Annotated in this window: 98 protein-coding genes and 1 pseudogene; 44 read left to right on the top strand and 55 right to left on the bottom strand. The window is 63.6% G+C overall.

Going from position 1 to position 112,982, the window contains the following annotated elements; translation table 11 throughout:
* Positions 1–2,566 (bottom strand): glycoside hydrolase domain-containing protein (locus L6639_RS16045; RefSeq protein ID WP_237862679.1); only part of this gene is annotated, 2,566 nt, incomplete at its 3' end.
* A gap of 392 nt (positions 2,567–2,958) precedes the next feature.
* On the opposite strand from L6639_RS16045, the gene L6639_RS16040 reads away from it, so the two are divergent.
* Genes L6639_RS16040 through L6639_RS16030 form a run of 3 tightly spaced genes read left to right on the top strand, consistent with a single transcriptional unit; the run spans position 2,959 to position 4,935 of the window.
* Complete coding sequence (locus tag L6639_RS16040) at positions 2,959–3,501, top strand: thiamine pyrophosphate-binding protein (RefSeq protein ID WP_237862678.1); 543 nt, start codon at positions 2,959–2,961, stop codon at positions 3,499–3,501.
* Positions 3,502–3,506: 5 nt separating this feature from the next.
* Positions 3,507–4,097, top strand: coding sequence for a thiamine pyrophosphate-dependent enzyme (locus L6639_RS16035; RefSeq protein ID WP_237862677.1), 591 nt, complete (start codon positions 3,507–3,509; stop codon positions 4,095–4,097).
* Between the two features lie 58 nt (positions 4,098–4,155).
* The gene (locus L6639_RS16030; RefSeq protein WP_237862676.1) at positions 4,156–4,935 is read left to right on the top strand and encodes an SDR family NAD(P)-dependent oxidoreductase; all 780 of its coding nucleotides are present in this window, start codon (positions 4,156–4,158) and stop codon (positions 4,933–4,935) included.
* Between the two features lie 156 nt (positions 4,936–5,091).
* Here L6639_RS16030 and L6639_RS16025 read toward each other — a convergent pair whose 3' ends face one another.
* Genes L6639_RS16025 through L6639_RS16015 form a run of 3 tightly spaced genes read right to left on the bottom strand, consistent with a single transcriptional unit; the run spans position 5,092 to position 8,863 of the window.
* Complete coding sequence (locus L6639_RS16025) at positions 5,092–5,886, bottom strand: IclR family transcriptional regulator (RefSeq protein WP_237862675.1); 795 nt, start codon at positions 5,884–5,886, stop codon at positions 5,092–5,094.
* Between the two features lie 20 nt (positions 5,887–5,906).
* Positions 5,907–7,640, bottom strand: coding sequence for an FAD-dependent oxidoreductase (locus L6639_RS16020; RefSeq protein WP_237862674.1), 1,734 nt, complete (start codon positions 7,638–7,640; stop codon positions 5,907–5,909).
* A gap of 8 nt (positions 7,641–7,648) precedes the next feature.
* A complete protein-coding gene (locus L6639_RS16015) occupies positions 7,649–8,863 on the bottom strand; it encodes an ABC transporter substrate-binding protein (protein ID WP_237862673.1) in 1,215 nt (404 codons plus the stop codon).
* Between the two features lie 397 nt (positions 8,864–9,260).
* Between L6639_RS16015 and L6639_RS16010 the strand changes: the two genes are divergently transcribed.
* Complete coding sequence (locus L6639_RS16010; protein ID WP_237862672.1) at positions 9,261–10,562, top strand: MFS transporter; 1,302 nt, start codon at positions 9,261–9,263, stop codon at positions 10,560–10,562.
* Between the two features lie 4 nt (positions 10,563–10,566).
* Here the strand turns inward: L6639_RS16010 and L6639_RS16005 are convergent, their stop codons facing one another.
* Positions 10,567–12,063, bottom strand: a complete 1,497-nt coding sequence (locus tag L6639_RS16005) for a glycosyl hydrolase family 79 N-terminal domain-containing protein (RefSeq protein ID WP_237862671.1) — start codon at positions 12,061–12,063, stop codon at positions 10,567–10,569.
* A gap of 230 nt (positions 12,064–12,293) precedes the next feature.
* On the opposite strand from L6639_RS16005, the gene L6639_RS16000 reads away from it, so the two are divergent.
* From L6639_RS16000 to L6639_RS15945, 12 genes are all read left to right on the top strand, one after another.
* Positions 12,294–13,643, top strand: a complete 1,350-nt coding sequence (locus L6639_RS16000; protein ID WP_237862670.1) for an ABC transporter substrate-binding protein — start codon at positions 12,294–12,296, stop codon at positions 13,641–13,643.
* An 83-nt stretch (positions 13,644–13,726) separates the two neighbouring features.
* Entirely contained in the window at positions 13,727–14,617 is an 891-nt protein-coding gene (locus tag L6639_RS15995; protein ID WP_237862669.1) for an ABC transporter permease, read from the top strand.
* Complete coding sequence (locus L6639_RS15990; protein WP_237862668.1) at positions 14,614–15,519, top strand: ABC transporter permease; 906 nt, start codon at positions 14,614–14,616, stop codon at positions 15,517–15,519. Before L6639_RS15995 ends, L6639_RS15990 begins: the two co-directional genes overlap by 4 nt.
* 27 nt (positions 15,520–15,546) lie before the next feature.
* Entirely contained in the window at positions 15,547–16,647 is a 1,101-nt protein-coding gene (locus L6639_RS15985; protein ID WP_237862667.1) for an ABC transporter ATP-binding protein, read from the top strand.
* 21 nt (positions 16,648–16,668) lie between these two features.
* Entirely contained in the window at positions 16,669–17,160 is a 492-nt protein-coding gene (locus tag L6639_RS15980; RefSeq protein ID WP_237862666.1) for a (2Fe-2S)-binding protein, read from the top strand.
* 2 nt (positions 17,161–17,162) lie between these two features.
* Entirely contained in the window at positions 17,163–19,550 is a 2,388-nt protein-coding gene (locus L6639_RS15975; protein ID WP_237862665.1) for a xanthine dehydrogenase family protein molybdopterin-binding subunit, read from the top strand.
* Positions 19,551–19,564: 14 nt separating this feature from the next.
* Positions 19,565–20,362: an FAD binding domain-containing protein gene (locus L6639_RS15970; protein ID WP_237862664.1), complete on the top strand. Its 798-nt coding sequence runs from the start codon at positions 19,565–19,567 to the stop codon at positions 20,360–20,362.
* Positions 20,363–20,378: 16 nt separating this feature from the next.
* Complete coding sequence (locus tag L6639_RS15965; RefSeq protein WP_237862663.1) at positions 20,379–21,857, top strand: amidase; 1,479 nt, start codon at positions 20,379–20,381, stop codon at positions 21,855–21,857.
* Between the two features lie 219 nt (positions 21,858–22,076).
* A complete protein-coding gene (locus L6639_RS15960) occupies positions 22,077–22,538 on the top strand; it encodes an Hsp20 family protein (RefSeq protein WP_237862662.1) in 462 nt (153 codons plus the stop codon).
* A gap of 73 nt (positions 22,539–22,611) precedes the next feature.
* The gene (locus tag L6639_RS15955) at positions 22,612–23,103 is read left to right on the top strand and encodes an Hsp20/alpha crystallin family protein (RefSeq protein ID WP_237862661.1); all 492 of its coding nucleotides are present in this window, start codon (positions 22,612–22,614) and stop codon (positions 23,101–23,103) included.
* Between the two features lie 83 nt (positions 23,104–23,186).
* Positions 23,187–23,522, top strand: a complete 336-nt coding sequence (locus tag L6639_RS15950) for a hypothetical protein (protein ID WP_237862660.1) — start codon at positions 23,187–23,189, stop codon at positions 23,520–23,522.
* Positions 23,523–23,679: 157 nt separating this feature from the next.
* Positions 23,680–24,786 (top strand): trypsin-like peptidase domain-containing protein, encoded by a 1,107-nt coding sequence (locus L6639_RS15945; protein WP_237862659.1) that lies wholly within the window; start codon positions 23,680–23,682, stop codon positions 24,784–24,786.
* 122 nt (positions 24,787–24,908) lie between these two features.
* On the opposite strand, the gene L6639_RS15940 is transcribed toward L6639_RS15945, so the two are convergent.
* From L6639_RS15940 to L6639_RS15930, 3 genes are all read right to left on the bottom strand, one after another.
* Positions 24,909–25,085, bottom strand: coding sequence for a hypothetical protein (locus tag L6639_RS15940; RefSeq protein WP_237862658.1), 177 nt, complete (start codon positions 25,083–25,085; stop codon positions 24,909–24,911).
* Positions 25,082–25,300 (bottom strand): hypothetical protein, encoded by a 219-nt coding sequence (locus L6639_RS15935; protein WP_237862657.1) that lies wholly within the window; start codon positions 25,298–25,300, stop codon positions 25,082–25,084. Before L6639_RS15935 ends, L6639_RS15940 begins: the two co-directional genes overlap by 4 nt.
* Before the next feature lie 140 nt (positions 25,301–25,440).
* Complete coding sequence (locus L6639_RS15930; RefSeq protein ID WP_237862656.1) at positions 25,441–26,340, bottom strand: LysR substrate-binding domain-containing protein; 900 nt, start codon at positions 26,338–26,340, stop codon at positions 25,441–25,443.
* Positions 26,341–26,512: 172 nt separating this feature from the next.
* Here L6639_RS15930 and L6639_RS15925 point away from each other — a divergent pair, with 172 nt between their 5' ends.
* Together L6639_RS15925 and L6639_RS15920 are read left to right on the top strand one after the other, a co-directional pair.
* The gene (locus L6639_RS15925; protein WP_237862655.1) at positions 26,513–27,304 is read left to right on the top strand and encodes a fumarylacetoacetate hydrolase family protein; all 792 of its coding nucleotides are present in this window, start codon (positions 26,513–26,515) and stop codon (positions 27,302–27,304) included.
* Positions 27,305–27,497: 193 nt separating this feature from the next.
* Positions 27,498–27,905, top strand: coding sequence for a hypothetical protein (locus tag L6639_RS15920; protein WP_237862654.1), 408 nt, complete (start codon positions 27,498–27,500; stop codon positions 27,903–27,905).
* A gap of 63 nt (positions 27,906–27,968) precedes the next feature.
* Here the strand turns inward: L6639_RS15920 and L6639_RS15915 are convergent, their stop codons facing one another.
* Positions 27,969–28,820, bottom strand: coding sequence for an HpcH/HpaI aldolase/citrate lyase family protein (locus tag L6639_RS15915; protein WP_237862653.1), 852 nt, complete (start codon positions 28,818–28,820; stop codon positions 27,969–27,971).
* Positions 28,820–29,272: a MaoC family dehydratase gene (locus L6639_RS15910; protein WP_237862652.1), complete on the bottom strand. Its 453-nt coding sequence runs from the start codon at positions 29,270–29,272 to the stop codon at positions 28,820–28,822. The genes L6639_RS15915 and L6639_RS15910 overlap by 1 nt, the downstream gene beginning before the upstream one ends.
* Before the next feature lie 228 nt (positions 29,273–29,500).
* On the opposite strand from L6639_RS15910, the gene L6639_RS15905 reads away from it, so the two are divergent.
* Entirely contained in the window at positions 29,501–30,667 is a 1,167-nt protein-coding gene (locus L6639_RS15905) for an acyl-CoA dehydrogenase family protein (RefSeq protein WP_237863330.1), read from the top strand.
* Positions 30,668–30,696: 29 nt separating this feature from the next.
* Here the strand turns inward: L6639_RS15905 and L6639_RS15900 are convergent, their stop codons facing one another.
* From L6639_RS15900 to L6639_RS15870, 8 genes are all read right to left on the bottom strand, one after another.
* Entirely contained in the window at positions 30,697–32,265 is a 1,569-nt protein-coding gene (locus L6639_RS15900) for an AMP-binding protein (RefSeq protein ID WP_237863329.1), read from the bottom strand.
* A 33-nt stretch (positions 32,266–32,298) separates the two neighbouring features.
* Positions 32,299–32,934, bottom strand: coding sequence for a uracil phosphoribosyltransferase (gene upp, locus L6639_RS15895; RefSeq protein ID WP_128950108.1), 636 nt, complete (start codon positions 32,932–32,934; stop codon positions 32,299–32,301).
* Between the two features lie 143 nt (positions 32,935–33,077).
* Positions 33,078–33,206 carry a hypothetical protein gene (locus tag L6639_RS43060; protein WP_271604362.1) on the bottom strand — a complete coding sequence of 43 codons (129 nt, stop codon included), beginning with the start codon at positions 33,204–33,206 and terminating at the stop codon, positions 33,078–33,080.
* A 100-nt stretch (positions 33,207–33,306) separates the two neighbouring features.
* On the bottom strand, positions 33,307–33,684 hold the full coding sequence (locus L6639_RS15890) for a hypothetical protein (RefSeq protein ID WP_237862651.1): 378 nt from the start codon (positions 33,682–33,684) through the stop codon (positions 33,307–33,309).
* Between the two features lie 18 nt (positions 33,685–33,702).
* The gene (locus tag L6639_RS15885; RefSeq protein WP_237862650.1) at positions 33,703–33,894 is read right to left on the bottom strand and encodes a hypothetical protein; all 192 of its coding nucleotides are present in this window, start codon (positions 33,892–33,894) and stop codon (positions 33,703–33,705) included.
* Between the two features lie 126 nt (positions 33,895–34,020).
* Positions 34,021–34,938, bottom strand: a complete 918-nt coding sequence (dapA, locus tag L6639_RS15880; protein WP_237862649.1) for a 4-hydroxy-tetrahydrodipicolinate synthase — start codon at positions 34,936–34,938, stop codon at positions 34,021–34,023.
* A 24-nt stretch (positions 34,939–34,962) separates the two neighbouring features.
* The gene (locus L6639_RS15875) at positions 34,963–35,211 is read right to left on the bottom strand and encodes a hypothetical protein (protein ID WP_237862648.1); all 249 of its coding nucleotides are present in this window, start codon (positions 35,209–35,211) and stop codon (positions 34,963–34,965) included.
* Between the two features lie 138 nt (positions 35,212–35,349).
* Complete coding sequence (locus tag L6639_RS15870; RefSeq protein ID WP_237862647.1) at positions 35,350–35,817, bottom strand: hypothetical protein; 468 nt, start codon at positions 35,815–35,817, stop codon at positions 35,350–35,352.
* A gap of 621 nt (positions 35,818–36,438) precedes the next feature.
* Between L6639_RS15870 and L6639_RS15865 the strand changes: the two genes are divergently transcribed.
* The 6 genes from L6639_RS15865 (at position 36,439) to L6639_RS15840 (ending at position 44,543) form a co-directional block, all read left to right on the top strand.
* Positions 36,439–36,528: a K(+)-transporting ATPase subunit F gene (locus L6639_RS15865; RefSeq protein WP_237862646.1), complete on the top strand. Its 90-nt coding sequence runs from the start codon at positions 36,439–36,441 to the stop codon at positions 36,526–36,528.
* A gap of 112 nt (positions 36,529–36,640) precedes the next feature.
* Positions 36,641–38,344, top strand: a complete 1,704-nt coding sequence (gene kdpA, locus L6639_RS15860) for a potassium-transporting ATPase subunit KdpA (RefSeq protein WP_237862645.1) — start codon at positions 36,641–36,643, stop codon at positions 38,342–38,344.
* Between the two features lie 17 nt (positions 38,345–38,361).
* Positions 38,362–40,476: a potassium-transporting ATPase subunit KdpB gene (kdpB, locus tag L6639_RS15855; RefSeq protein ID WP_237862644.1), complete on the top strand. Its 2,115-nt coding sequence runs from the start codon at positions 38,362–38,364 to the stop codon at positions 40,474–40,476.
* 12 nt (positions 40,477–40,488) lie between these two features.
* The gene (locus L6639_RS15850) at positions 40,489–41,094 is read left to right on the top strand and encodes a K(+)-transporting ATPase subunit C (protein ID WP_237862643.1); all 606 of its coding nucleotides are present in this window, start codon (positions 40,489–40,491) and stop codon (positions 41,092–41,094) included.
* Between the two features lie 39 nt (positions 41,095–41,133).
* On the top strand, positions 41,134–43,857 hold the full coding sequence (locus tag L6639_RS15845) for a sensor histidine kinase (RefSeq protein WP_237862642.1): 2,724 nt from the start codon (positions 41,134–41,136) through the stop codon (positions 43,855–43,857).
* Positions 43,854–44,543: a response regulator gene (locus L6639_RS15840; protein WP_237862641.1), complete on the top strand. Its 690-nt coding sequence runs from the start codon at positions 43,854–43,856 to the stop codon at positions 44,541–44,543. Before L6639_RS15845 ends, L6639_RS15840 begins: the two co-directional genes overlap by 4 nt.
* 119 nt (positions 44,544–44,662) lie before the next feature.
* Here L6639_RS15840 and ku read toward each other — a convergent pair whose 3' ends face one another.
* Positions 44,663–45,547: a non-homologous end joining protein Ku gene (gene ku / locus L6639_RS15835; protein ID WP_237862640.1), complete on the bottom strand. Its 885-nt coding sequence runs from the start codon at positions 45,545–45,547 to the stop codon at positions 44,663–44,665.
* 118 nt (positions 45,548–45,665) lie between these two features.
* Between ku and ligD the strand changes: the two genes are divergently transcribed.
* Positions 45,666–48,326, top strand: a complete 2,661-nt coding sequence (gene ligD, locus L6639_RS15830) for a DNA ligase D (RefSeq protein ID WP_237862639.1) — start codon at positions 45,666–45,668, stop codon at positions 48,324–48,326.
* A 132-nt stretch (positions 48,327–48,458) separates the two neighbouring features.
* On the opposite strand, the gene L6639_RS15825 is transcribed toward ligD, so the two are convergent.
* Complete coding sequence (locus L6639_RS15825; protein ID WP_018318514.1) at positions 48,459–48,623, bottom strand: DUF3309 family protein; 165 nt, start codon at positions 48,621–48,623, stop codon at positions 48,459–48,461.
* Between the two features lie 182 nt (positions 48,624–48,805).
* On the opposite strand from L6639_RS15825, the gene L6639_RS15820 reads away from it, so the two are divergent.
* Positions 48,806–49,123, top strand: a complete 318-nt coding sequence (locus L6639_RS15820; RefSeq protein ID WP_237862638.1) for a polyhydroxyalkanoic acid system family protein — start codon at positions 48,806–48,808, stop codon at positions 49,121–49,123.
* A gap of 3 nt (positions 49,124–49,126) precedes the next feature.
* Here L6639_RS15820 and treY read toward each other — a convergent pair whose 3' ends face one another.
* From treY to L6639_RS15790, 6 genes are read right to left on the bottom strand one after another with little or no spacing between them, the layout of a single operon-like run.
* The gene (gene treY, locus L6639_RS15815; RefSeq protein WP_237862637.1) at positions 49,127–51,910 is read right to left on the bottom strand and encodes a malto-oligosyltrehalose synthase; all 2,784 of its coding nucleotides are present in this window, start codon (positions 51,908–51,910) and stop codon (positions 49,127–49,129) included.
* Between the two features lies 1 nt (position 51,911).
* On the bottom strand, positions 51,912–53,666 hold the full coding sequence (gene treZ / locus L6639_RS15810; RefSeq protein WP_237862636.1) for a malto-oligosyltrehalose trehalohydrolase: 1,755 nt from the start codon (positions 53,664–53,666) through the stop codon (positions 51,912–51,914).
* On the bottom strand, positions 53,663–55,741 hold the full coding sequence (gene glgX / locus L6639_RS15805; RefSeq protein WP_237862635.1) for a glycogen debranching protein GlgX: 2,079 nt from the start codon (positions 55,739–55,741) through the stop codon (positions 53,663–53,665). The genes treZ and glgX overlap by 4 nt, the downstream gene beginning before the upstream one ends.
* A 3-nt stretch (positions 55,742–55,744) precedes the next feature.
* Positions 55,745–57,892, bottom strand: a complete 2,148-nt coding sequence (glgB, locus tag L6639_RS15800; RefSeq protein ID WP_237862634.1) for a 1,4-alpha-glucan branching protein GlgB — start codon at positions 57,890–57,892, stop codon at positions 55,745–55,747.
* Positions 57,885–61,178 (bottom strand): maltose alpha-D-glucosyltransferase, encoded by a 3,294-nt coding sequence (gene treS, locus L6639_RS15795; protein ID WP_237862633.1) that lies wholly within the window; start codon positions 61,176–61,178, stop codon positions 57,885–57,887. Before treS ends, glgB begins: the two co-directional genes overlap by 8 nt.
* A 10-nt stretch (positions 61,179–61,188) precedes the next feature.
* Entirely contained in the window at positions 61,189–63,135 is a 1,947-nt protein-coding gene (locus tag L6639_RS15790; RefSeq protein ID WP_237862632.1) for a maltotransferase domain-containing protein, read from the bottom strand.
* Between the two features lie 204 nt (positions 63,136–63,339).
* Here L6639_RS15790 and malQ point away from each other — a divergent pair, with 204 nt between their 5' ends.
* Positions 63,340–65,301: a 4-alpha-glucanotransferase gene (gene malQ / locus L6639_RS15785; protein ID WP_237862631.1), complete on the top strand. Its 1,962-nt coding sequence runs from the start codon at positions 63,340–63,342 to the stop codon at positions 65,299–65,301.
* Between the two features lie 30 nt (positions 65,302–65,331).
* Positions 65,332–67,134, top strand: a complete 1,803-nt coding sequence (locus L6639_RS15780; RefSeq protein WP_237862630.1) for a glycoside hydrolase family 15 protein — start codon at positions 65,332–65,334, stop codon at positions 67,132–67,134.
* Positions 67,135–67,218: 84 nt separating this feature from the next.
* Here L6639_RS15780 and L6639_RS15775 read toward each other — a convergent pair whose 3' ends face one another.
* The 6 genes from L6639_RS15775 to L6639_RS15750 are packed head-to-tail and all read right to left on the bottom strand — an operon-like array spanning position 67,219 to position 74,704.
* A complete protein-coding gene (locus tag L6639_RS15775) occupies positions 67,219–68,031 on the bottom strand; it encodes a Cof-type HAD-IIB family hydrolase (protein ID WP_237862629.1) in 813 nt (270 codons plus the stop codon).
* The gene (locus L6639_RS15770; protein WP_237862628.1) at positions 68,028–68,570 is read right to left on the bottom strand and encodes a gluconokinase; all 543 of its coding nucleotides are present in this window, start codon (positions 68,568–68,570) and stop codon (positions 68,028–68,030) included. The genes L6639_RS15775 and L6639_RS15770 overlap by 4 nt, the downstream gene beginning before the upstream one ends.
* The gene (pgl, locus tag L6639_RS15765) at positions 68,557–69,306 is read right to left on the bottom strand and encodes a 6-phosphogluconolactonase (RefSeq protein ID WP_237862627.1); all 750 of its coding nucleotides are present in this window, start codon (positions 69,304–69,306) and stop codon (positions 68,557–68,559) included. The genes L6639_RS15770 and pgl overlap by 14 nt, the downstream gene beginning before the upstream one ends.
* Positions 69,306–70,817 carry a glucose-6-phosphate dehydrogenase gene (gene zwf, locus L6639_RS15760; protein WP_237862626.1) on the bottom strand — a complete coding sequence of 504 codons (1,512 nt, stop codon included), beginning with the start codon at positions 70,815–70,817 and terminating at the stop codon, positions 69,306–69,308. The genes pgl and zwf overlap by 1 nt, the downstream gene beginning before the upstream one ends.
* A 25-nt stretch (positions 70,818–70,842) precedes the next feature.
* Positions 70,843–71,841 carry a phosphogluconate dehydrogenase (NAD(+)-dependent, decarboxylating) gene (gene gnd / locus L6639_RS15755; protein ID WP_237862625.1) on the bottom strand — a complete coding sequence of 333 codons (999 nt, stop codon included), beginning with the start codon at positions 71,839–71,841 and terminating at the stop codon, positions 70,843–70,845.
* A gap of 13 nt (positions 71,842–71,854) precedes the next feature.
* On the bottom strand, positions 71,855–74,704 hold the full coding sequence (locus L6639_RS15750; RefSeq protein ID WP_237862624.1) for a bifunctional transaldolase/phosoglucose isomerase: 2,850 nt from the start codon (positions 74,702–74,704) through the stop codon (positions 71,855–71,857).
* Between the two features lie 290 nt (positions 74,705–74,994).
* Here L6639_RS15750 and L6639_RS15745 point away from each other — a divergent pair, with 290 nt between their 5' ends.
* The 4 genes from L6639_RS15745 to L6639_RS15730 all read left to right on the top strand — a co-directional run bounded on the left by L6639_RS15745 (position 74,995) and on the right by L6639_RS15730 (position 80,731).
* A complete protein-coding gene (locus L6639_RS15745; RefSeq protein WP_237862623.1) occupies positions 74,995–75,657 on the top strand; it encodes an STM3941 family protein in 663 nt (220 codons plus the stop codon).
* 298 nt (positions 75,658–75,955) lie between these two features.
* Positions 75,956–77,899, top strand: coding sequence for a PrkA family serine protein kinase (locus L6639_RS15740; RefSeq protein ID WP_237862622.1), 1,944 nt, complete (start codon positions 75,956–75,958; stop codon positions 77,897–77,899).
* Between the two features lie 19 nt (positions 77,900–77,918).
* The gene (locus L6639_RS15735) at positions 77,919–79,196 is read left to right on the top strand and encodes a YeaH/YhbH family protein (RefSeq protein WP_237863328.1); all 1,278 of its coding nucleotides are present in this window, start codon (positions 77,919–77,921) and stop codon (positions 79,194–79,196) included.
* The gene (locus L6639_RS15730; RefSeq protein ID WP_237862621.1) at positions 79,193–80,731 is read left to right on the top strand and encodes a SpoVR family protein; all 1,539 of its coding nucleotides are present in this window, start codon (positions 79,193–79,195) and stop codon (positions 80,729–80,731) included. Before L6639_RS15735 ends, L6639_RS15730 begins: the two co-directional genes overlap by 4 nt.
* 120 nt (positions 80,732–80,851) lie before the next feature.
* Here the strand turns inward: L6639_RS15730 and L6639_RS15725 are convergent, their stop codons facing one another.
* The 6 genes from L6639_RS15725 to L6639_RS15700 form a co-directional block, all read right to left on the bottom strand.
* On the bottom strand, positions 80,852–81,280 hold the full coding sequence (locus L6639_RS15725) for a DUF1801 domain-containing protein (protein WP_237862620.1): 429 nt from the start codon (positions 81,278–81,280) through the stop codon (positions 80,852–80,854).
* Positions 81,277–81,489 (bottom strand): hypothetical protein, encoded by a 213-nt coding sequence (locus L6639_RS15720; RefSeq protein ID WP_237862619.1) that lies wholly within the window; start codon positions 81,487–81,489, stop codon positions 81,277–81,279. Before L6639_RS15720 ends, L6639_RS15725 begins: the two co-directional genes overlap by 4 nt.
* Positions 81,490–81,535: 46 nt before the next feature.
* Positions 81,536–81,967, bottom strand: a complete 432-nt coding sequence (locus L6639_RS15715; protein ID WP_237862618.1) for an SRPBCC family protein — start codon at positions 81,965–81,967, stop codon at positions 81,536–81,538.
* A complete protein-coding gene (locus L6639_RS15710; RefSeq protein ID WP_237862617.1) occupies positions 81,964–82,287 on the bottom strand; it encodes an ArsR/SmtB family transcription factor in 324 nt (107 codons plus the stop codon). The genes L6639_RS15715 and L6639_RS15710 overlap by 4 nt, the downstream gene beginning before the upstream one ends.
* Positions 82,288–82,527: 240 nt before the next feature.
* The gene (locus tag L6639_RS15705) at positions 82,528–82,992 is read right to left on the bottom strand and encodes a DsrE family protein (RefSeq protein ID WP_237862616.1); all 465 of its coding nucleotides are present in this window, start codon (positions 82,990–82,992) and stop codon (positions 82,528–82,530) included.
* A gap of 29 nt (positions 82,993–83,021) precedes the next feature.
* The gene (locus L6639_RS15700; RefSeq protein ID WP_237862615.1) at positions 83,022–83,642 is read right to left on the bottom strand and encodes a hypothetical protein; all 621 of its coding nucleotides are present in this window, start codon (positions 83,640–83,642) and stop codon (positions 83,022–83,024) included.
* A gap of 195 nt (positions 83,643–83,837) precedes the next feature.
* Here L6639_RS15700 and L6639_RS15695 point away from each other — a divergent pair, with 195 nt between their 5' ends.
* Positions 83,838–84,404, top strand: coding sequence for an STM3941 family protein (locus L6639_RS15695; protein WP_237862614.1), 567 nt, complete (start codon positions 83,838–83,840; stop codon positions 84,402–84,404).
* 32 nt (positions 84,405–84,436) lie between these two features.
* Here L6639_RS15695 and L6639_RS15690 read toward each other — a convergent pair whose 3' ends face one another.
* The 10 genes from L6639_RS15690 to pqqA form a co-directional block, all read right to left on the bottom strand.
* On the bottom strand, positions 84,437–85,492 hold the full coding sequence (locus L6639_RS15690; protein WP_237862613.1) for a 2-oxoacid:ferredoxin oxidoreductase subunit beta: 1,056 nt from the start codon (positions 85,490–85,492) through the stop codon (positions 84,437–84,439).
* The gene (locus tag L6639_RS15685) at positions 85,489–87,336 is read right to left on the bottom strand and encodes a 2-oxoacid:acceptor oxidoreductase subunit alpha (protein ID WP_237862612.1); all 1,848 of its coding nucleotides are present in this window, start codon (positions 87,334–87,336) and stop codon (positions 85,489–85,491) included. The genes L6639_RS15690 and L6639_RS15685 overlap by 4 nt, the downstream gene beginning before the upstream one ends.
* Positions 87,306–89,105, bottom strand: coding sequence for an FAD-dependent oxidoreductase (locus L6639_RS15680; RefSeq protein WP_237862611.1), 1,800 nt, complete (start codon positions 89,103–89,105; stop codon positions 87,306–87,308). Before L6639_RS15680 ends, L6639_RS15685 begins: the two co-directional genes overlap by 31 nt.
* 238 nt (positions 89,106–89,343) lie before the next feature.
* Positions 89,344–90,021 (bottom strand): DUF4286 family protein, encoded by a 678-nt coding sequence (locus tag L6639_RS15675; protein WP_237862610.1) that lies wholly within the window; start codon positions 90,019–90,021, stop codon positions 89,344–89,346.
* Positions 90,022–90,047: 26 nt separating this feature from the next.
* Positions 90,048–91,034: a prolyl aminopeptidase gene (pip, locus tag L6639_RS15670; RefSeq protein ID WP_237862609.1), complete on the bottom strand. Its 987-nt coding sequence runs from the start codon at positions 91,032–91,034 to the stop codon at positions 90,048–90,050.
* On the bottom strand, positions 91,024–92,217 hold the full coding sequence (gene pqqE, locus L6639_RS15665) for a pyrroloquinoline quinone biosynthesis protein PqqE (RefSeq protein ID WP_237862608.1): 1,194 nt from the start codon (positions 92,215–92,217) through the stop codon (positions 91,024–91,026). The genes pip and pqqE overlap by 11 nt, the downstream gene beginning before the upstream one ends.
* Positions 92,214–92,525 (bottom strand): pyrroloquinoline quinone biosynthesis peptide chaperone PqqD, encoded by a 312-nt coding sequence (gene pqqD, locus L6639_RS15660; RefSeq protein WP_237862607.1) that lies wholly within the window; start codon positions 92,523–92,525, stop codon positions 92,214–92,216. The genes pqqE and pqqD overlap by 4 nt, the downstream gene beginning before the upstream one ends.
* Positions 92,526–92,536: 11 nt before the next feature.
* Positions 92,537–93,316, bottom strand: coding sequence for a pyrroloquinoline-quinone synthase PqqC (gene pqqC, locus L6639_RS15655; RefSeq protein WP_237862606.1), 780 nt, complete (start codon positions 93,314–93,316; stop codon positions 92,537–92,539).
* Positions 93,313–94,242: a pyrroloquinoline quinone biosynthesis protein PqqB gene (gene pqqB / locus L6639_RS15650; protein WP_237862605.1), complete on the bottom strand. Its 930-nt coding sequence runs from the start codon at positions 94,240–94,242 to the stop codon at positions 93,313–93,315. Before pqqB ends, pqqC begins: the two co-directional genes overlap by 4 nt.
* A 134-nt stretch (positions 94,243–94,376) precedes the next feature.
* Complete coding sequence (gene pqqA, locus L6639_RS15645; RefSeq protein WP_007595659.1) at positions 94,377–94,457, bottom strand: pyrroloquinoline quinone precursor peptide PqqA; 81 nt, start codon at positions 94,455–94,457, stop codon at positions 94,377–94,379.
* A 250-nt stretch (positions 94,458–94,707) separates the two neighbouring features.
* On the opposite strand from pqqA, the gene L6639_RS15640 reads away from it, so the two are divergent.
* The 5 genes from L6639_RS15640 to tarD all read left to right on the top strand — a co-directional run bounded on the left by L6639_RS15640 (position 94,708) and on the right by tarD (position 98,708).
* Positions 94,708–94,965: a DUF6894 family protein gene (locus tag L6639_RS15640; protein WP_237862604.1), complete on the top strand. Its 258-nt coding sequence runs from the start codon at positions 94,708–94,710 to the stop codon at positions 94,963–94,965.
* Between the two features lie 250 nt (positions 94,966–95,215).
* Entirely contained in the window at positions 95,216–96,616 is a 1,401-nt protein-coding gene (locus L6639_RS15635) for an amidase family protein (RefSeq protein ID WP_237862603.1), read from the top strand.
* Between the two features lie 2 nt (positions 96,617–96,618).
* Complete coding sequence (locus tag L6639_RS15630) at positions 96,619–97,095, top strand: glutathione peroxidase (RefSeq protein WP_237862602.1); 477 nt, start codon at positions 96,619–96,621, stop codon at positions 97,093–97,095.
* Positions 97,092–97,349 (top strand): DUF3297 family protein, encoded by a 258-nt coding sequence (locus tag L6639_RS15625; protein WP_237862601.1) that lies wholly within the window; start codon positions 97,092–97,094, stop codon positions 97,347–97,349. Before L6639_RS15630 ends, L6639_RS15625 begins: the two co-directional genes overlap by 4 nt.
* Before the next feature lie 189 nt (positions 97,350–97,538).
* Positions 97,539–98,708 carry a mandelate racemase/muconate lactonizing enzyme family protein gene (gene tarD, locus L6639_RS15620; RefSeq protein WP_237862600.1) on the top strand — a complete coding sequence of 390 codons (1,170 nt, stop codon included), beginning with the start codon at positions 97,539–97,541 and terminating at the stop codon, positions 98,706–98,708.
* Position 98,709: 1 nt separating this feature from the next.
* Here the strand turns inward: tarD and L6639_RS15615 are convergent, their stop codons facing one another.
* The 3 genes and pseudogenes from L6639_RS15615 to L6639_RS15605 all read right to left on the bottom strand — a co-directional run.
* Entirely contained in the window at positions 98,710–99,852 is a 1,143-nt protein-coding gene (locus L6639_RS15615) for a DUF418 domain-containing protein (protein WP_237862599.1), read from the bottom strand.
* Positions 99,853–100,046: 194 nt separating this feature from the next.
* A complete protein-coding gene (locus L6639_RS15610; RefSeq protein WP_237862598.1) occupies positions 100,047–101,399 on the bottom strand; it encodes a malonyl-CoA decarboxylase in 1,353 nt (450 codons plus the stop codon).
* Between the two features lie 268 nt (positions 101,400–101,667).
* Positions 101,668–102,462 (bottom strand): annotated as a pseudogene (locus L6639_RS15605) (AraC family transcriptional regulator); the annotation flags it as partial.
* Between the two features lie 60 nt (positions 102,463–102,522).
* On the opposite strand from L6639_RS15605, the gene L6639_RS15600 reads away from it, so the two are divergent.
* Positions 102,523–103,695 (top strand): MFS transporter, encoded by a 1,173-nt coding sequence (locus tag L6639_RS15600; RefSeq protein ID WP_237862596.1) that lies wholly within the window; start codon positions 102,523–102,525, stop codon positions 103,693–103,695.
* An 8-nt stretch (positions 103,696–103,703) separates the two neighbouring features.
* Here L6639_RS15600 and cuyB read toward each other — a convergent pair whose 3' ends face one another.
* Together cuyB and L6639_RS15590 are read right to left on the bottom strand one after the other, a co-directional pair.
* Positions 103,704–104,417 (bottom strand): cysteate racemase, encoded by a 714-nt coding sequence (gene cuyB / locus L6639_RS15595; RefSeq protein WP_237862595.1) that lies wholly within the window; start codon positions 104,415–104,417, stop codon positions 103,704–103,706.
* Between the two features lie 80 nt (positions 104,418–104,497).
* Positions 104,498–105,382, bottom strand: a complete 885-nt coding sequence (locus L6639_RS15590) for a LysR family transcriptional regulator (RefSeq protein ID WP_237862594.1) — start codon at positions 105,380–105,382, stop codon at positions 104,498–104,500.
* A gap of 207 nt (positions 105,383–105,589) precedes the next feature.
* Between L6639_RS15590 and aspA the strand changes: the two genes are divergently transcribed.
* Both aspA and L6639_RS15580 read left to right on the top strand, forming a co-directional pair.
* Complete coding sequence (aspA, locus tag L6639_RS15585) at positions 105,590–107,023, top strand: aspartate ammonia-lyase (RefSeq protein WP_237862593.1); 1,434 nt, start codon at positions 105,590–105,592, stop codon at positions 107,021–107,023.
* Between the two features lie 87 nt (positions 107,024–107,110).
* Complete coding sequence (locus tag L6639_RS15580) at positions 107,111–108,436, top strand: dicarboxylate/amino acid:cation symporter (RefSeq protein WP_237862592.1); 1,326 nt, start codon at positions 107,111–107,113, stop codon at positions 108,434–108,436.
* Between the two features lie 95 nt (positions 108,437–108,531).
* Here the strand turns inward: L6639_RS15580 and L6639_RS15575 are convergent, their stop codons facing one another.
* The gene (locus L6639_RS15575) at positions 108,532–109,386 is read right to left on the bottom strand and encodes an SDR family NAD(P)-dependent oxidoreductase (protein ID WP_237862591.1); all 855 of its coding nucleotides are present in this window, start codon (positions 109,384–109,386) and stop codon (positions 108,532–108,534) included.
* Between the two features lie 517 nt (positions 109,387–109,903).
* On the opposite strand from L6639_RS15575, the gene L6639_RS15570 reads away from it, so the two are divergent.
* Positions 109,904–110,290: a hypothetical protein gene (locus L6639_RS15570; RefSeq protein ID WP_237862590.1), complete on the top strand. Its 387-nt coding sequence runs from the start codon at positions 109,904–109,906 to the stop codon at positions 110,288–110,290.
* A gap of 164 nt (positions 110,291–110,454) precedes the next feature.
* Here L6639_RS15570 and L6639_RS15565 read toward each other — a convergent pair whose 3' ends face one another.
* Positions 110,455–111,531: a GGDEF domain-containing protein gene (locus L6639_RS15565; RefSeq protein ID WP_237862589.1), complete on the bottom strand. Its 1,077-nt coding sequence runs from the start codon at positions 111,529–111,531 to the stop codon at positions 110,455–110,457.
* A 419-nt stretch (positions 111,532–111,950) separates the two neighbouring features.
* Here L6639_RS15565 and L6639_RS15560 point away from each other — a divergent pair, with 419 nt between their 5' ends.
* Complete coding sequence (locus L6639_RS15560) at positions 111,951–112,877, top strand: tyrosine-type recombinase/integrase (protein WP_237862588.1); 927 nt, start codon at positions 111,951–111,953, stop codon at positions 112,875–112,877.
* Positions 112,878–112,982: the final 105 nt, after the last annotated feature.

Here is a 112,982-nt window from a genome sequence, read left to right as displayed (position 1 = left end):
CATGGTTGTTGTAGTCGGCGATGCCGCCGAGATAGTAGGTGCCGGGCGCGAGGTTGCCCGGAAGCATGACCGACAGGCTCTGATGGTCATAATAGCCGGTCTGGCCGACGCTGGTCAGTGCGCCGGAGCTGACCGTCGTCAGCAGTGTATCGGAGGTGGTGATCGTGGCGTCACTCGACAGGTAAATGCCTGCGGTCGAGGCTCCCGATGGGCCGGCTCCTATATCCATTGCATAGGCATCGACGGTGACGCTGTGGCCTGCCGCGACGGTGGTGTTGGCGACACCGAGATATTCCGAGAGATCAGGCTGGGCTGGCGCGGTGACCGTGATCTTGACGGTGTTGTAGGTGTTGTTGGTTTCGTTGCTCTCACTGACCTGGTTGTTGTAGTCGGCGATGCCGCCGAGATAGTAGGTGCCGGGCGCGAGGTTGCCCGGGAGCATGACCGACAGGGTCTGATGGTCGTAATAGCCGGTCTGGCCGACGCTGGTCAGTGCGCCGGAACTGACTGTCGTCAGCAGTGTATCGGAGGTGGTGATCGTAGCGTCACTCGACAGATAAATGCCTGCGGTCGAGGCTCCCGATGGGCCGGCTCCTATATCCATTGCATAGGCATCGACGGTGACGTTGTTGCCCGCGGCGACGGTGGTGTTGGTGACGCCGAGATATTCCGAGAGGTCAGGCTGGGTTACGGTAGCGGGTATCCATTGACCGAAGTCCGAGCCAGCGGTTAAATCGTGATCAATATGCACGCCTGGAAACGTTGTGGTGTCACCGTTGGCATATTGTTTGATGGTATAGTTTGTGTAGCCCGAAGAACCTGACCAACTCGGAGCGTCCGCCAGCCACTTGCATTGAGCAAGTCCGGCATTATGGATTGTGTCTAGTACGTCCCCACATCCATACACGCCGACGCGGTAAAGCGGATTTCCGCCTGACAGGTCGCTGAATGCTTGAGCTATGCCCTGAAAATAGTTGATGACATCAGGCATGTAGGGGCCCGATGCCGAAGCGTCAGCGTCGATCGCAAAATAAATTGCCGACCCCGACGGTTGATGTAGTACATTGTGGGCATAGTTGTACGCGTTCTGCCCATCAGTGTAACCGTTGCCATTCAGACACGTTGAAAAGTAGCTTGGTATGTTAGCGGCGATGTTGGGGTTGTAGTCCACTCCGTTGCGAAACGTAACTTCGTATACCGAGCATATGTTGAGTCCAGCAGCCAGATCGTTGCTCGCTTCGGCAGCGGTCAGATATTTACTGCTGCTGGTTCCAAGATAGTTGATTACGAAGCTAAAACCTGCCTGAACAATTTGCGTTGGTGTGAGCGCCGATGCGTCGCTAAAATCGATTCCCTGCTGCGAGCCACCGCCCCCGCCGATAATCCCGTTGTCGGTAACGCTGATGCTGTCGTTGCCGGTGAGGCTTGTAGGGTTCGAGCCGCCCGCGCTGATCGCAAAATAGTATGTGCCCGACAAAGTTGGGGTATAGCTGAAGCTCGCCGCATGATTGGCACCCCCGTCGACAACAGACGTGACGAGATTATTTCCGGTCGTGTCGCGCAAATCGATGGCGACGTCATTTAAGCTGCCAGACGTACCTTGTGCTGAGAAGTTGTAGCTGTGCCCAGCTGTCAGATTGACCTTGTACCAGTCGTGGTCGAAGGACGCGTTTGCGCTTCCGCTCATCGGCACCGCATCAATGGCGCCTGTCGTTGTCCCGCCAACTGTCAGGACGCCGATCGTCGCGGTGGTGTCGAGAAGCGTGTCGGTGGATGGCGCGCCATTGTCTGTGACGCTGATGCTGTCGTTGCCTGTGAGGCTTGCCGGGTTCGAGCCACCCGCGCTGATCGCAAGATAGTATGTGCCAGACGAAGTTGGCGTGTAGCTGACGCTCGCCGCATGATTGACGCCTCCGTCGACAACAGACGTGACAAGATTATTTCCGGTCGTGTCGCGCAAGTCGATGGCGACGTCGTTCAAGGTGCCGGACGTTCCTTGGGCCGAAAAGCTGTAGCTATGCCCCGCCGTCAAAGTGACTTTATACCAGTCGTGGTCAAACGAGGTATTTGCGCTTCCGCTCATGGGCACCGCATCAATGGTGCCTGTCGTTGTCCCGCCAACTGTCAGAACGCCGATCGTCGCGATGGTGTCGAGAAGCGTGTCGGTCGATGGCGTGCGATTGTCGGTGACGCTGATGCTGTCGTTGCCTGTGAGGCTTGCCGGGTTCGATCCACCTGCACTGATTGCGAAATAGTATGTGCCAGACAAGCTCGGCGTGTAGTTGAATCTAGCGGTACCGTTCACACCACCATCGATCACAGAGGTGACAAAATTACTGCCGCCTGTGTCGCGTAAATCGATGGCGACGTCGTTCAAGGTGCCGGACGTTCCTTGGGCCGAGAAACTGTAGCTGTGCCCAGCGGTCAATGTAACTTTGTACCAGTCGTGATCGAACGAGGTGTTTGCGCTTCCGCTCATTGGCACGGCATCAATGGTGCCGGTCGTTGCTCCGCCGACTGTCAGAACGCCGATCGTCGCGGTGGTGTCGAGAAGCGTGTCAGACATTGGAAATATCCTAAAACATTGGTCAACCAATCAATCTGGCGCAAAATTGGATATTTCAAACTAGGCATTCGCTGCACGCGCAGCAGCAATAGCCTCAGCCTCGAACTCAAAATCGAGGCATGAAGCACTTTCCATTTCAATACAACTAAGCAGAGAGGAACCGTATCCTTCAACCCAGATGGAATCAAGGGGAGGCAGCTGGTCAAGTCTGGCCTAGTTTGCCGTTATAAAAATGCCCTCCCACAAGGGGAGAGGACGCAGTCACGCCCATCGCGTTTCTGGGCCAGCAAAAGCCAGCTATACAATCCTTCAATACCTGCTCCTGCCAGACGGTCAGAGCCCTCGCGCGCGAACGTCGCTAGCGTGCTGCTCGAATTTCACGGAGACGTCTGGTGCATAGCCCTAAGCCCAATTCGAAGCCCAATCCCGACATCGACTGGCCGAGCGAACTCTATCGCATCCTCAAAGCCGCCGACGTCAAGCAGATGTCCTACGTGCCTGACGCTGGCCACAGCCAGCTGATCCGGCTGTTCTCCGCCGACGCCGACGTCAACACCAACGTGCTGACGACCGAGGAAGAGGGTATAGCCATTGCCGCGGGCGCCTGGCTCGGCGGTCAGCGCAGCGTGCTGCTGATGCAGTCGAGCGGGGTCGGCAATTGCATCAACATGCTGTCGCTGTCTGCGATCGGCCGCTTTCCGCTGCTGATGCTGGTGACGATGCGCGGCGAGTGGGCCGAGTTCAATCCCTGGCAGGTGCCGATGAGCCGGGCCACGCAGCCGTCGCTGGAAGCGATCGGGCTGAAGGTGATGCGGGCGGAGACGGCGGACGATCTGGTCGAGACTGTCGAATCCGCGGCAGCGCTCGCGTATGAGTCCGATCAGCAGATCGCGGTGCTGATCGGGCAGCGCCTGATCGGCATGAAGAAGTGGTGAGTGCAATGACCGTTGAGTCCCAACTCGATCGCCGCGCCGCCGTCGCGGCCCTGCTGAAAGATCGCGGCGATTTGCTGGTCGTCTCCGGCTTGGGCTCGCCAACCTACGATCTGCATGCAACTGGCGACCGCGACGACAATTTTTATCTCTGGGGCGCCATGGGCGGTGCTGCGCTGATCGGTCTTGGTCTTGCGCAGGCGCAGCGAGGCAAGCGCGTGCTCGCGCTCACCGGTGACGGCGAGCAGCTGATGGGCCTCGGCGGCATCGCCACCATCGGCGTCGCGCAGCCGCGCAATCTCGACATCGTCGTGATCGACAACCAGCATTTTGGCGAGACCGGGATGCAGGCGAGCCATACCGGCCGCGGTGTCGATCTCACTGCCATCGCCACGGCCTGCGGCTTTGCGGCCACCGCGACGGTGCGGACGCTCGAGGAGGTGCAGCGCCTCGCGGGACAAATCGCCGAGCCGGCCGCTGGCCCGCGGCTGTTTGTCATCAAGGTCAGGGCCGAAAATCCGCCGCGCTCGCTGCCCTCGCGCGATGCCGTCTTTATCAAGAACCGGTTCCGTGCTCATCTCGGCTTCGCGGCGGCTTGAACCGGAGTCCACTTCGGGATAGCTCGCTGCGTTAAGCAGCTATCCTGGAGTGAGACCCATGAAACTATCCGGCAAGGTCGCCGTCATCACCGGCGCAGCGCGCGGCATCGGCAAGGCCTGCGCAAAGCGGTTTCTCGACGACGGCGTCAAGGTGGTCATCTCGGACGTCGATACGGACGCGCTCGAGAAGACGGTCAACGAGCTGGGCAAGCCCAAGGATCTCTACGCCGTGCCGTGTCACGTCGCGCGGCGCGCTGACGTGGATCGTGCCGTCGCGACTGCGGTCCGCGAATTCGGCCGGCTCGACATCATGGTCAACAATGCCGGCGTCGCGCGCAACCGGGACATCCTCGAAATTACCGAAGCGGAATTCGACGAGATCATCGGCATCAATCTGAAGGGCGCGTTCTTCGGCGTGCAGGCCGCGGCCAAGCAGATGATCGCGCAGGGCGGCGGCGGGGTCATCATCAACATGTCCTCGGTGAATGCGCTGCTGGCGATCCCGGCGCTTGCGACCTACGCCATGTCCAAGGGCGGCATGAAGCAGCTGACGTCGGTCGCGGCCGTCGCGCTCGCCCCGCACAACATCCGCGTCGTCGCAGTCGGCCCCGGCACGATTTTGACCGACATGGTGGCGTCGTCGATCTACACCTCGGAGGATGCGCGCAAGACGGTGATGTCGCGTACGCCCGCGGGGCGCGGTGGCGAGCCGAGCGAGGTCGCCTCCGTCGTCGCGTTCCTCGCCAGCGACGATGCGTCCTACATCACCGGACAGACCATCTATCCGGATGGTGGCCGGTTGATCCTGAACTATACGGTGCCGGTGAAGGACAAGTAGGAGCGGAGGAGGTCATCACACACCCGCTGTCATCGCCCGCGAAGGCGGGCGATCCAGTACGCCGAGACAGCAGCGATAGAATCGATAGGACGCGGCGTGCTGGATGCCCCGCCTGCGCGGGGCATGACACCTGTTGTGAGGGAGGCAACTTGCCTATCACTCCGCCGCAACCGTCATCCCGTAACCCAGCCGCTTCGAGATGCCGCCGGCACAATCCCGCAAGGCATGGGCGATGGGGCTGTCCCAGCGCGCGTCGAACGTGCCTTCCGGCCCCATCGCGGTGATCACAAGCGCGACGTGGCCGGCATGATCGAACACTGGTGCGGAGAACGCGTTGACGCCGGGCAGGGGATCGCCGAGCGCGCGGGCGAGGCCGTGCTTGCGGACCTCCGTGAGCATCTCGGCGATCTTGGCGCCTTTCACCGGGCGCTTCGGATTGTAGCCGACGCCCTGACGGTCAAGCCCGCTTTCGAGCGCGGCGTTGATGGTCTTCTCCGGCAGAAACGCTGCAAAGGCACGCCCCGTGGCGGTTTCCAGCAGCGCCATCACCGAGCCGGCGCGCATCACGATGTGGACGGGCTGGCCGGGCTCTTCCAGCTGCACTACGGTCGGGCCGTGCGTGCCCCACACCGCGAGCGAGACGGCGTGTCCGATCTGGCTCGCGAGCGCGGCGATCTTCGGCTGCGCGATGCGGACGCCGGAGAGGCGGCGCAGACTGATCAGGCCGAGCTCCAGCGCGAGCGCGCCGATCTCGTAGCGGCCGGTAGTCTCGTCCTGTTCGATCAGCCCGATGCGGGAGAAGCTAGCGAGATATGGATGCGCCTTGGCCGGTGTCATGCCGGCCTCGCGCGCGAGATCGCGCAGCATCATCGGCTCGCCGGTTTTGGCGAGCGCACGGAGCAATTCTCCGCCGACCTCGATCGACTGGATGCCGCGGCTTTCTTTCTTCATGCGCCTCCGATGCGCTGGGATTACGCCGCGTCGCGCTTGGCGGCGCTAGCGGCGAGATGACGGCCGGCAATGTAGCCGAAGGTCAGCGCCGGCCCAAGCGTGATGCCGGCGCCGGGATAATTGCCGCCCATGATGCTCGCCATGTCGTTGCCGGCGGCATAGAGTCCGGGAATCACTCGCCCCTCGGCGTCGAGCGCCCGGGCGTTCTCGTCGGTGACGATGCCGGCATAGGTGCCGAGATCGCCGATCACCATCTTGATGGCATAGAATGGGCCGTTCTCGATCGGCGCGATGCAAGGGTTGGGGCCATGCATGGCGTCGCCCTGATAGCGGTTATAGGCCTTCGATCCCTTGCCGAAGGCGGCGTCGTGACCCAGCGGCGCCGTCGCATTGAATTGCTTGACGGTCTCCGCGAACGCCTTGGCGTCGATACCGGCCTTCGCCGCCAGCGCCTCCAGCGTGTCGCCGCGCATGAGATAGCCGCTCGCAAGGTGATGGCCGAGCGGCATCGGGAACGGCGGCACGCAGCCGAGGCCGTATTTGCGCAACGTCCGGTGATCGCAGACGAGATAGGCCGCGATCTCCTCGCCGGGCTTGGCGGCCTTGATCATGGCCTGGACGAAATCGTGATAGGAATTGCCTTCATTGGCAAAGCGCTTACCGTCACGCATCACGGCGATCACGCCCGGCTTGGCGCGATCGATGAAATGCGGCATCACGCCCTTCGAGCCGTCCTTGCGCGTGGTCAGCGACACCGGCACCCAGGCCGCCGCGTTCGGCAGGCGATCCTCGATGTGGCCCCCGGCACCCTCGGCGAGGCGCAGGCCATCGCCGGTGTTGCCGGTTGGGCCGGGCGAGAAATGCTCAGCGCCGGTCGGTGCATGCGGAAACATCTTCTTGCGCCGCTCAACGTCGTGCGGAAAGCCACCGCAGGCAAGCACGACGCCTTGTCTTGCGCGGACGCGCACGTCTCGGCCTTCGCGCGTGACGATCGCACCGGTGACTGCGCCGTTCTCGACCGTCAGCTCGCGCACCGGCGAGGACAGCCACATCGGGATCTTCAGATCCTGCGCGGATTTGGCGAGGCGACCGGCCAGCGCATTGCCGTTGGTGAGCGTCATGCCGCGGCCGTAGCGGAGCACATCCATCAGATGCCGCGACAGGCGCTTGGCGACATAGACCGCCGAAGTCAGCGACTTCGTCACGCGCATGAAATGGATGATCTCCTTGCCTGACCCCAGCATCATGCCGAACACGGTAAGTTCGGGCAGGGGCATGCCGAGCGTCTTGATGAGATCACCGAGCTCGCGGCCGTCGAACGGGCGCGTCACCATGGAGCGGCCGCCCTGCGCGCCGCCGGGCGCCTCGGCATGATAGTCCGGGAACACGAGCGGCATGTCGAAGCGCAGCGCCGTGTTGGTGGTGAAGAAATCGACGGCCTCGGGACCAGCGCTGAGGAACGCCTCCACGCGTGCCGCGTCAAAATTGTTGCCGGCTTCGTGCCGCAAGTAAGTGCGCGCCTGGTCCGGCGCCTCCTCGATACCGTAAGCCTTCGCCAGCGACGTGCCGGGGATCCAGAGCCAGCCGCCGGAGCGCGCGGTAGTGCCGCCGAAGCGCGGCTCCTTCTCGACCATCAGCACGTCGAGACCGCGATACCTCGCGGTGATCGCGGCCGACATGCCGGAGCAGCCCGATCCGGCCACGAGCACGTCGCACTCGTAGGTTTCGCTTGCGCTATGCTCGTTGCCGGCCATGTCTCACCTCACTTCTTCAGCAGCGGACATTTGGATTCGGAGACCGGGCGATAGGCGTCCTCGCCCTTCACCGTCTTGATGATGTCCAGATAATCCCAGGGTTCCTTGGACTGCTCGGGCGACTTCACCCTGGCGAGGTACATGTCGCGGATGACGCGGCCGTCCTCGCGCAACTTGCCGCCATGGACGAAGGTATCCTCGATCGGCAGCTCGCGCATCTTGGCCATCACCTTGGCGGGATCATCGGTGCCGGCGGCCTTGATGGCCTTGAGATAATGCAGCACCGAGCCGTAGACGCCGGTGTGGATCATGGTCGGCATCACGTTGGTGCGCGAAAAGAACTTCTTCGACCAGGCGCGGGTCTGCTCGTCCATGTTCCAGTACGACGCCGTGGTCATGTAGGTGCCCTGCGCGGACTTGAGCCCGATCGCGTGCACGTCGGTGTCGAACATCAGGAGACCGACGAGCTTCTGGCCGCCTTGCACCAGGCCGAACTCGCCGGACTGCTTGATGGCGTTGTCGGTGTCCTGGCCGGCGTTGGCGAAAGCGACGACGTCTGCCTTGGAGCTCTGTGCCTGCAGTGCAAACGACGAAAAATCCGCGGTGTTGGTCGGATGCTTGACGCCGCCCAGCACCTTGCCGCCCATCTCGTTGATGAAGCGCGTGGCGTCCTTCTCGAGCTGCTGGCCGAAGGCGTAGTCCGCGGTGATGAAGTACCAGGATTTGCCGCCTTCCTTGATCACGGCGGACGCCGTCACCTTGGACAGCGCGTAGGTGTCGTAGGTGAAATGCACGGTGTTCGGGCTGCACAGCTCGTCAGTCAGCGAGCTCGCGCCGGGCCCGGAGAGCAGCGCGATCTTGTTGCGCTCGCGCACCATGTTGTGCACGGCGATGGCGATGCCGGAATTGGGGATGTCGACGACGGCATCGACCTTGCTGTTGTCGAACCAGCCGCGCACGATATTGACGCCGACGTCGGTCTTCATCTGGTGGTCGGCGCTGATGATCTCGATCGGCTTGCCGAGCACGGTCGGCCCGAACTCCTCCACCGCCATCTTGGCGGCCTCCACCGAGCCCGGCCCGGAATTGTCGCGGCCCCAGCTCGACAGATCCGTCAGCACGCCGATCCGGACCACGTCGTCGGAGACTTGCGCGCTTGCGACGGTGGTCATGGCAGCCGACATCGTGGCCGCGAGCATGGCGCAGGCCAAAAGCCCTCTCATCGAAGTTTCCTCTCTTTTTGGGCCGCTTGGCGCGACCGTTTGTTCTGGCAGCAGATTAGATATTAGCTAATAGGTTTGTCAATAATGAATTGAGGCGCAACCTGGGGTTCCGGGGTCGCGCGACGACATCCGCAAGACGTGTGCGCAACTGTCCCAACACCGTCATTGCGAGCGCAGCGAAGCAATCCAGAATGTTTCCGCGGAGAAACTCTGGATTGCTTCGTCGCATCAGCGCAAAATTGCTGCGCAATTTTGTCGCGAGCTCCTCGCAATGACGGGCGTGGGAGGAGCAGCGCCAAAATCTCGCATGGTGATCTTGGGGAGAAGTGGCACTCCCGCAAGTTGCAACCACATCCGTGATTGGCCATGATGCCCACTGGAATAAGGGGCGGATGGCATGACGGCAGCGACAGGAGTCTCCGGCACAACGGAGCGATCGACGACGGCGCATGTGGTGTGGGCCAGTGCGCTTGGTACGGCGATCGAGTGGTACGACTTCCTGATCTACGGCACCGCGGCCGCGCTCGTGCTCAACAAGCTGTTCTTCCCGAGCTTCGACCCCTTCGTGGGCACGCTCGCGGCCTTCTCGACCTACGCGGTCGGCTTCGTCGCGCGGCCGATCGGCGGCGCCATCATCGGACATTATGGCGACCGGCTCGGTCGCAAAAGGATGCTGGTCGCGACCATGATCGCGATGGGGCTCGGCACCTTCCTGATCGGCTGCCTGCCGACCTATGGCCAGATCGGCGTCTGGGCGCCGATCCTGCTCGTCGTCCTGCGCTTCATCCAGGGCATCGGTCTTGGCGGCGAATGGAGCGGCGCGGTCGTCATGGTGGCCGAGCACGCCGGTAACAGGCGCGGCTTCTACGGCAGCCTGGTGCAAATAGGCTTTCCCGTCGGCGTCGCCGCGTCCACCGGCATCTTCGGACTGATGACGCAACTACCTGAAGCCGACTTTCTCAGTTGGGGCTGGCGCGTGCCGTTCTGGATCAGCATTTTGCTGGTCGGCATCGGCTTCATCGTGCGTCTCAGGCTCGCGGAGACGCCGCACTTCAAGGAGGTCGTCGAGCGCAAGGAGGTTCTGGCGCAGCCGGCGTGGGAAGTGCTGCGGAGCGACTGGCGCAGCTTTCTGCTGGCGATCGGCATCACGGTGTCGGAAGTGGGGCTCGCTTATCTCCTCACCGTCTTCGTCGTGGTCTATGCCACGGCCAAGCTCGGCGTCCCGCGCCAGGTGATCCTGAATGCGGTGGTCTATGCCGCGGTCGTCGAATTCGCGACGCTGCCGCTCGCCGGCTGGCTCTCCGACATTTTCGGCCGCAAGCCGCTGTATCTTGCCGGCGGCGTGTTCACGGTGGCGCTGGCGTTTCCCCTGTTCTGGTTCCTCGATACCAGGGAGCCGGCGCTGATCACGCTCGCGCTCGTCGTCACCATGACGCTGACGCATGCGCTGCTGTTCGGGCCGAAGGCGGCATTCATGCCGGAGCTGTTCCGCACCCAGGTGCGCTACAGCGGCGCTTCGCTCGGGGCCAATGTCGCGGCTGCGCTCAGCGGTGGCTTCTCGCCGTTGATCGCAACCGCATTGCTCGCCTGGGCCGGTACGTACTGGCCGGTGTCGCTCTACATCATCGCGCTCTCGGTCATCACCATCGTCGCGACCTTGATGACGCCGGAGACGGCGCGCGACACGCTGAGGTCGTGAGCCGTCAGAAGCATGCGGCGTTCGCGGCGGCGGGAATCACGAGGAACGTGATAGTTTCCGGCGCAAGACGGACCGAGCCAGCCGCCATCGGGCGATCGATGAGATTCGGCATCTTGCCGCTGGCCGTGAGCGCGAGCGTGTGGCCGTTCAATTGCACTGTCGGGGCCTGTAGCCGGGTCGAGCCGAGCGTGTAACGACTCGAGGGAAGCGGCACAGCGAGCGAGTGCGAGGCGTCATGCGAGATGTTGATCGCGAGCAGCGTGACCGCGCCGTGAAGTGCCGGATGGCAATGGGCGTAGACGTGGAAACCGGACGCGGCGGCTACACTCGCGTCGAGTACTGTCGTACCCATCAGCCGGTGCCAGAGCAGCGCGCCCCAGTAATTCGGGCGAGGGCGGAAGGTCTTCTCGTCGAGCAGGCCGTAGTCGCTTGCGGCGAGCGTGTTGTGCATCACCGCCTGCACGCCCGCCCTAGACAGGCGTCCGAGCTGGTCGAGATAGCGGAACGTGTCGAGAAACGTCTTGTCCCAGCGGTTGCCGCCACAGGCCGCGTCCGCGGTCTCCGTCAGCCAGATCGGTTTGCCGGGCTCGAATTCGTCGCGCAAGTCCCGGTAGATTGCGAGCGTCGCGTCGGTGCGGGCGAGCCATTCCTCGGACAGTACTTGCGATGGATCATCGCGGCCGCCGCAGCGCGGCGAGACTGCGTTGTAGTGATGATAGGAGAAGCGGTCGAGACCGGGGCCGGAGGCGGCGAGCAGGTCGCGTGTGGTGATGCCCGGCCCGGACGGTGACGCCACATCGCCGGCCGAGCTGGGACCGACAATCAGAGTCTCCGGCGCAGCGCGACTCATCCAGTCGCGAAACACCCCGAAGTCGCGGCCATAGCCGTTCGCATCGTATCCTGCTGGTGCGCCATTGCTGGCGGAAAGCGTCGGCTCGTTCATGAATTCGGCAGCGGCGATGCGGCCACCCAACGCGCGCGTGACATCAATGAGGTGCTGCGCCTGGTCCGGCCTCCACAGGCCATTGGCGTCGCGGCTGCCGGAGCTGATCGCGAAGGAGGTGAGGATCTCCGCATCGACCGCGCGCGCGAAGTCGATGACGCCGCGCCATTGGTCGCGGCTGAGCACGGAGTCGAAACCCGGCGGCGGTTTGCGCGGCGCATCGGCAAAGAACGTGGTGTTGGCCCAGGTACCGCTCACGCGCAGATAAGCGGGCGATAATGCTGCTGCCAGCCTGCGCAGGCGTGCATTGGCAAGATCGATCGGCGCTCTTTCGCTATAGCGATCTCGTTCGTCGAAGGCGCGTCGCGTTCGCGCATAGGGTTTCCAGAACCGTCCGCCCGTCACTTCCACCATCTCGACGTTGTAGGATTGAAAGCGCGCATCGACCGTGCCGATCGCCTTCATGTCCGTCGGCGCGATGGAGAGATCGCCAGCGCCGGCCGCGCGCGGCGTGACAGCAATGAATAGCGCCATCATCGCCGCAACGAGCGCGTGCATGTGGTCGCATGTTTGAAGCCATCGCCTTGTATGCACGTCCTGACGCCTTCTTATGCGCGCTGCCAAAAGCGAATGCAGCCGGCAGAACCATTAGCCGCGTTTATGTGGCGAATTTTTACTTCCAATTTTACTTCGCAAAATCCCGACCCTAGCCTCGCACGTATGGATCACATCCGCAGCCGATCAATGGCGATCGGTGCGAGCGTTCATCGTAACCAACGAGGGTTGCCATGTCTGATGAGACGAAGGGGACATTCACTTCCGATCCGGCGGGAACGGCGGCGAAGCCTGTGAAAAAGCTGAGCCGGCGCACGCTGTTAAAGGGTGCGGCCGCCGTCGCGGGCGCGGCCGCAGGGTCGGATGCGATCCGCGGATTCCCGACCATCTGGGCGCAGGAGATCAAGGACATCGAGCTCCGCCATGTCGGCGTGTCCTATTCGGTGGTGAAGGCGATCGGCGACCAGGCCGCCAAGGATCTCGGCTTCAAGGTGACGATGCAGAACCTCGACACCTCGGCCGCCATCAACCGCTTCATAAGCCAGCCTAATACGGTCGACATTGCCGACCTGGAGGGCTGGCAGGCCAAGCTCGCTGCCAAGCGCTCCGTGATCCAGGGCATCGAGGTCAAGAAGATCAAGGAGTTCGACAATATCCTGCCGATCTTCACCAAGGGCGAGATCGACGGCCACAAGATTCCGCGCCAGGGCATCTCGCCCTATGAGGCCATGTACATCGCCAAGCCTGATGCGACCGATCTGAACGACGGCGTCACCGAATGGGCGACCTTCCTGCCGCAGGTCTACAACGCCGATTCCATCGGCTATCGGCCCGATCTCGTCGGCCATGAAGTGACCGAGTGGAAGGACCTGATCGATCCCAAGTTCAAGGGCAAGGCCGCGATCCTCGACGTGCCCGCGATCGGCATCATGGACGCGGCGCTCTGCTTCGAGAGTGCCGGACTGATCAAATACGGCAACAAGGGCAACATGACCAAGGAGGAGATCGACTTCACCTGCAACAAGCTGATCGAGCTGAAGAAGGAAGGCCAGTTCCGCGCGACCTGGACCACCTTCGACCAGTCGGTGCAGCTGATGGCCGCAGGCGAAGTTGTGATCCAGTCGATGTGGTCGCCGGCGGTCGCCGCGGTGCGCGTCAAGGAGATCCCCTGCGTCTACGCGCCCGTCAATGTCAAGAACGGCAAGGAAGGCTATCGCGGCTGGTGCAACGGCATGGGCCTGATGAAGCACCTCTCCGGCAAGAAACTCGACGCTGCCTACGAATATCTCAACTGGTACCTTTCCGGCTGGCAGGGCGGCTTTGTCGCGCGCTACGGCTATTACAGCCCGGTGCCGTCGACCGCGAAGAAATTCCTCACCCCGGCCGAATGGGCGTTCTGGTACGAGGGCCAGCCCGCGCCGGAGGTGGTCAATGATCCCTACGGCGTGCCGATGGAGAAGGCCGGCACCAAGCGTGACGGCGGCTCGTTCCTCGACCGCGTCAAGAACATCTCGTGCTGGAACACGCTGATGGATGAGGCCGCCTACATGAACAAGCGCTGGAACGACTTCAAGGTGGCCTAAAACCTGCTTTTCCCTGACGTCAAGAGGCGCCGGCGCCGTCACGCGCCGGTGCCGATAAGACCGACTTCGAGGCCATTGCTGATATGCAGCCCAGTCCAAGTCCACAATTAGGTTCCTCGCGCTCCAATCTCGCCGGCTGGCTTTACGTCTCGCCGCTGGTTCTGGTGCTCGTGCCATTCTTCGTGGCGCCGATCCTGGTCGTGCTGACCGCGAGCTTCTTTGCCACCGATGGTTTTGGCGGATTGACGCCCGGCTTCACGCCGGCAAGTTATATCGAGGTGCTGCATTCGGCGCTGACGCTGAAGCTGTATCTGGCGACCATCAAGTTCACCGTGCTGACTTGGATCTTCACGCTGATCATCGGCTTCTTCGTCGCCTATTTCCTGGTGTTTCACGTCCGCAACCAGCTGCTGGCGATCGGCCTGTTCCTGCTGTGCACCGTGCCGTTCTGGACCTCGAACATCATCAGAATGATTTCCTGGATCCCGCTGCTGGGCAAGGAAGGCCTGATCAACCAGGCGCTGCTCGCCATGGGCGTGATCCATCAGCCGCTGGAAATTCTGCTGTTCTCCGACCTCGCCGTGGTCATCGCCTATGTCCACCAGCTCACGATCTTCATGATCGTGCCGATCTTCAATTCCATGGCGCGGATCGACAAGAAGTTGATCGAGGCCGCGATCGATGCCGGTGCCAGCCGTTTCGACATCATGCGCCTGATCGTGGTGCCGATGTCCAAGAGCGGCATCGCGCTCGGCACCATCTTCGTGGTCTCGATCGTGATGGGCGACTTCTTCGTGGTCAAGGTGATGTCCGGCGGCGGCTCGGCCTCGGTGGTGAGCGCCTTCTACGAGGACGTCGGTGTGCTGCAATATCCGACCGCGGCGGCCAGCGCCGTGCTGCTGACGCTGGTGCTGGTCGCAATCGTCTCGCTGATCCTGCGCACCGTCGATATCAGGCAGGAGATCACGCAATGAGCGCGGTGCTCGCTGACATGCCCAAAACCGAAACCTCCAAGACGGGGGCGCCTGCATCGACCAAGGCGATCGCGCCAAGCAAAGGTAGCCGTCCCTGGACGTTCTACGTGCTGGCAACGCTGTTCGCGGCCTACGTGATCGCGCTCTACGGTCCGATGTTCTGCATCTACATCCTGTCGTTCCAGGACATCCGCGGTGGCCTCGTGTTCCCGATGAAGGGACAATCGCTGCATTGGTTCGTCGATCTCTTCACCCAGGTGCGGACCGGCGACGTCAAGGGCTCGTTCGACCGTTCGATCAAGTTGGCCGTCATCGTCACCATCATCACCGTCGTGGTCTCGTTCCTGGCCGGGCTCGGCTTCCGCAAGCGCTTCCGCGGTGACACCGTCGTCTTCTACATGATGATCGGCAGCCTGGTGGCGCCCGGCCTCGTGCTCGGCCTCGGCACGGGCCTGTTGTTCCAGGCACTCGGGCTCAATGCGAGCTGGTACACCTCGGCGCTCGGCGCGCAGCTGTCCTGGACGCTGCCGTTCGGCGTGCTGGTCATGTTCGCGGTGATGTCGCGCTTCAATCATGTCTGGGAGGAAGCGGCCTATGATCTGGGTGCCAGCCGCTGGCAGTCGATCTGGTTGGTGATGATCCCGGTTCTGGCGCCAGGCCTCGTCGCGGTTGCGCTGTTCGGATTCACGCTCTCCTACGACGAATTCGCACGCAGCCTCCAGACGGCGGGCTCGCTGAACACGCTGCCGCTGGAGATCTGGAGCATGACGCTGAACGTCACCTCGCCCTCGCTCTACGCGCTGGGCACGGTGACTACCGTCGTCTCCTTCGTCGTCATCGGCGCAAGCCTCGGCACCATCGTGCTGATTCAGAAGAAGCGCGGCAGCCAGGCCAAGGGTTGAGCAAGGGTTGAGCAAGGGTTGACTGGAATGAAAAGCGATCGCGGCGATATCGAACTGGCTGGCGTCTGCAAGAGCTTTGACGGCGTGACGAATGTGGTCGACGGCGTCAACCTCAGGATCGACGACGGTGCCTATTGCTGCTTCATCGGCCCCTCCGGCTGCGGCAAGACCACGATCCTGCGCATGATTGCCGGCCACGAGGACCCGACAGCCGGCGAGATCGTGATCGGCGGCCAGAACGTCGTGGGGCTCGCGCCGGTGCAGCGCCGCACCGCGATGATGTTCCAGTCCTACGCCCTGTTTCCGCACCTGACGGTCCGCGAGAACATCGCTTTTGCATTGCGCGTCCGCGGCCAGTCCAAGGCCGACCGCTTGCGTGCGGCGGACGCCATGATTGAAAAGGTGCGGCTGACCCAGTTCGCCGACCGTCTGCCGGCGCAGCTCTCCGGCGGTCAGCAGCAGCGCGTCGCGCTGGCGCGTGCTGCGATCACCGAGCCGCGGGTGCTGCTGCTCGACGAGCCGCTGTCGGCGCTGGACGAGCAGCTTCGCGTCCAGATGCGGCAGGAGCTTCGCCGGATGCAGCAGGAGCTCGGCATCACCTTCATCCATGTCACCCACACCCAGCTCGAGGCGATTGCGCTGGCCGATCTCGTTGTGGTGATGGAGCAGGGCAAGATCAAGCAAGCCGGCGCGGCGCGCGATGTCTACGCCCATCCGCACGACCGCTACGTCGCCGAGTTCATGGGTGGCCAGAACGTGCTGTCGGGCCGCGTCGAGAAGGTCAATGGCGCGAGCTTCACGCTCGCAGCACCTTCCGGCATCGAGGTGCCGCTTCAGGCACGACCCACTATCAACGTCGGCGACCAGGTCGATATCGCCGTGCGCCGCGACGATGTCGCACTTGTCAGGCCGGGCAGGGACCTGCCGCCGGGCTATACAACCTCGCTGCCGGGCCGCGTGCTCGCGATCGAATACCAGGGCTATTTCGTCAAGGTCATGCTCGACACCGTGCCGGACGACGAGTTCGTCGCCTACGTGCCGGAAAAGACCTTCTTTGCGGATCCTTTCACCGTCGGCGATGTCGTCATGGCCACATGGGCCACCGGCAGCGCGCTTCCCCTCGCCTAAAGCCCCGTCGCGCACAGGAGTATGACCGTGCAGATATCCTTCACACTCAACGGCCGGCCCACCACCGTGGATGTCGAGCCGGCATCGCTCGTCGCCGAACTGCTGCGCGAACAGCTTCACCTCACCGGCACCCATATCGGATGCGATACCAGCCAGTGCGGCGCCTGCGTGGTGCATCTGGATGGTCTTCCCGTGAAGAGCTGCACGCTGCTCGCTCCCGCACTCGACGGCGCGACGCTGCTCACCATCGAAGGCCTGCAAGGCGCGCCCGGTTCGAACCTGATGCATCCGATGCAGGAGGCGTTTCGCGAGCATCATGGCCTGCAATGCGGCTTCTGCACGCCCGGCATGCTGATGACCGCGGTGGCGCTCGCGGCGGAGAAGCCGGACCTGACTGAAGCCGATGTCCGTCACGGCCTCGAAGGCAATATCTGCCGCTGCACCGGCTACCAGAACATCGTCGTCTCGGTATTGGCCGGGGCTGCCGCCATGAACGCCGCCAAGGGAGACTGACCATGAGCAATGTGATCGGCATCGGCGCCTCACCGAAACGCAAGGAAGACCAGCGCTTCCTGACTGGCCGCGGCAATTACGTCTCCGACATCAAGCGCCCCGGCATGACGGCGGGCGTGTTCGTGCGTTCGCCGCACGGGCATGCAGTCTTGCGCGGCATCGACAAGGCGGCGGCTCTGGCCTCACCGGGCGTGATCGCCGTGCTGGCCGGCGAGGATACCGCAGCGGATAAGCTGGGTTCGTTACCCTGCGGCTGGGGCATTTCGGACGCCAAGGGTGTGCCGATGAAAGAACCTCCGTTTCCGATGCTGGCCCAGGGCAAGGTGCGCTTCGTCGGCGACATGGTGGCCTTCGTCATCGCGGAAACACCGGAGCAGGCCAATGCCGGGGCCGAACTGTTGAAGATCGACTACGAGGTGCTGCCCTCCGTGGTCGGCGTGCTCGAAGCCGTCAGGCCCGGCGCGCCGCAATTGTTCGACGACGTCCCGAACAACATCTGCTGCGACTGGGAGCTTGGCGACAAGACCGCGGTGGAAACGGCCTTTCGCAAGGCCGCGCATGTGGCAAAACTCAGCCTCGTCAACAACCGCCTGATCGGCAATCCCATGGAGCCGCGTGCGGCGATCGCGGAATACGAGCCGGGCACGGACCGTTTCACGCTATGGACCACCAGTCAGTTCCCGCATGTGGTGCGGTTCCTGATGGGGGCGCTGGTGCTGAACATCCCGCAGCACAAGCTGCGCGTGGTCGCGCCCGACGTTGGCGGCGGCTTCGGCGTCAAGCAGTTCCATTACGGTGAGGAGGCCGTGATCACCTGGGCCGCCAAGCGCGTGAAGCGGCCGGTGAAATGGGTGGCCAGCCGCTCCGAGGGTTACGTCTCCGATCGCCACGGCCGCGATCACGTTACCGAGGCCGAACTTGCGCTCGATGAAAACGGAAAATTCCTCGCCTTCCGCGTCAACACGCTCGCGAATATGGGCGGCTATCTCTCGACCTTCGGGCCGAACATCCCCACCAATCTGTATGGTCCGCTGCTCGGCGGCGTCTACACCACGCCGGCGATCTACTGCAATGTAAAGGTGGTTTTCACCAACACCGTGCCTGTCGACGCCTATCGCGGTGCAGGCCGGCCCGAGGCGACCTTCGTGCTGGAGCGCATCGTCGATGTCGCCGCCAGCGAGATGGGTATCGACCGCGTCGAGATTCGCCGCCGCAACATGATCCCGAAGGAGGCCTATCCGTACCAGACGCCGGTGCTGGTGCAGTACGATTCCGGCGATCCCATGGGTTGCCTCGACGGTGCGCTGGTGGCCGCCGACGTGAAGGACTTTGGCGTGCGCAAGGCGGCCTCCGCCAGCAAGGGCAAATTTCGTGGGCTCGGTTACTCCACCTATGTCGAGGCCTGCGGCCTGGCGCCGTCGCGCTTTGCGGGCCGGCTCGGCGCGCGCGGCGGTCTCTACGAAAGCGCCACGGTGCGGGTGCATCCGACCGGCCAGGTGACTGTCATGATCGGCACGCACAATCACGGCCAGGGCCATGAGACGACCTTTGCGCAGATTGTCTCGGACAAGCTCGGCGTCGCCTTTGAGAATGTCGACATCGTGTTCGGCGATACCGACCGCGTACAGTTCGGCATGGGCACCTATGGCTCGCGCTCCCTGGTGGTCGGTGGCACCGCGCTCTCCAAGGCGACCGACAAGGTCATCGCCAAGGGCAAGAAGATCGCGTCCCATCTGCTTGAGGCGGCTGAAGTCGACATCCATTTCGAGAGCGGCAAGTTCTCGGTTGCTGGCACCGACCGCATGAAGACCTTCGAGGAGATCGCGGGCGCGGCCTATGTGCCGCATAATTATCCGCTCGAAGTGCTGGAGCCGGGGCTGGAGGAACAGGCCTATTACGACCCCGTCAATTTCACCTATCCCGGCGGCTGCCATATCGCCGAGGTCGAGGTCGATCCCGAAACCGGCACGGTGACGCTGGTCAACTACACCGCGGTCGACGATGTCGGCACGGTCATCAACCCGATGATCGTCGAGGGCCAGCTGCATGGCGGCATCGTGCAGGGTGTCGGTCAGGCGCTGTTCGAGAATGCGGTCTATGACGAAGGCTCCGGCCAGCTGCTGTCGGGCTCGCTGATGGATTACTGCATGCCGCGCGCCGACCATCTGCCGATGATGAAGGTCGCGACGCATTCGACGCTCTGCACGCATACGCCGATGGGCGTGAAGGGCTGCGGCGAGGTCGGCACCATCGGCTCGCCGGCCGCCGTCATCAATGCCGTGGTCGATGCGCTGTCGCATCTCGGCGTCACCCATGTCGACATGCCGGCGACGCCGAACCGGATCTGGCGGCTGCTGCAAAACGCGTCGCTGCCGGTCGCCGCGGAATAGGGAGGACAACAACGATGAAACCATTTGCCTATCACCAGCCCGACCAGATTCCCGACGCGGCCAAGCTTCTGACCACGATCGAGGACAGCAAGCTCGTCGCCGGCGGCATGACGCTGATCCCGACATTGAAGCAGCGGTTGGCGAGCCCGCCTGCGCTGGTTGATCTCTCCAAACTCGGCTCCCTGAAGGGCATCACCGACGACGGTGCCACCATCACCATCGGCGCGATGACGCCGCATGCCGTGGTGGCCGCCTCGAAGCTCGTGCAAACGAAAATCCCTGGGCTGGCTGCGCTGGCTTCGATGATCGGCGACCCCGCCGTGCGCAGCCGCGGCACCATCGGCGGCTCCGTCGCCAATAACGATCCCGCGGCGGATTATCCGGCCGGTGTGCTCGGTCTCGGCGCCACTGTCATCACCAGCACGCGGGAGATCGCGGCCGACAAGTTCTTCCTCGGCCTGTTCGAGACTGCGCTAGAGCCGGGCGAGATCATCACCGCGATCCGTTTCCCCGTCCCGCTGAAAGCGGGTTACGCAAAGTTCAAGGCGCCGGCGTCGCGTTATGCGCTGGTCGGCGTGTTCGTCGCGAAATTCGCCGATGCTGTCCGCGTCGCCGTAACCGGCGCGGGTCCCGGCGTGTTCCGCGTTCCGCCGATGGAGGCGGCGCTGTCGGAGAACTTCGAGCCGTCCGCCATCGCGGCGGTCAAGATCGACAATGATGGCCTCACCTCCGATATCCACGCCGAAGCCGATTACCGTGCGCATCTCGTCACGGTGATGGCCAAGCGCGCCGTCGACGCGGCGCTCAGCTAGCTCGTTAGGGTTGATGATGACTGATGGTTCCGGCCGAGCGGCCGTCCCGCCGGCGCCGAGTGGCCTAGGCGCGCTTTCTGCAACCGAGATCATGGCCGGCTACCGGCGCAAGGCGTTCACCCCGCGCGATGTGGTCGACGACACCATCGCCGCGCTGGAGGCAACGAACGAGACCTGCAATGCGTTGGTCACGCCGATGTATGAGCAGGCGAGGGCGGATGCTGACCGCGTCACAAAGGAGATGCGGGCGGGCGAGGCCAAGGGACCGCTCGCGGGTGTGCCCGTCACGATCAAGGACCTCGTCTTTGTTGCGGGCGTGCCGGCCTATGCCGGCTCGCCGATGAACAAGAGCTTTGTGCCCGAGGCCGATGCCGCGGTGGTGTCCGCGCTGAAAGCGTCAGGCGCGATTATCACCTGCAAGACCACGACCTGCGAATCCGGCTACAAGCTGACGGCCGATAGCCCCGTGACCGGGATCACGCGCAATCCCTGGAATCCCCGTCGCACCAGCGGTGGATCGAGCGGCGGCGCGGCGGCCGGTGTGGCCGCCGGCTGCGGTCCGATTGCGATCGGCACCGACGGCGTCGGCTCGATCCGCGTGCCATCGTCCTTCTGCGGCGTGTTCGGGTTGAAGCCGACCTTCGGCCTCGTGCCGCGCTCGCCCGGCTTCTCGCCGCCGTCCTGGGCCTCACTCGCCCATACCGGGCCGATCACGCGCACCGTTGCGGATGCCGCGCTGACATTGGAGATCATTGCTGGCTACGATCTCCGTGACGCCGCAAGCCTTCCCGTGTCCGCGCGCCGGTTCGACACCAACCCCGGGCGGCTGGATGGCATTCGTATCGGCGCCAGCGCCGATCTGGGCTATGCCGCTGTCAGCCCTGATGTCTGCGCGGCCTTTGGCAAGGCACTCGCCATTCTCGATTCCTGCGGCGCGCAGGTCACCATGGATGGGCCAGGTCTCGACCCTGATATCCTCGAGCATACGTTGAAGCCGATCGCGTTCACGGAGCAGGCCGCCGCGGTCGCGACCAAGACGGCCGCCGATCTCGCCGGCTCGGAGGCGGACTATCGCAATGTCGTCAGCGCTGGTCGCCGCTACAGCGGTACGGATTATATCGAAGCGAGTTACCGCCGCGGCCAGGCGCGCAATGCGTTCGTCAAACTGTTCGAGCGCGTCGATGTGCTGGTGACGCCGACAGTCGCGGTAACCGCCTTCGAGGCCGGGCAGATCGGCGTCGAGAGTGTCGATGGCAAGGAGGTCGATCCGCATCTCGGCTGGTCGCCCTTCACCTGGCCGATCAATCTTGCCGGTCTTCCGGCGGCGACGCTGCCCTGCGGCTTCGATCGCGACGGTATGCCGATCGGGCTTCAGATCATTGCGCCCTGGCTCGACGAGCCCACGATCTTCCGTATCGCCGCAGCCTTCGAGCAGGCGCAGCCCTGGGCCAAATTCTGGCCGCAGGTTGCGTTGCGTGGGTGGCCCAGGGCGTAGGGCTGGAACCAGTCGGCCTCTTATCGGCCGCGGTTCGAAAAATTTTTCGAGCCGCCCTCTTGAAATCAGCAGCCGTTTTTATAATTCGTTTTTCGCCGCGAGAGCGGTGTGCCGGGCGCCAGATCGGGCCCGGCGCGGGCGCCGGACCGGTCGTCGGACCCGTCTGATACCCTGTCCTGCGCTCCTTCGTATCCATCTTGCTCTTTGGAGGACTTGGTTATGAGGACCAGTTTTGACTTCGCGCCCCTGTGGCGCTCCACCATCGGCTTCGATCACCTGGCCGACCTCGTCGATAGCACGCTACGCCAGGCGACCGAGGATAACTATCCCCCCTACAACATCGAACGTTCTGGTGAAGATCACTACCGGATCAGCCTTGCTGTGGCAGGTTTCAGTCCCGGCGATATCAACGTGACGGCCGAGCAGAACGCGCTTACCATCGAGGGCAAGAAGCCGGAGACCGCTGCGCGCGAATACCTGTATCAGGGCATCGCCGCCAGGCCATTCCGGCGCGTGTTCAACCTTGCCGACTATGTCCAGGTGAAGCAGGCCTCCTTCCAGGACGGTCTCCTGATCATCGACCTCGTCCGGGAAGTTCCCGAGGCCATGAAGCCGCGCCGGATTCCGATCGCGGGCGGCCCTCCTGCGGCATCGCAGATCGAGCAGAAGAAAGCAGCTTAAGCGCTCGATCGGTTCAGTGCTGGAACGCGGCGTGCGGATGCGCGCCGCGCTCCCGATGCATAAGGAGAGAACCATGGCTATTCGTCATCTGATTCCCTGGTCCAGAAACCAGGAGCTTGCGCCGCCGCGCGAGAATTTCGATCCGTTCCTGACGCTTCACCGCGAGATGAACCGTCTATTCGACGACATCTTCCGCGGCATCAGTGCGACCAGCCTGTCGCCGCTGATGGAAGGCCGCTTTGGCTGGCCCAAGGTCGAACTGAGCGAGACCGACAAGACGCTGACCGTCTCGGCCGAACTTCCTGGCCTCACCGAGAACGACGTCCAGGTTGAGATCGCCAATGGCGTCCTGACCGTCCGCGGCGAGAAGAAGGCGGAGCGCAACGGCGAGGGCCGGTACTTCACCGAGCGCTACTATGGCGCGTTCGAGCGGCAGATCCCGCTGGAGGGCGTCGAGGAGGACAAGGCCGAGGCGTCGTTCAGGAACGGTGTCCTGACCGTGTCACTGCCGAAGTCCGAGAAGGCGCGCGAAGGCGTCAAACGCATCGCAATCAACACGCACTAGCATCAACCGGGCGGCGGCGGTTGCCGCCGTTCCATCGTCAACAAAACCGTCCCTTGGAAAGGAGCATGACGGAGGCACCACCAATGACCAAGATGAATATCAATTCCGGCACTCTCAATCCGCTGTTTCATCCCGCGGCCCACTACGACTCGCCTGCCGACGTTCTGAATGCACAGGAGCTCTCTCCATCAGAGAAGCGGATCATCCTGTCGTCCTGGGCGTCCGACATGTACGCCGTCGAATCCTGTCCCGCCTTGCGCGAGATCCCCGGCATGAGCCACACGGTTCGGCTCACCGATATTTTGGCTGCCCTGCGCAGGCTCGACGGGGACAACGACAATGACGACCCGCCGCGCGGCGGCGGCGTTCCGATGCGGCTGCGGCGGCCATGGGCCGCCGCAGAGGGGCAAGGCGCATGATGCTCACGCAGACGGTTCTGGGAGTCGTGCTGCTTGGCCAGGCCTCGGCGGTCTGCGTCGTTCCGTTTCTGGCGCTGCAAGGCCTCATCATTGGGCCGCGTGCCGAGATCTGAGGCCAGAGTTTCCACGTTCCGAGACGAGGTGGCAGGTACTGAAGATGCGTGCTGTACGATGGCTCTTGCTGGCGATGCTGGTGCTGACGCTCACGGCGTCGCAGCCTGCTGCCGGCCAAATTCCCGACCTGAAGACGGGCGGCTCGCTGCCGACCCTCGCGCCGCTCGTGCGCCAAGTGACGCCCGCTGTGGTCAACATCTCCGTACACGGGCGGGTGAGGGAGGATAATCCGCTCTACCGCGACCCGCTGTTCCGCGAGTTCTTCGACGTCCCCCGGCAGATCGAAAAGGAGGTCAGCGCGACAGGCTCCGGGGTCATTGTCGATGCCCAGCGCGGCTACGTCTTGACCAACAATCACGTGGTCGAGGGTACTTCCGCCGTGCAGATCACGACCAAGGACGGCCGGCAGTTTTCCGCGAAGGTCGTCGGCCGGGATCCGCCTACGGATGTTGCTGTGCTCCAGGTTCAGAACCCGACCGGGCTCAAGGCGCTCGCCTTCGGTGACAGCGACGCGCTCGAAGTCGGCGACTTCGTGCTTGCGATCGGAAATCCGTTCGGGCTCGGTCAAACCGTGACGTCTGGACTCGTCAGCGCTTTGGGCCGGACCGGTCTCGGCAAGCAAGGCTATGAGGATTTCATCCAGACCGACGCCGCAATCAATCCGGGCAATTCCGGCGGGGCGCTGGTCAGCCTGCGCGGAGAACTCGTCGGCATCAACTCGGCGATCATCTCGCCCGCCGGCGGCAATGTCGGCATCGGCTTTGCCATTCCGGTCAACATGGCACGCAAGGTGATGGAGCAGATCATCGCCAACGGCCGCGTCGAGCGTGGCCGTATCGGCATCTCGCTGAACGACCTGCATCCGTCGGCTAACAAGGGAGTGATTCAAGGTGCCGTCATTGCCGAAGTGGCCGCGGATTCGCCCGCGGAAAGGGCAGGTTTGCGCAAGGGGGATGTGGTCACCGGAGCCGACGACCGCCCGATCCGCACCGCCGCCCAGCTCCGCAACACCATCGGCCTTGCCCGCGTCGGCGAAGATGTGAGGCTCTCGGTCTTGCGTAGCGGCGTTCCGCTCACCGTGAGCGTCAGGATCGCGCCGGCGAGCGAATCCAGCAGTGCCCTCGCAGGGCCCAATCGCCTCGTTCGTTGAAGCGGTCGCAAGGGACGCCCCGAAGCATCGGCGGTTTATCCCCTAGGCATGGCAACTATGAGACCGGTTTCCCGGCGGCGATAGCCCGGTCCTGCGAGGTTGGCGAGCCGCATGACTGCGGTTCAAGCCGCGCGGTGATCCTGCTCGCCCTGCAAGTCGCGGATCAGCCGTCGCTCACGCTCGATCCGCTGAAGATAGAGCTCGCGCTCTTGCTCGGTCTTTGCGCTTGCAAGGAGGCGTTCGTAATGGCCGATCACCTTTTCGCTGCCGCGAATGAGTAGCTCTCGCCGGCTGATCATTGCATTGCTCCCCTCATATCGATCGGCGCCTGGGTGGCAGAGAGAGCGAGCGGGAAGGTCGCTGCGGTCAGGCTTTCGAGCGCCGACCGTTCTTCCGTGAGGCGTCTCTCGATGAACTGGCGCTCGAGCTCAGAGAGCTTGGTATTCAGAAGGCGCCGATAGCGGTGGATGTTGTTTCGGTGTGCACGAATGCGGGCCAAATTCTCGTCGAGCATCGTCGTCTCTCCAGACGGTCGCGTTAGATCCTTTAATTTTCGAGGGTGAGAACGTGTCTTCTCGACACGAAAATATGCAGCCGGAATTGCGTGTCAAGAGATTTGCGAGGCGCTGGCGAGCGTCGCTGATCCCGCAGGAGCTATGATAGCTCGATCGGTGCGCCGCGGCCGCTGAGCTCTTCGTCGAGGCGCAGATAGTGCGCGAGATAATCGTGCAGCGCGGTCGCGGCCTTCGAGGTGGCGCCGCTGGACTTGTAGAGCAGCAGCTCGATCTTCGGCAGCGGCGGCAGTCCTTCATTCGGGCCGATCTCGCGCATCGCCGGCACCAGCGCGCTGCGGCCGAGCACGGTGACGGCCATGCCGGCGAAGGACGCGGCTTGCAATCCACCCACGCTCTCGCTGACGCAGGCGATGCGCCAGCGCAAATTGGCGCGCTCCAGTGTGTCGATGGCGTAGTCGCGATAGATGTTGCCCGGCGGCAAGAGTGCAAGAGGGATCGGGCGTTCCTGATGCGCTGAGGATTGCTCGCCCGTCATCCACACCAGTTGTTCGCGCCGTACTACCTGGCCGCCCGTAAAGTCGTTCATGCGGGTGACGAGCGCGATGTCGACATCGCCGCGCTTGACGAGCCCGACCAGCGGCGTCGACAGCGCGCAGTTGAGCTCGACCTGCACGCGCGGAAAGGACTTTCGGAACACGCTCAGGATTTGCGGCAGCATGAACGCCGCATAGAGGTCGGGCGTGCCGAGCACGACCTGGCCTTCGATCTCCTGCGAGGCCAGCTGGGAGATCAGCTCGTCATGCAACCTGAGGATGGATTTGGCGTAGGTGAGGACGGTGGTGCCGTCGTCCGTCAGTATCAGCCTGCGGCCGCCATGCTCGAACAGCTGCTTGCCGGTGAGCTCCTCGAGCCGCTGCAATTGCAGCGTGATCGCAGGCTGGGTGCGGCCCAGCCGTCGCGCGGTCTCGGTGATGCTGCCGGTCTCGACCACCGAGATCAGCGACCGGAGCATGCGGATGTCGAGACTGATGAGGTTCATGCGGTGTCCATATCGCCCAGAATTTATGCAAGTTCCATGCTAGGGCCGATGGCGCGGTCCGCAAGATGGCGGGTCATGTCCGGCCGCGACGTTGCTGGCATAATGAATATCGGCTATCTGCCAAGATGGCGCGCACGACGTCGCCCAAGAATGCCAGAGGGGGAAGAGAACCATGACAGAAACCACCCGCCGCAGCGTGCTCTCGGCCGCGGCCGCGATGACCGCCGCGGGTCTTGCTGAAGCGGCGCCCGCCGCTGCACAGGCCGCGCCCAAGCCGATCTTCGCGGTGCCGATGGTCACGATTCCGATCGTCGGCGAAACGGATGTGTTCCAGGTCCGCCGTATCTACTGCATCGGTCGCAACTATGCCGCGCACGCGATCGAGCGCGGCTCGGATCCGAACCGCGAGCCGCCATTCTTCTTTCAGAAGCCGACCGACGCGATCCAGAACGTCGCGGTCGGCGAGGTCGCCGATCACCCCTATCCGTCATTGACCAAGAACTACCACCACGAGGTCGAGCTGGTCGCTGCATTGAAATCCGGCGGCACCAACATCGCGCCCGAGAAGGCGCTCGATCACGTCTATGGCTACGCGCTCGGCCTCGATATGACCCGGCGCGATCTCCAGAACGGCATGGCCGCGGAGAAGAAGCCCTGGGAGATCGGCAAGAGCTTCGACCATGCCGCGGTGCTCGGCCCGATCCACCCCGCGAGCAAGACCGGCCATTTCAAGAAGGGCGCCATTTCGCTCGCGGTGAATGGCACCGTGCGCCAGAGTTCCGATCTCAGCAAGATGATCTGGAGCGTCGCCGAGCAGGTCGCAAAACTGTCGGAAGCGTTCGAGCTCAAGGCTGGCGACATCATCTATTCCGGCACGCCGGAGAATGTCGGCCCGGTCGTGAAGGGCGACGTGCTCTTGTGCAAGCTCGAGGGCTTGCCTGACATGTCGATCAGGATCGTCTGACTTCTTGCTTCTTCCCGCCTGCGGGGAGAAAGCGCGGATTGCGTTGCGCTGACGCCTCCGCTGGAACCGCGTTTGACAGCGGAGGCCTTTGAATTGCCGGAGTTCCATCGGCCGCTGCCCTGTGTTGGGCAACGAACAAACCTCAAGCGGCCATATTTGAGTCAGAGTGATCTCCGGTGAGGGAGGCGCTCTGATGAAGAAAGTTTTGATCACTGCCATTGTGATGCTGGCCAGCGTGCCCGCAAGCGCCGTTGCGCAGGAGCGCGCGGGCTCTGCGGCGCTCGGAGCCGTGTCCGGCGCGGTCGTGCTGGGGCCGGTCGGTGCTGTTGCGGGCGCGGTGATCGGCTATACCGCCGGTCCTTCCATCGCCCGGTCATGGGGCGTGAGAGGTTCGCGCTCGCCAAGACACCGGCAGCCGCCACGCCGCGAGGCGTACGGGACCGCCGCCACCACTTCCTCGCAACGCACGCGCGAGGCGATGGAGGCCAACGGTCAGATGAGGGCGGCCGGCAATCCGCCGGTTCAAGCCGCTCCCGTGGTGCAACCGGCTCAAGTTGCGCCGGCGGCGACCACGACGCCACCCATTCAGGGGTTCGACTGAAACGACTCCAGGGCCGCGGCGATCTTCGGCCGCAGCCGGTCCACCGTCCGCGCGACCAATCCTCTAGAGTTGGCCGAGGATCTTCTTCGCGGCGCGAAGATGCGGCTTGTCGATCATCTGGCCGTCGAGCCGCAGCGTGCCGGAGTTCGGATTGCTCGCGAACGCCGCGATCACCTTCTCCGCCCATGTCCGCTCGGCGTCCGTTGGCGCGAATGCCGCATTGACGATGTCGACATGCTTGGGATGGATCAGCGCCTTCGCCGAAAAGCCGTCGCGGCGCGCGGCGCGGGTTTCCTGCTCGAGGCCGGCGAGATTGTCGATATCGGTATAGACAGTGTCGATCGGTGCCACCTCGGCCGCGGCCGCCGCCATCAGGCAGAGATCGCGCGCGAGGCGATAGGGACTGTGGAACACGCCGCCCGAGGCTTTTTCGGTGGCGCCCAGCGAGGCCGAAAGATCTTCCGCGCCCCACATCAAGCCGGCAAGGCGCGGGGAGCAGCCCTTGTAGCTGCCGAGCCCGAAGATCGAGCTGGCGGTTTCCGTCGCGACACAAACGATGCGCGTCGCGCCTGATGTGATGCCGGATGCTGCTTCCAGCGCTTCGAGCCAAGTCGCGACCTGGCGCACGTCGTCGCCGCCTTGCGATTTCGGCAGCACGATGCCGTCGGGTTTGCCGGGCATTACCGCGGCAAGGTCGGTGAGCGTCATGCCGGTATCGAGCGCGTTGACGCGGACATAGAGCTGGTGCGGGCCGGGGCGGCTGTTGAGCATCGCAAGCGTCAGGTTGCGCGCCTCCGGCTTCTTGTCGGCGACGACGGAGTCTTCGAGGTCGATGATCAGCGCGTCGGCCTTGCCTTCGCTGGCCTTCTCGAATTTGCGCGGGGAATCGCCCGGTACGAATAGCATCGAACGCATCAGACTGGCCTCTTGTGCATCATCGCCATGCGGCGGCATTTGCCGACGATCTCGTCGTTCTGGTTCAAGGCGTGGTGCTCGAACTCGACGATGCCCGCTTTCGGGCGCGATTTGGATTCTCTCAACGACAGCACCTTCGTCGTCGCCCGCAAGGTGTCGCCATGGAAGACCGGCTTTGGAAAAGTCACGTCGGTCATGCCGAGATTGGCGACGGTGGTGCCCAAGGTCGTATCATAGACCGTCATGCCGATCATGATGCCGAGGGTGTAAAGGCTGTTGAAAATGCGCTGGCCGAATTCGGTCTTTTCGGCGAAATGCGCGTCGATGTGCAGCGGCTGCGGATTGAGCGTCAGCAGGCTGAATAGGGTGTTGTCCATTTCCGTGACGGTCCGGGCCAGCGGATGCCTGAACTCCTGGCCCACGGAAAAGTCTTCGAAATAGAGTCCGGCCATCGCGGTTTCCCTCCCTGCGAAATAACGGCACGCGCGTAGCTTTGCGCCGCATGACGCTATGCATGTTAGACACAGTTGATAGACAAATTCACGTATCTGCATGCGGTTTTTCGAGCTAAAGAACGAGAAGCGAAGGCATGTCGGGCGCGGCAGGCGGCCATGGCCTTTACGCGGGGAACGCGATCGGGAGATGGCGCCATCGCGGCTCCCAACAAGGAGACCAAGACTATGGATTTCGCGCTCACCGATCAGCAGGAAGCCATTCGCGACGCCATCGCCAAGATCTGCGAAGGCTTTCCCGACGCCTATTGGCTGAAGAAGGATCACGACGGCGGCTTCCCGCACGACTTCCACAAGGCGCTGGCCGACGCCGGCTGGCTCGGCATCTGCGTTCCGGAAGAATATGGCGGCTCGGGCCTCGGCATCACTGAAGCTGCGATCATGATGCGCACCATCGCAGAGTCAGGTGCCGGCATGTCCGGCGCGTCCGCGGTGCATATCAACGTGTTCGGTCTCAACCCCGTCGTCGTGTTCGGCACCGAGGAGCAGCGCAAGCGCATGCTACCGCCGATGGTCGAGGGCCGCGAAAAGGCGTGCTTTGCCGTCACCGAGCCGAACACCGGGCTCAACACCACCCAGCTCAAAACCCGCGCCGTCGCCAAGAACGACCGCTACATCGTCAACGGCCAGAAGGTGTGGATCTCGACCGCGCAGGTCGCGCACAAGATTTTGCTGCTCGCGCGCACCACGCCGCTGGAAGAAGTGCGTTCGCCGACCCACGGCCTCAGCCTGTTCTACACGGACTTCGACCGCGAGAAGATCAAGGTCCATGAGATCGAGAAGATGGGCCGCAAGATCGTCGATTCCAACGAGCTGTTCTTCGAGGATTTTGAGATCCCGATGGAGGACCGCATCGGCGAAGAAGGCCGCGGCTTCGAATATATCCTGGAAGGCATGAATCCCGAGCGCATCCTGATCGCAGCCGAAGCGGTTGGCCTCGGCAAGCTCGCGCTGTCGCGCGCGACCGAATACGCCAAGACGCGCGTTGTGTTCAATCGTCCGATCGGCAAGAATCAAGGTATTCAGCATCCGCTCGCGATAAACTGGGTCGAGCTCGAGGCGGCCTGGCTGATGGTGATGTCGGCGGCCTGGCAATACGACAAGGGCATGCCCTGCGGCGCGGCAGCCAATGCCGCCAAATATCTTGCGGGCGAGGCTGGCTTCTCCGCCTGCGAGCAGGCGGTGATGACCCATGGCGGCTTCGGCTATGCCAAGGAATTTCACGTCGAACGCTATTTGCGCGAGATCCTGATCCCGCGCATCGCGCCGGTCAGTCCGCAGCTCGCACTGAGCTTCATCGCGGAAAAGGTGCTGGGGCTCGCCAAATCGTACTAAAAACAAGTCGTACCGGAGGACGCCAGGCGCTAGCTTAGTTCGGCCGCGATCCGCTCCATCGCCATGGCGCGGAGTTTTGCGCGCTGGATCTTGACGCCATTGGCGCTGTCAGTAACGGGGAAGGCGTCCACGACGTAGATCCGCGCCGGAATCTTGTAGCCGGCAAGCCGCTCGCGCAGGTGTGCTGTCAGCACCTCCTGACGCGGCGAGGTGCCTGCAGGAATGACGAAGGCGACGCAGCGCGCCTGGCCCTTCAGATCGACCGCGACGACCTGCGCGTCGGCAACGCCGGCGCAGGACTTGAGCTCGTCCTCGATCTCGCCCGGCGCGACCAGGAAGCCGCCGAGCCGCATGGCATCGCCTGCGCGGGTCTCGTAGACAAAAGCGCCGCCGCGCAGGCGACCGATATCGCCGGTGCGGAGGAAGCCGTCCGCGGTGATCGCATCGCGCGTCGCCTCGGGATTGCCGAAATATCCGAGGAAGCGCGACGGCGCGCTGATCTCGATCTCGCCGGATATGCCGGGGACTGTGAGCTCGCCGGTCTCGGTGTCGCGCACGCGGACCTTTGCGTCCGGTGACATCGGCCAGCCGCCGCCCTCGATGCGGTCGGCGAAGGCGTCGCTGGCGCGGCCGATCGAGAACAGCGCCTGCACCTCGCTCGATCCGTAGAGGCCGTACAGCGGCAGGCCGCGTGCCTCGGCCTCCGCAGCCAGCTCGCGCCAGCCAGGCTGGAACGCCGCGAAGCCGCAGATTTCCAGATGCGGGAACGGCGCGTCGGTCAGCGCAAGGATGCGGCGAAACATCTCGTCGGAGCCGAAGGTGTGGGTGATCTTGTGCTCGCCAAGGATCTTCAGCGCCGGCGCCGCCTCGAAGGCGTCGAGCACGTGGACGGTGGCGCCGGCGGCAAAGAAGCCGAGCAGGCTCGTCATGCCGAAGGTGCCGCAGAACGGTAGCATCGCCAGCAGCGCGTGACGTTGCGCCGAAAGCTGGAGCGCCGTGGCAACGGAGTGGGCGTGGGTCGCAAGCGTCCGCTGCGAATGCGCGACCAGCTTTGGCCCTTTGGTCGTGCCCGATGTCGTGTAGAGCAGCACGGGCAGATCGACGTCATCCTGAGATGGAGCCGGGGGGCAAGGCTTGTCGAAGGCGTCGAAGCGTACACAGGGCCATTGCGCAGGGATCGCATCTGCGCCGACCACCGCGAGCTTTTGCAGCGCGGGCACATCGTCCCCGGCGATATCGGCGAGAATGGCGGCGAAATCGATCGATCGGAATGCCGCCTCGATCACCAACAGCTTTGCTCCCGATAGCTTCAGGAGATGCGAGACTTCCGCGCTGCGATAGCGCGTATTGACGGCGGCGACGATCGCACCGAGCCTGGCGGCGGCAAACAGCAGTGCAATCCATTCGACGCGGTTGACCAGCCAGACCGCCACGACGTCGCCCTTGCCGATACCCTCCGCGGCAAGCCAGGCTGTGGTCTGCTCGACCTTCCGAGCAAATTCCGCGCGCGAGACCGGCCTACCGTCAAACACGAAGGCGGGATCGGCTGTAGTGTCCGATCCGATCAGCGAATGCAGTGAAACACCGTCATCATGCATGGCCACCGGAGTAGCCCGATCGCGCAAACCTGTCTACTTGGTGCCGAACATCCGGTCGCCGGCATCGCCGAGACCCGGCACGATGTAGCCGTGATCGTTGAGCCGCTCGTCGATCGCGGCGGTCCAGATCGGCACGTCGGGATGCTCGCTCTCGAACTGCGCGATACCCTCGGGGGCCGCCAGCAGGCAGACGAAGCGGATGTCTCGGGCGCCGCGATCCTTCAGCAGGGAGGCGCCGGCGCAGGCCGAGTTGCCGGTCGCCAGCATCGGGTCCATCAGGATCACAGTACGGTCGGATAGGTCCTGCGGAGCCTTGAAGTAATATTCCACGGCCTGCAAGGTCTCAGGGTCGCGGTAGAGCCCGATATGGGCGATGCGGGCCGAGGGCATCAGCGCCAGCATGCCGTCGAGAAAGCCGACGCCGGCGCGCAGGATCGGCGCCAGCGTGAGCTTCTTGCCGGCGATCTTGGGCGCCTGCATCGGGGCGATCGGCGTCTCGATGTCGACCAGTTCCAGCGGCAGATCGCGCGTCACCTCGTAACCGAGCAGCATCCCGATCTCGTTCAGGATCTCGCGAAAGCTCTTGGTCGAGCGGTCCTTCTCCCGCATCAGCGAGAGCTTGTGCTGGACCAGGGGGTGGGCGACGACGTTGACGCTGCTTGTGCTCATGCGGCCGATCTAACACGGTTCCGCGAAGCGGCGCCAGATCGGCCGGGGCGTTTTCCGCAGGGGACGAAACGGCCTCGCCGGGCTGTGCGACTGCGGTATGTGCCATGTTGCCCCCCTCGTGGGCAGCCATGGTCAATTCGGATCTAGACGCCGAGCCCGCGTGCCGCGAGCGTGATCACGATCGTCAAGATCGCGCCCCAGATCAGGCTCAGCGTCATGATCAGGATCGTCGTGGTGACCGCGTGCTCGAGATGTCCCTTGAGAAGCGGCATGCTAGCTGTCCGAGGCGGGCGCAGCGGTGGCGCGCAGGCCGAGCAGCAGCGCGGCCATCAGCACGAGCAGCACGGCGATCTTGAGCTCGATCATATCGCGTTACCTCGCAGCCAAGCGCGCCAGAAGCCGCCCGGCATGTTCCGCAAGCGCGATAAGCGTATTGCCGCGATTCTCGATATCGAGCTCGAAGGTCTCGACGGGAAACACCAGCGCGCATCGTGCCGGCGCGCTCTGACGGTTGGCAAAGTCGACGGCCGAGCTCTTGAACAGGAACAGGCCGCCGATGCGTCCGCGCGCCTCGCGTGCGACCCAGAGGCCAGCGGCATTGCGGCCGACGAAGAAGGCCGGAATGGCGTCGCTGACGATGTCGGGGTCCAGCGGCTTGAGCTCCGTCGCAGCCCGCCGCCGCGGCTGGCGATGATCAGCTTGAAGAGCAATCGCGGCCATGGCGGCCTCCTCACACATCTGCAAGGTCATTGGTGGTCTCCATTGCCGTCAGGCGTGGAGGTGCCAAACATAAATCACGGTCTTCAGCGCGATGAGCGCGGCTAGGACACCGCCCATCGTGAGCACGGCTAGCGCACGCAGTGCGAAATGCTTGAGCTGGGCCTTGCGGTCCCTGGAGATCAGCGCCGGGCGTTCAGCCCAGCCGGAGGGCCGTTCAAAGCCCTGAGTCAGCATCGACATGTCAGAAGTCCTTGTCTTAGGAGCGACGCGACAGTCGCCCCAACCTGCCTCTCATGATGCGCATTGCAGCATAGGAATGCGAGACGGGCCGTGGTGCAGTCATATAGGAGCGCCATAAAGGCGCCTCTATGCGCCGATGCCGTCGATCAGTTCTTCATCGGCAATCGCCACGAACGCCTTGGTGACCTCTGCCTGAGCGGTGTCATCCAGCGGTACGATCGGCAGCCTGGTCGCCGGCGACATCAGGCCTAGCGTGCTCAGCGCATATTTGAGCGCCGCCGGGCTCTCCTTGCTGAGGCACGCGATCAGCGGAACGAGGCGCTTATACAGGTAGCGCGCGGTTTGCAGACGGCCCTGCCTGACTTGCGAGAAAATCGTGCGGCAGAGATCCGGCGCAATGTTGGAGACCTCCGAGATTGCGCCGTCGCCGCCGCCGGCGATATGGGCGAAGGCGGTGGCATCGTCGCCGGACAGCAACCGAAAGCCCGCCGGCAGCAGCCGGTTCAGGCGCATCGGCCGGGTGACATCGCCGCTGCCGTCACGCAAGCCGACGAACTGGCGTGATTCGACCAGACGCAGCAGCGTCTCGTCGGCGAGCGGGCGCAGCGTGCGGGACGGAACATCGTGCAAGATCACGGGCAGTCCTGTCGAGGCGGCAATCGTGCGGAAATGCGCGAGCATGCCCTCCTGCATCGGCTTGTTGTAGGCGGGCACCACCGACATGATGGCATCGGCACCGGCGGCCTCCGCGCGGCGCGCGAGCTCGACGGCGCGGCTGGTCGCGTTCGACATCGCGCCCGCGATGACTCGCACGCGACCACGGGCGACGTCGACCGCGGTGCGAATGACGAGCTCCCGCTCGGCGGGCGAAAGCGTTGGCGCTTCGCCCGCCGTCTCGCAGACCACGAGCGCGGGAACACCGGCCGCGACCTGGCGCTCGCATAGTGCGGCGAACGCCTTCAGATCAATTGCACCCGACGCATCGAACGGCGTCGGCAGATCCGGAATGAAGCCGGTGAACCAGGCTGATGGAGGGATGAACATGATGAGTCGCCTGAAGGCGCCGGCTTAGGCGGCGCGCTGCGAGACGCCGGGGTTCTTGCCCATCTCGAGCTCGATCTCGCGCGGCAACTCGACGATGGTCTCGGGGTGCTGTCCGTTCTCGAACAGGGCGTATTTGAGGGCCTCTGCGCGGCTGACGAACAGACCGCCATAGAGGCCGTGCTGCTCCTGCGCGATCCACTGACCGCGACGGTTCTTGCCGATGAAGACAATGCTGGAGAGGGAGCTGCACGAAGGAGGTTCGACGAGTTTCACGGAGGTGGTCCTTCCAATTGACGGGCGCAGCGGGATCTCGTCCCGCGGATCGCCCGATCAATATCTTTCTCAATGGATAGGATTTCGAGAGAGAGCGCGCGGCGATCTCATAGGAACGCCATAAGACTCGCGAGCAGCTCAGCCGACATTCTCGCAGGCGACCGGCTCATAGAGGGGGTCGATGGCAGGGCGCACGCTGGGAACGCTTGGCCGTGAGGCTTCCACAGCCAGCGCCTGCACTTCCACGAAAGCCGACATCAGCGCGATTGCGAGATCGCCATGGCAGCCCTCGACGGCCGCATCGAGCCAGTCCGGCAGTTCGCGTTCACGCGACAGCGCGCAATGCCACTCACCCTCGTCATAGGCGATGCGGCGGACGTGCCACAGCGGCAGCTCGAGCTCCATCAGCGCAAGCGCGACATCGGTCCAGGCCTCGGCGTCGATCAGCTGCATCAGGCGAGCGGTGCGCTCGCTCTGGCGGAGCGAGGGGATTCGTCGGCAGGCCTTGTCCATGATCTCGCGCATCAGCGGACCGGTCATGCCTTGCGCATTGCGCAAATGGTCGCTGAGCGAAGGGAAATCGTAGTGTCGGAAAGCGACGGTCATGTCAGGCCTCCTGGAAGTGGTGTCGGTCAGTCGGCCGGCCTCTTCAGGATGGCGGGATGAGCATTGGAAAACGAGATGGGGCGCGGGTGGGAGATATAGGAATCTCATAAAGGTGGGATACGAGCGGTGAGGGGTGCAATGCGCTTCCAAACCCCGCCGTCATCCCCGCGAACGCGGGGATCCATAACCACAGGGGAGATGTTGTGGGACCAGGCTGGTCACTACGAGTCCTCGCCAGACATCTCCCTGGGGTATGGGTTGCGGATCTGGGCTTCGCTTGTCCGGGACGATAGCGGAGGTTGCCGTGCGACTACGAGTCGACCGCACCGTCCGCCCTTTATGAGATTCCTATAACTTCGCCATAGCCCTCGTCTCGAAAACCTATGTCCGTGGTGGCACTTCAATGCGGTGAAAGGTCCCGGCTGGCAACTGCTGCACATGCGTTGCACTTGATACAACGCAAGCTGTCTGCCGGGAAAGAGAGACATGGTTGCCTCCTGAACAGGGCGCAACGAGGAGTTTTCCCATGATGGACATTCTGATGCTGGCGCTGGGCTTCGGCTTCTTCGCGCTCGCGATCGGTTATACCTACGCTTGCGAACGGCTTTGAGGGAGCGGACCATGATCTTCGAGTATTCGCTTGCTGGCGTCGTTTCGCTGGGGCTCCTGTTCTACCTCACCTATGCGCTGCTGCGGCCGGAACGATTCTGAGCCGTGCTGCTGCTTGTCGAATTGCTGCTGGCCGACGTTGCGCTCGTCGGCTGCTTGCTTGCGGTGCTGCTGCCGCTGTTGCGCCGGACACCAAGCCTGAAGGGTTAATTCCATGACTGTGATCGGTTGGCTCCAGATCGTTCTGTTCTGCGTTGTCATCGTCGCACTGACCAAGCCGCTCGGCTATTACATGACGCGCGTGTTCAATGGCGAGAAGACGTTTCTCTCGCCGGTGTTGCGTCCGATCGAGGCCGGCATCTACTGGATTTCGGGCGTCGACGAGAAGCGCGAGCAGCATTGGTTGACCTACACGGTCGCCATGCTGCTGTTCCATGTCGGCGGCTTCCTCATCATCTACGGCGTAATGCGCTTGCAGGCTGTGCTGCCCTTCAACCCGGCCGGGCAGGTCGCCGTGGCCGAGGATCTCTCCTTCAACACCGCGATCTCCTTCATCACCAACACCAACTGGCAGAACTATGGGGGCGAAAGCACGATCTCTTATCTCGTGCAGATGGTGGGCCTGACCCATCAGAACTTCCTGTCGGCCGCGACCGGCATCGCGCTTGCCGTGGCGCTGATCCGTGGTTTCTCGCGTGCCTCGATGCGCACGGTCGGAAATTTCTGGGTCGACGTCACCCGCTGTACGCTCTACGTGCTGCTGCCGATCTGCGTCGTCTACACGCTGTTCCTGGTCTCGCAGGGCATGCCGCAGACGCTCGGCGACTATGTCGAGGCGACGACTCTCGAAGGCGCCAAGCAGACCATCGCGGTCGGCCCGGTGGCATCGCAGGTCGCGATCAAGATGCTGGGCACCAATGGCGGCGGCTTCTTCAATGCCAATGCAGCACACCCGTTCGAGAACCCGACCGCGCTGTCGAACTTCGTGCAGATGCTGTCGATCTTCGCGCTGGGCGCCGCGCTGACCAACGTGTTCGGCCGCATGGTTGGCAACCAGCGCCAGGGCTGGGCCATCCTCGCCGTGATGGGCGTGCTGTTCATCGCCGGCGTCACCGTCACCTATTGGGCGGAAGCAAGCGGCACCTCGACGCTGCAGGCGCTCGGCCTCACCGGCGGCAACATGGAGGGCAAGGAAGTCCGCTTCGGCATCGTCGCGTCCTCGCTGTTCGCCGTGATCACCACCGCCGCCTCCTGCGGCGCGGTCAACGCCATGCATGACAGTTTTACCGCGCTCGGCGGCATGATCCCGCTGATCAACATCGAGCTCGGCGAAATCATCGTCGGCGGCGTCGGCGCCGGCATGTACGGCATGCTCCTTTTCGTCATTCTGGCGATCTTCGTCGCCGGCCTGATGGTCGGCCGCACGCCCGAATATGTCGGCAAGAAGATCGAGGCGCGCGAGGTCAAGATGGCGATGCTGGCCATCCTGGTGCTGCCGCTGATGATCCTTGGCTGGACCGCCGTCGGCGTGGTCTATCCGGCGGCGGTCGCCTCGATGGCGAACGCCGGCCCGCACGGCTTCACCGAGGTGCTCTACGCTTACACCTCGGGAACCGGCAACAACGGCTCGGCCTTTGCGGGCCTCACCGGCAACACCTTCTTCTACAACCTCACGCTGGGCTGCGCGATGTTCATCGGCCGCTTCTTCATGATCGTGCCGGCGATGGCGATCGCGGGCTCGCTTGCAGGGAAGAAATCGATCCCGCCGTCCATGGGCACGTTCCCGACTACGGGCGGGCTGTTCGTCGGCCTCGTCGTCGGCGTGATTCTCATCATGGGCGGCCTGACCTTCTTCCCGGCGCTCGCGCTCGGCCCGATCGTCGAGCATCTCGCGATGAACGCCGGCAACCTCTTCTGATTTCCGGAGTGACCTCCATGGATACGATGAAACTGCAAAAGCGTGCCCCGATGTCGGCAATGCTCGATCCGAAAATCGTGCTGCCTGCGATCCGCGCGTCCTTCGCCAAACTCAATCCGCGGCTGATGGTGAAGAACCCCGTCATGTTCGTGGTCGAGGTCGTGGCTGCGCTCACCACGGTGATCTTCTTGCGCGACCTCGTCACGGGCGGGATGAACCTCGGCTTCACTTTTCAAATCATTCTCTGGCTCTGGTTCACGGTGCTGTTCGCGAACTTCGCCGAGGCGGTGGCCGAGGGCCGCGGCAAGGCGCAGGCGGATTCGCTGCGCAAGACCCGCACCGAAAGCCAGGCCAAGCTCCTTAACGGTGCAGGTCATGACTTCAAGCTTGTGCCGGGCACGAGCTTGAAGGTCGGTGACATCGTGCTGGTCGAGGCGGGAGATACGATTCCGTCCGATGGCGAGGTGATCGAGGGCGTTGCTTCCGTCAACGAGGCCGCCATCACCGGTGAGTCCGCGCCTGTCATCCGCGAGTCCGGTGGCGACCGTTCGGCGGTCACGGGCGGCACGCAGGTGCTGTCCGACTGGATCCGCGTCCGCATCACCGCGGCACAGGGCTCGACCTTCATCGACCGCATGATCAAGCTGGTCGAGGGTGCCGAGCGGCAGAAGACGCCGAACGAGATCGCGCTCAACATCCTGCTCGCCGGCCTCACCATCATCTTCGTGTTCGCCACCGTCACCATCCCGAGCTATGCGGCTTATGCCGGCGGCTCGATCTCGATCATCGTGCTGGTCGCGCTGTTCGTGACGCTGATTCCGACCACGATCGGTGCGCTGCTCTCGGCGATCGGCATCGCCGGCATGGACCGCCTGGTGCGCTTCAACGTGCTGGCAATGTCGGGCCGCGCGGTCGAGGCCGCTGGCGACGTCGACACTCTGCTGCTCGACAAGACCGGCACCATCACCCTCGGCAACCGCCAGGCGACGGCGTTCCGTCCCGTTCGCGGCGTGACCGAGCAGGAACTGGCGGATGCCGGCCAGCTTGCCTCGCTCGCCGACGAGACCCCTGAAGGTCGTTCAATCGTCGTGCTGGCGAAGGAGAAGTACGGCATCCGCGGTCGCGACATGGCCGAGCTTGGCGCGACCTTCGTTCCGTTCACGGCGCAGACCCGTATGAGCGGCGTCGATGCCGGTGGCTCGTCGGTGCGCAAGGGCGCTGTCGATGCAATCTTGAACTACATCGGTGGCGGAGCAGCACAGGCCGTCGCAACTGGCAATGCCGTTCGTGCCGTTCAGCCTTCGCTCAACTCGGACACCGCGCGGGAGATCCAGACGATTTCCGACGAGATCGCAAAGGCCGGCGGCACGCCGCTTGCCGTTGCGAAGGACGGCCGTCTGCTCGGCGTGATCCAACTCAAGGACATCGTCAAGGGCGGCATCCGTGAGCGCTTTGCCGAACTGCGCCGCATGGGCATTCGCACCATCATGATCACAGGCGATAATCCGATGACGGCTGCCGCGATCGCAGCGGAAGCCGGCGTCGACGATTTCCTGGCGCAGGCTACGCCCGAGGACAAGCTCAAGCTGATCCGCGAGGAACAGGCCAAGGGCAAGCTGGTCGCCATGTGCGGCGACGGTACCAACGATGCGCCGGCGCTGGCGCAGGCCGACGTCGGTGTCGCCATGAACACCGGCACGCAAGCCGCCCGCGAGGCTGGCAACATGGTCGATCTCGATTCCAACCCAACCAAGCTGATCGAGGTGGTCGAGATCGGCAAGCAGCTTCTGATGACGCGCGGTGCGCTGACGACGTTCTCGATCGCCAACGACGTCGCAAAGTATTTTGCGATCATCCCGGCGATGTTCCTGGCGTTCTACCCGCAGCTCAACGTGCTGAACGTCATGAACCTGTCGAGCCCGCAGAGCGCGATCCTGTCGGCGATCATCTTCAACGCGCTTATCATCATCGGCCTGATTCCTCTGGCACTGAAGGGCGTCGCCTATCGCGCGGTCGGCGCCGGCGCGTTGCTTCGGCGTAACCTCTTGATCTACGGCCTCGGCGGCATCGTCATTCCCTTCATCGGCATCAAGGCGATCGACCTCGTCGTCGTCGCATTGCATCTCGCCTAACGGAGACCCAACATGCTCAGAGAAATCCGCCCAGCCATCGTCCTCTTGCTGGTGCTCACCGCCATCACGGGCCTGGCCTATCCGCTCGCCATGACCGGCATTGCCGGCGCGATCTTCCCCGCCAAGGCGCAAGGAAGCTTGCTCGGGAAGGACGGCAAGGTGATCGGCTCCGCCCTGATCGGGCAGGAATTCAAGGACGACAAATATTTCCACGGCCGTCCCTCGGCGACACTGGCGCCGGACCCCAATGATTCGACCAAGACGGTCCCGGCGCCCTACAACGCGGCCAATTCCGGCGGCTCCAATCTCGGCCCGACCAGCAAGGCGCTGGCCGACCGGCTGAAGGAGGATGTGGACAAGCTTAAGGCCGAGAACCCGAATGCCCCCGTTCCGGTCGATCTGGTCACGACCTCGGCGAGCGGTCTCGACCCCGACATTTCGCCTGAGGCCGCGCAATTCCAGGTGCCGCGGGTGGCAAAGGCGCGCAATATTCCGGAAGAGTCGCTTAAGACACTCGTCGCCGCCAACACCGAGGGCCGTTGGCTCGGCCTGCTCGGCGAACCCAGGGTTAACGTTCTGGCGCTGAATCTCGCGCTGGATCGTGCGTCCGCGAAGTAGCGTCTAGGCCGGCAATATCAGGATGATTATATTAGCCTGATGGTTCAGCAGCGCCGCGATCCCGAACAACGTCCATCGCCCGAGGCGCTGCTGGAAGCCGCGCGCCGGGAGGAGAGCGCGAGCGGCAAGCTGAAGATATTCGTCGGCGCCGCGCCCGGCGTCGGCAAGACCTACGAGATGCTGCAGAGCGCCCATGCCCGGCGCAAGGCCGGCATCGACGTCGTGGTCGGCTTCGTCGAGACCCATGGCCGCGCCGAGACCGAGGCGCTGGTGCGGGGACTGGAGGTCGTCCCGCGCAAGCGGCTCGACTATCGCGGCCAGATCGTCGAGGAGATGGACCTCGATGCCGTGATCGCGCGGCGGCCGAAGATCGCATTGGTCGACGAGCTCGCGCACACCAATGCCCCCGGCAGCCGTCATCCCAAGCGCTATCTCGACGTCGAGGAGCTGCTCTCCCACGGCATCGACGTCTATACCGCCGTCAACATCCAGCATATCGAGAGCCTGAACGACGTCGTCGCCCAGATCACCCATGTCCGGGTCCGCGAGACCGTGCCGGATTCGATCTTCGACCGCGCCGATGCGATCGAGCTGATCGACCTCACGCCCGACGACCTGATCCAGCGCCTGCGTGAAGGCAAGGTCTACGTTCCCAAGCAGGCCGAGCGGGCGCTGGAGCATTACTTTTCGCCGGGCAACCTGACTGCGCTGCGCGAACTGGCGCTGCGGCGCACGGCAGAGCGCGTCGACGAGCAGCTGCTCAATCACATGCAGGCGAACGCCATCGCAGGCCCGTGGGCCGCGGGCGAGCGCATCCTCGTCTGCGTCAGCGAGGATCCGCGCGCGGCCGGGCTCGTGCGTTATACCAAGCGGCTGGCCGATCGGTTGCATGCGCAATTCACCGCGATCTCGATCGAGACGCGACGCTCGCTCCAGCTCTCGGACCAGGAGCGTGACCGGCTGGCGGACACGCTGCGGCTTGCGGAATCGCTGGGCGGCGAGGCGCTGACGATTCCCGCGGTCGGCCGCCGCATCGCCGACGACGTCATCAATTTCGCGCAAGGCAACAACGTCACCCAGATCGTGATCGGCAAGTCGACCCGCTCGCGCTGGTTCGAGATGGCGCGCGGCTCTGTCGTGCACGATCTGGTGCGCCGTGCCGGCAATATCAGCGTTCATGTCATCCCCGGCGACGAGCTGTTGGACGAGGCGGCGCCGAAGACGGCCGTGCAGACCGCCGCGCGGACCGAACCGTTCAATCCGCTGCCCTATCTCAAATCGCTCGGTGTCGTGCTGGTCGGCCTCGGCGCCGCAGAGCTGCTTCAACCGCGGTTCGGCATCGAGAATGTTGACCTCGTGCTGCTCACCGCGGTGGTCGCGGTCGCGGTGCGCTACGGCTTGTGGCCGTCGCTGCTTGCGAGCATCGCAGCCTCATTGGCCTATAATTTCTTCTTCCTGCCGCCGGTCTACACCTTCACCATCACCGATCCGACCAATGTCGCGGCGTTCTTTTTCTTCATGCTGATCGCGATCCTGGTGTCCAATGTGGCGGCGCGCGTGCGCACGCAGGCCGACACCGCGATCGGCCGCATCAGGACCACTGAGCAGCTTTACGCCTTCAGCCGCAAGCTCGCCGGCACGGCCACGCTCGATGACGTGCTGTGGGCCTCGGCCTATCAGATCGCGCTAATGCTGAAAGTTCGCGTGGTGCTGCTGCTGCCGGAGGATGGCCTGTTGACGGTGAAATCAGGCTATCCGCCCGAGGACCAGCTCGACCAGGCCGATCTTGCCGCCGCCAACTGGGCCTGGAGCAATGACCGCCCCGCCGGCCGTGGCTCGGATACGTTGCCGGGCGCCAAGCGGCTGTTCCTGCCGATGCGCACCGGGCGCGGTCCGATCGGCGTGATCGGCATCGACAATGATCGCACCGGCCCGCTGCTGACGCCGGACCAGCGCCGGCTGCTGGACGCGCTGGTCGACCAGGGCGCGCTCGCGATCGAGCGCGTGCTGCTGGTCGAGGACATGGACCGGGTCAAGCGCACCGTCGAGTCCGAACGACTTCGCTCGGCTTTGCTGACCTCGATTTCCCACGATCTGAAAACGCCGCTCGCGTCTGTGCTGGGGGCGGCCTCGACCATGCGCGATCTCGCCGGCGCGCTGTCCGACACCGAGAAGCGCGACCTGCTGGCGACCGTGATCGACGAGTCCGAGCGGCTCAACCGCTTCATTGCCAATCTGCTCGACATGACCAAGCTCGAATCCGGCGCCATCGTGCCCAACACGGCGCTGCACGATCTCGGCGAGATCGTCGGCAGCGCACTGCGGAGGGCCTCGAAGATCCTGACAGCTCACAAGGTCGAGCTGATCCTGGCTGCCGATCTGCCGATGCTCGAGCTGGATGCCGTATTGTTCGAGCAGGTGCTGTTCAACCTGCTCGACAATGCGGCAAAATATTCACCGGCCGAGACCACCATTGCGATCAAGAGCCGGCGCGAGGGCGACCAGGTGGTGCTTGATATCGTGGACGAGGGTGCCGGCATTCCGCCCATTGAGCTTGAAAGCGTGTTCGACAAGTTCTATCGCGTGCAGAAAGGCGACCACGTGCGTCCCGGCACCGGGCTCGGGCTTGCCATCTCCCGCGGTTTCGTCGAAGCCATGCGCGGCACGATCTCGGCTGCCAATCGCAGCGACCGCAGCGGCGCCATCCTCACCATTCGTCTGCCGGTTCCGGCGCAGACCAAAGCATTGGATACCGCCGCATGAGTGCTGCCCCGATCAAGGTTTTGGTGATCGACGACGAGCCGCCGATCCGCAAGCTGTTGCGGATGGGGCTATCGACGCAGGGCTACGAGATCCTGGAGGCGTCGAACGGCAAGGTCGCGCTGGAGAAGCTCAGCGAAGAGCCCGCGCTGATCATTCTCGATCTCGGCCTGCCCGACATCCAGGGCCATGAGCTGCTGCGCACCATCCGCGCCCGCAACGAGAGCGTGCCGATCGTGGTGCTGTCGAGCCGCGGCGACGAGGCCGGCAAGGTGCAGGCGCTCGATCTCGGCGCCGATGATTATCTGACCAAGCCGTTCGGCATGGACGAGCTCCTGGCGCGCCTGCGCGCCGCACTACGGCATCAGTTGCAGGTGCAGGGTGAGCGTCCGGTGTTTCGCACTGGTGATCTCTCGGTCGATCTCGTCCGCCGCATCGTCAAGCTCGGCGAGCGCGAAATCAAGCTATCGCCGAAGGAATACGATCTCCTGCGCGTGCTGGTCCAGCATGCCGGCAAGGTGCTGACCCACAGATTCCTGCTCAAGGAGCTCTGGGACGAGCTGACCGACGCGCAATATCTGCGCGTCTACGTCCGCCAGCTCCGCCAGAAGATCGAAGCCGATCCGGAGCGCCCGCAATATGTGCTGACGGAGACGGGGATCGGGTACCGCTTGAAGGCGGGGGATTGACTTCCTGTTGGGACGCGATTCTGCTTCCATATCGTCATTGCGAGCGCAGCGAAGCAATCCAGAGTCCCTCCGCGGAACGATCCTGGATTGCTTCGCTGCGCTCGCAATGACGGAGCAAATCAACCCGCCTTCCTCTGCCGCGCTGTGGATCGGTGCGTCTTCTTGGCAGCGTGCCGCCGCCCCGTCGCCCGTCGCGCATGCGACTTCGCCGCGGTTTTCTTCCCGCCGCGCCCCTTCAAGCTCTGCTTCAGCGCATCCATCAGGCTGACAACATTGCTCGGCCGCTCCTCGGGCTCCGGCAATTCGATCTTCTTACCGCTGGCCTTGCGCTTCACCAGCGCCTTCAGCGCGGTTTCGTAGTCGTCCTTAAACTTACTGGGATCGAAATGCGCGGCCTTGGTATGCAGGATGTGGCCGGCGAGCTCGACCATGTCCTTGGTGATCTTCGGGCTCTTGATGTTGTCGAAAAACGCGTCCTCGTCGCGCAGCTCGTAAGGAAAGCGCAGCGTGGTGCCGAGCAGGCCCTTGCCGAGCGGCTCGATCGCGATGATGTGCTCGCGATTGGTCAGCACGATCTTGGCGAGCGCCACGCGATCCTGGTCCTTCATGGCGTCGCGGATCACGGCAAAGGCGTCGATCGCAGCCTTGCCTTCGGGCGCAATGTAATAGGGGTGGTTGAGATAGCGCTGATCGATCTCCTCGCTCGGCACGAAGCTCTCGATGTCGATGGTGTGGTTGCTCTCGATCTGCACGGCCTCGAGCTCCTCCGGCTCGATCTCGACATATTTGCCCTTGCGCAACTCGTAGCCGCGGCCTTTCTGGTCGCTCTCGACGACGTCGCCGGTCTCGGCATCCACCATCTGCTGCTTGAGCCGGTTGCCGGTCTCGCGGTTGATCATGTGAAACCGTGTCTTCTCGGCGGCCGTGGTCGCCGGATAGAGCACGACCGGGCAACTGACCAGCGAGAGTTTCAACGTTCCTTTCCAATAAGCGCGCGGGGCCATTCCATTCTCCAGTGAATTCAACGCGTTTTGGAACTCCAACCACCCGCCAGGGTTTTGGTTCCGGGTGGGACTTTTGCCGTGATAGGCTTCAACGCGATTAGAGGATGTGGGACCGGTCGTGCTGCAAAAACTCTCCACCTATCGAAAGAAGCGTGACTTCGAAAAGACGCCCGAACCGTCGGGCAAGACAGCGGTCGCGCCCTCAAAGCAACGGCGCTTCGTGATCCAGAAACATGATGCGACCCGGCTGCATTACGATCTCAGGCTCGAATTCGACGGGGTGTTCAAGTCCTGGGCAGTGACCAAAGGACCCTCGCTCAATCCGCACGACAAGCGGCTGGCGGTGGAAGTCGAGGACCATCCGCTCGACTATGGCGATTTCGAAGGAACGATCCCCGAGGGGCAGTATGGCGGCGGCACCGTGATGCTGTGGGACCGCGGCACCTGGGAGTCCGATGATCCCGAAGCCGGCTTCAAAAAGGGCGATCTCAAATTCACCCTGCATGGCGACAAGCTGCACGGCAGCTGGGTGCTGGTTCGCATGCGGAATCGCGGCGGTGAGAAGCGCACCAACTGGCTGCTGATCAAGCACCGCGACGACTATGCCAGCGAGGACGAGGATATTTTGGCGGAGGACAAGTCCGTGGCCTCCGGCCGTGCGATGGAACAGATCGCAGGCGGGAAGGGGCGCGCGCCAAAACCGTTCATGCTGGCGAAGAGTAAGGGCAAGGCCGATGCGGTCTGGCAATCCAACCGGGCCGAAGAGACGAAAGGGCGCACGGTCAAGCCGGCGCCCCGTGCGGCGCTGAAGAGCGGAAAAACGTCGAAGAAGAAAGCGACGACTGCGACGACGGCCAAGAAGGCCTCGGAGATGCCTGACTTCGTGGAGCCGCAGCTATGCACCCCGGTAGAGCGGCCGCCAGCGTCGGATGGCTGGTGCCACGAGATCAAGTTCGACGGCTACCGGGTCCAGCTGCGCGTCGAAGACGGCGAGGCGACGCTGAAGACGCGCAAGGGCCTCGACTGGACCGACAAGTTCGCATCGATCGCCAAGGAGGCGAACGGGTTGCCCGACGCGCTGATCGACGGCGAGATCGTCGCCCTCGACCACAACGGCGCCCCGAACTTTTCTTCGCTGCAGGCTGCTCTGTCGGACGGCAAGACCGAAGAGCTGATCTTCTTCGCCTTCGACCTGCTGTTCGCCGAGGGCCTCGACTATCGCCGCCTGCCGCTCGGCGAGCGCAAGGAACGCCTCAAGGAATTGCTGGAGGCGCGCAAGACGAAGGCGAACCAAATCCGTTATGTCGAGCATTTCGAGAGCGGCGGCGAGGCGGTGTTGCAATCGGCCTGCAAGCTCGAGCTTGAAGGCGTGGTGTCGAAGAAGCTGGACGCGCCATACCGTTCGGGCCGCACCGAGAGCTGGACCAAGGCCAAATGTCGCGCCGGCCACGAGGTCGTCATCGGCGGCTACAAGACCACCAATGGAAAATTCCGCTCTCTGATGGCGGGCGTGCATCGGGGCGATCATCTCGCCTTCGTCGGAATGGTCGGGACCGGCTTTGGTGCGGACAAGGTCAAGCGCATCATGCCGTCGCTGAACGCCATGGAGGCCAAGGAAAGTCCCTTCGGTGGCAAGAATGCGCCGAAGAAGACTCGCGACGTGCACTGGCTGAAGCCCGAGCTCGTGGCCGAGATCGAGTTCGCGGGCTTCACCGCCGACGGCAACATCCGCCAGGCCGCCTTCAAGGGCCTGCGGCAGGACAAGCCGGCCGCGGAGGTCGAGGCGGAGACGCCCGTGGATACCAATCTGGCAAAACCCTCGGCCCGGAAGCGCGCCGTGCCGAAGGCCGACAAGCGAAAGAACTCCGGCACCGCCGAGGTCATGGGCGTCGCCATCTCGAAGCCGGACAAGGAGCTGTGGCCTGACGGCGGCGACGGTGAGGGCGTGACGAAGCTCGATCTCGCGCGCTATTTCGAGGCCGTCGGCGCCTGGATGATCGAACATCTGAAGGGCCGCCCCTGCTCGATCCTGCGCGCACCCGACGGTATCTCCGGCGAGAAGTTCTTTCAGCGCCATGCCATGCAGGGCACATCGAACCTGCTCGAGCTCGCCAAGGTCTCGGGCGATCGCAAGCCATATTTGCAGATCGATCGCGTCGAGGGCCTCGCTGCGGTCGCGCAGATTGGCGGCGTCGAACTGCATCCCTGGAATTGCGCGCCTGACGCCTATGATACCCCGGGCCGCCTGGTGTTCGACCTCGATCCGGCACCGGATGTGAAGTTCGCCGATGTCGTCGAGGCGGCCAAGGAGATGCGGAAGCGGCTCGCCGACGTCGGCATGGAGAGCTTTTGCAAGACCACCGGCGGCAAGGGTCTCCACGTCGTGGTGCCGCTGCTCCACGGCGCGCGCGACAAAGTGAGCTGGAAAGAAGCTAAAGCCTTCGCGCAAGGCGTTTGCCAGCGGATGGCCGATGACGATCCCGAGCGCTACCTGCTCAACATGTCCAAGAAGCTGCGCAACGGGAAGATCTTTCTGGACTATCTACGCAATGATCGTCTGTCCACCGCGGTGGCGCCGCTGTCGCCGCGTGCGCGCGATGGTGCGACCGTGTCGATGCCGGTGACCTGGGCGCAGGTGAAGGGCGATCTCGATCCGAAGCGCTACACGGTGCGGACTGTGCCGGGCCTTTTGGCGCGATCGAAGGCGTGGGAGGGCTATGATGATGCGGCCGCGTCGATCAAGGCGGCGATCAAGAAGCTGGCGGGGAAAACGAAGTAGGCCGGAGCTACGGGCGCAACTCCCGTAAGGTGGGCAAAGCGGCGCGTGCCCACCATCTGCCTGTTACGGAGAGGGAAGGTGGGCACGGCGCAAGTGCGCCTTTGCCCACCCTACGAGATCCTCGTTGTGGTGCTAGATCCGGCCCATCAGCAGCAGGATCAGCAGAATGACGATGACGAGCCCAAGGCCGCCGCCGCCGTAATAGCCGGTGCCGTAGAACGGGCCGCCGCCGATGCCGCTGAAGCCGCCGAGCAGCGCGATAACCAGGATGATCAGAATGATCGTACCGATAGACATGAGAATCTCCTCCAGCCCTTTGTCGAAAGGGTCGTTGCAACCTGTCCCGTTGTGCGGAGGGCAACTTGCCCAGGGTTTTAAAGTTCCGGATTTGAAACGGGGCGACGGCTCCAACTTGCATGGAACCTTTGCGTCTCCATCCGGCATCACTATGTGAGGATCAGTCACCACAGGGCAGGGCCATGTCAGCACCGCTTGTCGTCTCCATTCCGCATCGTCTCGGCCGCGAGGAGGCGGTGCGACGGCTCAAGACCGGGCTCGGCCGCGCCGCCGCCAGCATTCCCGTGATGCAGGTCGAGGAGGAGCGCTGGAGCGGCGACACCATGAACTTTCGCATCCGCGCCCTCGGCCAGATCGCAAGCGGTCAGGTTGATGTCGCCGACGACCATGTCAAGGTTCAGGTGGTGCTGCCGTGGCTGCTGCAGCGCTTCGCCGAGATGGCGCAGGCGACCATCCGCAAGCGCGGACAATTGCTACTGACCAAGGATGAGGGGAAATGAGCGTCAGGCGCGCACGCGCTGTCGTCCAGGCTTGATGGAGCTTGCCGTGCGGGCCTCGATGACAGCGGCGGGAAAATCACGGAACGCCTGCGCGAGCGGCAATTCGTTGCCCGCAAGGCCCGGCGCGGCGTAGCCGCTGACGTCGACGGTTGCGTCAAAAGCTTCGAGCGCGGGCCACTCGCGGCCCGCCTGCGTGAAGGGCGCGAATTGTCGCGCAACCACGACGATGGCTGCAGCGCGGCCGTGGTGGCGGACAAAGGAGATCACATGATCGGCGTGCGCGCCGCGCACCTCCAGCGGCTGATAACCGCCTTGCGCAAAAACGTCGGCAAGCTCAGTACGGAGCTTGAGAAGGTGCCGCGTCCACGCCAGCTTGAGCCGGCCGTCCGGCCAGGTCTTGATCAGCCCGCCCCAGTCCGGCGTTTCCAGCGAATCCAGCGCCGCTTGCCTTGCGGCAAAATCCACCGGGCGGCGGTTGTCGGGATCGACCAGCGACAGGTCCCAATATTCGGTGCCCTGGTAGAAATCGGGCACGCCCGGCAGTGTCGCCTTCAGCGTGAGCTGGCTCAGCGAATTCAGCGCGCCAAGCAGCGCGACGCGGCGAGCCAGAGTGGCAAGCGCTTCCAGGAATTCGACTGACAGTGCTGGATCGAGAATCTTCTCGATGAAGCTCTTGACGCCATTTTCATACGCTTCATGCGGATTGAGCCAGCTTGTCTCTTCCTTGCCCTCGCGAGCCGCCTTGAGCGCATAGGCCTGGATGCGCTCGACGAAACTGGCATCCATCCCCTGTAGCGGCCAGGCGCCAAGCAGGGCCTGGTAGAGCATGTATTCGAACGTTGCCGATGGCGCGCGCAGATTGGCGTGGAGCGCAAGGTGCGGCGCGTTCAGCACCTTCCAGCGCGAAACCGCGCTGGTCCATTCGCCTGATATCTCGCTGAGCGCCGCGATCCGCGCCCGCGCATCCTCGCCGCGCTTGGTGTCGTGGGTGGCCGTTGCCGTCATCCCCTGCGGCCATTCCCTGGCGCGGGCTCGCATCGCCTCGTGAAAGGCGGGTACGGTGAGGCCTTTGCTGGCGGGATCGCCGCCGACCTCGTTCAGCGCCAGCAGCCTATGGAACTGGTAGAACGCGGTGTCCTCCAGCGATTTCGCCATCATCGGTCCGGTGAATTGCTGCACCTTCAGCGCAAACCGGCGCACGCGCGGCGCGCTGTGCGGCGGGCGGCCGGGTTTGAGCAGGTCCATGGTCAGCGCATCGCGCAGGAAGTCGAAAATGCCTTCATCCGCAGCGAACCACTCTGCGCGGGCACGCGCGATGGTGTCGTCGATCAGTTTGCGGTCGAGCGCGGTCGGGCCGCTATGGGTCAGGTAAGTGCGATAGACCGGGAAGTGCAGCACGTAGAGCTCGAGTGCCTGCCGCAGGCTGTCGGCGGAGAAGTCGCGGGTCGAATAGTGCCCGTTGGCGATCCGGGCAAGCAGACGCGTCAGCACGATGAATTCGCTGGTCAGCAGCGTCTCCAGCACGCGCCTCTTGGCATCCTTCACGTAAGGCGCGAGCCGCGGCGGCCGGTTGCTGATCTGGCGCCAGGTTTCGTCCAGCGCCTCCAGCCCCCTGGCATCGACCAGCACCTGGGTGATCGCGTTCATCCATTCATAGCCGGTGGTGCCCTGGACGCCGGCAAAGTGCGGCAACTTCTCGTGCTCGCACAGGATCTTTTCGATCACGGTGTAGAACGGCTTTGCATTGCCTTGCGCGTCGCGCACCAGCCGGCGTAGCCGCTGGCAATATTGCGCGGGGTCGCGCAGGCCGTCGATGTGATCGAGGCGGATGCCTTGCAGCTTCCCGTCGGTGACGAGCTGCTTCACCAGCCGGTGCGTGGCGGCAAACGTGCTCGCGTCCTCGACGCGGAGGCCCGCGAGCCCGTTGACGTCGAAGAAACGGCGATAGTTGATGTCGCTGGACGCCAGCCGCCAATGGCCCAGCTTGTAGTTCTGCCGTTCTAGCAAGTGATGCAGCGCCAGCGTCTGCGCCGGGCGATCTTTTGCCGGGCGATAGGCGGCGAGGCCGTGGATGATGATGTCGGCGCTGCCTGTGATCTCCTTCAACTCCGCCTTGAAGCCCGGCGCTTCCTTGCGGTTCGGCCGGCGCAGGCCGGTGGTGTGCGCGGCGAGCGAGAGCAGGCGTTTGCCGGCGACGGTATCGGCGGCATCCGCCTCCTTCACGATCATCCGCAGGATCTCGCCATAGCGTTCCGGCGCGATCGGCAGGCGGTGCTCGAAATACCAGGCAGAAAAACTGCCCTCATCCGGATCGTAGCGCAGCTCAATGTCGCCGCGTTCCAGCGCCTCGCCATAGGACGTACCGAGGATCGGCAGCAGCACGCCGCCGCGGGCACGATAGGGCAATTGATCCCAATCGATGTCGAAGGAAACGGCGTGCGGCGAGGCCTGGCCCCATTCCAACACGTCCAGCCACCAGGGATTGTCGGCGAAGTGCACGCCGACATGATTGGGCACGAAGTCGATGATGAGGCCGAGATCGTGCTTAGCGAGCGTCTCGCTCAGCCGCGCAAAGCCGGCCTCGCCACCGAGCTCGGGATTGAACTGGCTGTGATCGACGGTGTCGTAGCCATGGGTCGAGCCTTTGCGTGCCTTCATCACCGGAGAGGCGTAGAGATGCGTGATCCCGAGCGCCTTGAGGTAAGGCACGACCGCAGCGGCCTTGTCGAAGTCGAAATCCGCGGTGAGCTGAAGCCGGTAGGTCGCAAGAGGAATCGCGGAAGGCATATCAACCTCCGAGATGCCAAACCACCGACCAGGGCGGAAGTCGGTCGCCGGCCGCGCCGCCCCAGATCGGCGTGCCTGCATTGTTGTTGGAATGCGCGATGTCTTTGTCGGACAGATTGGCCGTGAGCCGCAGCGTCGTACCGTCGCCCATGCGCCAGTGCGCATTGAGCAGGCCGTTGTCTTCAGCCACGGCATCGCCGAACCGCGCGCCCTTCAGCCGCGGCATGATCTCCTTGTGGCGAAGCGCGAGGAGATTGCGCACCAGCGCCAGCCGCGCGTCCTGTTCGGGCGTGCGGCCCGTCCAGTCCAGCACGGCCGATTGCGGCGTGGCCGGATCAAGCGGATCGGGCACTTCGTCGCCGTATGTCGCGTAGGCCCAGGCATATTCCTGCTTGCGGCCCTTGCGCACGGCATCGGCAAGGCCGCCCTGGAAATCGCAGAAGAACGGGAAGGGCACCTTCGAGCCCCATTCTTCGCCCTGGAACAGCATCGGCACCATCGGCGCGAGCAGCGTCACTGCGAGCGCGGCCTCGATCTGCTGCGGCGAGGCCAGGCTCTCGAGGCGGTCGCCAAGCGGGCGGTTGCCGATCTGGTCGTGGTTTTGCAGGAAGGTGACGAAGGTCGCCGGCGGCAGCTCGCCGCTGGCTTCGCCGCGCGGCTTCTTGCCCCAGAATTCCGAGATCTCGCCCTGATAGACGAAGCCCGAGGCGAGCGCGCGCGCGAGGTCCATGCGCGGCGTCTGGTAGTCGCCGTAATAGCCGTTGAGCTCGCCGGTCAGCATCACGTGCCAGACGTGATGATAGTCGTCGTTCCACTGCGCGCGATATTTGCCGCTCGGCGGCTCCTGCGCGGCGTCAAGCATGCTGGCGCGGTTATCGCCATTCTCCAGCACGAGATGAATGTGTCGGTCGGTGGCCTTGGCAAGCTCGCCGACGGCGGCGCTGAGGTCGTGCAGCATCGACTGCTCGCCGGGAATCGCCATGATGTGGTTGGCGGCATCGAGTCGCAAACCATCGAAGCGATAGTCGGTCAGCCAGGACAGCGCATTCTCGACCGCAAAGGCCCGCACTTGCGGCACGCGATAATCGATCGCGCTGCCCCAGGGCGTGTGCGCGTCGGTGAAGAAGGTTGGTGCATAGCGGCCGAGATAATTTCCTTCGGGGCCGAAGTGATTGTAGACCACGTCGAGGAAGACCATCAGCCCGCGCAGATGCGCTTCGTCGATTAGCGTCTTCAGATCTTCCGGGCGGCCATAGGCACTGTCGGGCGCGTACCAGAGCACGCCGTCATAGCCCCAGCCGCGGCGGCCGGCGAAATCGGCCAGCGGCATCAGCTCCAGCGTGGTGATGCCTGATACGACCAGATGATCGAGCTTGTCGATCATGGCGCGGTAAGTGCCGTCGCGCGTGAAGGTGCCGACATGGGTCTCGATCAGCACCGTCTCTTCCCAGGGGCGGCCGCGCCAATCCTTCGCGCGCCACTTGAAGGCGTCGTGATCGATCACCTCGCTCGGGCCGAACACATCCTCGGGCTGGAATGCGGACGCCGGATCGGGGACGTCGATCTCGTCGTCGATCCTGAACCTGTAGGGGCTGCCGACTGGCAAGCCCGCGATTTCGGCGACATACCAGCCATCCTGCCGGCGCTGCATCGCGTGCCGCCGCTCGAGCAGGAGGTCGACGCGACGCGCGCCGGGCGCCCACAGTCGGAACGACACGCCGTCCTTGGTCGGCTTCGCCCCGAAGGATGGCCTCATAGCGCCCCCGCGAACGCGAGCACGGAGCGCGGCGGCGCCTTGCTGTCGCTTCCAGACATGAAATTAACGCTGTTCAGCTTGGCATCCGTCGTATTGAGGATCTGCTGCCAGCTCTTGTATTCGGGCATTTTGGGCAATTTGAATGCGATCTCTTCGGGGGCGGCGTTCAGTACGATAAAGATCGCCGCGCTGCCCGGTTCCATCGGTCCCATCACATAAGAAAGGAACCGGCCGTCCGGAAATGTCCAGTCGCTGTCCGTCATCTCGTTGCCTTCGGGCGTCAGCCACAGCGCACCGTAGGAGATGCCGTCCTTGGGGCGGCCATCGAGCCAGCGATGGCTGCGCAACTGCGAGAATTTTCGCCTGACGTCAGCGAGGTCAGCGACGAAATCGACCATGTCGTCGCCGTCCTTGCCGAGATTGTCCCAGCCGACCCAGCCTACTTCGTTGTCCTGGCAATAGGCGTTGTTGTTGCCGGATTGCGAATTGCCGACCTCGTCGCCGGCAAGGATCAAGGGAATACCCTGCGCCAGCATCAGACAGGCCAGCACGTTCTTGCGAAGCTGGCGGCGCAGGCCGAGGATCTTGGGATCGTCGGTCGGGCCCTCGACACCGCAATTGTTGCTGTGGTTGTCGTTGGAGCCGTCGCGATTGTCCTCGCCATTGGCCTCGTTGTGCTTGTCGTTGTAGCTGAAGAGATCGGCCAGCGTGAAGCCGTCATGGACCGTGATGTGGTTGATGCTGGCGCGCGGCCGGCGGCCATCGTGATTGAACAGGTCGGAGGAGGCCGTCATGCGGCTGGAGATATCGCCGATCAGGCTGCCTTCGCCGCTCCAGTAGCGGCGCATGGCGCTGCGATAGCGATCGTTCCACTCCGACCATTGCGAGGGGAAGGCGCCGACCTGGTAGCCGCCGAGGCCGAGATCCCAGGGTTCGGCGACGAGCTTGACGGTGGCGAGCACCGGATCCTGCCGGATTGCAGTCAGGAACGAGATGCCGCGATCAAAACCGTTCGGGCCGCGCGCGAGCGTGGTGGCAAGGTCGAAGCGGAAGCCGTCGACATGGCAGACCTCGACCCAGTAGCGCAAGCTATCCATCACCATCTGCAGCACCCGCGGATGAGTGAGGTTCACCGAGGAGCCGCAGCCGGTGAAGTCGTCGTAATATCGCGGGTTCTCGCGGTTCAGCCAGTAATAGGAGGCGTTGTCGATGCCGCGATAGCACAGCGTCGGGCCGAGATGGTTGCCCTCGGCGGTGTGGTTGTAGACCACATCGAGCATCACCTCGATGCCGGCATCGTGCAGGCGCGCCACGGTGGTGCGGAAGGAATCCAGCGCGTTGTCCTGGGCATAGCGCTGCTCCGGCGCGAAGAAGGACAGCGTGTTGTAGCCCCAGTAATTGGCGAGCTTCTTCTCGACCAGCACGCGGTCGTCGACGAAGCTGTGGATCGGGAGCAATTCGATGGTGGTGACGCCGAGCTTCTTCAAATGCTCGATCATCGCCGGCGACGACAGCCCGCCATAGGTACCGCGCAAATTCGGCGGCACGTCGTCGCGCTTCTGGGTCAGGCCCTTGACGTGAGCCTCGTAGATGATGGTGTCTTCCCAGGGGATGTTGGGCCTTATCTCGCGCCGGCCCCAGTTGAAGGTCTCGTCGACCACGACGGCCTTGGGCATGCCGCGCGCATTGTCGCGCCGGTCGAACGAGAGATCCTCGCGCGCCGAACCGGTGCGATAGGCGAAATGCGCATCGCTCCAGACCAGGCGCCCGGCAAGGCGCTTGGCGTAGGGATCGAGCAGCAGCTTGTTGGCGTTGAAGCGGTGGCCGTGCTCGGGCTCATAAGGGCCATGCACGCGATAGCCGTAGAGCTGGCCCGGCGAGACGTCGTTGAGATAGCCATGCCAGACGTCCTCGGTGCGCTCCGGCAGCTCGATGCGCTCGAGCTCGCGCCGGCCCTGGCTGTCGAACAGGCACAGCTCGATCTTCTGCGCATGGGCTGAGAACAGCGCGAAGTTGGTGCCGCGTCCGTCCCAGCTTGCACCGAGGCGCGCGGGCGATCCAGCAGTCAGACGCATCGGTCAGCTTTCCGGAACGAGGAAGATCGCGGCGAGCGGCGGAATGGTGAGACGAAGCTCGGGCGACTTGCCGGCAACGGTTTGCACCTCGCCGATGTTGCCGACATTGGTGCCGCCATAATGGGCGGAGTCCGAGTTGAACACCTCTTTCCACTTGCCGGCAAAGGGCACGGGGACGCGATAGTTGCGATAGACATTGGGTGAGAAGTTGATGACCACGAGACACCGCGCGTGCTCGTCAAAGCCCTTGCGCAGCCAGGCAAAGACATTGCGGTTGGCATCGTCGGTGATCAGCCATTCGAAGCCGGCCTGATCGCAATCCATCTGGTGCAGCGCCGGCACCGCGCGATAGAGCCGGTTGAGGTCGCGGACCAGCGCCTGGACGCCGGAATGGTACTTGTATTCCAGCAGGTGCCAGTCGAGCGACTGGTCGTGATTCCATTCGCGGCTTTGCGCGATCTCGCCGCCCATGAACAGCAGCTTCTTGCCGGGATGGCCGAACATGAAGCTGTAATAGGCGCGCAGGTTCGCAAAGCGCTGCCATTCGTCGCCGGGCATGCGGCCGAAGATCGAGCGCTTGCCGTGCACGACCTCGTCATGCGACAGCGGCAGGATGAAGTTTTCCGAGAAGGCGTAGTGCAGGCCGAACAGGATATCGCCGTGATGATATTTGCGGTGGATCGGATCCTTGCTGATGTAGTTCAGCGTGTCGTGCATCCAGCCCATGTTCCACTTGTAGCCGAAACCGAGCCCGCCGAATTCGACCGGGCGCGAGACCTGCGGCCATGCGGTGGATTCCTCGGCTGCCGTGGTCGCCTGCGGGAAGCGCGCGAACAGCTCGGTGTTGAAGCGGCGCAGGAAGTTGATCGCCTCGATGTTCTCGCGGCCGCCGTACTGGTTCGGAATCCAGGCACCGGGCGGGCGGCTGTAGTCCAGATAAAGCATGGACGCGACCGCATCGACGCGCAGGCCGTCGATAGCGTAGCGCTCGAGCCAGAACAGCGCGTTCGACACGAGGAAGTTCGTCACTTCGGTGCGGCCGTAATTGTAGATCAGCGTGCCCCAGTCGAGGTGGCGGCCCTGCAGCGGGTTGGCGTGCTCATACAGCGCCGTGCCGTCGAAGCTGCCGAGCCCGTGCGGATCATCAGGGAAATGTCCGGGCACCCAGTCGAGCAGCACGCCGATGCCCTCGCGATGGCAGGCATCGATCAGCGCGGCAAACTCCTCAGGCGAGCCGAAACGGCTGGTCGGCGCATAGAGGCCGGTCGGCTGATAGCCCCAGGAGCCGTCGAACGGATGCTCGCTCACCGGCAGGAATTCGAGGTGGGTGAAGCCCATGTCGCGGGCATAGGCCGGCAGTTGCTCGGCGAGTTCGCGATAGGTTAGCCATTCGTTGCCGCTCTTGCGCCGCCACGAGCCGAGATGGACCTCGTAGATCGACATCGGCGCCGACAGCGCGTTGATGCCGTCGGGCGCCGGGCGAGGCCGCGGCAGATGCGCCTCGTCGAACACGATCGACGCCGTCTTCGGCCGCACTTCGCTGGCAAACGCCATCGGGTCGGACTTCAGCGGCAGCAGATGGCCATGCGGTCCGATGATCTCGAACTTGTAATGATCGCCGGATTTGGCATGCGGAATGAACAATTCCCAATAGCCGGCGCCGCGCACGCGCATCGGATGACGCCGCCCGTCCCAGAAATTGAAATCGCCGACCACGGACACCCGCCGCGCATTCGGAGCGAGCACGACGAAACCGATACCGTCGATGCCGTCCAGCCGCATCGGATGGGCGCCGAGCTTGTCGTAGAGCCGCTGATGCGTGCCTTCGCCGAGCAGATAGAGGTCGAAATCGGTCAGGATTGGCGGAAAGCGATAGGCGTCCTCGAACTCGACGAGTTTGTCGCCGAATTTGGCGCGAAGCTGGTAGTGCTTCGAGCCGTTGGGCAGGGCGCCGATGAACAGGCCGGAATCGTGGACGCGGTCGAGCGGCGCGACTTCGCCATGCTCACCGACCGCCTCGACATTGGAGGCCTCCGGCAGGAAGGCGCGCACCACGCTCTTGCCACCCTCGGGATGCATCCCGAGATAGTGGAAGGGATCGGAGTGGCGCCCCTCGATGATGGCGTAGGCTTCGGCTGGCAGTTTAGGCATGGGCTTCGCTCCCGGCACTGGACAGAATGCGAAGCAGGCCGGTCAGCGGCGCATGGAGCCCTTCGGGCCGGTGGGACAGCTCGTACTCTACCTCGTCGAACGCTAGATCAAGCAGGAAAAACCTTAACATGCTTTCCGCGGAATGTGCGTCTTCCGGCCAGAGCCGCCGGTCGGTCATGGCCTCACGATAGGCGGACTGGAAGGTCGCGGTGGCGCGCTCGCGCCATTCGTCGAGCGCGGCCGTAATCCGGCCGTGTTCATGACCCCCGCCCGACAGCGCCCGGCCAAGCGCGGCGTTAACCGAAAGATCGATCGAGCGGACCAGGCCGGCGACATCGCGCGCGGCAGGCAGCTTGCGCCGCTTGTCGACCAGGGTGAGGTGCGGATCGCCGTCGAAATCGATGATGAAGATGTCGTCCTTCACGATCAGAGTTTGCCCGAGGCGGAAGTCGCCATGATGACGGATGTTCAACCCGCCGATGTCGGATGGCAAGAGCGCATTGACGTGGCCGGGCAAGGTCGCGCGCATCGCGACGAGCTGATCGATCAGGGGCCGGTCAGCCTCGCGCAGGCCGTCCCGGGCATCGGCCAGCCGGTCGAAGACCCGCTCGGCCCTTGCCTTGAGGTCTGTCGTCCAGCGCTTGACGTCGGCTTTGCCGATCGGTTCAGGGGCAAGGTCGGGGGATTTTGCGGCGGCGAGCGCCATGTGCAACTCGGCGAGCCGACGGCCAATCTGCGCCACGAAGTGCAAATAGGGTGACTGCTCCTGGGTCTCGCGGTGCATTTCATCCGGCGGCAGCACCCGCTGCTCGTCGATATAGCGGTCGAGGTAGCCCGTGGTGACGGCCCAGCCGTCACCCTGGTTCTCGACATAGGCATGCAGCACGCCGAGCGCGCTGCGGCTGACGCCCTCGACCAGCTCGACGCTGCCGAGCAGCGCTGGTGTGTTGGGAAAGCGCGCGACCTCGGTGAGATAATTGCCGATTTCGATCTCGGGGTTGCTGCCGCTCTCGAGCCGACGATAGATCTTGGCGACATACTGATTGTCGACCAGCGCCGTGCTGTTCGATTGCTCGACCGTCCGAATGCGCGCAGGCTCCTTCACGGTGTAATCCGCGAACCGGCTTGTCGGCTTGAACTCGAGCCGCAGATTGTTCTCGTCCACGACGAGATTCTGCGACAAGCCTCGCAGGAAAAGCCCGATGAAGATCTGGTCGGTGGCGACGTCGAGCAGCGTGCCTTCGCGTGCGCCCTGGCGCACGGCGGCGAGTGCCCTCGGATTGAAGCGCTCGCGGTCGAAGCGGACCCACTCGATCTGCATCGGCAGCACGTAGCGCGTCGCGACTTCGTCGTCCGTCGTCTCGAAGAACGCGATCCACGGCCTGTTGTCGCCGATGTCGCTGAACGGCACTGCTGACGTCAGCGCAGCCTTGATGTGCTTGGGATCGTGTTCGGGATACCAGCGCGTGCGCGACAGGAATCCCGGCAGCACGTCGCGCTCGAACACGCCGCGCTCACGGGCAAGCGACACCCAGTTGGAGTTGACAGGCACCACCAGCGTTTCGAATTCCGGCACCGCGCGCGGCACCACCGGCTCGGATTTGTCGCGCTCCTGGAGCTGGAACCAATAGAAGCCATAGGGCCCCAGCGTGATCATGTAGGGCAATTCGCCGATCGCCGGAAAACGCGTACGGCCGAGCATCTCCTGCGGGATGCGATCCTTCCACGGCGACAGATCGAGCTCGGTCGCCTGCGCCGCGCGCGACAGATTGGCGACACAGAGGATGACCTCGTCGCGATATTGCCGGACATAGGCCAGCACGGCGCGGTTGGCCGGGCGGATGAAGGTCATGGTGCCGCGGCCGAAGGCGAGCGTCGACTTGCGTACCGAGATCAGCCGCTTGGTCGCGTTCAGCAGCGAGGACAGGCTGCGCGACTGTGCCTCCACGTTGACTGATTCGTAGCCGTAGACGGGGTCCATGATCAGCGGCGCATAGAGACGGGCGGGATCGGCGCGGGAGAAGCCGCCATTGCGGTCCGGGCTCCACTGCATCGGTGTGCGCACGCCGTTGCGGTCGCCGAGATAGATGTTGTCGCCCATGCCGATCTCGTCGCCGTAATAGATGATCGGCGTGCCGGGGAAGGACAGCAGCAGCGAGTTCATCAGCTCGATCTTGCGCCGGTCGTTGTCCATCAGTGGCGCGAGGCGCCTGCGGATGCCGACGTTGATACGGGCGCGGGGATCGTTGGCGTAGGTGGTCCAGAGATAGTCGCGCTCGACGTCGGTCACCATCTCCAGCGTCAGCTCGTCATGGTTGCGCAGGAACAGCGCCCATTGGCAGCTCGCGGGAATATCAGGCGTCTGGCGCAGGATGTCGGTGATCGGGAAACGGTCCTCCTGCGCGATCGCCATGTAGATGCGTGGCATCAGCGGGAAATGGTAGGCCATGTGGCACTCGTCGCCACGGCCGAAATATTCCTGCACGTCCTCCGGCCATTGATTGGCCTCAGCCAGCAGCAGCTTTCCCTTGGAATAGGCGTCGAGCTCGTGGCGCAGGCGCTTGATGATCGCATGCGTCTCCGGGAGGTTCTCGTTCGAGGTGCCCTCGCGCTCGCAGAGATAGGGAATGGCGTCCAGGCGGAAGCCGTCGACGCCGGCGTCCAGCCAGCGCTTCATCACCTGAATGATGGCGCTGACGACGCGCGGATTGTCGAAATTGAGGTCGGGCTGGTGCGAGAAGAAGCGGTGCCAGTAGAACGCGCCGGCCTCGGGATCCCAGGTCCAGTTCGACTTCTCGGTGTCGGTGAAGATGATGCGCGTGCCCTGGTATTTCTGGTCGGTGTCGCTCCACACATACCAGTCGCGAGCGCTCGAGCCGGCCGGGCTGCGGCGCGCGCGCTTGAACCAATTGTGCTGGTCGGACGTGTGGTTGACGACCAGCTCGGTGATGACGCGCAGGCCGCGCTTCTGCGCTTCCTGGATGAAGCGCTTGAAGTCCTTCATCGTCCCGAAATCGGGATTGACCGCGCCGTAATCGCCGATGTCGTAGCCGTCGTCGCGGCCGGGCGAGGGGTAGAACGGCAGCAGCCACAGCGCAGTGACGCCAAGATCCTGCAGATAAGGCAGCTTCTCGGTCAGCCCTGCGAAATCGCCGATGCCGTCATTGTTGCTGTCGGCAAAGGCCTTGACGTGGAGCTGGTAGATGATGGCGTCCTTGTACCAGAGCTCGTCCGCGATCGCGGCAGCCTCGGCCTTCTTGGTGTCGACGGAAGACAGAACATTCATGGCGTGATCCTTACGCCAGGCAGCGGAAGAGCAGGGCCGGATCGCGGTCGGGATCGATACGCAATTTGATCCCGCCCCATTCGATGCGGGACTGTTCGCCTGTCATGAGATTTTCGATTGCGGTGACGTGGCGGCGCTCGCCGCCGACATCGATGGTGAGGTCGCCGAGCGGCAACCAGATCTCGCGCGCATGGCGCGAGAGGGCGATGGCCGCGATGATCGCGTTCACCGGTTCAGCGGCCTCCTTGACGAAGGCGATGGTCTCGCCGTCCTCGATGCCGAGGAAGCGCAGATTGCTGGTCTGCTGGAGCGCGGCGTTGTCGTTGCGGATACGGTTGAGTGTCGTGATCCAGGGTTTGATATTGCCTGATTTGTCCCAGTCGCGCTGGCGGATCTGGTACTTCTCGGAATCTTGATATTCTTCGCGGCCGGGCACGGCCTCGTGCTCGAGCAGCTCGAAGCCGCTATAGAGGCCGTAATTCCCTGACAGCGTTGCCGCCAGCGCGACGCGCGACTTGAACATCCAGGCTTCGCCGCTCTGCAAATGATACGGCAGCAGGTCCGGCGTGTTGACGAACAGGTTTGCCCGATAGAAATCCCGCTCCGGATAGCGCGAGAGCTCGCCGAGATATTGCTCCAGCTCCCACTTTCCTGTGCGCCAGGGGAAATAGCTGAAGGACTGCGCAAAGCCGAGCTTGGCGAGGCCCTTCATCAGCTTCGGCCGCGCAAACGTCTTGGAGAACAGGATCACCTCGGGATGCCGCTGACGAATCTCGTGGATCAGCCACTCCCAGAACGGCAGCGGCGCGGTGTCGTGATTGTCGATCGCGAAGATGGTTACGCCATGGTCGATCCAGAACAGCATGGCGTCGCGAAACGCATTCCACAGCCCGGCCCGGTCGACCGAGGCGAAATCGGGGATCACGATATCAGAATAGGGGCCGTCCGCCGTCCGCACCGAACGGTCCGGTCGCCATTTGAACCATTCCGGATGCTGCGTCAGCCAGGGATGATCGGGCGAGCATTGCACGGCGAAATCGAGCGCGATCTCGAGGCCGAATTCGAGGCAGGTCGCGACCAGCGCGCGGAAATCCTCGATGGTGCCGAGCTCGGGATGCAGAGCATCGTGGCCGCCCTCAGCCGAGCCGATCGCATAGGGCGACCCGGGCTCGCCCTCGGTTGCGACAGGCGCGTTGTTGCGGCCCTTTCGGCTTGTGCGGCCGATCGGATGGATTGGCGTGAAGTACAAGACGTCAAAGCCCATCGCCGCGATATCGGGCACGCGCGCGATGCAGTCGCGGAGCGTGCCGTGCTGGCCGGCAACCGCGCTCTGGCTACGCGGCATCATCTGATACCAGGCGCCGAAGCGCGCCCTGTCGCGGTCGATAACAAGCGGGAAGTTCGGCGAGCGGGTCAGGTCCAGCCGCGCCTGGCTCTCGGCCATGGCCTCGCCGAGGTCGGTTGCGAGCAGCGAGGTGACGTCGCCGTTCTGGAGATAGTCCTCGCATTGCCTGACGATCACGGCCGCGGCGTCCTGTTGCGCGCCATGCGCCTTGGTCAAAAGGCCAGCGCCCTCGATCGCATCGAGCGTCACGTCGCCACCGGAGAGCTGCTTGCGCTCGACCCCGTGGCGCCAGGTGGCGAATTCGTCGGTCCAGGCTTCGATGGCATAGACATATTGCCCTGCTTCGGTCGGCGTGAACGCGCCGGACCAGCGGTCGTCGCCATGATGGATCATGGGCTCGCGCCGCCATTCACGGTCTTGCTCGCCGCGCCAGACCAGCGCCGCGCTGATGGTGGCGTCGCCGTCGCGATAGATGTCGGCCCACACCTCGACCCGATCGCCCGCGATCCGCTTCACGGCGAAGCGGCCGCCATCGATCAACGGATAGATATCTTCGATGAGGAAAGCGCTGCCGGCGGCGGCACTCTCGACAGTTTGAATTGTCTTGTTCACGGTGATGCCATTGACAAGAAAGCAGGAGCCCGTTTCCCTTGTCGGGAACCTACGCTTGGTACCACTATAGAAAGCCGCTTGTGTGTCATTGGTTCCCATGGGAACGGCAGGTGCGGTTTGGGAGTTACCCCTGACTAACCTCTTCCGCGACCTCGTTAAAATCCATGCCCCCGGCCAGACAATGGCCTGCAAGCTGCGTGCCGAATGGATCTTTTAGCTCAAGCCCAGACCAAGGGCGTCCAATCCGAATTTGTCGACGCCCTCGGCAAGCTGCGGGTCACCGCGCCCGAGGCGCTCAAATCCATCCTCGATGCCCTGCCGGAGAAGCGGGTCTATCGCTTCGTCAGCGGTCCGGTGGTGGTGCGCGCGCTGGGCAATCCGCGCACCGAGCTTGCTGCCGTCGGCACGGCGCCGCTGCAATGGAAAATCACCGGCAAGGGCAATGTGATCGGGCAGGGCGAGACGCGCGAGCCTGTTATCGCCTGGCCCGCCGGCCTGCCGCTCGGTTACCACCGGCTGACGCTGACCGATGCTACGGGCGCGACGGAAGAGGTGCCGATGATCGTGGCACCCGAGCGCGCCTTTGGCGGCGAGTTTGACCGCGGCTGGCTGCTGGCCGTGCAGCTCTACTCCGTTCGCTCCGACCGCAATTGGGGCATCGGCGATTTCACCGATCTCGCCGGTCTTGTCAGGCTCGCCAAGCGGCTGGGGGCTGACGGCGTCGGGCTCAATCCGCTGCATGTGCTGTTCGACGATCATCCGGCCGATTGCAGCCCCTATTCGCCGAACAGCCGGCTGTTTCTCAATCCGCTGTATATCGACGTCGAGGCCATTCCCGAATATTCGGCCGACCTCGTCCCGGACGCCGCCACGACCGCCACGCGGCTGCGCCAAGGCGATCGTGTCCCTTACGCCGACATGGCGGCGCTGAAATGGCTGGGCCTCCGTGCTGCCTTTGACAGCTTCTTGAAGACCGCGACCGGTGTCCGGCGTAACCAGTTCGATGCGTTTCGAGCGGACCGCGGGCCGCTGTTGTCACGCTTCGCCTGCTTCGAGGTGCTTCGGCATCGTTTCAATGTGCCGTGGTGGGAATGGCCAGTGGAATGGCAGCAGCCGGACGATGCCAAATGCGCTGAAATGCGCAAGGGACCCGACAGGCACAAGGTCGAGTTCGTCGAATTCGTGCAATGGACGGCGGATAGCCAATTGCGCGCCGCCAAGGAGCTCTCCGCCGAGCTCGGCATGCGCGTCGGGCTCTATCTCGACGTTGCCGTCGGCGTGCAATCCAACGGCTTCGATGCCTGGAACGAACAGACGTCAATCTCCCGCCACCTTGCGGTCGGCGCGCCGCCTGATGTCCTCAATACCGTCGGTCAGGATTGGGGCCTTGCCGGCTTCAACGCAGGCGGCCTGGAGGCGCAGTCCTTCGTGCCCTTCGCGAACATGCTGGCCGCCTCGATGCGGCATGCCGGCGCCATCAGGCTCGATCACGTGCTGGGGCTGAAGCGGCTTTATCTGGTGCCGCGCGGCTTCAAGCCCGATAACGGCGCCTATGTGCAGATGCCGCTGGAGGCGCTGCTCGCGGCGGTCGTGTGCGAGAGCGTTACCCACAAATGCATCGTGATCGGCGAGGACCTCGGCACCGTGCCCGAAGGCTTCCGCGAGACCATGCAGGATTTCGGCATCTGGTCCTACCTGGTCATGATGTTCGAGCGCGACGATGCCGGCCATTTCCGCAATGTCGACCACTACCGGCCGAACGCGCTGGTCACGCTCAACACGCATGATCTATGCACCTATGCTGGCTGGCGCTCGTTCGGCGATCTCAAGATGAAGCTGTCGCTCGGGCTCGATCCCGGGGAGAACGAGCAGGCACGTTGGGACGCGCTCGGCGCGCTCGATCAGATTCTGCACCAGAACGGGATCAACGCCAACGACCTCTACTCGGTGCTCGGCTTCCTGTCGCGCACGCCGTCGCGGCTGCTCGCGGTGTCGATGGAAGACCTGCTCGGCGTGATCGACCAGCCCAACATTCCCGGCACGATCGACGAGCACCCGAATTGGCGGCAGCGGCTTCCCGTCGCACTCGATCAGATCGCTGCCAAGGTCGATCTCGCGGCTTTGAAGGCCGCGACGCGGGAACGTTCGCTCATCGGTGGGCGTTGATATCCGGGGATTTCCTAGGCTCGCAAAACATTGTCTCAGAAGATCGAGAACTATGCGCTGATCGGCGACTGCGAGACCGCGGCGCTGGTCGGGCGCAACGGCTCGATCGATTGGCTGTGCTGGCCGGCCTTCGATTCTGACGCCTGCTTTGCCGCGATCCTCGGCACGCACAAGAACGGTCGGTGGCTGGTCGCGCCGAGCGAGGACGTCACAAGTATCTCGCGCCGCTATCTCGGCAACACCCTCATCCTCGAAACGCGCTTTGAGACCGGGAGCGGCACCGTCGCGCTGGTCGACTTCATGCCGCCGCGCGGCAAGGCGTCCGACATCGTGCGGCTGGTGCGCGGCGTCAAGGGCACGGTGAAGATGCGGATGGAGCTTGTCATCCGTTTCGGCTTCGGTGTCGATATTCCCTGGGTGAGGCGGATCGACCATTCACTGCTGGCGGTCGCCGGCCAGGACATGACGGTGCTGCGCACGCCGGTCGAGACGCGCGGCGAGGATCTCACCACGGTGTCCGATTTCGAGGTCAGGGCCGGCGAGACCGTGCCGTTCGTGCTGACCTACGGTCCCTCACATCTCGATCCGCCTGAATCGATCGACCCTGATATCGCGCTCCGGGAGACCGAAAAATTCTGGAAGGAGTGGTCAAGCCGTTCCACGCATGACGGCGAGTATCGCGATCTCATCATGCGTTCGCTGATCACGCTGAAGGCGCTGACATTCGGCCCGACAGGGGGCATCGTCGCGGCGCCGACCACCTCGCTGCCGGAAAAGCTCGGCGGCGCCAGGAACTGGGACTACCGCTTCTGCTGGCTGCGCGATGCCACCTTCACGCTGCTGGCGCTGATGAACTCGGGCTACACTGACGAAGCCTTGGCTTGGCACAATTGGCTGCTGCGCGCGGCCGCCGGCTCGCCCGCCAACATGCAGATCATGTACGGCATCTGGGGCCAGCGCCGGCTGCTGGAATGGGAGGCAAGCTGGCTCGATGGCTATGAGGGCGCCCAGCCGGTGCGTGTCGGCAATGCCGCGCATGCGCAGCTTCAGCTCGACGTTTACGGCGAGCTGATCGATGCCTTCCACCAGTCGCGTATGGCCAAGCTCCAACTCGACGATGAGGCGACCTGGGCGCTGGAATGTGCGGTGCTGAATCATCTCGCCGAGGTCTGGGACCATCCCGACCATGGCATCTGGGAGCGGCGCGGCCAGCCGAGGCACTACGTCTTCTCCAAGGTGATGACCTGGGTCGCCTTTGACCGCGCCATCAAGAGCGCCGAGACTTTTGGCTTCAAGGCGCCGCTGCTGCATTGGCGCACCTTGCGCGAGGCGATCCATCGCGACGTCTGCAACAGAGGCTTTGACGCGGAAGAGAACGCTTTCGTCGAGTCCTACGGCTCAAAACTGCTCGATGCGAGCGTGCTGCTGCTGCCGGGTGTCGGCTTCCTGCCGGCCGACGATCCGCGCATCCGCGGCACCATCGCGGCCGTCGAGAAGCACATGATGCGCGACGGCTTCGTGCTGCGGCATGACCCGCGCGAGGTCTCCGAGGAGACCCAGCCGATCGAGGGCGCGTTCCTGGCCTGCACCCTGTGGCTGGCCGATGCCCACGTGCTCGCGGGCGACCTCGATCGGGCGCAGGCGCTGTTCGATCGCATCGCAGGGCTTGCCAACGACGTCGGGCTCCTCGCCGAAGAATATGATCCCGTCGCACGCCGCCAGACCGGCAATTTCCCGCAGGCGCTGACGCATATCGCGCTGATCAACACCGCGCATAATCTCTCGGCGGCCAGGCACGCCAGCGATAAGCCGGCGATGCAGCGGTCGAAATAGTAGGGAGCGCGCGGTAGGGGAGGGTCTTAACCCCTCCCCGCTGGGGAGAGGTACGACCAGCTGCGCACTTGACGCAATTAAGCTCTAGCCCACCCCATTCCGCTTCAAGATCATCTCCATCGCCTCGGCAAACCCGTCCTGCTCGTTGCTCGCGGTGACGTTGGTGGCCTGGTCCTTGACGCTGTCAGTGGCGTTGCCCATGGCGATCGAGGTGCCGCTGACGCGGAACATGGCGAGGTCGTTCTGCATGTCGCCGATGGTGGCGACCGCATCCAGGGAAATGCCGAGCCGCTTGGCCATGGCCTGCACGAACGTGCCCTTGTTGAAGCCGGGCGGGGTGATGTCGAGATAATAGGTCTGGGAGCGGACCGCGGTCGCCTCGCTGCCGAGCGCCTGCTGCATCGCCTTCTCGCAAGCCTCGAGGCCCGCCGCATCGGCGCTGGCGCCGACGATCTTGCAGGCGCTGGCGAGATGCGGTGCAAAATCCGTCACGATGGTGGGATCTGAGCGGATCGTGTGCTGCTCATGCGCGACGTATTTACCGCTGGGGTTATCGATCAGCCATTTGTCGTAAGTGAAAAGCCAGATGTCGGCGCCGAACTCCCGGAGGATCTGCAAGCTGCGCTCGGCCGCGTCCTTCGGGATCAGATGCTGCTCGACCGGATTCATCTCGGGATCGACGATCGAGGAGCCGTTGAACGGGCCGACCGGCAGCCACAACGCCAGCGGCTCGATCAGGAAGCGCATGCCGATCGCAGGCCGGCTGGAGGTGATGGTGAAGCCGATGCCGGCCTGGTGCAGCCGCTGCACCGCGCTCCGCGCGCGCTCCGTCAGCGTCTTGTCCTTGGTCAGCAGCGTGCCGTCGACGTCGGAAACGATCAGTGAGATTTTCGTCATGGCTCGGCCCTGCTTTTCCCGCCGTCGATTTTCAGCTGCCGCACGATGCCATCGACGATTGCTTCGACGGATTCGTCGATCGAGGCCGTGATGACGTGCTCGCTCGCCTCCGGCGGCTCCAGCGTGTTGAACTGGCTGGTGAGCAGTCCGGGCGGCATGAAATGGCCCTTGCGATGCGCCAGCCGATCGGCGATGAGCTCCTGCGTGCCCTTCAGGAACACGAAGCGGACGTCGTCGCGCCCGCGCAGCAGCACCTCGCGATAGGTATGCTTGAGCGCCGAACAGGCGATGATGATTGGCTCGCCCTTGCCGCAGGCCCGCGCGATCTCGTCGGCGATGGCGTTGAGCCAGGGCCAGCGGTCCTCATCGGTGAGGGGATGGCCGGCCCGCATTTTCTCGACATTGTTCTTGGGGTGGAAGCTGTCGCCATCCTCGAATCGCCAGCCGAGGCGGTCGCCCAGCGCAGCTGCAATCGTGCTCTTGCCCGAACCCGACACGCCCATCACGATCAACGCACAAGGTGCTTTAGTGCCCGCCACGAATCCCCTCCGGAAGCGCGGCCCGGTCGACCAGCCAGACGGTCTCACCATGCGAGCGCGCGCGTAACGCCGGCAGATTCTCGCCATTGAGCAGGCGCGTCAAGATCGGCTGCTTGTCGTGCCCTGCAATCTCGAACAGCATCTCGTGACACGAGGCCAGCGTGGGAAGCGTCAGCGAGACCCGCGGCACGAAGGGCGCGACATTGGCTTTGGGCACGCCGACGACCCAGCGCGCAGTTTCCTCGATACCGGGATAGCCGGGAAACAGCGAGGCGGTATGCCCATCGGGCCCCGCACCCATCAGGACGAGATCGAACAACGGCCGTGCCGGATCGAGGCTTTCAGATCCGTAGAAGGCTTGCAATTCGTGTGCATACGCCGCAGCGCTCTCATCCGGATTTTCAACCAGGGTCGGAATCGGATGGATATGGCCTGACGGCGCGTTGCGATCGAGAAACGTGGCGCGAGCGACGGCCATATTGTTGAGCGGATCGCTCGTGCCGACAAAGCGCTCATCGCCGATGAACCAATGCACGCGATCCCAGGGGATCTTGCCGCGCCAAGCCTCGCTACCGAACAGCTGATACAGCTTCTTCGGGCTCGACCCGCCGGTGAGGCAAATCGCGATGCGGCCGGGATTGGCTGCGATGCGGGCGATCGCCCGCTCGGCGGCGGCTTGTGCGAGGGCTTCGGCGTCCGCGACGACGATCAGCTTAGGCTCTGCGGCTGTCGCCATCACAAAAGCTTCCGCCAGCTTCGGCCGTCGCGCCGCAGCAGCTCGTCAGCGCAGGCCGGGCCGTCGCTGCCGGCTTCATAGGTCTCGATGCCATTGTCGCCCGCGGTCTTCCAGGCGTCGAGGAACGGCTGCACCGCCGCCCAGCCGGCCTCGATGCCATCGGCGCGCTGGAACAGGATGTTGTCGCCGATCATGCAGTCGTAGATCAGCGTCTCGTAGCCGGTGGACGGATCGGCGCGGAAATAGTCGCCATATTTGAACTTCATCTCGACGCCGTCGATGGTGATGCTCGGCCCCGGGATTTTTGCATTGAACTGAAGCTCGATGGTTTCGGTCGGCGCAATGCCGATGGTGAGGAAGTTTTGCGAGAGACGGTCGACCGTCGTGCCTGAAAACATCGACAGCGGCGCCTGCTTGAACTTGATCGCCACCTCAGTGCGCTTGTGGCCCAGTGCCTTGCCCGTGCGCAAGTAAAACGGTACGCCGGCCCAGCGCCAATTGTCGATCATCAGCTTCAGCGCGACAAAGGTCTCGGTGGTGCTGCCGGGCTTGACGTCTTCGGTCTTGCGATAGTCCATGATGTCCTCGTCGCCGATGCGGCCTGCGAGATATTGCGCGCGCACCGAATTTCTCAGCGCTTCTTCCCGGCTTGGCTGCTGGATCGAGGTCAGCACGTCGGCCTTCTCGGAGCGAACCGAATGCGCGTCGAAGCGCGCCGGCGGCTCCATCGCGACCAGCGACATCAGCTGGAACAGATGGTTCGGCACCATGTCGCGCAGCGCGCCGGTGGCATCGTAGAAGCCGCCGCGATGGCCGACGCCGAGCTTCTCCTCGACGGTGATCTGGATGTGGTCGATGTGGTTGCGATTCCAGATCGGCTCGAACATGCCGTTGGCAAAGCGCAGCACCAGGATGTTCTGCACCGTCTCCTTGCCGAGATAATGATCGATCCGGTAGATCTGGTGCTCGTCCATGATCTTCAAGAGCTCGGCGTTCAACGCCTTGGCCGAGGCGAGATCGGTGCCGAATGGCTTTTCGATTACGAGGCGGCGCCAGGCGCCATTCTCCTTCATCATGCCGGTGCGGCCGAGCTCGCGCGCGGTCGGCGCGAACGCGGCCGGCGGGGTTGCCAGATAGAACAGCCGGTTGCCGCCGGTGTCCTGCGCGCATTCCAGCGAATCCAGATGCTCGCGCAGACGATCGAAGGAGGGCGGGTCCTTTGCGTCGGCTTCGACGAAGGTCACGCATTCCAGCAGCCTTGTGGCGATGTCGTCGTCCACGGGCCGCGTTGCGAATTGCTTCAGGCCCTTCAGCAGGCCGTCGCGCAGCTCGTCGTCCGACTGGCCCCTGCGGGCCACGCCGACGACGCAGAACTTTTCCGGCAGCAGGTGCTCGGCCGCGAGATTGTAGAGGGACGGCATCACCAGGCGATGGGTGAGATCGCCGGTGACGCCGAAAATGACGAAGGCGCAGTTTTCCGGCTTGCGCTTTGGTTGCGGGTCTTTTGTCACGAACGTTGGGCCTTCGCTTAAGTTCTTATTTTGGCTTCGAAGCGTCCGGCTGCTTCGGCTCCTTGTGGCCGCCGAATCCCGCGCGCATCGCAGAAAGAATTTTTTCGGCGAAGGTGTGTTCCCGACGGGAACGGAAACGTGTGTAGAGCGCGGCCGTCAGCACTTCGGCCGGCACGGCTTCGTCGATCGCCGCATTCACGGTCCAGCGTCCTTCGCCGGAATCCTCCACGAAGCCGGAATATTCCGCGAGCTGTGGGCTGTCGGCGAGTGCCGTCGAGGTGAGGTCGAGCAGCCAGGACGGGATCACGCTGCCGCGGCGCCAGACCTCGGCGATATCGGCGAGGTCGAAATCGTAGCGATGATCGGCCGGCAGGGCGTCGATGTTGGCGTTCTTGAGGATGTCGAAACCTTCGGCATAAGCCTGCATCAGGCCATATTCGATGCCGTTGTGGATCATCTTGACGAAGTGCCCGGCGCCGACCGGACCTGCATGGATGTAGCCCTGCTCGATGCGGGGATCGCGACCCTCGCGTCCCTCGGTGCGCGGAATGTCGCCGGCGCCGGGGGCGAGCGCTGCGAAGATCGGATCGAGCCGGTCGACGACCTGCTTCTCGCCGCCGATCATCATGCAATAGCCGCGGTCGAGGCCCCAGACGCCGCCTGAGGTGCCGACGTCGACATAGTGGATGCCGCGCGTCTTCAGCGCCTTGCCGCGACGCACGTCGTCCTGCCAGAAGGTGTTGCCGCCGTCGATGATGACGTCGCCCTCCTGCATCACGCCGGCGATCGTCTCGATGGTTGCTTCCGTGATGCGGCCCGCCGGCAGCATCACCCAGGCCGTGCGCGGCCGCTCCAGCTTCGAGATGAATTCTTCGAGCGTCGCCGAGCCGACCGCGCCGTCCGCGGCGAGACCGGCGACGGCCTTGGCGTCCTTGTCATAGACCACGGTCGAATGTCCCTGACGCATCAGGCGGCGAACGATGTTGCCGCCCATCCGGCCGAGGCCGATCATGCCGAGTTGCATGTGAGAAATTCCCTTAATTCAGCGCGTCGTTGAGCGCGGCATTGAGCGCCGCAAGGCCTTTCTTGAGCGGCCCCTTCAGGTGCACGCGAAGCGCGCGCCGGCCGCGCTCGGTCAGCACGTCGAAATCGCCACGCGCCTGTGCCGCCTTGATCACGCCGAAGCTTGCCTTCTGGCCCGGCACAGGAAGGTCCTTGGCGTCGTCGGCGGTGATCTGGAGGAACACACCGCTGTCGGGCCCGCCCTTATAGGCCTGGCCTGTCGAGTGCAGGAAGCGCGGGCCGAATTCGGCGGCGGTTGCCAGATGTCGCTTCTCCAGCACGGCCGTCCGCATCTCCTGCAGCGCCTCGATGTTGGCCTTGTCGCGCGCGATGTAGCCGAGCAGGGCAAAATAATCGCCGCGCCGCGAGCGGGTGATATGGGCCCTGAGCCAGGAGGTGAGGTCGCCATTGGCGCCCATCGTGCGCAACGCGGCGGCGTTGTGGTCGTCGGTGTAGAGATCGAACTCTTTGGTGCTCACCACCGGCTCTTCGGCCGGCAGCGCACCGGTCTTCTCAAACGCCGACGTCAGCTCACGGGTCTTGATCTTGGCCGCTTCGACGTCAGGCTGATCGAACGGATTGATGCCGAGGATCGCGCCCGCCACCGCTGTTGCCATCTCGAAGCGGAAGAACTCCTGGCCGAGATGGTCGATCGACTTCATAACGATGCGCACCACCGGATGACCGGCTGCTTCGATCCCGGCGAGCGCCGAGTCATGGGCGGCATCCGTTTCGCCCTCGGTGCGAATGTCGATGAAGAAACGGTCGTTGCCGTAAGCCGCGGACTCCCTCAACGGCTCGCCGGCGATCGGGATCAGGCCCTTGCCCTCCTTGCCGGTCGATTCCGCGATCAGCTGCTCGGCCCAGGCCCCGAAATCGGCGATCTTCTTCGACGCCAGGATCGTCACCTTGTCGCGGCCTTCGAGGCCGGCGAGGCCCATGGCGAGACCGAGCTGCACGCCCGGGTTCTCGGCTGGCGGCACGTCCGGTCCGCAAGAGCGGGCCATTGCCAGCGCATGCTTGAGGAAGGTCCTGACGTCGATGCCGGCGGTGGCCGCCGGCACCAGGCCGAACGGCGACAGCACCGAATAGCGGCCGCCGATCGAGGGCTCGCCATGGAAGATGCGGGCATAGTTCAGCTTCTTGGCCGCCTTCTCCAGCGACGAACGGGGATCGGTCACCGCGATGAAGCGGAAGCCGGTCTTGGCCTTCGGGCCGAGGGCCTGCGCGACGCGCTCGTGGAAGTAATCCTTCATTGCGTTCGGCTCGGTGGTGCCGCCTGACTTGCTCGACACGATGAACACCGTGTTGGCGATGTCGATCTTGGCCTCCATCGCCCGCACCTCGGCCGGATCGGTGGAGTCAAGCACGTGCAGCTTCGGGAAGCCGGCCTTCCGGGCAAACGTCTCCGCCAGCACCTCGGGGCCAAGGCTCGATCCGCCCATGCCGAGCACGACGGCGTCGGAGAATTTCTGGCCCTTCACGCGGCTCGCATAGTCCTCATAATCGGCGACATCGGCCTTGGCGGCGCTGTCGAGCCAGCCGAGCCATTTGTCCTCGTCCGTCCCGGTCCAGACCGACTTGTCGCGCTGCCACAGCCTGCGGATTTTTGCCGATGCGCGCCATTCCTCGGTGCTCTTGGCCACGGCCTTGCCGAGGCCGTCGCCGAGCGAGAGAAGCTGGCGGTCGATCGCGGGGCCGAGCACGGTCGCGCGCTTGTGGGCGACCGCGCCGTAGAGCTTGTCGGCGGCGTCCGCAAACAGCTTGACGCCGTCCTTGACCAGTTCCTCGGTGATGGCGTCGAGCGAGACGCCGGAGCGCTCCAGCTCTTCCAGCACGCGATAGGCGTCTTCGACATTCTCCTCCAGGCTGTCGCGCGGCTTGCCATGGTCACGGAACGCATCGAGCGTCGCCGGCGGCACGGTGTTGATGGTGTCGGGGCCGATCAGCTCCTCGACATAGAGCACGTCGCTGTAGTCCTTGTTCTTGGTGCCGGTGGAGGCCCACAGCATGCGCTGCGGCTTGGCGCCCTTGGCGGCGAGCTTCTCCCAGCGCGGGCCTGCGAACAGGCGCTTGTAGTCCTGATAGGCGACCTTGGCGTTGGCGATCGCGACCTTGCCCTTCAGCGCGGCGAGGCGCTCCTTCTCGGAGGGATCGTTGGCCCGTGCGATCTTCTCGTCGAGCTGCTTGTCGACGACGGAATCGATCCGGCTGACGAAGAAGCTGGCCACGCTCGCGACATGGGAAGGATCGCCGCCGCCGGCAACGTATTTTTCCAGACCGGCGATATACGCCTCGGCGACCTGGAGGTAGACCGCTTTCGAGAACAGCAGCGTGATGTTGATGCTGATGCCGTCGCCGATCAGCGTTTCGATCGCCGGCAGGCCCTCTGGCGTCGCCGGCACCTTCACCATCAGGTTCTTGCGATTGACGTCCTTCCAGAGCCGCCGTGCTTCGGCGACCGTGCCCGACGTGTCCATCGCCAGATAGGGCGAGACCTCGAGGCTGACATAGCCGTCGCCGCCCTTGAGGCGGTCATAGACCGGGCGCAGCACGTCGGCAGCGTTCTGGATGTCCTCGACCGCGACCGCCTCGAACAGATCGGCCACGGTCCGGTCGCCGCGCTTCAGCGCCTTGCCGATCGGGGCGTCGTATTCGTCCGAGCTGCCGATCGCCTTCTCGAAGATCGAGGGATTGGAGGTGACGCCCTTGACGCCATCGGTGTCGATCAGCCGCTTCAGGTCGCCCTTGGCGATGAAGCCGCGGGCCAGGAAGTCCAGCCAGACGGCTTGTCCGTGCTTTTCCAGTTCTTTGACGGGATTCATGATGCTTATTTATCTCCAAGCCTGCGGACGGAGGGGGTTTCCGCACCGGTCCTGACGCGCTATCCTCTAGCTAGCATGCTCCCGGAAGGGAACCAATCAAGGGTAAGGGCGTCATACTCGTAGCCTAACTCCGTCGCGATCATGACGATCCAGGCGGCCGTCGTGCTTTTGCGTAATAATAATTTGGCCGGCATGGGTCGGCCGAGGCTTTTGGTTGAGGTCGATTATTCGCGTCGCGAGGTGTCGTCAGGAGGAATGGTCCGCCTGATCGTCACGGGGCTCGGTTGCGAATGGCCATGCTGGGGGAAAGCATGCACACTCGTCCTGATGGTGTTGCCGTCGCCGATAACCGGCAATCGATTCCGTCGGCGACCTGCATCGATTCGTCTCATGATCTCGAAGTCGGGCAATGCGTCACGCGCATGCGGCTGCTGGTCGCGGCAGGCTTCGCGGTGACGCTGCTCAGTGCAAGCCTTGCTTTCGACTGGTGGGGCGAGATCGCACCCTATGACACGACGATAGGCTATCTCGGCGTCGCTCTGTTCGGCCCTGTGACCGCCTGGTTGATCTGGATGCTGCCGGCCGAGCGCGGGCCGGTGGTGATCGTCACCCTCTTCGGCATCCGCGACTTGCGGATAGGCAATGAGTTTCTGCTCTGGGAGTCGATTGCTGATGTCTCGGCTGAGGAATGCCGCGGCCGCAAGGCGATTGTGCTGACACCGACGCCTGCCTTGCAGCGACAGCTTTCCTACATCCGTGCCGCCACGCGCGGCGCGCAGGATGAACGGATTGTTATCCGTCCGGAGGGGTTGGCGACCGATTTTGACACACTGCTGCGCGCTTGCCGCGATTGCCACGCTGCAGCCAACCCGGCCGCTGCAAACAATCAGGCCATCGCATTGCAGCAGGAAGATGAACGCGGCACCCGCGGGATCGCCTTGCAAGCGTCATAAGTTTGCCGCTCGCAAATCGTCATGTTGCAGTGCCGGAGGAAGGTGCCCCGGTATCGCCCGGATGTGGCGAGCCAGTGACAATTTCTGGAAATACGCCAAGATGGACAGAGATTCGCACAAATTACAGGCAAGTGCCTGTTCGTAATTCAGCGAGTGCCTACCTTGTGCGTTGCGTCGTGTCGGCACCCGGGTGTCCAATGATCGTCATGTGCTCACGCTGATTCGAGAAGCGGCCTGAGGAACGGTCCAGTAACTGCTTTCGTTTCAGCTTGTAGCGGAACTCACGCGGAGAGGGATCATGTACAACGATTCTCTATTCAACGCTTTCGCTCGGTCGTTCGAGGCGAGAAGCCAGCACGACATGTCGATGGCTGAATACCTGGAATCGTGTCGAAGCGATCCCATGAAATACGCCAACGCGGCCGAACGACTACTTGCAGCGATCGGTGAGCCCCAGACAATTGACACGGCCAAGGACCCACGCCTTGGCCGTATTTTTTTGAACCGCACGATCCGGACCTATCCGGCCTTCGCCGGCTTCTACGGCATGGAAGAAACCATCGAGCGCATCGTCGGGTTCTTCCGCCACGCGGCGCAAGGTCTCGAAGAGCGTAAGCAGATCCTCTATCTGCTCGGCCCGGTCGGCGGCGGCAAATCCTCGCTCGCCGAGCGGCTCAAGTCGCTGATGGAAGTGCATCCGATCTACGTGCTCAAGGCCGGCGACGAACTCTCGCCGGTGTTCGAGAGCCCGCTCAGCCTGTTCGATCCCGATCAGCTCGGACCGATGCTGGAAGAGAAGTACGGCATTCCGCGCCGGCGTCTCACCGGTCTGATGAGCCCGTGGTGCTACAAACGCCTCGAGGCCTTCGGCGGCGACATTTCTCAATTCAGGGTCGCAAAAATCCAGCCGTCGCGGCTGCGCCAGATCGCGATCGCCAAGACCGAGCCCGGCGACGAGAACAACCAGGACATCTCCTCGCTGGTCGGCAAGGTCGATATCCGCCAGCTCGAGACCTACGCGCAGAACGATCCCGACGCCTACAGCTATTCCGGCGGCCTCAACCGCGCCAACCAGGGCGTGCTCGAATTCGTCGAAATGTTCAAGGCACCGATCAAGATGCTGCATCCGTTGCTGACCGCAACGCAGGAAGGCAACTATATCGGCACCGAGAATATCGGCGCGATCCCGTTCACCGGCGTCATCCTCGCGCACTCCAACGAAGCGGAGTGGGCGAGCTTCAAGTCGAACAAGAACAACGAAGCCTTCATCGACCGCATCTGCGTCATCAAGGTGCCCTACTGCCTCCGGGTCACCGAGGAGCAGAAGATCTACGAGAAGCTGATCCAGGGGTCCGAGCTCGCGTCCGCGCCGTGTGCGCCCTCGACCTTGGAGACGCTGGCGCGATTCTCGGTGATGTCGCGCCTGCGCAAGCACGAGAATTCCACCGTGTTTGCCAAGATGCGGGTTTATGACGGCGAAAGCCTGAAGGAGTCCGATCCGAAGGCGCGCAGCGTCCAGGAATATCGCGATGCCGCCGGCGTCGACGAAGGCATGGACGGCGTCTCCACCCGCTTCGCCTTCAAGATCTTGGCTGCGACCTTCAACCACGATCCGCAGGAAGTCGCCGCCGACGCCGTGCATCTGATGTACGCGCTGGAGCAGTCGATCCGCCGCGAGCAGCTGCCCGAGGAAGTCGAGAAGCGCTATCTCGAATTCATCAAGGCCGACCTCGCGCCCCGCTACGCCGAGTTCATCGGCAACGAAATCCAGAAGGCCTATCTGGAATCCTACTCGGATTACGGCCAGAACCTGTTCGACCGCTACGTCGATTACGCCGATGCCTGGATCGAGGATCAGGACTTCAAGGACCCCGACACCGGCCAGCTGCTTGATCGCGAGCTTTTGAACCAGGAATTGACGAAAATCGAGAAGCCGGCGGGCATTGCCAACCCCAAGGACTTCCGGAACGAGGTCGTCAAATTCTCGTTACGCTCCCGGGCCCAGAACGGCGGCAAGAATCCGACCTGGACCTCCTATGAGAAGATTCGCGATGTGATCGAAAAGCGGATATTCTCTCAGGTCGAGGACCTGCTTCCGGTCATCTCGTTCGGTTCGAAGAAGGACGGCGAGACGGAGAAGAAGCACGGCGAGTTCGTGGCACGCATGGTGGAGCGCGGCTACACCGAGCGTCAGGTTCGCCGACTGGTCGAATGGTACATGCGCGTGAAGCAAGCCGGTTGAGGCGGATGAGAAAGTGGCCATTCATATTATTGACAGGCGCCTGAATCCAGGCGGCAAGAGTCTTGAGAACCGCCAGCGGTTCTTGCGTCGGGCCAAATCCCTGGTGCAGGGCGCCGTCAAGAAGACCTCGCAGGAACGCGACATCAAGGATGTCCTGGAGGGTGGAGAGGTCACAATCCCGCTCGACGGCATGCACGAGCCGCGTTTCCGCCGTGAAGGCGGGACGCGCGACATGGTACTGCCGGGCAACAAGAAGTTCGTCGAGGGCGACTATCTCCAGCGCCAGGGCCAGGGCAGCGCCAAGGATTCCGGTCCCGGCGAAGGCGACAGCGAAGATGCTTTCCGCTTCGTGCTCAGCCGCGACGAATTCGTCGATCTCTTTCTCGACGATCTCGAGCTGCCTGATCTCGCCAAGCGCAAGATCGCGCAGACCGAGAGCGAAGGCATCCAGCGCGCCGGCTATACCACCTCGGGCTCGCCGGCCAACATCTCGGTCAGCCGTACCGTGAAGCTGGCGCTCGCCCGCCGCATCGCGCTCAAGCGCCCGCGCAAGGACGAGGTCGAGGAGCTGGAAGCCGCGATCGAGGCCTGCACCGACGAGGACGAGCGCGCCGAGCTCATCGCCCGGCTGGAAAAGCTGAAGGCGAAGACCAAGCGCATTCCCTTCATCGATCCGCTCGACATCCGCTATCGCCGCTACGAGAAGGTGCCGCGGCCGGTGGCGCAGGCCGTGATGTTCTGCCTGATGGACGTCTCCGGCTCGATGTCCGAGCACATGAAGGATCTGGCGAAGCGCTTCTACATGCTGCTCTACGTGTTCCTGAAGCGGCGCTACAAGCATGTCGAGATCGTCTTCATCCGCCACACCGATCGCGCCGAGGAGGTCGACGAGCAGACCTTCTTCTATGGCCCGGCCTCCGGCGGTACGCTGGTCTCCAGCGCGCTGCAGGCGATGCACGAGATCGTGCGCGAGCGCTTCAGCCCGGCGGACTGGAATATCTACGCCGCGCAAGCATCCGACGGCGACAACTCCTATTCCGACGGCGAGCTCACCGGCCTGCTGCTGACCGAGAAGATCCTGCCGGTCTGCCAGTTCTTTGCCTATCTCGAGGTCGGCGAGTCGGGCGGCAGCGCCTTCGATCTCTCCGATTCCTCGCTCTGGACCCTCTATGAGCGCCTGCGCAACTCTGGCGCACCGCTCTCGATGCGCAAGGTCAGTGAGCGCAGCGAGATCTTCCCGGTGTTCCACGATCTGTTCCAGCGCCGCGACACTGCCCAGGAGAAAGCCGCTCCATGACGGAACGCTTGTTCGAAGGCGCCGATTGGGATTTCCACACCTTGCAGCGCATCACCGATGCCTGCGAAGAAGTGGCGCTGAAGGATCTCGGGCTCGACGTCTACCCGAACCAGATCGAGGTCATCACCGCCGAGCAGATGCTGGACGCCTATTCGTCCGTCGGCATGCCGCTGTTCTACAAGCACTGGTCGTTCGGCAAGCACTTCGCCTATCACGAGGCCTCGTACCGCAAGGGGCTGATGGGCCTTGCCTATGAGATCGTGATCAACTCCTCGCCCTGCATCTCCTACCTCATGGAGGAGAACACGGCGACGATGCAGACGCTGGTGATCGCGCACGCCGCTTTCGGCCACAACCACTTCTTCAAGAACAATTATCTGTTCAAGCAGTGGACCGATGCGGAAGGGATTCTCGACTATCTGGATTTCGCCAAGAACTACGTCATGCAGTGCGAGGAGCGCTACGGCCGCATCGAGGTCGAGCGCACGCTGGACGCCGCGCACGCGCTGATGTCGCACGGCATCGACCGCTATCCCGGCAAGAAGAAGCTGGATCTGCGCGAGGAGGAGAAACGTGCCGGCCGTCGCCGCCAGCACGAGGAGGAAGTCTTCAACGATCTCTGGCGCACGGTGCCCAAGGGAGCGTCGAAGACGCGGTCCGCGATTTCGCTCGAGCGCCGCCGCAAGCTGCTCGGCCTGCCGCAGGAAAACCTCATCTACTTCCTGGAGAAGAGCGCGCCGCGCCTGGCGCCCTGGCAGCGCGAGCTGTTGCGCATCGTCCGCCACATCGCGCAATATTTCTATCCGCAGAGCCAGACCAAGGTGATGAACGAGGGGACGGCGACCTACGTCCACTATCGCATCATGACCAAGCTGCATCAGCAGGGCCGCATCACCGACGGCAATTTCCTCGAATTCCTGGGCTCGCACACCAATGTGGTGTTCCAGCCTGAATTCGACGATCAGCGCTACTCGGGCTTCAATCCTTACGCGCTCGGCTTCGCCGTGATGCAGGACATCGAGCGCATCGTCACCAATCCGGAAGACGAAGACCGCGAGTGGTTCCCCGATATCGCCGGCAAGGGCGATGTCATGGGCGTGCTGCGCGACGTCTGGGCCAATTATCGCGACGAAAGCTTCATCGGCCAGTTCTTGAGTCCCAGATTGATGCGGCACTTCCGCATGTTCCATCTGCACGACGACCCCGAGGAGCGAGCGGGCATCCGGGTCGACGCCATCCACGACGAGCGCGGTTTCCGCCGCGTCCGCCGCGAGCTGGCACGGCAGCACGATGTCGGCTTCATCGACGCCAATATCGAGGTGGTCGATGTCGATCTCTCCGGCGACCGCCGGCTGATCCTGCATCACCGCGTCATCAAGGGCTCTCAGCTCAACGAGACCGACGCCAAGCGCGTGCTTCAGCATCTCGCCGATCTCTGGACCTACGACGTCGCACTGATCGAGGTCGATGCCAACGACAAGGTGCTGCGCGAATATGTCGTCAGCCCGCGTCCGATCGCGGCGGCGGTAGCCTGAAGCGGACTACGCCTGACGCTTGACGATGAGCCCGACTAGCGCGCCGTCGAAAGTGCGTTCCCTCCCCCACAAGGGGGGAGGGAACGGAGAGAGCATCGCCGTCGGTCGATCTTCGGCTCATCAGGCTTTCTTCGCCGGCTTCTTCTTCGCCTTCGACGCATTCAGCTCCACGGCCGCGCGGATCAGCGCCTTCAGCGCCTTCTCGTCGAGCTTCGCGCCCTCGCTGATATCGATCGCGCGACGCACATTGCCGTCGAGGCTGGAATTGAACAGGCCGGCCGGGTCATCCAGTGCAGCCCCCTTGGCAAAGGTCAGCTTCACGACCGCCTTGTAGGTCTCGCCCGTGCAGATGATCCCATCGTGCTCCCACACGGGAACACCGCGCCATTTCCATTCCTCGATCACATCAGGATCGGCCTCCTTGATCAGCGCGCGGATCCGCTTCAGCATCTCGCCACGCCAGTCGCCGAGCTCCTTGATCCTGATGTCGATGAGTTTCGAGGGGGACGGTCCGTCCGTTTCCTTACTTGCGGTCACGGTCTTCTTCATGACCTCGCCTCGCTGCGGCCGCTGAGATAGGGCAGTGCGAACAGATAGAGCCCGGTCGCGAGCAGCGGGATCAAGGGCACGAAGGCCATCAGGCCAATCCACGTCGCCTGAATCTGCATGGTCAGCGCAACGATGTTGGCGATCACGGCAAGCGTAAAGGCAATGGACAGCCAGCGATGGATCTGCCGGATCCACAGGTTCGAGCTCATTTCAATCTCCTGTCGGGAATGTTGGGAACGGATGCGCGTGGCTGGGCTATTCGGCTCGAGCCAGCAACTCGTCCAGCTTGGTGAAAAACTGCTTCCAGCCGGCATGCGCGCCGCCATAGGCCTGCTTCTGGCTGGGGCGGAAGCCCGCCTGCTCGACACGCAGATGCGTGCCTCCCCCTTGCGGGGTCAGCGTGAAGGTCACCACGCTTCTGAGATCGTAGGCCGCGTCCTCATGGGTGAAATTCCAGGTGTAGGCGAGGGAGCGCTGCGGCTCGATGGCGAGCACCTCGCAATCCAGCACGCCGCCCCATTCGCCGCGCAGATTGAAGCGGTGACCGACTTCAGGCTTGAAGTCGTTCTTCATCAGCCATTCCTCGATCAGATGCGGCTGCGTCAGCGCGCGCCACAGCCGCTCCGGCGGATAGGCGAACTCGCGCTCGATGATCATGGAACGTGTTTCGGTCGCAGCCCCAGTCATTGGTCCATCCTCTTCAGGAGATCGTCGAGCGCATCGAGCCGGTTTTGCCAGAAGCCGGCCATCTGGCTGGTCCAGTCGATCAGCGGATCAAGCGCGGCCGGCTGCGCGCTGTAGTGGGTCTGACGTCCCTCGTGACGGTCGCGCACGAGGCCCGCCTGCTTCAGCGCGCCCAGATGCTTTGAAACCGCCGGCTGGGAAACGCCTGATAGCGCCGTCAGTGCCCCGACCGTCTGCTCCCCCTCGCGGCACAGCCGCTCGAAGATCGCCCGCCGGGTCGGGTCGGCCAGGGTCCTGAACAGAAGGTCTGGGGTGGCGGACATGGGAATCCATAACCATGAAGTTATGGATTAATTCATAACCGTGGAGTTATGGGTCTGTCAAGTGCGGCCGGGAGAGTGATGGTGGCTTGCGCAGCCCTCTCTCTGCGAGGAGCTCGCGACAAAATTGCGAAGCAATTTTGCGCTGATGCGACGAAGCAATCCAGACTATCCCCGCGGAGGGATTCTGGATTGCTTCGCTACGCTCGCAATGACGGGGGATGGCGCGGACGCTCACGCCCCTCAGGGCCGCAAATACAGATATCCCTGAGACTGCAGTTCGGCCAAACGAACCACGCCGCCTTTCTCGGCACTCACGAATCCCGGCAGCAGATCCGTCAGCGTGATGTTCTGTGCCTTCATGGTGTTGCCGCAGGCGGCGAGCTCGACGCCGTCCTTCGCGAAGTTGCTGATCCGTCCGCTGACGTCAGGGTTGGCCTGCGCCTGATGGAACGCCTTCAGCGCCGGTCCGTGGATGACAAGCGCGAGGGTGACATGGTCGGGGCCGCCGACGCCGTCGATGTGGTTCTGGATGTTGCCGAGCACGAAATTGACCTTGTCGGCGTCGCTGAGGTGATAGACCACCTTCAGCTTGTCTGACTTTACAGCTTCAGTCGCAGCTTTTTCGGTCGCAGCCTTCGCGCGCGAAGCGGCAAAGGCTGCGCCCAGCGCCGAGACGGTGCTCCACAAGATGTTCCGGCGGTTCATGGCAATCTCCCGATTTTGCCCGACAGATATCACTTGTGGCGGAGCGCGGCGAGTTCCTTGCGGTCGGTCGCCAGCGCGGCGCACTCGCTGGTGTCGGTGCGGTCGAGGCGGAAAATCCCGTCGTCGCTGCCCGCGACCAGTGTTCGGTCTTCATCTTCAGTCGGCTGATTGTGCAGCCAGATCCTGACGCTCTCCAGCCGCACGACCGCCGATTTGTCGTCCGTCGACAGCGCGATACCGACGCCGCCGCCCTCGCAATCGACACCGCAGCCGAGCCTGACCTCATTACCTTCCTTGGTGAGCACCGTGTGGTGACAGGAGCCGCTGGAATCGAAATCGCCGCTGCGGTGGCGATAGCGGAAGCCGATCCGGAACGAGTTGTGCAGCTGCTTGTCCTCGCCGTCGGCCTCCGCGGAGACCAGCAGCTTCATGGACGCGACCTTCTGCTTGGGATGCCGCGCCAGATGCTCGGCATCGTAGCGGCGGACGAAGCAGGCATAGGCCGTCTTGCCTGGAGTGCCCGCATACATCCGTGCATTGAAGGTCTCGGCTTCGGTCTTGCTCGCCTCGCGAAAGTCGTCGGCCTCCTCGGCCCGGGCAGCGCCGATGCAGGCCACGAAGGCAAGCGGAAGGATGAGGGCAAGTTTCATGATCGTACCGCCGGCGTCAGGCATTTCGGGCCCGCATCGGGACGGTGAGGGGCCAACCAGCGGTTAGTCGCAAGCCGCACGCGGCGCGTTCAACCGCACGCCCGGCCGGCAGCCTCGCGCAAGGTTCCAGGCTTACCCCTTGCGACGGGGCGCAGAAAAACCCCGGTTGTTGCAAATGGCTGGAGGCGCTTGAACATGTCCGAAAGTCAGAACTTGCCCAATCTTGCGATCGGCTATTCCCTGGCCAGGTCGTTGAAGGTACTCGGCGCGGGCCTGCTGCTGACGCTGCTCTGCGCCGCCGTCGCATTCAACTGGCTCCACGGCAAGGAGATCAGCTCGCTCCAGATCGTGATCTGCTCCGCCGGCGTTGCGCTGTTCGGCTTTGCGACCTGCCAGGCCATCTGGCGGCTGGTCTCCGCCCGCGAGCCGGTCGTCTTCATCACCCGCGTCGGCATCCGCGACACCAGGATCGCCGACGACACCATCGTCTGGCGATCGGTGCGGGACATCCTGGTCTGGCAGTTGCGCACCCAGAGGATCGTGGTGCTGAAGGTTGATCCCCTCGTTGCCGAACAGTTTGCCGGAGGCATGCTGAAGCACATCGTAACGCTGATGAACAAGGCGCTCGGTGCCGACGGCGTGATCGTCAATGCCGGCGGCCTGACCATGGACGCCGAGACCTTGTGCGAAACCTGCAAGCAGTACTGGTCGGCCAGCCGGCTCGCCACCTCGCGCCGCGTTGCGCCGGAGCCCGTCAGCTAGCGACCGATCGTGCGGCCGATCCAGTCAACGCCTCAGCGCAGGCTGGCGTTGATCTTGTCCAGCACCGCCGAGCCCGGGCACAGCGTATCCGCTTCCAGCGTGTTGAGCGGTGTTTCGACCGTGTTGAGATGGGTGTGCAGATCGTCCGCATCGGGGTCGACGTACAGGAGCCCGGTGACGATCTGGCCCTTGGCGGCGTGCTTGGCAAGGAAGGTCTGGGCGCCGAGCCGGTCATGCGGATCGTAATCGGCGTCGATCTTGCGCAGCGCGATCTTGCTGCCGTCATGCTGTTCGACCACCTGCACAGTACCAGGCGCATAGTCCACCGCGATCGGATCGCGGCCGACCAGCACGTCTAGCCGGTTCACGGCGTCGTTGTGCTCGCGGACATAGTCAAAGCTCTTGGTCGAGCCGGCATGGTTGTTGAAGGCGATGCAGGGGCTGATGACGTCGATGAAGGACGCGCCCTTGTGGCCAATCGCAGCCGCGATCAGCGGCACCAGCTGGCTCTTGTCGCCGGAGAATGAGCGCGCCACGAAGGTGGCGCCGAGCTGCAGCGCGATCGCGACGAGGTCGATGGCGTTGTCGGTGTTGGTCACGCCCTTCTTCGACTTCGAGCCGCGGTCGGCGGTTGCCGAGAACTGGCCCTTGGTCAGGCCGTAGACGCCGTTGTTCTCGACGATATAGGTCATGTTGACGCCGCGCCGGATCGAATGCGCGAACTGGCCGAAGCCGATCGAGGCGGAATCGCCGTCGCCGGAGACGCCGAGGTAGATCAGATCGCGATTGGCGAGGTTGGCGCCCGTCAACACCGAGGGCATGCGGCCGTGCACGGAGTTGAAGCCGTGCGAATTGCCAAGGAAGTAATCCGGCGTCTTCGAGGAGCAGCCGATGCCGGAGATTTTTGCCACCCGGTGCGGTTCGATCGAGAGCTCGTAGCAGGCCTCGATGATCGAGGCCGTAATCGAGTCATGGCCGCAGCCGGCGCATAGCGTCGAGATCTTGCCTTCGTAGTCGCGATGCGTGTAGCCGAGTTCGTTCTTCTTCAGGCTCGGATGATGGAATTTCGGCTTGGCAATATAGGTCATGATACGGCCTTGCGGAGCGGGGTCACCTTGAGGTGATCCTGGTGGTCGCCAATGGCTTTTGCGATGAAGCGGGCGGTGATCGGGGTGCCGTCATAATGCACGATCGGCACGAGGCGGACGGGATCGATGCCGTTCTCGTTGACGATCAGCTGGCGGAGCTGGCTGTCGCGGTTCTGCTCGACGACATAGACGAAGTCGTGCTCGGCGAGGAAGCTCGCAACGCTCGAATGGAAAGGGAAGGCGCGGATGCGCAGCCGATCGAGCTGATGCCCGCGCGCCTCCAACAGGCCGATCGCCTCGTCCATCGCCGGCGAGGTCGAGCCGAAATAGATCACGCCATATTTGGTCGGCCGTTCCGCATTGGCCTGCAGCGGCCGCGGCACGAGGTCCTGCGCGGTCTCGAACTTGCGCACGAGCCGCTGCATATTGTCGGCATAAACCGAACCTTCCTCGGAATAGCGCGCATAGCGGTCGCGCGAGGTGCCGCGGGTGAAATAGGAGCCCTTGGTCGGATGGGTGCCGGGATAGGTGCGGTAGGGGATGCCGTCGCCGTCGACGTCGAGATAGCGGCCGAAGTCGCGGCCCTCTTCCAGCATCTCCGCGGTCATCACCTTGCCGCGGTCATACTGCCTGGCATCGTCCCATTTCAGCGGGCGGCAGAGCCGGTGGTTCATGCCGATGTCGAGGTCCAGCATCAGGAAGATCGTGGTCTGCAGCCGCTCGGCGAGATCGAAGGCGGCCGCCGCAAACTCGAACGCCTCAGCGGGATCTTCGGGGAACAGCAGCACATGCTTGGTGTCGCCATGCGAGGCATACGCACAAGCGATGATGTCGCATTGCTGGGTGCGGGTCGGCATGCCCGTCGAGGGGCCGGCGCGCTGGATGTTCATGATCACGGCCGGAATCTCGGCGAAATAGGAGAGGCCGATGAACTCGGTCATCAGCGAGATGCCCGGGCCCGAGGTCGCGGTGAAGGCGCGGGCGCCGTTCCACGAGGCGCCGATGACGATGCCGATCGAGGCCAACTCGTCCTCGCCCTGCACGATCGCGTACTTCGCCTTGCCCGTTTCCGGATCGTGCCGGTACTTCTTGCAATGGGCGGTGAAGGCTTCAGCCACCGACGAGGACGGCGTGATCGGATACCACGCGCACACCGTGGCACCGCCATAGACGGCGCCGAGCGCGGCGGCGCTGTTGCCCTCGATGAAGATGCGGTCACCGACCTTGTCGGATTTCCTGATCCGCAGCCCGATCGGGCATTTCAAATTCTGCAGCGCCCAGTCGCGGCCCAGATGCAGCGCGTGGACGTTGGAGGAGAGCAGCTTCTCCTTGCCCTTGTACTGCTCGCCGATCAGCTGCTCGATCAGCTTCGGGTCCATCTCCAGCAGCGCTGAGAGTGCGCCGAGATAGATGATGTTCTTGAACAGCTGGCGCTGGCGCGGATCGGTGTAGGTCGAGTTCGTGATCGCGGTCAGGGGCACGCCGATCACGGTGATATCGTCGCGGAATTTTGTCGACGGCATCGGCTTGGTGGAATCGTAGAACAGATAGCCGCCGGGCTCGATGCCGGCGACGTCCTTGTCCCAGGTCTGCGGGTTCATCGCCACCATCATGTCGACGCCGCCGCGGGCGCCGAGATGGCCGTCTTCCGTCACCCGCACCTCGTACCAGGTCGGCAGGCCCTGGATGTTGGAGGGGAAGATGTTGCGAGGGCTGACAGGCACGCCGTGGCGCAGGATAGCGCGCGCGAACATTTCGTTCGCGCTGGCCGAGCCCGAGCCGTTGACGTTGGCAAAGCGGACGACGAAGTCGTTTACGCTGCTGATCGGCTTTTTGTCGGACATGTCGAACCTGCGTGAGTCATCTCGATTAGATATTTCTGCATGTCCCAGGCGCCGGTGGGACAACGCTCGGCGCACAGCCCGCAATGCAGGCAGACGTCCTCGTCCTTGACCATCACGCGCCCGGTCTTGAGATCGCTGGACACGTAGAGGTCCTGGTCCGGATGCGGGGAGGGCGCCTTCAGGCGCGTGCGCAGGTCGCTCTCCTCGCCATTATGGGTGAAGGTGATGCAATCCATCGGGCAGATGTCGACGCAAGCATCGCACTCGATGCAGAGCGAGGTCGAGAACACCGTCTGGACGTCGCAGTTCAGGCAGCGATGCGCTTCGCCGAGCGCGAGCTTGACGTCGTAGCCGAGCTCGACCTCGGTCTTGATGTCCTTCAGCGCGACCACCTTGTCGCGATGCGGCACCTTGAAGCGCTTGTCGATGGAGATGTCGTTGTCATAGCTCCATTCGTGGATGCCCATCTTCTGCGAGGAGACATGCACATCCGGCAGCGGCCGCTCGGTGATGTCCTCGCCCGACAGCATCTTGTGGATCGACAGCGCGGCGTCGTGACCCTGCGCCACTGCCCAGATGATGTTCTTGGGCCCGAACGCGGCGTCGCCGCCGAAGAACACCTTTGGATTCGTCGAGACGAAGGTCTTCGGATCGACCTTGGGCATGTGCCATTTGTCGAACTCGATGCCGCAATCCTGCTCGATCCAGGGGAAAGCGTTCTCCTGCCCGACCGCGACCAGCACGTCGTCGCAGGGAATGGTCTGATCGGGATCGCCCGAAGGCACCAGATTACGGCGGCCCTTTGCGTCGTATTCGGCCTTGACGTGCTGGAAGGTGACGCCGATCAGCTTGCCGGCGACATGCTTGAATTCCACCGGCACCATGTAGTTGAGGATCGGGATATCCTCGTGGATCGCGTCTTCCTTCTCCCAGGGCGAGGCCTTCATCTCCTCGAAGCCGGAACGTACGATCACCATGACTTTCTCGCCGCCGAGACGGCGCGCGGTGCGGCAGCAATCCATCGCGGTGTTGCCGCCGCCGAGCACGATGACGCGCTTGCCGATCTTGTCGGTATGGCCGAACGACACCGAGGATAGCCAGTCGATGCCGATATGGATGTTGGCGGCGGCCTCTTTCCGGCCGGGAATGTCGAGCTCGCGGCCGCGTGGAGCGCCGGAGCCGACGAAGATCGCGTCGTATTTCTCAGCGAGCAGCGCCTTCATGCTCTCGATGCGATGACCGCCTTTGAACTCGACACCGAGGTTGAGGATATAGCCGGTCTCCTCGTCGATGACGGAATTGGGCAGGCGGAATTTCGGGATCTGCGTCCGCATCATGCCGCCGGCTTCAGGATCGCCGTCGAACACCGTGCAGTGATAGCCGAGCGGCGCCAGATCGCGCGCCACCGTCAGCGAGGCGGGGCCCCCGCCGACGAACGCAACGCGCTTGCCGTTCTTCGGGCCGGGATGTGGCAGGCGCTGCTTGATGTCGTCCTTGAAGTCGGCAGCGACACGCTTGAGGCGGCAGATCGCCACCGGCGTCTCCTCGACGCGTCCGCGGCGGCATGCCGGTTCGCATGGACGATCGCAGGTGCGTCCCAGGATCCCGGGAAACACGTTCGATTTCCAATTGATCATGTAGGCGTCGCTGTAGCGGCCTTGCGCGATCAGTCGGATGTATTCGGGAACCGGGGTGTGCGCTGGACAGGCCCACTGACAATCGACCACTTTGTGAAAGTAGTCGGGGGCCGCGATATCGGTCGGTTTCATTCCTACCCTCGTCCGCGCAGGCTCAAAGACCTGGCGGCCTCTTCTTGAGCTTGTCGACGCTTAACGCGCGGCGATCTGGTTTCTGAATGACGTCATTGGGTTAGCTTATTAGAACTGTTCCGGAGCACAACGGCAAATTTGCGCGCTTCCCCTCTTTCATGGGAGCCAAGCGTGCACAGCATTAACGCGCCGCGCTCGAGATGCGTGCGGTGCAATATGTTGCGATGCGGATAGACGCTCAGCTGCGCGCGATGTCGCTCTTCGCGAGGTCCCACATCAGGCTGTAGGTGCCGACGGAGACGGGCAGCGGGAAGGGCGCCGCAGCCGGTCCGGTGAAGCGCTCGGCGATGACGGCCGAGACCGCACCGACATGCGTGCCGTCGATCAGCACGAACCAGTCGCGGGCACCTTCGTTGCGCACCGCCGGAATATCCCCCGTTGCGCCAGACAATTCCGGCTCGCTTTCGAGCAGGTGCATCGAGATGATGCCGTCACGATCCCCCGGCGTCAGTTTTTCTTGCAGTGCATCACGCCAAGCGCCGGCATTGTCCGGCGTGGGTCGCAGCCGCACCAGGCCGAGCGCGGCACCGCGGCCGGTGCCCTTGCTGATGGTGATGCGCGCGACCACGCGCAGCATGTTCTTGAAATGCGCCATGGTCCGCCGCGACCACTCGGTCTGGTTGGCGAGTCGTACGCGGTAGGCGGGACTATCGAGCACGTCCAACGTCGCGGTCGAATAGAGCGAGAGATATTTGGGACTGGCCGCGTGCGCGACATAACGGCGCGCCTCCAGAAAGCCCTCGATCGCGACGCGCTCTTCCAGATGTTCGCGATCGTACCAGCGGTTGAAATCGGCCTCGTCAGCCGCGTCGATATTCATCGACGTCAGCAGCATGCCTGTCCCGGCGATCGGCATTGTTCTTGTTGTCCTTGTTTCGCGCGTCAGCGCGCGGCCTTCGACGCAAGATCGGCGATCGACTTCATCACCGCGTCCCGCACGCCGGCATCATAGAGCGAATGTCCGGCTTCTTCCACGATCCTGACCTCGGAACCCGGCCAAACTTTCGCGAGTCGTGCGGATGTCTCAGGAGGGCACAACAGGTCGTAGCGGCCTTGCACGATAATGCCGGGAATGCCGCTGAGCCTCGCGGCGTTCCGCAACAGCTGGTCTTCGCTCATGAAGGAATCGTTGACGAAGTAATGCGCCTCCATGAACGGCGTTGCCGGCAGCGTGCGCCAGACATTCAGCGATGCAAGGTCAATGCGCGTCTTGGTCGCCTTGTGCTCCGACAGCGCGCGCTCGGTGTCGTGCCAGGCGCGCGAGGCGGGCCCGTGCACGGCCGTATCAGGATCGAGGATGCGGCGATAATAGGCCTGCACCGGTTGCGCGCGTTCCTCCGGCGGCAGCACGCTCAGAAAATCCTCGTGCAGCGCCGGATAGAATTGCGCCAGGCGCGAGGTGAAGGCGGTCTCGACCTCCGCCTGCGTGCCCAGAAAGGTCGCGCGCAGCGCAATGCCGGAGACGCGCTCGGGATGAGCCTCTGCATAAGCCAGCGCCAGCGTCGCGCCCCAGGATCCGCCGACCACCATCCAGCGCTCGAAGGCGAACTTTTCGCGGATCCTCTCCATGTCCGCGATCAGATGCGCCGTGGTGTTGTGCTCGCGCGAGCCCTTCGGGCGACTGCGGCCGCAGCCGCGCTGGTCGAACAGCACGGCATGCATGCGCTCGGGATCAAACAGCCGGCGATGATCGGGCTGACAGCCGCTGCCCGGCCCGCCATGCAGATAGATCGCCGGAATGCCGTCGGCGCGGCCGACGCTCTCGACATAGAGCTCGTGGCCGTCGCCGACGTCGAGCATGTCTGAGGTCAGCGGTGCAAAGGGATCGGCGCGCCTGGCGGCGGTGCCTGCGTCGGCGTCAGGCATCATTCCCGGGTTCCAGGGTGCCACCGGCAAAGTTGCGATAGAGGAAGCGATTGGTCTCGCCCTCGGCCTCGCGCTCGGCCTGCTTGAAGATGGTCTCGTGCAGCGGCGACAGCGCGCAGGCCGGATCGGTGTTGGCGGCATCGCCCGTCAGCGCAAAGGCCTGGCAGCGGCAGCCGCCGAAATCGATCTCGCGGAATTCGCAGGTCTTGCACGGCTCTTTCATCCAGCCGGTGCCGCGATAGCGGTTGAAGGCCTCGGAGTTCTGCCAGATCCAGGCGATCGAATGGTTCGAGCGCACCGACAGGAACTCGAGCCCGGTGATGCTCTCGGCGGCGTGGCAGGGCAGCACCTTGCCCGCGGGGGAGATGTTGAAGAATTGTCTGCCCCAGCCGCCCATGCATTTCTTCGGCCGCAGCGCGTAATAGTCAGGCACGACGTAGTCGATCGCGAGCGTGCCCTTCAGCCGCTCGCGCGCCTCCTCGACGAGGCGGGTGCACTCATCGAGTTGCGCCACTGTCGGCATCAGTGCGGCGCGGTTCCTCAGTGCCCAGCCGTAATATTGGACATTGGCGACCTCGAGCCGGTCGGCGTCGAGATCGACGGACATCTGGATGATCTCGCGGAGCTGGTGCAGGTTCTGCCGGTGCATCACTGCGTTCACGGTGAGCGGCAGGTCGAGCTCGCGCGTCCATTTCGCCACTTCGAGCTTCTTGCGGTGGCCGCCCTTGTAGCCGGCGACGCGATCGGCGAGGCCTTCCTCGATGCCCTGGAACGAGATCTGCACATGGCAGAGCCCGGCGTCCGCGAGCTCGCCGAGCTTCTCGCGCGTCAGCAGCACGGCGGAGGTGATGAGGTTGGTGTAGAGCCCGACGTCGCTGGCATGCTTGACCAGCTCGACCAGGTCTTTCCGCGCCGTCGGCTCGCCGCCGGAGAAGTGCACCTGCAGCACGCCGATCTCGGCGAGCTCGCTTAAAACCTTTTTCCATTGCTCGGTCGTCAGCTCCTTGCCCGAGCGGTCGAGCTCGACCGGGTTGGAGCAATAGGGGCATTGCAGCGGGCAGCGATGGGTGATCTCCAGCAGCACTGCGAGCGGAATGCCGAAGGTCTCAGCCGTCGAGCGGGCCTTCTCCAGCACCGCGAGGCTGTCGCTCGTGTCGGGCGGGATAGTCGGGAGCACATCGCTCATGGCGTCTTCTCCCTGATCTCGGTGAGGAACCCCTTGTCGGCGAGATCCTGCAGCATGGCGATGACATCAGTCAGGATCGCCTCGCGCGGCGCGGCGTATTTCGCCGCCAGCTGATCGGCGACATCGCCGACATTGCGCTTGCCGTCGCAGAGCTGCAAGACCTCGACTGCGATCTCATCCGGCGCCAGCACGCGTTCCGGCGCGAGGATCACCCAGACCTTGCGCGTCTCGTCATATTTCAGCTTGGCATGCCGCGGCAGCACGGGGCGGCTTGCCTCGCCGACGCTGATGTTCCGCGGCCCGGCCATGCCCCTATCCCTCAACTCGCTTTGGGCACGAACGCGCCCGGCGGAATGTTACCTTCGACATAGGCATGATAGAGCGCGTCGAGTTGCACCCACAACACGTTGGTCTTGAAGATCAGCGCATTGCAGACGGAAGCCCGCTCTTCCGGCGTCCGCGCATGCGTCCTCACATAATCGAGCGCGAAATTGGCATCGCGCGGCGCCTGCGTCAGGCGGCGCTTGAAATAGCTCATGATGTCAGGATTGACGAAATCATAGTGCTCCAGCATGCCGGCGATGCGCTCTTCGTGCAAATTGGGCGCGAACAGCTCGGTGAGCGAGGAGGCGATCGCCTCCAGCGGGCTCTTCTCACGACAGAAATGCACGTAAGCCTCGACCGCGAAGCGCGTCGCGGGGAGAATGCCTTCGGTGGATTCCACATAGGCCGTGTCGAGGCCGAGACCTTCGGTTAGCTTCAGCCAGCGCTCGATGCCGCCCTCGCTGCCGACATCGCCGTCATGGTCCTCGATGCGGTGGCGCCATTCCAGGCGCGTGGCGCGGTCGCGGAAACGCGAGATCACCACCGCGTCCTTGATGGGGATCGTGCTCTGGTAATAGTAGCGGTTCAGCGCCCAGGCCTGCACCTGGCCCTTGTTCAGCTTGCCGCCGTGCAGCAGCTTATGGAACGGATGCAGGCTGTGATAGCGCGTCGCGCCGATATGGCGCAGCGTCGCCTCCAGCTCCTCGGCGCTCGTGAGCTTGATGTCTTTGCCGATCGAGAGCGCAGTCATTCCCGTCATGGATGCAGCATTCACAGCACGATCTCCGTTCCGTCGGCGGGTATCTGCCAGCCCGCGCCCTCGGCCGTCTTGCGTTCAGGCGATGCAGGCAGCAGTGCCGGGTTCGAGTTGTTGATATGTAGAAATATCTTTCTGCCGATCGAGAGATCGGCGAGCCGCGCGATCGCGCCGTCGTCGCCGGACATCGCGACATGGCCCATGCTCTTGCCGGTTTTGTGGCCGAGCCCGGCCTTGATCATTTCGTCGTCCTGCCAGACCGTGCCGTCGAAGAACACCAGCGCGGCGCCGTCGATCTTGGCCTTCAGCGCATCGGTGACCTCGGCACAGGCGGCGATGAAATAGAAGCACTTGCCGGTGGGTTTGTCGGTGATCTTCAGGCCCAGCGTATCGCCATCGCCGCTCGCGCCGCCGGGATGCACCTTGCCTTCGAGATACCAGGCCGATTTGCCTGGCACCGCGAAAGGCAGCACCTCGAGCCCTGACCGTGCGCCGTCAGGCAATCGCGGCTCGAAGGGCTCATTGATTCCGATCGGCTGGCGCTGGACGTTCTTCTCGTTCAGCACGTTGAAGATGCTGTTGCTGGCCAGGATCGCCAGCACCTTCTCATGTCCATAAACCGTGAAGGGCGAGCCCTCGCGCATGGATAAGAGGCCGGCGACGGCATCGACTTCGCTGTTGGTCAGGATCACGCCGGCGACGGGGGTGTGGCGCAGTGCGCCCGCCTTGGGATGCAGTTGCGGCGTGGCATTCAATTGCTGGCGCAGATCGGGGGAGGCATTGATCAGGAACCAGTGCTCGCCGTCGCCGCTGAAGGCGACCGAGGCCTGGGTTCGACAAAGCTCTTGGCCGTTTTCACGGGCCGCCCGGCAGCCCTCACACCCGCAATTCCACTGCGGGACTCCGCCGCCAGCCCCGGCGCCCAGGACGACGACGCGAAGCATGATCCGTCTCCTGGAAGCAACGTCGCGAGGTGGATCCTCAGGATCAAAAGGACTTGGACGACACAGTTTCCGTCAGTCGGAAACCGATCGTGACCGAAAGACCCACCTGCGCAGAACGCAGACTAGCCAACCGCTTATTTGCGGGTGGCGCTCACATACATGTTGATTTCCATGCCGCAGGGCACTTCGACGATCTTGGGGGCTTTCCAGGCCATTTCGGCTCTCCATTTTCGTGATTTCGGACGTATCCGCCCGGGGGTTAAATTACTGCGGGCGTAAAAGTTCGCCAGTGAAATTTTCCCGAGCACAGCCATATTGCGCCGCGAGAAATACGCGGGGAACAGTACTTTCTGGTGATACGGCCTTGCGTCTGGCGCATTCGGTCGCGAACCCTGTCCTGATAAAGCAGTTGTGAGTGCAGTGCAGCTTTCAATCCGATACAGGCCGCTTTAGCTGGATCTCGTGATGCCCAAATATTTCTTCAACACCCGTATCGGCGATGAACTGATCGTGGACCCCGACGGCGAGGATCTGCGCAACCCCGATCGCGCCTGGGAGGTCGCCCGCCAGATGATTCTGGAGGTGGTGAAATCCGAAGGCGCCCAGCCGGCCTTGCTCGAGGCGGTCATCGAGGTGACCGACGATGACGGCGAGATCGTGCTCGAATTCCCCTTCACCGAGGCGCTGCTGGACATCCCGGACGAGTCCGAAACAAGGCATTAGGGGCCTCCGTTCTCTCTCCCCGTCTTTGCGAGGAGCCCTTGCGACGAAGCAATCCAGACTGTCGCCGCGGAGGGATTCTGGATTGCTTCGCGGAGCCTGTCTTCGGGCCGCGCTTCGCGCGGACCCGGTGGCTCGCAATGACGGAGAATGAGGCGCCAGTTGGGGCCAAACCCGCTCTTCCTCCCTGCGAAATCCGCATGGCTTTGCCGCGATCCCGGCGCTAAAAGACGCCGGTCATACGGAGCAAGTCATGCAAGACCTCTGGCGCCTGTCGGCCGCCGACCTCGCTACCCTCGTGAAATCCAGGAAGGTGTCCGCCCGGGAGGCCGCCAAGGCCGGCCTCGACCGCCTGGATGCCGTCAATCCCAAGCTCAACGCCGTGATCGACCACCGGCCGGAGGACGTGCTCAAGCAGGCCGATGCCGTCGATGCCGCCATCGCCAGGGGTGAGAACCCCGGCGTGCTCGCGGGCGTCCCCGTCACCATCAAGGCCAATGTCGACCAGGAAGGCTTTGCCACCACCAACGGCCTGAAACTTCAGAAGGACCTCATCGCGCGCGAGGACAATCCGGTCGTCGCCAATTTCCGCAAATCCGGCGCGGTTCTGCTTGGGCGCACAAATTGCCCCGCCTTCTCCTATCGCTGGTTCACCACCAATCTCGTCCACGGCGACACCAAGAACCCGCGGGATGCCTCGCTGACCCCCGGCGGCTCGTCCGGCGGCGCCGGCTCGGCGGTTGCGGCCGGGATCGGCCACATCGCCCACGGCACCGACATCGCCGGCTCGATCCGCTATCCAGCCTATGCCTGCGGCGTGCACGGCCTGCGTCCGACCCTCGGCCGCATCCCCGCCTTCAACCCGGCGCTGCCGGAGCGTCCGATCGGGCCGCAGATCATGGCGGTGTCGGGACCGCTAGCCCGCACCGTCAACGATCTCAGGATCTCGCTCGCCGCGATGTCGGCCCGCGACGTCCGCGATCCCTGGTTCGCGCCAGTGCCGCTCGAAGGCCCGGCGCGCGAGAAGCGCGCCGCGATCTGCCTCAACCCGGATGGCCTTGGCACCGCGCCGGAGGTGAAGGCCGCCGTGACCGACGCCGGCAAGCGGCTGGAGCGGGCGGGGTGGACCGTTGATGTGATCGAGAACACCCCGCCGATGCGCGAGGCGGTCGAGTGGCAGATCAAGCTGTGGCTCGGCGACGGCTACGAGGCGCAGCTCGAAATGGCCGAGCGCGAGGGCGATCCGGGCGCGTTGGCCTGCCTGCGTGGCATCAGCGCCAGAGTCACGCCGATGGACCAGGTGAAATACGCCAAGGCGCTGACCCGCCGCGCCACGCTGACGCGCGAATGGATGCTGTTCTTCGAAAAATATGCGGTGCTGCTGACGCCGGTCTCGGGCGAATTGCCGTTCCCGGATCATCTCGACCGCAAGGACGAGGAGTCCTTCAAGCGGGTCTGGGAAGCGCAGCTGCCGCAGATTGCCATTCCTTTCATGGGCCTGCCCGGCCTCGTGGTCTCCACCGGCCTCGTCGGCAAGATTCCTGTTGGCGTGCACATCGTCTCCGGCCGCTACCGCGAGGATCTCTGTCTTCTCGCCGGCGAAGCGATCGAGGCGGGCGGCGTGCCGCCGTCGCCGATCGATCCCGTGGGTTAGCGATGCCTGAGATTTACAACTTCAAGGCCAATTCGCTTGCTGGCGAAGAGGTGTCGATGCGCAAGTACGAAGGGCAGGTGCTCTTGATCGTCAACACCGCGAGCAAATGCGGCTTCACGCCGCAATATCGCGGCCTTGAGGATTTGCATCGCGATCTCTCGCCGCGCGGCTTCGCGGTGCTCGGCTTTCCCTGCAACCAGTTCGGCGCGCAGGAGCCGGGGCAGGCGAACGAGATCCAGGCGTTCTGTTCGACCAATTACGATGTCACCTTTCCGCTGTTCGAGAAGATCGACGTCAACGGGCCGAAGGCTCATCCGCTGTACGAGTACCTGAAACGTCAGCAATCCGGCCTGCTTGGTTCCTCCATCAAATGGAATTTCACCAAATTCCTGGTGGACCGTGCCGGCAAGGTGATCGCGCGCTATGCGCCGACCGCACGGCCCGAGGGGCTGCGCAATCAAATCGAAACACTGTTATGAGCGAGACATCAATGAGCGACGAATTTCCTGATCGACTGTCGGTCGACCCCAACAGCCCCTATTACAACGCCGACATCCTCCAGCGCGACGTCGGCATACGCTTCAAGGGCATCGAGAAGACCAACGTCGAGGAGTACTGCATCAGCGAAGGCTGGGTCCGCGTCACCGCGGGCAGCGCCAAGGACCGCTACGGCAACCCGCTGACCATCAAGGTGCACGGGCCCGTGGAGCCGTATTTTCGGGACAAGAAGTAATTGCGACCCGCGCCCTCCGTGTCGTCGTGAGGGGCCGCACTCTCTCCTCGTCATTGCGAGGAGCGCTCTCTCCTCTCGTCATTGCGAGCGCAGCGAAGCAATCCAGAATCTTTCCACGGTGACAGTCTGGATTGCTTCGTCGCTAGAGCTCCTCGCAATGACGACAACAACCACCGAAGGCTGAGCCCCATGTCCGTCCGCATCGTCGACGTCCGCGAAATCACCAAGCCGATCTCGTCCCCGATCCGCAACGCCTATATCGACTTCTCCAAGATGACGACGAGCCTCGTTGCCGTCGTCACCGACGCCGAACGCGACGGCAAGCGCGTCGTCGGCTACGGCTTCAACTCCAACGGTCGTTACGGGCAGGGCGGTCTGATCCGCGAGCGCTTTGCCTCGCGCATCCTCGAAGCCGATCCGAAGAAGCTTCTGAACGAGGCCGGCGACAATCTCGACCCAGACAAGGTCTGGGGCGCGATGATGACCAACGAGAAGCCTGGCGGCCACGGCGAGCGCTCGGTCGCGGTCGGCACCATCGACATGGCAGTGTGGGATGCGGTGGCGAAGATCGCGGGCAAACCGCTGTTCCGCCTGCTGGCCGAGCGCCACGGCGTCGCCGCCAATCCGCACGTCTTCGTCTACGCCGCCGGCGGCTATTATTATCCGGGCAAGGGGCTCTCGATGCTGCGCGGCGAGATGCGCGGCTATCTCGATCGCGGCTACAACGTCGTGAAGATGAAGATTGGCGGCGCTGATATCGACGAGGACCGCAAGCGTATCGAGGCGGTGCTGGAAGAGATCGGCAAGGACGCGAAGCTCGCCGTCGACGCCAACGGCCGCTTCAATCTCGAGACCGGCATCGCCTACGCCAAGATGCTGCGGGACTATCCCTTGTTCTGGTACGAGGAAGCAGGCGATCCCCTCGACTACGCGCTGCAGGCCGCGCTCGCCGAGTTCTATCCAGGCCCGATGGCGACAGGCGAGAATCTCTTCAGCCACCAGGACGCCCGCAATTTGATCCGCTACGGCGGCATGCGCCCGGATCGCGACTGGCTGCAATTCGACTGCGCACTGTCCTACGGCCTGTGCGAATACCAGCGCACGCTCGAGGTCTTGAAGACCTACGGCTGGTCGCCCAGCCGCTGCATTCCCCACGGCGGCCACCAGATGTCGCTCAACATCGCGGCGGGCCTCGGCTTAGGGGGCAACGAAAGCTACCCCGACCTGTTCCAGCCCTATGGCGGCTTCCCGGACGGCGTCCGCGTCGAGAACGGCCACATCACCATGCCCGATCTCCCCGGCATCGGCTTCGAAGGCAAGTCCGACCTCTACAAGGAGATGAAGGCGCTGGCGGAGTAGGTCACACCGCGGCCGCTTTACCCACCGCCATCGGCTGCCGCGCCCCATACATCAACGACCGCCACAGCCATTCGAGCGGGCCATAGCGGTAGCGGCGCAGCCACCAGGCGCTGAACAGCACCTGCGCGATGCAGACCGCGATGCCGATGGCGACGGCCTCGGTGATGCCGAGGCGCCCGAACAGGCCGAGGCCGTAGCCGTAAAAGATCCAGCCGAAGACGATGGACTGTGCGACGTAGTTGGTGAAGGCCATCCGTCCCAGCGGCGCAGCCCAGCCCAGCAGCCGCTTGCCGCGCGCGAAGTTAGCAATGCCGAGAATGGCGGCACCGTAGCCCAGCGCCAGCACGATGGTCCCGAGCGGCTCCATGCCGCCATAGAGCAAGGCCGCGCCGAGAGTGATCGCGGGAAACGCGATGACGAACAGGCCGCGCGTATTCTGCACAAGGCCGCTGCGCCAGGCCAGCGCCCCCAGCAGAAACAGCCCGATCGTGCGCAGGAAGACGAACGCGTGCAGCGAGGCGACCAGAGGAAGTTCGCGCAGGCGAAATGCCAGCACGTCAAGGAAGCCGCCCGTCGCGTAGATGCGGTTGGCATCCATCACGTCGCGCCAGATCACGGCCCTGCTCGGAAACAATCCCTCCGGCGGAAAGTCCTGCATCGCCAGATACAGCACCAGAGACACCAGTGCGACGAGAGCGATCAGCCAGCGCGGACCAAACAGCAAAGGCAGCACGATGAATCCGGCCAGCGCATATTCGGTGAGGACGTCGCCGTTCCAGATCAGGCAAAGGTGAATGATGCCGAACCCCAGCAGCACGGCGAGCCGGCGCAACAGCAGCGCGGTGCGGCGTCCGCTCTTGGCAAGCCGGTCGAACTGAATGGCAAGGCCGGCGCCGAACAGCAGCGAGAACAGCGCAAACGCCTTCAGCTCGATCGCCTGCGTCAGGATCATCTCAACGGCGCGATCGATGGGCGAGGCAAGCGTCTCCGGACCCAGAAACTGGTCGAAGATCGAAACGCGAAATTCCATCACGACGTTGATGGCCATGACGCCAAACAGGGCGATGCCCCTGAGCACGTCGATGGCGTCGATGCGATCGGAAGACGGCACCGGCGTAGGAGCTGCGGGACTGTCGGTGATCATGAGAGTCTCGCCGAATCCGATCTTGCGGCAGCTGCGCATGGCAGGGCGTGCAGTTGGAGACCAGGGTGCCGCCACATTCTCCGTCATTGCGAGCGCAGCGAAGCAATCCAGAATCTTCCCGCGGCGGCAGCCTGGATTGCTTCGTCGCAAGGGCTCCTCGCAATGACGACGTGGCGCGAGCGTCTGCGCCCCCCCTACGACAACCGCATGTCCAGCAACCTGCGTCCTTCGCCCTTGAGCAGCTTCTTCACCGCGCTCGAGGCCACGACCTCGCCGTCATTGGCGTAGGCTTCGTGGTTCTTCTCGATGTCGTCGAGGCGGTAGAGGTAGTTGACCATCACGCCGGCGGATTCGCGCAGGCCTTTGGGCGAGAGGTCGCCGAGCCAGTTGATGCGCTCCAGCCGCGCGCCGTTGCCGAGATGGAAGCGGGCGACGGAATCGATCAGGCGGCCCTTCGGCGTGCGCGCCTTGAGGAAGTAGTGCGCGGCCAGCGGTTCGATCAGGCTGCGCAGCTGCGCGGTCGTCTCCGGATTCTCATACCATTTGGGATCGTCGAGGCGCTTGAGGATCTCGCGGTCCTCGTCCGACAGCGGCAAATCCTTGTCCTGCTTGATCCATTGCATGAAGCCCGGCACCGGCGACAACGTCACGAAAGTGTCGAGCTTCGGCGTTTCGCGGCGTAGCTCCTCGACCACCTGCTTGATCAGGAAGCTGCCGAAGGAGATGCCGCCGAGACCACGTTGGGTATTTGAGATCGAATAAAAGACGGCGGTGCGCGCCTTCTCGATCGGAAGATGCTGGCGATCGACCGCGAGCAGCGGCGCGATCGCGCCGGGAATGGTCTCGGTCAGCGCCACCTCGACGAAGATCAGGGGCTCGTCGACCATCGCGGGATGGAAAAAGGCATAACAGCGGCGATCGACTGGATCGATGCGGCGGCGCAGATCGTCCCAGTCTGAGATCTCGTGCACGGCTTCATAGCGGATGATCTTTTCGAGGATGTTGGCCGGGGTCGACCAGTCAATCCGGCGCAGCACGAGAAACCCCCTGTTGAACCAAGACGAGAGCAGATGCGAGACGTCGCGGTCGAGTGCCGCGAGATCGGTGTGTCCGTTCATCATGCCGAGCAGATCGGCCCGCATGGCAACGAGATCGCCGGTTCCTCCGGGCGCGCGGTTGAGCCGGCGGATCAGCTCCTGCCGCCGCGGCTCCGAGGCGAAATGCAGTGCGCTCGCGTCCTCATCGCTTGGCTGGGTGCGCCACTTTTCGATCGCCTTGGACAGGCGCTCCCGGTCCGGGCCGAAATCGCGCACCAGCCCTTCGAAGAAGGCGCGGCGGCCGGCCGTATCCAAGTCCCCGTAGATGTCGAGCACCTCGCGCGCCATGGCGGTGCCGGAGGCCTCGCCGCGGCCCGACAGCAGCGCATCGCAGAGCGCGATCAGCCCGTCGGCATCCTGCTTGGCGTCAGTGGAATCCCCCCGGCGCAGCAGCGTGCGGCCGCGCTCGGAAATTGTGGCGAGCAGGTCGGAGAAGAAGGCATTGGCCATCTGGGCTTTTCGAATCCGGGTTTGTGCGGTGCGGAAGCTTACACGGGATTTAGGCGGAAGCCGATCACAATCAAGCGGACGAAGTTGGATTAGGCGGTGCTATGCGCCCCAAGCACACTGTCATGCCCCGGCTTGACCGGGGCATCCAGTACGCCGCGCCTTCTCGGTTCTGGCCGCGCCGTCTCGGAGTACTGGATCGCCCGATCAAGCCGGGCGATGACACCGAGTGTGAGGCGGCGACGCCACTGAGAGTGGAGCTGCTACCCTACTTCCCCGCAAACTCCGTCGGCGTCCGCCCCGTCACCTGACGGAACGCCGCCGAGAAGGCCGGCACGCTGGCATAACCAAGTTGGGTGGCGAGCTGCTTCACCGAGACATTCGCATCGATGGACAGCCGCTGGATGGCCGCCGCGATCCGCGCGCGCTGGCACCAGCTCTTGAAGCTGAGCTGCGTCTCGCTCGAAAACAGCCGCGACAGCGTGCGCGCGGAGGTGCCGACCTCGCGCGCCAGCGTGTCGATGTCGTGCAGGGCTGTGGGATCGTCGAGCACGATCATCGCGGCGCGACGGCAGCGCGGTTCGTGCGGCAGCGGCACGAAGGTCGCGGAATCCTCGGCCTGGTGCAATTCCAGCATCACCAGGCGGACCAGCAGCTCGGTGCGCTCCTCGGTGTTGCGCGGATCGAACAGCGCCAGGATCGCCTGGTTGAGCAGCGGCGACACCCGCACCACGAATTCCCGGGTCAATCCCTCGTAGCGCTTTTCGCGCTTGAGCCAGGCGAGGTCGAAATACAGCGTGCGCATCTCGATGTCGGCGAGCAGGTCGATGGCATGCTCGAGCCCGGCCGGAACCCAGACCGCGCGGTCCGGCGGCACCAGCCAGCGCCCGCCGGGCGTCGCCACCTGCATCGTGCCCTTCGCCGCATAGATCAGCTGCGCTTCGCGATGCATGTGCAGATCGATCCGCATGCCCCTGGGGTAGTCGCGCGCGACCAGGTGCACGCCCGCGGGCGAGCGATGGTTGCTCTGGACCTCCCTCAGGATTGGCGTTTCCAAGACAGTCATTGGCAGCATCCCGTCATGCCAAGGACATATAACTCATTTCGGAGCAGGAGAGGATTCCGAATGAACAGCCCTGTCAGGGTCATCAGTTTCGTCAACGCCGGTCATTTCATCGACCATTATGCGATGCTCATTTTCGCCGCCGCCGTGATCATCATGGGGCCGGCGCTTGGCATGGCCTATTCGGAACTGCTGCCTTACGCGACCCCCGGTTTCATCGCCTTCGGCGCCGGCTCGCTGCTGACGGGCTGGCTCGGGGACCGCTGGAGCCGCCGCCACATGATGTTGATCTTCTTCGTCGGCATCGGCGCCTCCATGATCTCGGTCGGCTTCGTGCAGACGCCCGTGCAACTCGGCGCCGCGCTGCTCGCGATCGGCATCTTTGCCTCGATCTATCATCCTGTCGGCACGGCGATGATCGTGTCCTATGCCGAGAGGCTCGGCCGCGAGATGGGCATCAACGGTGTCTGGGGCAATCTCGGCGTCGCCTCGTCGGCGCTGGTCACCGGTGTGATCGGCCAGTATCTCGGCTGGCGTTTTGCGTTCATCATCCCCGGAATCGTCACCATCCTGATCGGCCTCGCCTTCGCGATGCTGGTCGTGCATGAGGACCGCAAGGGCAGCAAGCAGGCCGCGGCGCAGGCGCGGGTGGCAAAACAGGACATGTGGCGCGTGGTGCTCTCGCTGCTCATCGTCGTGATCGCGATCTCCACCACCTTCAACGCCGTCACCGTCGCGCTGCCGAAGCTGTTCGCGGAGCGGCTTGCCGATCTTACCAAAAGCCCCGCGCTGCTGGGCGTGATCGCCGCCTGCGTCTATGTGTTCGGCGCGATGACGCAATACACGATCGGCCGGCTGCTCGACCGCTATTCGCTGAAGACGGTGGCCTTGCCGCTGTCCTTCATGCTGGCGCCGTTCCTGTATCTGGCCGCGAGCCTGAGCAATCTGCCGCTGATTGTTGTTTCGATCGGCATCGTCATGGGCGCGTTCGGGCAGGTCACGGTGAACGATGCCATGGTCGGCAAATACACCAGTGAGGAATGGCGCTCGCGCGCCTATGCCGTGCGGTACTTCATCGGCTTCACGGCGGCCGGCGCCTCGGTCGGCCTCGTCGCCTGGCTCTACGAGCAGGGCGGCTTCGTGACGATGCTGCACGCATTTGCCGGCCTGTGCCTGCTGGCGATTGCGGCGGCGATCATCCTGCCGCGCGAGATCCGGACGCCCGCTGCGGCGTGAGGGAAGGGCTAGGCGACTTCCCGCACCATCTCCTGCGGCGTGGCCAGGCATGATCTGACGCAGGCCTGCGCCAGCAGGTCGGTGGGATCAAGCAATGCCGCGCCGATATCGCCGTCGAAGGCGGCGAGGGCCAGGGGGATTTCCGTGCAGGCCATCGCAATGTGCGAGCAGCCCTTGGCTGCGAGCGCTTCTGCTTCCCGACCAAGGATGCCGGCCGCCTCGTCCGTAAGTCCTGCCTTGACGAGACGGATCGCGCGCATGACCTCGGCTTGCGCCTTCGCATCGGGCATCACGCAGACATAGCCGCGCTCGGTGAGACGCTGCTGGTAGATTCCGGCGTGGACCGTGCCGTCGGTCGCAAGCACGCCGAGGGTCGGGGTCGTCCGCTGCCGAGAAAGCGCATCGGCTACGGCATCAACGATGTGGAGGATCGGCACCGACGTCTCGGCCTGGAGCGCGCCGTGCCAATGATGCGCCGTGTTGCAGGGGATCGCGATGCGGGTCGCGCCTGACAGCTCGAGCCGGCGCAGGGCATTCAGCATGGCGGGAAAGGGATCGGAGCCCTGGCCGAGAATGGCGGCGGTGCGGTCGGGCACATCGGTCGCCGAACACACCACCATCTGGATGTGGTCCTGGTCGCGGGACGCGGGGGTGTTCCTGACGATCTTGCTCATGAAATCCACGGTCGCCATCGGGCCCATGCCGCCCAGAATGCCAAGCATCGAAGTCTCCTTGCCTGAGGCCATGGTGCATGGCTGCTTCGGCCAAATCCAATGCCTGTTCAGAACGGCGTATGCAGTTTCTACATAGTTTTGAGAGCGGCAGCCTGCGCGGCGTTCCAGACCTTTTCCACGATCGGCCTGGTTCGCCGTGCGCTGCGATAGAGCCGGACCTCCAGGGGAATCTCCGGCCCCACGATCGAGAGGGTGGCCTCATCCAGCTCCCGGGCCACCAGGCTGCGCGGCAGCCAGGCCAGGCCGTAGCCCTCCAGCGCCATGAACTTCAGCCCCTCGGCCATGGCATTCTCGTTGGTGTGAGTCACATGCGCGGGCGGTGAGCCGGCCTGGGCCTGGGCGAAGGTGGCGACCCGCCCCAGGAACGAGTTCGAGGCGTAGCTGAGCAGGGGCAGCGAAGCTGTGTCGTCTCCTGCTAACGCCGTGCTGCGGACGGCGACGAAACTGTCCATGCCGACGACGATATGCGGGTAGAGCTCCGGCTCCAGCAGGATCGGCACATTGGCGTGGTGGAAGGTGAGCAGGAAATCGTAGCTGCTCTCGACGAGCGCCTGCAGGCAACTGTGAAAATCGTCGGGCAGCAGGCGGCTGCCGATCGGCCCGACGTCCTTCTCGATGGTCCGGAACCAGCGCGGAAAGAAGTGCAGCGACAGCGTGTGCAGCGCGGCGATCGAGACGACTTGCGTGCTCGGCCGCTTGCTCGCCTGAAGCGCGAGACGGCTCGCATGGAGCATGCGAACCGTTTCTTCCGCGGTCTCCAGGAATTCGCGCCCTTCGGCGGTCAGCGTCGTCGGGTAGCTGCTGCGGTCGACAAGGGACACACCGAGCCAGAGCTCCAGCGCCTGGATTCGGCGACTGAACGCAGATTGCGTCACGTGCCGCTCGTCGGCCGCGCGTGAGAAGCTGCGGGTCCGCGCCAGGCTGAGAAAATCCTCCAGCCATTTCAATTCCATCGTGTCTGCTCCGGTGTTCGCCCTGGCGAAGATGCCCCGATCCTCAGGGGAAATCTATGCAAAATCGGAATAGAGCTTGCCGGCATAACATTGGACGGCCCGCCGTCGTCAGGCGCATGCATCGCCCCCGCAACGTCAAGCCTCCGCGCGAGGCTCACGGCCACGATCACTGTCTCCGGACAACGGAGCTGACGAGCGGGAGATGACATGCGGACGGAACATGATCTGCTTGGTGATCGCGAGGTGCCTCGTGAGGCCTATTACGGCGTCCACACCATGCGCGCCGTCGAGAATTTTCCGATCTCCGGGATCGCGATCTCGGCCTATCCCGAGCTGATCGGTGCGCTCGCTGCCATCAAGCAGGCGGCAGCCCTGTCCAACATGGAGCTCGGTCTTCTCGACCAGCGACGCGGGCGGGCCATCGTCGCGGCGTGCGAGGAGTTGCGCGCCGGCCGGCTTCACGACCAGTTCGTCGTTGACGTCATCCAGGGCGGCGCCGGCACCTCCACCAACATGAACGCCAATGAGGTGATCGCGAACCGGGCCCTGGAGATTCTCGGCCATGCCAGGGGCGAGTACGCCGCGTTGCATCCGAACGAACACGTCAACATGAGCCAAAGCACCAACGACGTGTACCCCACGGCGCTGAAGATCGCGACCTCGCATGGCTTGCAGACTCTCGTGAAGGCGATGGACGTCCTGCGCCTCGCCTTCGCCGGCAAGGCCGCAGAATTCAAGGACGTGTTGAAGATGGGTCGGACCCAGTTGCAGGACGCGGTGCCGATGACGCTGGGGCAGGAGTTCAACACCTACGCCGTCATGATCGGCGAGGATCAGGAGCGGCTCCGCGAAGCGGGACGCCTGATCCACGAGATCAACATGGGCGCAACCGCTATCGGCACCGGCATCAACGCCCACCCGGACTATGCGCGTCTCGTCTGCCGTTACCTGAATGCGATCACGGGATTGCCGCTGGTGACCGCGCCTGATCTGGTCGAGGCGACGCAGGATTGCGGTGCGTTCGTTCAGATCTCGGGCGTGCTGAAGCGCGTCGCGGTCAAGATCTCAAAAATCTGCAACGACCTCCGGTTGCTTTCGAGCGGGCCGCGGGCCGGGTTCGGCGAGATCAATTTGCCGGCGGTCCAGGCCGGCTCCTCGATCATGCCCGGCAAGGTCAATCCTGTCATTCCGGAGGTCGTTAACCAGGTCGCCTTCGAAGTGATCGGCAACGACGTCACGGTGACCATGGCCGCCGAAGCCGGCCAGTTGCAGCTCAATGCGTTCGAGCCGATCATTGCGCACAGCCTGTTCAAGAGCATCAGTCATCTCAGTCAGGCGTGCCTGACGCTGGAGCGCGGCTGCGTCACAGGCATCACCGCCAACCGCGACCGTCTCAGGGCCGATGTCGAGAACTCGATCGGCCTCGTGACGGCACTCAATCCTTACATCGGTTATGCGGCCGCGACGGCGGTCGCCGTGGAGGCGCATGCGTCCGGCCGCGGCGTTGCCGAGCTCGTGCGCGAACGGGGCCTGCTCACCGAGGCCACGCTTGCGGCGATCCTGAAGCCCGAGATGCTGACGCGGCCGCAAAGCCTTGCCGCCGCGGACCAGGACGGCCGCCAGCCACAGCCGATTTGCTGAAGCCATCACGCAACAGCGTCAGCACGCCGATTGGGTCGCCGCGCGTGGCCCAACATGATCAGACGCACCCAAGGGAGGAGATGAGAAATGACAGTGAATGCCGACAATTCACCGGCGCGATCCAACCGCCTGACCAACGCTCTCGTGGTCAGCCTTCTGCTCGGCATCCTGGCGGGCTACGCCTGCCACGAGCTGGCGCCGACGCCGGAGACCGCGAAGAACATTGCGGGCTATTTCTCTATTGTCACCGACGTGTTCCTGCGCATGATCAAGATGATCATTGCGCCGCTGGTGTTCGCCACGATCGTGTCGGGGATTACCAGCCTCGGCTCCGAAGGCGGAGCGGTCGGCCGCATTGCTGCGAGATCCATGGGCTGGTTTGTCTCGGCCTCGCTCGTTTCTCTTGGTCTCGGCATGGTCTTTGCGAACCTGTTCGCGCCGGGGCGGGGTTTGCAGCTGCCGCTTCCTAATGTAGATGCTTCCACCACGTTGCAGACCGCCGGCTTCAATCTGAAGGACTTCATCACCCACGTCTTTCCGACCAGCATCGCCCAGGCCATGTCGACGAACGAGATCCTGCAGATCCTCGTCTTCGCGGTGTTCTTCGGGCTCGCGCTCAGCCGGCTGAAGACGAGCCATGCCAGGACCATCGCGTCGTCGATCGACGAGCTGGTCCACATCATGCTGCAGATCACGAACTTCGTGATGAAGTTCGCGCCGCTCGGCGTGTTTGCGGCCATTGCGGCTGTCATCACCACGCAGGGGCTTGGCGTGCTCCTGACCTACGGCAAGTTCATCGCGACGTTCTATTTCAGCCTGGCTGTGCTCTGGACTGTCCTTGTTCTCGTTGGCCTGCTGGCGCTCGGCCGGCCCGTCCTTCAACTCCTCGGCCTCTTGCGTCAGCCGATGCTGCTCGCCTTCTCGACCGCAAGCAGCGAGGCCGCGTACCCCAAGATGATCGAGCAATTGACGAAGTTCGGCGTCAGCGAGCGCATCTCGGGCTTCGTGCTGCCGCTGGGCTATTCGTTCAACCTCGACGGTTCGATGATGTACCAGGCCTTCGCGGCCCTGTTCATCGCCCAGGCCTACGGCATCGAGCTCAGCTTCACGCAGCAGCTTGTCATGCTGCTGGTGATGATGGTGACCAGCAAGGGGATCGCCGGCGTGCCGCGCGCCGGGCTCGTGGTCGTTGCCGCGACCCTGCCGATGTTCAATCTGCCGGTGGGCGGCATGCTTCTCGTGATGGGCATCGACCAGTTCCTGGACATGGGCCGGACCATGACCAACGTCATCGGCAACGGCATTGCGACGGCCGCCGTGGCGAGGTGGGAAGACAAGCGTGGTCTGGTCGAAGAGGGAGTGTCCGAGACCGTAGTGCCAGCCGTCGTCGTCGCAGGTGCGGCGGGCGGATGAGCCGGTTGGTCCGCCCGCTCTCGAGAAAACTCTGCGCGTGATTCAAAGGCCCCGGGAGATGTCCCGGGGCCTCAGGCCGGTGAAAGGCTGCGCGCTCAATGTTTCGGGTTGCGGCCGCGGATGTGGTCAAAGCCCTGCTTGATTGCGGCGAAGCGCGCTTCGACGAACGGCTCGAATTCGAGGTCGGTGAAGATATATGGCCAGTCGTTTTCGACGCCTTCGCGGACGAGTTCACCGACATAGAGGGGATCAATGCCCTGAGAGACGCGTTCACGGATCATATTGATCTGCTCGGCACGCGGGCCCGAAGTCGGCATGGCAGGGACTCCCTCCTCGAAGCGTTTGGGGACATTGCGCCTTGAGTTCACGATTTGAGTGCGGATGAACCCGGGACACAGCACGGATACGCCAATCCCGCGCGGGGCGAGTTCAAGCCGCAGGCCCTCGGACAGCGCGACCACACCATATTTTGAAACGTTGTATGCATTGCTCGCCCCTGAAATCAGGCCGGCGATCGAGGCTGTAGAGACGATGTGTCCACCCTCGCCATGTTGCTCGATCAACGGCCCGAAGATCTCGATCCCCCAAATGGTCGCCATCAAATTGACGCCCAGGGTCCAATTCCACGACGCCTCGGTCCAGGTGCCATAGGGCCCGCCGCCGCCGACACCTGCATTGTTGACGAGGATATGCACCTTGCCGTAGCGGGCGGTCGTGGCTTCAGCGGCCGCCACGAGCTCGGCTTTGAGTGAGACGTCGGCCTTCACGCCCTCGACATCGGCGTTGGTGAGCTTCAGTTGCTTGAGCGCCGCGGACAGCGCCTCTTCTTCAATGTCGCAAAGCATCACTTTCGCCCCCGCCTGGGCGAAAGCGGTCGCGATCCCCAGGCCAATGCCTGACGCCGCACCGGTCACGAACGCAGTCTTTCCAGCGAGTTCTTTCACGCGCATTCTCCTCCGGCAAACCAAGACTCTTGCAACACAACGTCAAGTGTCGCCGAACGGCATATGATCGCACTTTCGAGCGATTTGGAAGCCTGTCGAATGTCCGCGTCTGGCCCTCCACGTCAGTTGCTGGGCCGACGAGGGTTCGAAAGCGCAGCGGACGTGGTCTATTCATGAACCATCACTATTGCCGCCATGCACCGCTAACGGCGCAGGCTGTGCCGGCAGTTGCGGTCGCTCGTGCGGCTGGCGGATAGGCTGCTAGCAAGGGCGCATACTCATAAACCTAGGATGTCCGCTAATTCCCCAACAGCGGCACAGGAGCAGACATTGCAGGAGGTCCGAGAAGGGCCATAACCGGAAGCTGGTTTGCAAAGTCACCTCAGCAATGCTCTGTTAATTCTAACCAACCGCATAGGGTGCATTTTGTCTGGCTGTCGCTTAGGTTGCGATGGAGGATTTGTGACTGATGGTGCTCGCCCACGATAAAGGTCGGTCTCCATGTGAACTGCGGAACGGGACAATGCGTTCGTTGCTGGTCATATCGACCACCGCCTTAGGCATCGTGATCACGTTCGCCTGCGCGACATCGATCTTCTGCTATTTGACCGGTCAGAGTGCTGCGAGCGCAGGTTGTTCAGGACGAGAAATGTTGGAGGGCTACCGCAGCAATCTTTCTGACTTTCTTGCGCTGCCGTTCTTTAGTTTTTTCATTGTGGCGATGATAGTGGTTTTCATACGAAGGCTGCACAAGGGTGGCATTGCTGCTCTCGACGGCGTTCCGCTCTCCTACTACTTGCCGCCAGCTTACTTCTCCCTCTTCTTGCTCATTGCCATGAGCGGTTGGACACTGTTTTGGGTCGTAACGCGGTACAACGTCATCTGGAGTTATTGTCAGGTGGCTCATTGAAGCCCGCTATGGGTCAATCGCGACGGTTTAGCCCGGTTAAGTTAGGTCCGGTCTACACCTGACAGCCGAAAACTCCTCGGCCGGGGGAAGCGGCAGCGATGGGCTAACGGCGGTCATTGCTAGCGGCTCACGCGCGATCCATACCTGCTGGGGCCTCGAACCGGTCAAGCGGCGGCGACAGTAGCACTCTCGTGGGCGACGTATCCGCGCCCTCCGCGCTTTACATCGTAGAGGCGGTCGTCGGCGCGTCGCTTGAGTGACCGTGCGCTATCTCCGTGAACCGATGCCGCTAGGCCGATGCTCGCACCTATCGTGACGCTATTGGTAGCGATCATGAACGGCCTTTCAAGCGCGAGCACAATCCGTTCTGCCACCCGCGTGGCGTCGGCTACACCAAACCCCGCGTCAAACAAGATAGCAAATTCGTCGCCGCCGAGACGAGCAACGAGGTGGCGATCCTCAAGCTCGGCGAGGATTCGCGCAGTCACCGACCTTAACAATACGTCGCCTGCGTCGTGACCGTATGTATCGTTGACCGCCTTAAATCGATCAAGATCGATCATGGCGACAACAGCGATACCGGATGCTATTCGTTGTTCGAGCGCGCCGTCGAGTGCTGGACGATTTGCAAGGCCGGTCAATGCGTCCGTCAGAGCCGCTTGCGACATATGATATTCTGCGAGCAACTTACCACGGATGTGGCCATGCAACATGGCTATGAGCTGTAGCGTCCCAACCCAATGAAATGCCAATAGAACCGCTACTGCCCAGCAATCGGAGCCAATCGCAGACACAATGAGCAGCCCGAACAATGTGGAGGCGTTGGAAATTGCAAGCTTCGGCACGGCAGCGCCCCTGATCGTCGCGGCTGAGAGGTGCCCCGATGCGGCGAGCACGGCGATAGCGATAGCAACGTCGTCGCCTAGCGAGAACGCCCGTACAACGAGAGCGGCGATACCCGCCGCCCCGATGACGCCAATCGCCAGCAGCGTCGGCAGATAAGCGGAGGTCGAACTGCATAGCTTCACGACCCCGATACGCAACGCGACCAGCGCGGCGCTAGCCGCCGCCAGCGAAGTTATTACAACGTCTCCTGTTTTCAGCCATACCGCAACCGCCACTAAGACAAGAGCAAGCAGGAATGTACTCGTACCTCTGCTCGTAACAGCGATCGCTGACTCAAAATCACGGGCTACCGATGTTGGCAGGGCCGGATCAATGAAGTGTATTTTGGGAAACATCTGTGGCCCCACGGCAATGGAGCCACCATTGCACGCGGCGATTGCTCTCAAGTTTACAAGCGTGGTGCTCGCCTCGTGACCTTAATCCATAAAATTGTGCCTATGGGTGTAGGTGCGCGTGCCGATGTGGCCGCGAGAAGTGGCGGGTTGATCCGTCTGGGTTATGACAAATCTGCGATAGGTCAATCGCGTCAGTTTGACCCGGTCTATGCCGGGTCCGGTTTAGCCCTCATCGCCGACATCGACGCGCGGACCGAGTTTGTCGCGATGGGCCAATGCACAAAGTCGCTGCGCTCCAGCCCGCTGCGCGGGAGCAAGAGCCGAGAGGGCGGTAGCCAGTTGAGACGATAGTGGTAGCACTGGAGAGCCCCGTCCTGAGAATCGAGGTGTTGCAACCCTCACTCAGGAAGGAGCTCTCCATGAGCGATACCAACACAGTCAGTCCGCTGCGTCAGCGTATGATCGAAGACATGGCTGGGCGCAAGCTCAACCCGCACACTCAGCGTGGCCACATTTACAGTTGCAAGCGGTTCGCCGCCTGGCTCAAACGCTCGCCCGATACGGCGACGGCCGACGAGGTGCGCCGATTTCAGCTGCACCTGATCGAGAGCGGGATGAGCATCTGCAACCGCAATCGGATCATGACCGGGGTGCGGTTCTTGTTCCGCGTCACGCTACGTCGTCACGATCTGGCGGCCGAGGTCTGGCACATCAAGGAGCCCGAGAAGCTGCCGCCGGTGCTGAGCCCCGAGGAGGTCAAGCGTGTCCTGACCATGGCGACGAGCCTGAAGGCGCGGGCGATGCTGACCCTGGCCTATGGTTGCGGATTGCGCGCCAGCGAGGTGGTGCGGCTGCGGGCGGGCGACATCGACAGCGAGCAAAAGATCATCCGCATTGTGCAGTCGAAGGGCCGCAAGGACCGGCACGTGATGCTGCCGCCAGAGGTCCTGAAGCTGTTGCGGCAATGGTGGAAGGCGGGGCCGAGCGCGTCCAACAACGGCGTCGCGCCCGAACAGCGCTGGCTGTTTCCCGGTCGCAGTCAACGTCAGCCACTGACCACGCGTCAGTTCAGCCGGTTGTTCAAGGAGGCCGCCAAAGCCGCGGGGCTGCGCAAGACGGTCTCGCTGCATTCGCTTCGCCACAGCTTCGCGACCCACCTGCTCGAGCGCGGCAGGGACATTCGCGTGATCCAGGCGTTGCTCGGACATTCCAAGCTTGAGACGACAGCCCGCTACAGTCGCGTGGCGATCGGACTGATTGCCAAGATCGAGAGCCCGCTCGAGGGCCTAAGCGCGCCGCGCCGCCGCCGGCGACAGCGAGACAGTGAGGAGCCGCCAGCGCCGTAGCGCCGCCGGCCGTGGCTCGGCCAGTTCTGGAGGTCGCGGACATCCTCCGCGATCACGGCTCTGCTTGGCGTGACGCCAATCAGGGGCATGTGAGCCTCGGGCAAT

Origin of the sequence: Bradyrhizobium zhengyangense (assembly GCF_022012555.1) — a bacterium.
In the GTDB taxonomy this organism is placed as follows: domain Bacteria; phylum Pseudomonadota; class Alphaproteobacteria; order Rhizobiales; family Xanthobacteraceae; genus Bradyrhizobium; species Bradyrhizobium zhengyangense.
Note: the sequence above shows the minus strand (reverse complement) of the source record. Positions and strands in the feature narration are given on the sequence as shown.

What these genes read in the sequence shown, in the direction of transcription:
- L6639_RS16025 (WP_237862675.1), bottom strand. Translation starts at nt 5,886, where the DNA reads ATGAAGAAAGAAAGCCGCGGCATCCAGTCGATCGAGGTCGGCGGAGAA.
- L6639_RS15750 (WP_237862624.1), bottom strand. Translation starts at nt 74,704, where the DNA reads ATGAATCCCGTCAAAGAACTGGAAAAGCACGGACAAGCCGTCTGGCTG.
- L6639_RS15610 (WP_237862598.1), bottom strand. Translation starts at nt 101,399, where the DNA reads ATGGCCAATGCCTTCTTCTCCGACCTGCTCGCCACAATTTCCGAGCGC.
- L6639_RS15675 (WP_237862610.1), bottom strand. Translation starts at nt 90,021, where the DNA reads ATGCCGATCGCCGGGACAGGCATGCTGCTGACGTCGATGAATATCGAC.
- L6639_RS15570 (WP_237862590.1), top strand. Translation starts at nt 109,904, where the DNA reads ATGCGTTCGTTGCTGGTCATATCGACCACCGCCTTAGGCATCGTGATC.
- L6639_RS16035 (WP_237862677.1), top strand. Translation starts at nt 3,507, where the DNA reads ATGACCGTTGAGTCCCAACTCGATCGCCGCGCCGCCGTCGCGGCCCTG.
- L6639_RS15740 (WP_237862622.1), top strand. Translation starts at nt 75,956, where the DNA reads ATGTACAACGATTCTCTATTCAACGCTTTCGCTCGGTCGTTCGAGGCG.
- L6639_RS43060 (WP_271604362.1), bottom strand. Translation starts at nt 33,206, where the DNA reads ATGCCGCTTCTCAAGGGACATCTCGAGCACGCGGTCACCACGACGATC.
- L6639_RS15865 (WP_237862646.1), top strand. Translation starts at nt 36,439, where the DNA reads ATGATCTTCGAGTATTCGCTTGCTGGCGTCGTTTCGCTGGGGCTCCTG.
- L6639_RS15625 (WP_237862601.1), top strand. Translation starts at nt 97,092, where the DNA reads ATGAGCGAGACATCAATGAGCGACGAATTTCCTGATCGACTGTCGGTC.
- aspA (WP_237862593.1), top strand. Translation starts at nt 105,590, where the DNA reads ATGCGGACGGAACATGATCTGCTTGGTGATCGCGAGGTGCCTCGTGAG.
- L6639_RS15955 (WP_237862661.1), top strand. Translation starts at nt 22,612, where the DNA reads ATGGCTATTCGTCATCTGATTCCCTGGTCCAGAAACCAGGAGCTTGCG.
- L6639_RS15995 (WP_237862669.1), top strand. Translation starts at nt 13,727, where the DNA reads ATGCAGCCCAGTCCAAGTCCACAATTAGGTTCCTCGCGCTCCAATCTC.
- L6639_RS15930 (WP_237862656.1), bottom strand. Translation starts at nt 26,340, where the DNA reads ATGAACCTCATCAGTCTCGACATCCGCATGCTCCGGTCGCTGATCTCG.
- L6639_RS15580 (WP_237862592.1), top strand. Translation starts at nt 107,111, where the DNA reads ATGACAGTGAATGCCGACAATTCACCGGCGCGATCCAACCGCCTGACC.
- L6639_RS15970 (WP_237862664.1), top strand. Translation starts at nt 19,565, where the DNA reads ATGAAACCATTTGCCTATCACCAGCCCGACCAGATTCCCGACGCGGCC.
- L6639_RS15635 (WP_237862603.1), top strand. Translation starts at nt 95,216, where the DNA reads ATGCAAGACCTCTGGCGCCTGTCGGCCGCCGACCTCGCTACCCTCGTG.
- upp (WP_128950108.1), bottom strand. Translation starts at nt 32,934, where the DNA reads ATGAGCACAAGCAGCGTCAACGTCGTCGCCCACCCCCTGGTCCAGCAC.
- L6639_RS15695 (WP_237862614.1), top strand. Translation starts at nt 83,838, where the DNA reads ATGTCCGAAAGTCAGAACTTGCCCAATCTTGCGATCGGCTATTCCCTG.
- L6639_RS15850 (WP_237862643.1), top strand. Translation starts at nt 40,489, where the DNA reads ATGCTCAGAGAAATCCGCCCAGCCATCGTCCTCTTGCTGGTGCTCACC.
- L6639_RS15960 (WP_237862662.1), top strand. Translation starts at nt 22,077, where the DNA reads ATGAGGACCAGTTTTGACTTCGCGCCCCTGTGGCGCTCCACCATCGGC.
- L6639_RS15885 (WP_237862650.1), bottom strand. Translation starts at nt 33,894, where the DNA reads ATGTCGATGCTGACTCAGGGCTTTGAACGGCCCTCCGGCTGGGCTGAA.
- glgB (WP_237862634.1), bottom strand. Translation starts at nt 57,892, where the DNA reads ATGCCTAAACTGCCAGCCGAAGCCTACGCCATCATCGAGGGGCGCCAC.
- L6639_RS15685 (WP_237862612.1), bottom strand. Translation starts at nt 87,336, where the DNA reads ATGTCCGACAAAAAGCCGATCAGCAGCGTAAACGACTTCGTCGTCCGC.
- treZ (WP_237862636.1), bottom strand. Translation starts at nt 53,666, where the DNA reads ATGAGGCCATCCTTCGGGGCGAAGCCGACCAAGGACGGCGTGTCGTTC.
- L6639_RS15715 (WP_237862618.1), bottom strand. Translation starts at nt 81,967, where the DNA reads ATGACTGGGGCTGCGACCGAAACACGTTCCATGATCATCGAGCGCGAG.
- treS (WP_237862633.1), bottom strand. Translation starts at nt 61,178, where the DNA reads ATGAATGTTCTGTCTTCCGTCGACACCAAGAAGGCCGAGGCTGCCGCG.
- L6639_RS15905 (WP_237863330.1), top strand. Translation starts at nt 29,501, where the DNA reads ATGGATTTCGCGCTCACCGATCAGCAGGAAGCCATTCGCGACGCCATC.
- L6639_RS15935 (WP_237862657.1), bottom strand. Translation starts at nt 25,300, where the DNA reads ATGCTCGACGAGAATTTGGCCCGCATTCGTGCACACCGAAACAACATC.
- L6639_RS16010 (WP_237862672.1), top strand. Translation starts at nt 9,261, where the DNA reads ATGACGGCAGCGACAGGAGTCTCCGGCACAACGGAGCGATCGACGACG.
- L6639_RS15640 (WP_237862604.1), top strand. Translation starts at nt 94,708, where the DNA reads ATGCCCAAATATTTCTTCAACACCCGTATCGGCGATGAACTGATCGTG.
- tarD (WP_237862600.1), top strand. Translation starts at nt 97,539, where the DNA reads ATGTCCGTCCGCATCGTCGACGTCCGCGAAATCACCAAGCCGATCTCG.
- L6639_RS15600 (WP_237862596.1), top strand. Translation starts at nt 102,523, where the DNA reads ATGAACAGCCCTGTCAGGGTCATCAGTTTCGTCAACGCCGGTCATTTC.
- L6639_RS15720 (WP_237862619.1), bottom strand. Translation starts at nt 81,489, where the DNA reads ATGAGCTCGAACCTGTGGATCCGGCAGATCCATCGCTGGCTGTCCATT.
- kdpA (WP_237862645.1), top strand. Translation starts at nt 36,641, where the DNA reads ATGACTGTGATCGGTTGGCTCCAGATCGTTCTGTTCTGCGTTGTCATC.
- L6639_RS15915 (WP_237862653.1), bottom strand. Translation starts at nt 28,820, where the DNA reads ATGCGTTCGATGCTATTCGTACCGGGCGATTCCCCGCGCAAATTCGAG.
- L6639_RS15910 (WP_237862652.1), bottom strand. Translation starts at nt 29,272, where the DNA reads ATGGCCGGACTCTATTTCGAAGACTTTTCCGTGGGCCAGGAGTTCAGG.
- L6639_RS15700 (WP_237862615.1), bottom strand. Translation starts at nt 83,642, where the DNA reads ATGAAACTTGCCCTCATCCTTCCGCTTGCCTTCGTGGCCTGCATCGGC.
- malQ (WP_237862631.1), top strand. Translation starts at nt 63,340, where the DNA reads ATGGATCTTTTAGCTCAAGCCCAGACCAAGGGCGTCCAATCCGAATTT.
- L6639_RS15590 (WP_237862594.1), bottom strand. Translation starts at nt 105,382, where the DNA reads ATGGAATTGAAATGGCTGGAGGATTTTCTCAGCCTGGCGCGGACCCGC.
- L6639_RS15985 (WP_237862667.1), top strand. Translation starts at nt 15,547, where the DNA reads ATGAAAAGCGATCGCGGCGATATCGAACTGGCTGGCGTCTGCAAGAGC.
- L6639_RS15845 (WP_237862642.1), top strand. Translation starts at nt 41,134, where the DNA reads ATGGTTCAGCAGCGCCGCGATCCCGAACAACGTCCATCGCCCGAGGCG.
- pip (WP_237862609.1), bottom strand. Translation starts at nt 91,034, where the DNA reads ATGATGCCTGACGCCGACGCAGGCACCGCCGCCAGGCGCGCCGATCCC.
- kdpB (WP_237862644.1), top strand. Translation starts at nt 38,362, where the DNA reads ATGGATACGATGAAACTGCAAAAGCGTGCCCCGATGTCGGCAATGCTC.
- dapA (WP_237862649.1), bottom strand. Translation starts at nt 34,938, where the DNA reads ATGTTCATCCCTCCATCAGCCTGGTTCACCGGCTTCATTCCGGATCTG.
- ku (WP_237862640.1), bottom strand. Translation starts at nt 45,547, where the DNA reads ATGGCCCCGCGCGCTTATTGGAAAGGAACGTTGAAACTCTCGCTGGTC.
- L6639_RS15820 (WP_237862638.1), top strand. Translation starts at nt 48,806, where the DNA reads ATGTCAGCACCGCTTGTCGTCTCCATTCCGCATCGTCTCGGCCGCGAG.
- L6639_RS15890 (WP_237862651.1), bottom strand. Translation starts at nt 33,684, where the DNA reads ATGACCTTGCAGATGTGTGAGGAGGCCGCCATGGCCGCGATTGCTCTT.
- L6639_RS15900 (WP_237863329.1), bottom strand. Translation starts at nt 32,265, where the DNA reads ATGCATGATGACGGTGTTTCACTGCATTCGCTGATCGGATCGGACACT.
- gnd (WP_237862625.1), bottom strand. Translation starts at nt 71,841, where the DNA reads ATGCAACTCGGCATGATCGGCCTCGGCCGGATGGGCGGCAACATCGTT.
- pgl (WP_237862627.1), bottom strand. Translation starts at nt 69,306, where the DNA reads ATGGCGACAGCCGCAGAGCCTAAGCTGATCGTCGTCGCGGACGCCGAA.
- L6639_RS15730 (WP_237862621.1), top strand. Translation starts at nt 79,193, where the DNA reads ATGACGGAACGCTTGTTCGAAGGCGCCGATTGGGATTTCCACACCTTG.
- treY (WP_237862637.1), bottom strand. Translation starts at nt 51,910, where the DNA reads ATGCCTTCCGCGATTCCTCTTGCGACCTACCGGCTTCAGCTCACCGCG.
- L6639_RS15870 (WP_237862647.1), bottom strand. Translation starts at nt 35,817, where the DNA reads ATGACCGTCGCTTTCCGACACTACGATTTCCCTTCGCTCAGCGACCAT.
- L6639_RS15725 (WP_237862620.1), bottom strand. Translation starts at nt 81,280, where the DNA reads ATGAAGAAGACCGTGACCGCAAGTAAGGAAACGGACGGACCGTCCCCC.
- glgX (WP_237862635.1), bottom strand. Translation starts at nt 55,741, where the DNA reads ATGCGTCTGACTGCTGGATCGCCCGCGCGCCTCGGTGCAAGCTGGGAC.
- pqqE (WP_237862608.1), bottom strand. Translation starts at nt 92,217, where the DNA reads ATGAGCGATGTGCTCCCGACTATCCCGCCCGACACGAGCGACAGCCTC.
- L6639_RS15565 (WP_237862589.1), bottom strand. Translation starts at nt 111,531, where the DNA reads ATGTTTCCCAAAATACACTTCATTGATCCGGCCCTGCCAACATCGGTA.
- L6639_RS15775 (WP_237862629.1), bottom strand. Translation starts at nt 68,031, where the DNA reads ATGACGAAAATCTCACTGATCGTTTCCGACGTCGACGGCACGCTGCTG.
- L6639_RS15920 (WP_237862654.1), top strand. Translation starts at nt 27,498, where the DNA reads ATGAAGAAAGTTTTGATCACTGCCATTGTGATGCTGGCCAGCGTGCCC.
- pqqD (WP_237862607.1), bottom strand. Translation starts at nt 92,525, where the DNA reads ATGGCCGGGCCGCGGAACATCAGCGTCGGCGAGGCAAGCCGCCCCGTG.
- L6639_RS15840 (WP_237862641.1), top strand. Translation starts at nt 43,854, where the DNA reads ATGAGTGCTGCCCCGATCAAGGTTTTGGTGATCGACGACGAGCCGCCG.
- L6639_RS15980 (WP_237862666.1), top strand. Translation starts at nt 16,669, where the DNA reads ATGACCGTGCAGATATCCTTCACACTCAACGGCCGGCCCACCACCGTG.
- pqqB (WP_237862605.1), bottom strand. Translation starts at nt 94,242, where the DNA reads ATGCTTCGCGTCGTCGTCCTGGGCGCCGGGGCTGGCGGCGGAGTCCCG.
- L6639_RS15825 (WP_018318514.1), bottom strand. Translation starts at nt 48,623, where the DNA reads ATGTCTATCGGTACGATCATTCTGATCATCCTGGTTATCGCGCTGCTC.
- L6639_RS15975 (WP_237862665.1), top strand. Translation starts at nt 17,163, where the DNA reads ATGAGCAATGTGATCGGCATCGGCGCCTCACCGAAACGCAAGGAAGAC.
- L6639_RS16005 (WP_237862671.1), bottom strand. Translation starts at nt 12,063, where the DNA reads ATGCACGCGCTCGTTGCGGCGATGATGGCGCTATTCATTGCTGTCACG.
- L6639_RS15615 (WP_237862599.1), bottom strand. Translation starts at nt 99,852, where the DNA reads ATGATCACCGACAGTCCCGCAGCTCCTACGCCGGTGCCGTCTTCCGAT.
- pqqA (WP_007595659.1), bottom strand. Translation starts at nt 94,457, where the DNA reads ATGGCCTGGAAAGCCCCCAAGATCGTCGAAGTGCCCTGCGGCATGGAA.
- L6639_RS15965 (WP_237862663.1), top strand. Translation starts at nt 20,379, where the DNA reads ATGACTGATGGTTCCGGCCGAGCGGCCGTCCCGCCGGCGCCGAGTGGC.
- L6639_RS15950 (WP_237862660.1), top strand. Translation starts at nt 23,187, where the DNA reads ATGACCAAGATGAATATCAATTCCGGCACTCTCAATCCGCTGTTTCAT.
- L6639_RS15560 (WP_237862588.1), top strand. Translation starts at nt 111,951, where the DNA reads ATGAGCGATACCAACACAGTCAGTCCGCTGCGTCAGCGTATGATCGAA.
- L6639_RS15925 (WP_237862655.1), top strand. Translation starts at nt 26,513, where the DNA reads ATGACAGAAACCACCCGCCGCAGCGTGCTCTCGGCCGCGGCCGCGATG.
- L6639_RS16000 (WP_237862670.1), top strand. Translation starts at nt 12,294, where the DNA reads ATGTCTGATGAGACGAAGGGGACATTCACTTCCGATCCGGCGGGAACG.
- L6639_RS15945 (WP_237862659.1), top strand. Translation starts at nt 23,680, where the DNA reads ATGCGTGCTGTACGATGGCTCTTGCTGGCGATGCTGGTGCTGACGCTC.
- L6639_RS15990 (WP_237862668.1), top strand. Translation starts at nt 14,614, where the DNA reads ATGAGCGCGGTGCTCGCTGACATGCCCAAAACCGAAACCTCCAAGACG.
- L6639_RS16015 (WP_237862673.1), bottom strand. Translation starts at nt 8,863, where the DNA reads ATGAGAGGGCTTTTGGCCTGCGCCATGCTCGCGGCCACGATGTCGGCT.
- L6639_RS16030 (WP_237862676.1), top strand. Translation starts at nt 4,156, where the DNA reads ATGAAACTATCCGGCAAGGTCGCCGTCATCACCGGCGCAGCGCGCGGC.
- L6639_RS15710 (WP_237862617.1), bottom strand. Translation starts at nt 82,287, where the DNA reads ATGTCCGCCACCCCAGACCTTCTGTTCAGGACCCTGGCCGACCCGACC.
- L6639_RS15745 (WP_237862623.1), top strand. Translation starts at nt 74,995, where the DNA reads ATGGCCATGCTGGGGGAAAGCATGCACACTCGTCCTGATGGTGTTGCC.
- L6639_RS15630 (WP_237862602.1), top strand. Translation starts at nt 96,619, where the DNA reads ATGCCTGAGATTTACAACTTCAAGGCCAATTCGCTTGCTGGCGAAGAG.
- L6639_RS15940 (WP_237862658.1), bottom strand. Translation starts at nt 25,085, where the DNA reads ATGATCAGCCGGCGAGAGCTACTCATTCGCGGCAGCGAAAAGGTGATC.
- cuyB (WP_237862595.1), bottom strand. Translation starts at nt 104,417, where the DNA reads ATGCTTGGCATTCTGGGCGGCATGGGCCCGATGGCGACCGTGGATTTC.
- L6639_RS15705 (WP_237862616.1), bottom strand. Translation starts at nt 82,992, where the DNA reads ATGAACCGCCGGAACATCTTGTGGAGCACCGTCTCGGCGCTGGGCGCA.
- L6639_RS16020 (WP_237862674.1), bottom strand. Translation starts at nt 7,640, where the DNA reads ATGGCCGGCAACGAGCATAGCGCAAGCGAAACCTACGAGTGCGACGTG.
- L6639_RS15575 (WP_237862591.1), bottom strand. Translation starts at nt 109,386, where the DNA reads ATGCGCGTGAAAGAACTCGCTGGAAAGACTGCGTTCGTGACCGGTGCG.
- L6639_RS15690 (WP_237862613.1), bottom strand. Translation starts at nt 85,492, where the DNA reads ATGACCTATATTGCCAAGCCGAAATTCCATCATCCGAGCCTGAAGAAG.
- L6639_RS15680 (WP_237862611.1), bottom strand. Translation starts at nt 89,105, where the DNA reads ATGAAACCGACCGATATCGCGGCCCCCGACTACTTTCACAAAGTGGTC.